This is a genomic window from Streptomyces sp. HUAS MG56 (assembly GCF_058673395.1).
The window spans coordinates 3,566,162-3,679,857 of the sequence record NZ_CM178722.1 but is presented as its reverse complement, the minus strand read 5'-3'; the positions used below and the strand labels follow the sequence as shown (position 1 = coordinate 3,679,857).

General features: G+C 71.9%; 103 protein-coding genes and 2 riboswitches (2 of these 105 running past the window's edge). Of the genes, 67 read left to right on the top strand and 36 right to left on the bottom strand.

The features are described from left to right. The 3 genes from AC4OXY_RS17485 to cobT all read right to left on the bottom strand — a co-directional run. Nucleotides 1-688, bottom strand: partial view of a hypothetical protein gene (locus AC4OXY_RS17485; protein ID WP_356020828.1) — the 5' portion only. The gene continues 44 nt to the left of window position 1, outside the view; the window shows 688 of its 732 coding nt (coding positions 1-688); it begins with the start codon at nucleotides 686-688; its stop codon lies beyond the left edge, outside the window. Between the two features lie 42 nt (nucleotides 689-730). Next, complete coding sequence (locus AC4OXY_RS17480) at nucleotides 731-2,527, bottom strand: phosphatidylglycerol lysyltransferase domain-containing protein (protein WP_356020830.1); 1,797 nt, start codon at nucleotides 2,525-2,527, stop codon at nucleotides 731-733. An 89-nt stretch (nucleotides 2,528-2,616) separates the two neighbouring features. Beyond that, a complete protein-coding gene (cobT, locus tag AC4OXY_RS17475; protein ID WP_356020833.1) occupies nucleotides 2,617-3,744 on the bottom strand; it encodes a nicotinate-nucleotide--dimethylbenzimidazole phosphoribosyltransferase in 1,128 nt (375 codons plus the stop codon). 133 nt (nucleotides 3,745-3,877) lie between these two features. Here cobT and AC4OXY_RS17470 point away from each other — a divergent pair, with 133 nt between their 5' ends. Next, a complete protein-coding gene (locus AC4OXY_RS17470; RefSeq protein WP_356020835.1) occupies nucleotides 3,878-4,906 on the top strand; it encodes a class I SAM-dependent methyltransferase in 1,029 nt (342 codons plus the stop codon). Here the strand turns inward: AC4OXY_RS17470 and AC4OXY_RS17465 are convergent. Beyond that, nucleotides 4,882-6,084, bottom strand: coding sequence for a bifunctional adenosylcobinamide kinase/adenosylcobinamide-phosphate guanylyltransferase (locus AC4OXY_RS17465; protein ID WP_491994181.1), 1,203 nt, complete (start codon nucleotides 6,082-6,084; stop codon nucleotides 4,882-4,884). The genes AC4OXY_RS17470 and AC4OXY_RS17465 overlap by 25 nt on opposite strands. An 81-nt stretch (nucleotides 6,085-6,165) precedes the next feature. Here AC4OXY_RS17465 and AC4OXY_RS17460 point away from each other — a divergent pair, with 81 nt between their 5' ends. Next, nucleotides 6,166-6,384: a hypothetical protein gene (locus AC4OXY_RS17460; protein ID WP_356020840.1), complete on the top strand. Its 219-nt coding sequence runs from the start codon at nucleotides 6,166-6,168 to the stop codon at nucleotides 6,382-6,384. 56 nt (nucleotides 6,385-6,440) lie between these two features. On the opposite strand, the gene AC4OXY_RS17455 is transcribed toward AC4OXY_RS17460, so the two are convergent. The 3 genes from AC4OXY_RS17455 to AC4OXY_RS17445 all read right to left on the bottom strand — a co-directional run bounded on the left by AC4OXY_RS17455 (nucleotide 6,441) and on the right by AC4OXY_RS17445 (nucleotide 9,121). Next, the gene (locus tag AC4OXY_RS17455) at nucleotides 6,441-7,514 is read right to left on the bottom strand and encodes a S1C family serine protease (protein WP_491994180.1); all 1,074 of its coding nucleotides are present in this window, start codon (nucleotides 7,512-7,514) and stop codon (nucleotides 6,441-6,443) included. A 195-nt stretch (nucleotides 7,515-7,709) separates the two neighbouring features. Beyond that, nucleotides 7,710-8,411: a class I SAM-dependent methyltransferase gene (locus AC4OXY_RS17450; RefSeq protein WP_356020843.1), complete on the bottom strand. Its 702-nt coding sequence runs from the start codon at nucleotides 8,409-8,411 to the stop codon at nucleotides 7,710-7,712. A gap of 83 nt (nucleotides 8,412-8,494) precedes the next feature. Further along, the gene (locus AC4OXY_RS17445; protein ID WP_356020845.1) at nucleotides 8,495-9,121 is read right to left on the bottom strand and encodes a DUF3043 domain-containing protein; all 627 of its coding nucleotides are present in this window, start codon (nucleotides 9,119-9,121) and stop codon (nucleotides 8,495-8,497) included. A gap of 235 nt (nucleotides 9,122-9,356) precedes the next feature. Between AC4OXY_RS17445 and AC4OXY_RS17440 the strand changes: the two genes are divergently transcribed. From AC4OXY_RS17440 to AC4OXY_RS17420, 5 genes are all read left to right on the top strand, one after another. After that, entirely contained in the window at nucleotides 9,357-10,148 is a 792-nt protein-coding gene (locus AC4OXY_RS17440; protein ID WP_362820555.1) for a PspA/IM30 family protein, read from the top strand. Nucleotides 10,149-10,181: 33 nt separating this feature from the next. Continuing rightward, nucleotides 10,182-10,460, top strand: coding sequence for a PspA-associated protein PspAA (pspAA, locus tag AC4OXY_RS17435; protein WP_356020849.1), 279 nt, complete (start codon nucleotides 10,182-10,184; stop codon nucleotides 10,458-10,460). 82 nt (nucleotides 10,461-10,542) lie between these two features. Then, a complete protein-coding gene (locus tag AC4OXY_RS17430; protein WP_362820557.1) occupies nucleotides 10,543-11,757 on the top strand; it encodes a sensor histidine kinase in 1,215 nt (404 codons plus the stop codon). 31 nt (nucleotides 11,758-11,788) lie between these two features. Further along, on the top strand, nucleotides 11,789-12,469 hold the full coding sequence (locus AC4OXY_RS17425) for a response regulator (protein ID WP_356020854.1): 681 nt from the start codon (nucleotides 11,789-11,791) through the stop codon (nucleotides 12,467-12,469). 164 nt (nucleotides 12,470-12,633) lie between these two features. Continuing rightward, a complete protein-coding gene (locus tag AC4OXY_RS17420) occupies nucleotides 12,634-15,750 on the top strand; it encodes an efflux RND transporter permease subunit (RefSeq protein WP_491994179.1) in 3,117 nt (1,038 codons plus the stop codon). 188 nt (nucleotides 15,751-15,938) lie between these two features. On the opposite strand, the gene nadA is transcribed toward AC4OXY_RS17420, so the two are convergent. Further along, nucleotides 15,939-17,123 (bottom strand): quinolinate synthase NadA, encoded by a 1,185-nt coding sequence (gene nadA / locus AC4OXY_RS17415; protein ID WP_356020859.1) that lies wholly within the window; start codon nucleotides 17,121-17,123, stop codon nucleotides 15,939-15,941. Between the two features lie 264 nt (nucleotides 17,124-17,387). Here nadA and AC4OXY_RS17410 point away from each other — a divergent pair, with 264 nt between their 5' ends. After that, a complete protein-coding gene (locus AC4OXY_RS17410; protein ID WP_030340884.1) occupies nucleotides 17,388-17,744 on the top strand; it encodes an iron-sulfur cluster assembly accessory protein in 357 nt (118 codons plus the stop codon). A 67-nt stretch (nucleotides 17,745-17,811) separates the two neighbouring features. Here AC4OXY_RS17410 and AC4OXY_RS17405 read toward each other — a convergent pair whose 3' ends face one another. After that, nucleotides 17,812-19,305 carry a hypothetical protein gene (locus AC4OXY_RS17405; RefSeq protein WP_376293532.1) on the bottom strand — a complete coding sequence of 498 codons (1,494 nt, stop codon included), beginning with the start codon at nucleotides 19,303-19,305 and terminating at the stop codon, nucleotides 17,812-17,814. Nucleotides 19,306-19,415: 110 nt separating this feature from the next. Further along, nucleotides 19,416-19,625 carry a hypothetical protein gene (locus AC4OXY_RS17400; protein WP_356020863.1) on the bottom strand — a complete coding sequence of 70 codons (210 nt, stop codon included), beginning with the start codon at nucleotides 19,623-19,625 and terminating at the stop codon, nucleotides 19,416-19,418. Nucleotides 19,626-19,755: 130 nt separating this feature from the next. Between AC4OXY_RS17400 and AC4OXY_RS17395 the strand changes: the two genes are divergently transcribed. Continuing rightward, nucleotides 19,756-20,730, top strand: a complete 975-nt coding sequence (locus tag AC4OXY_RS17395) for a carbohydrate kinase family protein (protein ID WP_356020865.1) — start codon at nucleotides 19,756-19,758, stop codon at nucleotides 20,728-20,730. 12 nt (nucleotides 20,731-20,742) lie between these two features. On the opposite strand, the gene AC4OXY_RS17390 is transcribed toward AC4OXY_RS17395, so the two are convergent. After that, complete coding sequence (locus tag AC4OXY_RS17390) at nucleotides 20,743-22,128, bottom strand: cysteine desulfurase/sulfurtransferase TusA family protein (protein ID WP_491994178.1); 1,386 nt, start codon at nucleotides 22,126-22,128, stop codon at nucleotides 20,743-20,745. A 257-nt stretch (nucleotides 22,129-22,385) separates the two neighbouring features. Between AC4OXY_RS17390 and ctaC the strand changes: the two genes are divergently transcribed. The 4 genes from ctaC to AC4OXY_RS17370 all read left to right on the top strand — a co-directional run bounded on the left by ctaC (nucleotide 22,386) and on the right by AC4OXY_RS17370 (nucleotide 26,874). Next, entirely contained in the window at nucleotides 22,386-23,345 is a 960-nt protein-coding gene (gene ctaC, locus AC4OXY_RS17385) for an aa3-type cytochrome oxidase subunit II (protein ID WP_356020870.1), read from the top strand. Continuing rightward, nucleotides 23,342-25,072, top strand: a complete 1,731-nt coding sequence (gene ctaD, locus AC4OXY_RS17380) for an aa3-type cytochrome oxidase subunit I (protein ID WP_356020873.1) — start codon at nucleotides 23,342-23,344, stop codon at nucleotides 25,070-25,072. The genes ctaC and ctaD overlap by 4 nt, the downstream gene beginning before the upstream one ends. Then, nucleotides 25,069-25,467 carry a cytochrome c oxidase subunit 4 gene (locus AC4OXY_RS17375; protein WP_071382877.1) on the top strand — a complete coding sequence of 133 codons (399 nt, stop codon included), beginning with the start codon at nucleotides 25,069-25,071 and terminating at the stop codon, nucleotides 25,465-25,467. Before ctaD ends, AC4OXY_RS17375 begins: the two co-directional genes overlap by 4 nt. Nucleotides 25,468-25,611: 144 nt before the next feature. Further along, nucleotides 25,612-26,874 (top strand): L,D-transpeptidase, encoded by a 1,263-nt coding sequence (locus AC4OXY_RS17370; protein WP_491994177.1) that lies wholly within the window; start codon nucleotides 25,612-25,614, stop codon nucleotides 26,872-26,874. Nucleotides 26,875-26,915: 41 nt separating this feature from the next. On the opposite strand, the gene AC4OXY_RS17365 is transcribed toward AC4OXY_RS17370, so the two are convergent. Beyond that, entirely contained in the window at nucleotides 26,916-27,317 is a 402-nt protein-coding gene (locus AC4OXY_RS17365) for a response regulator (protein ID WP_356020878.1), read from the bottom strand. Between the two features lie 166 nt (nucleotides 27,318-27,483). On the opposite strand from AC4OXY_RS17365, the gene ctaE reads away from it, so the two are divergent. The 6 genes from ctaE to AC4OXY_RS17335 all read left to right on the top strand — a co-directional run bounded on the left by ctaE (nucleotide 27,484) and on the right by AC4OXY_RS17335 (nucleotide 34,597). Then, complete coding sequence (ctaE, locus tag AC4OXY_RS17360; RefSeq protein ID WP_071372384.1) at nucleotides 27,484-28,104, top strand: aa3-type cytochrome oxidase subunit III; 621 nt, start codon at nucleotides 27,484-27,486, stop codon at nucleotides 28,102-28,104. 57 nt (nucleotides 28,105-28,161) lie between these two features. Then, on the top strand, nucleotides 28,162-28,974 hold the full coding sequence (gene qcrC, locus AC4OXY_RS17355) for a cytochrome bc1 complex diheme cytochrome c subunit (protein ID WP_356020881.1): 813 nt from the start codon (nucleotides 28,162-28,164) through the stop codon (nucleotides 28,972-28,974). Next, a complete protein-coding gene (gene qcrA, locus AC4OXY_RS17350) occupies nucleotides 28,971-30,029 on the top strand; it encodes a cytochrome bc1 complex Rieske iron-sulfur subunit (RefSeq protein ID WP_356020884.1) in 1,059 nt (352 codons plus the stop codon). The genes qcrC and qcrA overlap by 4 nt, the downstream gene beginning before the upstream one ends. Then, the gene (gene qcrB / locus AC4OXY_RS17345; protein WP_356020886.1) at nucleotides 30,026-31,663 is read left to right on the top strand and encodes a cytochrome bc1 complex cytochrome b subunit; all 1,638 of its coding nucleotides are present in this window, start codon (nucleotides 30,026-30,028) and stop codon (nucleotides 31,661-31,663) included. The genes qcrA and qcrB overlap by 4 nt, the downstream gene beginning before the upstream one ends. Nucleotides 31,664-31,789: 126 nt before the next feature. Further along, entirely contained in the window at nucleotides 31,790-32,854 is a 1,065-nt protein-coding gene (trpD, locus tag AC4OXY_RS17340; RefSeq protein ID WP_491994176.1) for an anthranilate phosphoribosyltransferase, read from the top strand. 74 nt (nucleotides 32,855-32,928) lie between these two features. Beyond that, nucleotides 32,929-33,045: riboswitch (SAM riboswitch) on the top strand. A 190-nt stretch (nucleotides 33,046-33,235) separates the two neighbouring features. Continuing rightward, entirely contained in the window at nucleotides 33,236-34,597 is a 1,362-nt protein-coding gene (locus AC4OXY_RS17335; protein ID WP_356020890.1) for an aminotransferase class V-fold PLP-dependent enzyme, read from the top strand. A 37-nt stretch (nucleotides 34,598-34,634) separates the two neighbouring features. Here the strand turns inward: AC4OXY_RS17335 and AC4OXY_RS17330 are convergent, their stop codons facing one another. Then, on the bottom strand, nucleotides 34,635-34,916 hold the full coding sequence (locus AC4OXY_RS17330; RefSeq protein WP_356020892.1) for an Lrp/AsnC family transcriptional regulator: 282 nt from the start codon (nucleotides 34,914-34,916) through the stop codon (nucleotides 34,635-34,637). Next, on the bottom strand, nucleotides 34,913-35,656 hold the full coding sequence (locus AC4OXY_RS17325; RefSeq protein ID WP_491994175.1) for a rhomboid family intramembrane serine protease: 744 nt from the start codon (nucleotides 35,654-35,656) through the stop codon (nucleotides 34,913-34,915). The genes AC4OXY_RS17330 and AC4OXY_RS17325 overlap by 4 nt, the downstream gene beginning before the upstream one ends. A 155-nt stretch (nucleotides 35,657-35,811) precedes the next feature. Here AC4OXY_RS17325 and AC4OXY_RS17320 point away from each other — a divergent pair, with 155 nt between their 5' ends. The 5 genes from AC4OXY_RS17320 (at nucleotide 35,812) to AC4OXY_RS17300 (ending at nucleotide 41,202) form a co-directional block, all read left to right on the top strand. Further along, the gene (locus AC4OXY_RS17320) at nucleotides 35,812-36,051 is read left to right on the top strand and encodes a hypothetical protein (protein ID WP_071372391.1); all 240 of its coding nucleotides are present in this window, start codon (nucleotides 35,812-35,814) and stop codon (nucleotides 36,049-36,051) included. A gap of 38 nt (nucleotides 36,052-36,089) precedes the next feature. Beyond that, the gene (locus tag AC4OXY_RS17315; protein ID WP_356020897.1) at nucleotides 36,090-37,433 is read left to right on the top strand and encodes an NYN domain-containing protein; all 1,344 of its coding nucleotides are present in this window, start codon (nucleotides 36,090-36,092) and stop codon (nucleotides 37,431-37,433) included. A 220-nt stretch (nucleotides 37,434-37,653) separates the two neighbouring features. Further along, a complete protein-coding gene (locus AC4OXY_RS17310) occupies nucleotides 37,654-38,688 on the top strand; it encodes a C40 family peptidase (RefSeq protein WP_376293550.1) in 1,035 nt (344 codons plus the stop codon). A 284-nt stretch (nucleotides 38,689-38,972) separates the two neighbouring features. Further along, nucleotides 38,973-39,983 carry a C40 family peptidase gene (locus AC4OXY_RS17305; protein ID WP_356020901.1) on the top strand — a complete coding sequence of 337 codons (1,011 nt, stop codon included), beginning with the start codon at nucleotides 38,973-38,975 and terminating at the stop codon, nucleotides 39,981-39,983. Nucleotides 39,984-40,011: 28 nt separating this feature from the next. After that, a complete protein-coding gene (locus tag AC4OXY_RS17300) occupies nucleotides 40,012-41,202 on the top strand; it encodes a hypothetical protein (protein ID WP_402063474.1) in 1,191 nt (396 codons plus the stop codon). A gap of 10 nt (nucleotides 41,203-41,212) precedes the next feature. Here AC4OXY_RS17300 and AC4OXY_RS17295 read toward each other — a convergent pair whose 3' ends face one another. Next, nucleotides 41,213-42,451 carry a glycosyltransferase 87 family protein gene (locus tag AC4OXY_RS17295; protein WP_491994174.1) on the bottom strand — a complete coding sequence of 413 codons (1,239 nt, stop codon included), beginning with the start codon at nucleotides 42,449-42,451 and terminating at the stop codon, nucleotides 41,213-41,215. A gap of 159 nt (nucleotides 42,452-42,610) precedes the next feature. Here AC4OXY_RS17295 and AC4OXY_RS17290 point away from each other — a divergent pair, with 159 nt between their 5' ends. Together AC4OXY_RS17290 and AC4OXY_RS17285 are read left to right on the top strand one after the other, a co-directional pair. Then, entirely contained in the window at nucleotides 42,611-43,753 is a 1,143-nt protein-coding gene (locus tag AC4OXY_RS17290) for a glycosyltransferase family 4 protein (RefSeq protein WP_491994173.1), read from the top strand. 51 nt (nucleotides 43,754-43,804) lie between these two features. After that, nucleotides 43,805-45,442, top strand: a complete 1,638-nt coding sequence (locus AC4OXY_RS17285) for a GMC oxidoreductase (RefSeq protein ID WP_491994172.1) — start codon at nucleotides 43,805-43,807, stop codon at nucleotides 45,440-45,442. A 28-nt stretch (nucleotides 45,443-45,470) separates the two neighbouring features. Here the strand turns inward: AC4OXY_RS17285 and AC4OXY_RS17280 are convergent, their stop codons facing one another. Continuing rightward, a complete protein-coding gene (locus AC4OXY_RS17280) occupies nucleotides 45,471-47,264 on the bottom strand; it encodes an AMP-dependent synthetase/ligase (RefSeq protein WP_362820566.1) in 1,794 nt (597 codons plus the stop codon). Nucleotides 47,265-47,560: 296 nt separating this feature from the next. On the opposite strand from AC4OXY_RS17280, the gene AC4OXY_RS17275 reads away from it, so the two are divergent. The 6 genes from AC4OXY_RS17275 to AC4OXY_RS17250 all read left to right on the top strand — a co-directional run bounded on the left by AC4OXY_RS17275 (nucleotide 47,561) and on the right by AC4OXY_RS17250 (nucleotide 52,678). Then, entirely contained in the window at nucleotides 47,561-48,382 is an 822-nt protein-coding gene (locus tag AC4OXY_RS17275) for a metallophosphoesterase family protein (protein WP_356020916.1), read from the top strand. Nucleotides 48,383-48,516: 134 nt separating this feature from the next. Continuing rightward, the gene (locus AC4OXY_RS17270; RefSeq protein ID WP_491994171.1) at nucleotides 48,517-48,972 is read left to right on the top strand and encodes an SRPBCC family protein; all 456 of its coding nucleotides are present in this window, start codon (nucleotides 48,517-48,519) and stop codon (nucleotides 48,970-48,972) included. A gap of 56 nt (nucleotides 48,973-49,028) precedes the next feature. After that, a complete protein-coding gene (locus AC4OXY_RS17265; RefSeq protein ID WP_491994170.1) occupies nucleotides 49,029-50,204 on the top strand; it encodes an ArsA family ATPase in 1,176 nt (391 codons plus the stop codon). Between the two features lie 83 nt (nucleotides 50,205-50,287). Next, on the top strand, nucleotides 50,288-50,830 hold the full coding sequence (locus tag AC4OXY_RS17260; RefSeq protein WP_491994169.1) for a DUF5304 domain-containing protein: 543 nt from the start codon (nucleotides 50,288-50,290) through the stop codon (nucleotides 50,828-50,830). A gap of 67 nt (nucleotides 50,831-50,897) precedes the next feature. Then, nucleotides 50,898-51,851 (top strand): ROK family glucokinase, encoded by a 954-nt coding sequence (locus tag AC4OXY_RS17255; protein WP_071372402.1) that lies wholly within the window; start codon nucleotides 50,898-50,900, stop codon nucleotides 51,849-51,851. A 71-nt stretch (nucleotides 51,852-51,922) separates the two neighbouring features. Then, nucleotides 51,923-52,678, top strand: a complete 756-nt coding sequence (locus AC4OXY_RS17250; RefSeq protein ID WP_491994168.1) for an endonuclease/exonuclease/phosphatase family protein — start codon at nucleotides 51,923-51,925, stop codon at nucleotides 52,676-52,678. A gap of 30 nt (nucleotides 52,679-52,708) precedes the next feature. On the opposite strand, the gene AC4OXY_RS17245 is transcribed toward AC4OXY_RS17250, so the two are convergent. Together AC4OXY_RS17245 and AC4OXY_RS17240 are read right to left on the bottom strand one after the other, a co-directional pair. Continuing rightward, entirely contained in the window at nucleotides 52,709-53,329 is a 621-nt protein-coding gene (locus AC4OXY_RS17245) for a hypothetical protein (protein WP_356020928.1), read from the bottom strand. Beyond that, entirely contained in the window at nucleotides 53,322-54,125 is an 804-nt protein-coding gene (locus tag AC4OXY_RS17240) for an alpha/beta hydrolase (RefSeq protein ID WP_356020930.1), read from the bottom strand. The genes AC4OXY_RS17245 and AC4OXY_RS17240 overlap by 8 nt, the downstream gene beginning before the upstream one ends. Before the next feature lie 183 nt (nucleotides 54,126-54,308). On the opposite strand from AC4OXY_RS17240, the gene AC4OXY_RS17235 reads away from it, so the two are divergent. The 4 genes from AC4OXY_RS17235 (at nucleotide 54,309) to AC4OXY_RS17220 (ending at nucleotide 58,126) form a co-directional block, all read left to right on the top strand. After that, the gene (locus AC4OXY_RS17235; protein WP_356021346.1) at nucleotides 54,309-55,058 is read left to right on the top strand and encodes a lysophospholipid acyltransferase family protein; all 750 of its coding nucleotides are present in this window, start codon (nucleotides 54,309-54,311) and stop codon (nucleotides 55,056-55,058) included. Between the two features lie 26 nt (nucleotides 55,059-55,084). Next, nucleotides 55,085-56,317 carry a MacS family sensor histidine kinase gene (gene macS, locus AC4OXY_RS17230; protein WP_362820570.1) on the top strand — a complete coding sequence of 411 codons (1,233 nt, stop codon included), beginning with the start codon at nucleotides 55,085-55,087 and terminating at the stop codon, nucleotides 56,315-56,317. Next, nucleotides 56,314-56,991 (top strand): response regulator, encoded by a 678-nt coding sequence (locus AC4OXY_RS17225; protein ID WP_356020934.1) that lies wholly within the window; start codon nucleotides 56,314-56,316, stop codon nucleotides 56,989-56,991. The genes macS and AC4OXY_RS17225 overlap by 4 nt, the downstream gene beginning before the upstream one ends. Nucleotides 56,992-57,097: 106 nt before the next feature. Continuing rightward, the gene (locus tag AC4OXY_RS17220) at nucleotides 57,098-58,126 is read left to right on the top strand and encodes a 6-phosphofructokinase (protein ID WP_356020936.1); all 1,029 of its coding nucleotides are present in this window, start codon (nucleotides 57,098-57,100) and stop codon (nucleotides 58,124-58,126) included. A 14-nt stretch (nucleotides 58,127-58,140) separates the two neighbouring features. Here the strand turns inward: AC4OXY_RS17220 and AC4OXY_RS17215 are convergent, their stop codons facing one another. Further along, entirely contained in the window at nucleotides 58,141-60,024 is a 1,884-nt protein-coding gene (locus tag AC4OXY_RS17215) for an anthranilate synthase family protein (RefSeq protein ID WP_376293568.1), read from the bottom strand. A gap of 98 nt (nucleotides 60,025-60,122) precedes the next feature. Further along, the gene (locus AC4OXY_RS17210) at nucleotides 60,123-60,185 is read right to left on the bottom strand and encodes a trp operon leader peptide (RefSeq protein ID WP_356021349.1); all 63 of its coding nucleotides are present in this window, start codon (nucleotides 60,183-60,185) and stop codon (nucleotides 60,123-60,125) included. Nucleotides 60,186-60,710: 525 nt separating this feature from the next. Here AC4OXY_RS17210 and AC4OXY_RS17205 point away from each other — a divergent pair. From AC4OXY_RS17205 to AC4OXY_RS17195, 3 genes are all read left to right on the top strand, one after another. Next, nucleotides 60,711-62,552 (top strand): choice-of-anchor P family protein, encoded by a 1,842-nt coding sequence (locus tag AC4OXY_RS17205; protein WP_491994167.1) that lies wholly within the window; start codon nucleotides 60,711-60,713, stop codon nucleotides 62,550-62,552. Nucleotides 62,553-62,669: 117 nt separating this feature from the next. Beyond that, nucleotides 62,670-64,022: a class II 3-deoxy-7-phosphoheptulonate synthase gene (locus AC4OXY_RS17200; protein WP_356020943.1), complete on the top strand. Its 1,353-nt coding sequence runs from the start codon at nucleotides 62,670-62,672 to the stop codon at nucleotides 64,020-64,022. A 160-nt stretch (nucleotides 64,023-64,182) separates the two neighbouring features. After that, on the top strand, nucleotides 64,183-64,425 hold the full coding sequence (locus AC4OXY_RS17195; RefSeq protein ID WP_356020945.1) for a (2Fe-2S)-binding protein: 243 nt from the start codon (nucleotides 64,183-64,185) through the stop codon (nucleotides 64,423-64,425). Here the strand turns inward: AC4OXY_RS17195 and bfr are convergent. After that, nucleotides 64,422-64,901, bottom strand: coding sequence for a bacterioferritin (gene bfr / locus AC4OXY_RS17190; protein ID WP_071382846.1), 480 nt, complete (start codon nucleotides 64,899-64,901; stop codon nucleotides 64,422-64,424). The two genes, AC4OXY_RS17195 and bfr, sit on opposite strands and share 4 nt — an antisense overlap. A 184-nt stretch (nucleotides 64,902-65,085) precedes the next feature. On the opposite strand from bfr, the gene AC4OXY_RS17185 reads away from it, so the two are divergent. Next, nucleotides 65,086-65,718, top strand: a complete 633-nt coding sequence (locus AC4OXY_RS17185; protein WP_356020947.1) for a sulfite oxidase-like oxidoreductase — start codon at nucleotides 65,086-65,088, stop codon at nucleotides 65,716-65,718. A 21-nt stretch (nucleotides 65,719-65,739) separates the two neighbouring features. Here AC4OXY_RS17185 and AC4OXY_RS17180 read toward each other — a convergent pair whose 3' ends face one another. From AC4OXY_RS17180 to thiO, 5 genes are all read right to left on the bottom strand, one after another. Then, nucleotides 65,740-66,633 (bottom strand): deoxyribonuclease IV, encoded by an 894-nt coding sequence (locus AC4OXY_RS17180; RefSeq protein WP_491994166.1) that lies wholly within the window; start codon nucleotides 66,631-66,633, stop codon nucleotides 65,740-65,742. Between the two features lie 69 nt (nucleotides 66,634-66,702). Then, entirely contained in the window at nucleotides 66,703-68,673 is a 1,971-nt protein-coding gene (pknB, locus tag AC4OXY_RS17175) for a Stk1 family PASTA domain-containing Ser/Thr kinase (RefSeq protein WP_402063465.1), read from the bottom strand. Between the two features lie 81 nt (nucleotides 68,674-68,754). Next, the gene (locus AC4OXY_RS17170; protein ID WP_356020954.1) at nucleotides 68,755-69,549 is read right to left on the bottom strand and encodes a thiazole synthase; all 795 of its coding nucleotides are present in this window, start codon (nucleotides 69,547-69,549) and stop codon (nucleotides 68,755-68,757) included. Nucleotides 69,550-69,552: 3 nt separating this feature from the next. Next, the gene (gene thiS, locus AC4OXY_RS17165; protein WP_356020956.1) at nucleotides 69,553-69,759 is read right to left on the bottom strand and encodes a sulfur carrier protein ThiS; all 207 of its coding nucleotides are present in this window, start codon (nucleotides 69,757-69,759) and stop codon (nucleotides 69,553-69,555) included. Beyond that, nucleotides 69,756-70,940: a glycine oxidase ThiO gene (gene thiO, locus AC4OXY_RS17160; RefSeq protein WP_491994165.1), complete on the bottom strand. Its 1,185-nt coding sequence runs from the start codon at nucleotides 70,938-70,940 to the stop codon at nucleotides 69,756-69,758. The genes thiS and thiO overlap by 4 nt, the downstream gene beginning before the upstream one ends. Beyond that, nucleotides 70,938-71,049, bottom strand: a riboswitch (TPP riboswitch). (Overlaps the previous gene by 3 nt.) Nucleotides 71,050-71,102: 53 nt before the next feature. On the opposite strand from thiO, the gene AC4OXY_RS17155 reads away from it, so the two are divergent. From AC4OXY_RS17155 to AC4OXY_RS17130, 6 genes are all read left to right on the top strand, one after another. Continuing rightward, on the top strand, nucleotides 71,103-71,453 hold the full coding sequence (locus AC4OXY_RS17155; RefSeq protein WP_071372417.1) for an avidin-fold protein: 351 nt from the start codon (nucleotides 71,103-71,105) through the stop codon (nucleotides 71,451-71,453). Nucleotides 71,454-71,485: 32 nt separating this feature from the next. Next, a complete protein-coding gene (locus tag AC4OXY_RS17150; RefSeq protein WP_356020960.1) occupies nucleotides 71,486-72,718 on the top strand; it encodes an NAD(P)/FAD-dependent oxidoreductase in 1,233 nt (410 codons plus the stop codon). A gap of 74 nt (nucleotides 72,719-72,792) precedes the next feature. Beyond that, nucleotides 72,793-73,158 carry an Rv2175c family DNA-binding protein gene (locus tag AC4OXY_RS17145; RefSeq protein ID WP_158919883.1) on the top strand — a complete coding sequence of 122 codons (366 nt, stop codon included), beginning with the start codon at nucleotides 72,793-72,795 and terminating at the stop codon, nucleotides 73,156-73,158. A gap of 103 nt (nucleotides 73,159-73,261) precedes the next feature. Next, nucleotides 73,262-73,909 carry a thiamine phosphate synthase gene (thiE, locus tag AC4OXY_RS17140; protein WP_356020963.1) on the top strand — a complete coding sequence of 216 codons (648 nt, stop codon included), beginning with the start codon at nucleotides 73,262-73,264 and terminating at the stop codon, nucleotides 73,907-73,909. 130 nt (nucleotides 73,910-74,039) lie between these two features. Further along, the gene (metF, locus tag AC4OXY_RS17135; RefSeq protein ID WP_362820580.1) at nucleotides 74,040-74,963 is read left to right on the top strand and encodes a methylenetetrahydrofolate reductase [NAD(P)H]; all 924 of its coding nucleotides are present in this window, start codon (nucleotides 74,040-74,042) and stop codon (nucleotides 74,961-74,963) included. A gap of 56 nt (nucleotides 74,964-75,019) precedes the next feature. Further along, nucleotides 75,020-75,946 carry an SCO2102 family sporulation regulator gene (locus tag AC4OXY_RS17130; protein ID WP_356020968.1) on the top strand — a complete coding sequence of 309 codons (927 nt, stop codon included), beginning with the start codon at nucleotides 75,020-75,022 and terminating at the stop codon, nucleotides 75,944-75,946. A 31-nt stretch (nucleotides 75,947-75,977) separates the two neighbouring features. Here AC4OXY_RS17130 and AC4OXY_RS17125 read toward each other — a convergent pair whose 3' ends face one another. The 5 genes from AC4OXY_RS17125 to AC4OXY_RS17105 form a co-directional block, all read right to left on the bottom strand. Beyond that, complete coding sequence (locus tag AC4OXY_RS17125) at nucleotides 75,978-77,489, bottom strand: phytoene desaturase family protein (RefSeq protein WP_376293591.1); 1,512 nt, start codon at nucleotides 77,487-77,489, stop codon at nucleotides 75,978-75,980. A 58-nt stretch (nucleotides 77,490-77,547) separates the two neighbouring features. Further along, nucleotides 77,548-78,150 (bottom strand): DUF4126 domain-containing protein, encoded by a 603-nt coding sequence (locus tag AC4OXY_RS17120; RefSeq protein WP_376293593.1) that lies wholly within the window; start codon nucleotides 78,148-78,150, stop codon nucleotides 77,548-77,550. A gap of 387 nt (nucleotides 78,151-78,537) precedes the next feature. Beyond that, entirely contained in the window at nucleotides 78,538-79,167 is a 630-nt protein-coding gene (locus AC4OXY_RS17115) for a TetR/AcrR family transcriptional regulator (protein WP_402063462.1), read from the bottom strand. Nucleotides 79,168-79,214: 47 nt separating this feature from the next. Further along, complete coding sequence (locus tag AC4OXY_RS17110) at nucleotides 79,215-81,299, bottom strand: YhgE/Pip family protein (protein WP_491994164.1); 2,085 nt, start codon at nucleotides 81,297-81,299, stop codon at nucleotides 79,215-79,217. Then, the gene (locus AC4OXY_RS17105) at nucleotides 81,286-82,062 is read right to left on the bottom strand and encodes an ATP-binding cassette domain-containing protein (protein ID WP_362820585.1); all 777 of its coding nucleotides are present in this window, start codon (nucleotides 82,060-82,062) and stop codon (nucleotides 81,286-81,288) included. The genes AC4OXY_RS17110 and AC4OXY_RS17105 overlap by 14 nt, the downstream gene beginning before the upstream one ends. A 179-nt stretch (nucleotides 82,063-82,241) precedes the next feature. Between AC4OXY_RS17105 and AC4OXY_RS17100 the strand changes: the two genes are divergently transcribed. The 3 genes from AC4OXY_RS17100 to AC4OXY_RS17090 all read left to right on the top strand — a co-directional run bounded on the left by AC4OXY_RS17100 (nucleotide 82,242) and on the right by AC4OXY_RS17090 (nucleotide 84,473). Next, on the top strand, nucleotides 82,242-82,802 hold the full coding sequence (locus AC4OXY_RS17100; RefSeq protein ID WP_356020982.1) for an SAV_6107 family HEPN domain-containing protein: 561 nt from the start codon (nucleotides 82,242-82,244) through the stop codon (nucleotides 82,800-82,802). 182 nt (nucleotides 82,803-82,984) lie between these two features. Next, nucleotides 82,985-83,812 carry a class I SAM-dependent methyltransferase gene (locus tag AC4OXY_RS17095; RefSeq protein WP_356020984.1) on the top strand — a complete coding sequence of 276 codons (828 nt, stop codon included), beginning with the start codon at nucleotides 82,985-82,987 and terminating at the stop codon, nucleotides 83,810-83,812. A gap of 277 nt (nucleotides 83,813-84,089) precedes the next feature. Beyond that, nucleotides 84,090-84,473 carry an SCO2097 family morphological protein gene (locus AC4OXY_RS17090; RefSeq protein WP_071372429.1) on the top strand — a complete coding sequence of 128 codons (384 nt, stop codon included), beginning with the start codon at nucleotides 84,090-84,092 and terminating at the stop codon, nucleotides 84,471-84,473. Nucleotides 84,474-84,578: 105 nt separating this feature from the next. Here AC4OXY_RS17090 and AC4OXY_RS17085 read toward each other — a convergent pair whose 3' ends face one another. The 4 genes from AC4OXY_RS17085 to AC4OXY_RS17070 form a co-directional block, all read right to left on the bottom strand. Continuing rightward, complete coding sequence (locus AC4OXY_RS17085; protein ID WP_491994163.1) at nucleotides 84,579-86,963, bottom strand: transglutaminase TgpA family protein; 2,385 nt, start codon at nucleotides 86,961-86,963, stop codon at nucleotides 84,579-84,581. Nucleotides 86,964-87,099: 136 nt separating this feature from the next. After that, on the bottom strand, nucleotides 87,100-88,461 hold the full coding sequence (locus tag AC4OXY_RS17080) for a DUF58 domain-containing protein (RefSeq protein WP_356020989.1): 1,362 nt from the start codon (nucleotides 88,459-88,461) through the stop codon (nucleotides 87,100-87,102). Then, complete coding sequence (locus AC4OXY_RS17075) at nucleotides 88,461-89,501, bottom strand: AAA family ATPase (protein WP_356020991.1); 1,041 nt, start codon at nucleotides 89,499-89,501, stop codon at nucleotides 88,461-88,463. The genes AC4OXY_RS17080 and AC4OXY_RS17075 overlap by 1 nt, the downstream gene beginning before the upstream one ends. Nucleotides 89,502-89,758: 257 nt before the next feature. Continuing rightward, nucleotides 89,759-90,307 carry a beta-class carbonic anhydrase gene (locus tag AC4OXY_RS17070; protein ID WP_356020993.1) on the bottom strand — a complete coding sequence of 183 codons (549 nt, stop codon included), beginning with the start codon at nucleotides 90,305-90,307 and terminating at the stop codon, nucleotides 89,759-89,761. Between the two features lie 419 nt (nucleotides 90,308-90,726). On the opposite strand from AC4OXY_RS17070, the gene rsmH reads away from it, so the two are divergent. The 16 genes from rsmH (at nucleotide 90,727) to AC4OXY_RS16990 (ending at nucleotide 108,641) form a co-directional block, all read left to right on the top strand. Then, on the top strand, nucleotides 90,727-91,683 hold the full coding sequence (gene rsmH / locus AC4OXY_RS17065) for a 16S rRNA (cytosine(1402)-N(4))-methyltransferase RsmH (RefSeq protein WP_362820587.1): 957 nt from the start codon (nucleotides 90,727-90,729) through the stop codon (nucleotides 91,681-91,683). A 102-nt stretch (nucleotides 91,684-91,785) separates the two neighbouring features. After that, nucleotides 91,786-92,370, top strand: coding sequence for a cell division protein FtsL (gene ftsL, locus AC4OXY_RS17060; RefSeq protein WP_402063453.1), 585 nt, complete (start codon nucleotides 91,786-91,788; stop codon nucleotides 92,368-92,370). Between the two features lie 5 nt (nucleotides 92,371-92,375). Then, nucleotides 92,376-94,340, top strand: coding sequence for a peptidoglycan D,D-transpeptidase FtsI family protein (locus AC4OXY_RS17055; protein WP_356021001.1), 1,965 nt, complete (start codon nucleotides 92,376-92,378; stop codon nucleotides 94,338-94,340). A gap of 166 nt (nucleotides 94,341-94,506) precedes the next feature. Next, a complete protein-coding gene (locus AC4OXY_RS17050; protein WP_491994162.1) occupies nucleotides 94,507-96,027 on the top strand; it encodes a UDP-N-acetylmuramoyl-L-alanyl-D-glutamate--2,6-diaminopimelate ligase in 1,521 nt (506 codons plus the stop codon). A 28-nt stretch (nucleotides 96,028-96,055) separates the two neighbouring features. After that, nucleotides 96,056-97,471, top strand: coding sequence for a UDP-N-acetylmuramoyl-tripeptide--D-alanyl-D-alanine ligase (locus AC4OXY_RS17045; protein WP_491994161.1), 1,416 nt, complete (start codon nucleotides 96,056-96,058; stop codon nucleotides 97,469-97,471). Continuing rightward, nucleotides 97,468-98,541 (top strand): phospho-N-acetylmuramoyl-pentapeptide-transferase, encoded by a 1,074-nt coding sequence (gene mraY / locus AC4OXY_RS17040; protein ID WP_356021008.1) that lies wholly within the window; start codon nucleotides 97,468-97,470, stop codon nucleotides 98,539-98,541. The genes AC4OXY_RS17045 and mraY overlap by 4 nt, the downstream gene beginning before the upstream one ends. Next, nucleotides 98,523-99,968: a UDP-N-acetylmuramoyl-L-alanine--D-glutamate ligase gene (gene murD, locus AC4OXY_RS17035; RefSeq protein WP_491994160.1), complete on the top strand. Its 1,446-nt coding sequence runs from the start codon at nucleotides 98,523-98,525 to the stop codon at nucleotides 99,966-99,968. Before mraY ends, murD begins: the two co-directional genes overlap by 19 nt. A gap of 97 nt (nucleotides 99,969-100,065) precedes the next feature. Then, nucleotides 100,066-101,427: a putative lipid II flippase FtsW gene (ftsW, locus tag AC4OXY_RS17030; protein ID WP_356021012.1), complete on the top strand. Its 1,362-nt coding sequence runs from the start codon at nucleotides 100,066-100,068 to the stop codon at nucleotides 101,425-101,427. 6 nt (nucleotides 101,428-101,433) lie between these two features. Further along, complete coding sequence (gene murG, locus AC4OXY_RS17025; protein ID WP_071375415.1) at nucleotides 101,434-102,522, top strand: undecaprenyldiphospho-muramoylpentapeptide beta-N-acetylglucosaminyltransferase; 1,089 nt, start codon at nucleotides 101,434-101,436, stop codon at nucleotides 102,520-102,522. Nucleotides 102,523-102,548: 26 nt separating this feature from the next. Further along, nucleotides 102,549-103,343 carry a cell division protein FtsQ/DivIB gene (locus AC4OXY_RS17020; RefSeq protein WP_362820591.1) on the top strand — a complete coding sequence of 265 codons (795 nt, stop codon included), beginning with the start codon at nucleotides 102,549-102,551 and terminating at the stop codon, nucleotides 103,341-103,343. 279 nt (nucleotides 103,344-103,622) lie between these two features. Further along, nucleotides 103,623-104,828: a cell division protein FtsZ gene (gene ftsZ, locus AC4OXY_RS17015; protein ID WP_356021016.1), complete on the top strand. Its 1,206-nt coding sequence runs from the start codon at nucleotides 103,623-103,625 to the stop codon at nucleotides 104,826-104,828. Beyond that, complete coding sequence (pgeF, locus tag AC4OXY_RS17010) at nucleotides 104,825-105,553, top strand: peptidoglycan editing factor PgeF (protein ID WP_362820593.1); 729 nt, start codon at nucleotides 104,825-104,827, stop codon at nucleotides 105,551-105,553. Before ftsZ ends, pgeF begins: the two co-directional genes overlap by 4 nt. A gap of 6 nt (nucleotides 105,554-105,559) precedes the next feature. Then, nucleotides 105,560-106,279, top strand: a complete 720-nt coding sequence (locus AC4OXY_RS17005) for a YggS family pyridoxal phosphate-dependent enzyme (RefSeq protein ID WP_376293610.1) — start codon at nucleotides 105,560-105,562, stop codon at nucleotides 106,277-106,279. 128 nt (nucleotides 106,280-106,407) lie between these two features. Beyond that, nucleotides 106,408-107,049, top strand: a complete 642-nt coding sequence (locus AC4OXY_RS17000; protein WP_071375419.1) for a cell division protein SepF — start codon at nucleotides 106,408-106,410, stop codon at nucleotides 107,047-107,049. 61 nt (nucleotides 107,050-107,110) lie between these two features. Further along, nucleotides 107,111-107,398: a YggT family protein gene (locus tag AC4OXY_RS16995; protein ID WP_071375420.1), complete on the top strand. Its 288-nt coding sequence runs from the start codon at nucleotides 107,111-107,113 to the stop codon at nucleotides 107,396-107,398. Nucleotides 107,399-107,453: 55 nt separating this feature from the next. Further along, complete coding sequence (locus tag AC4OXY_RS16990; protein ID WP_356021022.1) at nucleotides 107,454-108,641, top strand: DivIVA domain-containing protein; 1,188 nt, start codon at nucleotides 107,454-107,456, stop codon at nucleotides 108,639-108,641. A 178-nt stretch (nucleotides 108,642-108,819) separates the two neighbouring features. Here the strand turns inward: AC4OXY_RS16990 and ileS are convergent, their stop codons facing one another. Beyond that, entirely contained in the window at nucleotides 108,820-111,963 is a 3,144-nt protein-coding gene (gene ileS, locus AC4OXY_RS16985; RefSeq protein ID WP_356021024.1) for an isoleucine--tRNA ligase, read from the bottom strand. Between the two features lie 620 nt (nucleotides 111,964-112,583). On the opposite strand from ileS, the gene AC4OXY_RS16980 reads away from it, so the two are divergent. Together AC4OXY_RS16980 and lspA are read left to right on the top strand one after the other, a co-directional pair. Further along, nucleotides 112,584-113,531, top strand: a complete 948-nt coding sequence (locus tag AC4OXY_RS16980) for a TraR/DksA family transcriptional regulator (protein WP_356021027.1) — start codon at nucleotides 112,584-112,586, stop codon at nucleotides 113,529-113,531. 67 nt (nucleotides 113,532-113,598) lie between these two features. Next, on the top strand, nucleotides 113,599-113,696 hold the beginning of the coding sequence (gene lspA, locus AC4OXY_RS16975) for a signal peptidase II (RefSeq protein ID WP_376293617.1). The gene runs 529 nt beyond the window's last position; the window shows 98 of its 627 coding nt (coding positions 1-98); it begins with the start codon at nucleotides 113,599-113,601; the stop codon falls past the right edge of the window.

Here is a 113,696-nt window from a genome sequence, read left to right as displayed (position 1 = left end):
TGCCGGGCGCGTGGCGCAGGCGTTGTCGCAGTTCGTGGCCGAACCGGTGGCGGACCGCCACCGCCAGGCACAGTGTCCCGACGGCCATCAGTGCGGCCAGGTGCTCCTTGCCCGCCAGGTTCTCCTTGACGAGCACCTCGGCCACCATGGCGACGGTCACCGCGCCCGCCGTGGCGTACGCGCCGTACCGCCAGGCCACGTACACGGCGAGTCCCACCACGGCCGCCGACGGGCCGGTGTCCACCACCTGTGCGTCCGTCCAGGGCAGCCCGAACGGGGCGTGCGTGCCGAGGGAGATGCCCACGCGCGCGTACAGGGTCCCGGCGAGCGTGGCGACGTACGCGATGGTCAGCGTCCGCCACCAGCCGATGCACACCTCGGCGATCCCGAACACCAGCAGGATCTGCGCGAGCGCACCCCACACGGGCAGGTCCAGCGCCGGCACGAAGAGGGAGAGAGGGGTGCGCAGCAGGGCCAGCCACAGGGGGTCCTCGGCCCGTACGGCGCCCATGTTCTGCACGAACTGATAGCCCCACTGCTGGTTCTGCACCCACTGGAGCAGAGCCGTCAGGCCCACTGCCGAGAGTGTCATCGGGATCGCCCGCAGGCGCCGCTTCAGCAGGGCGTCGCGCAGGGTGACGCACAGCAGCCCCCACTCCTCACGGGCCCAGCGGGCGAGCGTGCTCATCAGGTGTTCCTCATCCCCGTCGTCCCCGTGATCCCCGTACGGTCATCGGTGCGTGTCGAGATGCCTGCGGTGCAGCCACTTCGGCAGTCCCGGCGCCTCCAGGAAACCCTCCGCGCGGGCCGAGGCGAGTCCGATGCGCAGCAGGTCCGCGCTCTTCTCGAAGAGCAGGAACCGCGGCTCCCAGATGGGCCGGTACTTGGCGTTGGCGCGGTACAGCGACTCGATCTGCCACCAGCGGGAGAAGAAGCTGAGCAGCGACCGCCACAGCCGCAGCACCGGACCGGCACCGAGGCGCGCGCCACGTTCGAAGACCGAACGGAACATGGCGAAGTTCAGTGAGACCTGCGTGATCCTGATCTCGCCCGCCCGGCGCAGCAGTTCGATGACCATGAACTCCATCAGCCCGTTGTCGGAGTCGCGGTCCCGGCGCATCAGGTCCAGGGACAGTCCGTGCGGGCCCCACGGCACGAAGGACAGCAGCGCGCGCAGCCTGCCCTCGGCGTCGGCGCACTCCAGCATCACGCACTGTCCGTCCTCGGGGTCCCCGAGCCGCCCCAGCGCCATGCTGAACCCGCGCTCGGTCGCCCCGTCGCGCCAGTCGTCCGCCCGCTCCACCAGCTGCGTCATCTCGTCCGCCGGGATGTCCGCGTGGCGCCGGATGCGCACCGTGTACCCGGCCCGCTTCACCCGGTTGTGCGCCTGGCGCACGGTGCGCATGGCCCGTCCCTCCAGGGTGAACTCGGCCACCTCCACGAGCGCCTCGTCGCCGAGTTCGAGCGCGTCCAGGCCGTGCCGGGCGTAGATCGTGCCCGCCTCCTCGCTCGCGCCCATCACCGCCGGGATCCAGCCGTGCGCCCGCGCCTCGGCCAGCCACGGATCGATCGCCCCCGGCCAGGCCTCGGGGTCCCCGATCGGGTCCCCCGAGGCGAGCGAGACCCCGCCGACGACCCGGTAGGCGACGGCCGCCTTCCCGGTCGGCGACCACACCACGCTCTTCTCCCGGCGCAGCGCGAAGTAGCCCAGCGAGTCCCGCTCGCCGTGCCGGTCCAGCAGGGCCCGCAGCCGTTTCTCGTCGTCCTCGGTCAGCGGGTCGACGGCGCGCCGGGAGCGGAAGGCGGCGTAGAAGACGGCGAGGACGAGGGCCGTGCTGAGCACGTTGATCGCGACGTTGGCCCAGTTCGGCGGGTCGATGCCGGGGAAGCGGGACTCGTCGGCGGCCACCGACACCAGGCGCAGGGCCCCGTAGTGCCAGCGCTCCAGGAAGGTCGAACGGGCCGCGTCCGGCGCCTCGTTGGTGAGGGTGATCAGCAGCCCGGCGAGCAGGGAGGCGGCGAGCCCGCCGCCGGTGGCGACCGTCGCGGCGAGCCGGGGGTTGGAGCGGTCGCCCTTGGCGTAGAACTCCCGGCGGCCGGCCAGCAGCGCGCCGACGAAGACGGCCGTGAGGCCGAGCGAGATCCAGTTCTGCGTGTACCGCCGGATCTCCGGGAACACCATGGCGAACGCGAACAGCGCCAGGAACGCCCCGCTCATCACCAGGTTGAGGATCCACGCCGCCCGTTTGCGACGGCGCATGGTGATCGCGAGGAACGCGGTGAAGACGCCCGAGGCGAAGCCGGCCGTCAGCAGGTATGGCGTGAAGTAGTCGTCCTGGTTGTGCCGGCGCACGTCCTGCCCGAGCGAGACCCAGACCGCGCTGAGGAAGTTGATGAAGGCGACGGTCCGCAGGTACCAGACGGCGAAGGCGGCGGCCCGTCGGGAAGCCCCGGTGGACCGCCGCCCCTGCTCACCCGGGCGCCCCGGTTCGGCTTGCGGTGGTACGGCAATTCGGGCATCTCCCATGGGGCAGGATCATATGGGGGCCGCCCTGGCGAACCACACTTTTCCGCCGGGGCGCCCCCCTCGTCCCGCTGACCCCGGGCGCTGCCGCTCTACTCCTCTTCCGCCGGTTCCCCCGCTGTCCCCGCCACCTCTGCTTCCCCGGGTTCCTTCGCGGAATTCCCGGAAAGTTCCTCCGGCTTCTCGGGCAGCTCCGCCGCCAGCGCCGCCGCGGAGCGGACCAGGGGCAGCGCGAGCAGCGCACCCGTGCCCTCGCCGACCCTGACGCCCTGCTGCAGCAGCGGCTCCAGCGCCATCCGGTCCAGCGCCTTCGCCTGTCCCGGCTCCCCGCTGTCGTGCCCGGCCAGCCACCAGTCCGGCGCCCGGAAGGCGATCCGCTGCCCGACCAGCGCACAGGCCGCGGCCACCACGCCGTCCAGGATCACCGGCAGCTTCCGTACGGCGCACTGGAGCAGGAACCCGGTCATCGCGGCCAGGTCCGCGCCGCCCACGGCCGCCAGCAGCTGCAACTGGTCCCCGAGCACCGGCCGGGCCCGCCGCAGCGCGTCCCGGATCGCCGCGCACTTGCGCATCCACGCCAGGTCGTCGATCGCGAGCCCGCCGCGTCCGGTCACCACCGACGCGTCGGTCCCGCACAGCGCCGCGATCAGGACCGCCGCCGGGGTGGTACCGCCCACGCTGATGTCGCCGAGCACGACCAGGTCCGTACCCGAGTCGGCCTCCTCGTCGGCGATCGCCATGCCCGCCCGCAGGGCCGCCTCGGCCTCGTCCGCGGTGAGCGCGTCCTCGATGTCGATACGGCCGCTGCCGCGCCGCACCCGGTGCCGTACGACGTCCTCGGGGAAGGCGTCCGGGTCGCAGTCCAGCGCCATGTCCACGACCCGTACGGGGACCTCCTGGCGCCGTGCGAGCACGGACACCGGGCTCGCGCCCTCCAGCACCGCCCGCACCAGCTGCCCGGCGCCGCCCGCCGGCCGCGCCGAGACGCCCAGCTCGGCGACCCCGTGGTCACCGGCGAAGAGGATCACCCGTGGCCGCTCTACCGGCCGTACCGGTGCGGCGCTCTGTGCGGCGGCCAGCCACTCGCCCAGCTCGTCGAGGCGCCCCAGTGCCCCGGGGGGCACGATCTGGCGCTCCCGCCGGGCCTCGGCGTCACGGCGAACACCCCCGTCAGGGCGCTCGATCAGATCGGTGAAGTCGTCCAGATTAAGCCTGCTCATTCGCCGAACAGTACCGCCAGCGAACGGCTCCTCCCGCGCCACGTCGCCACCACACCCGCATGACGTCTTTGCACCCAAGATCGGTATCCCATACGTTCCGTTTTGCAGCGGAATGTCGCACAGGGAGCCGCCCATGCCGACCTCGCCCCCCACCCCGCACACCGGGTCGCCCGCCGACCCGCACCACGAGCCGCGCCGCGCGGACTGCCCCTGGTGCGGCGGCAGGCGGCTGCGCACCCGGGCGCGGGCCACGCCGCCGCGCCGCCGCGGCCCGGGCACCTGCGCCGTGCAGCAGTGCCGCGACTGCGGGCACGCCTTCCAGAACCCCCGGCTCACGGCGGAGGGCCTCGCCCTGCGCCACCTGGCCTTCTACGCCAGCCACCTGGGCGACTTCGCCGACCGGATCCTGTCCCCGGGCGCCGTCCGCCGCCGGCACCTGGCCGCGGCCCATGCCGTGCTGGCGCTGGCCGAGCCGGAGAGCTGGCTGGACGTGGGCACGGGGCACGCCCGCTTCCCCGAGACGGCCAGGGAGGTCCTCCCGTACACGTCCTTCGACGGCCTGGACCCGACCCCGCGCGTCGAACAGGCCCGCCGGGCGGGCCGCGTCGAGGAGGCGCACATCGGCGATCTCACGAACCCCTGGGTCCTGCCCCGGCTGCGCTCGCGCTACGACGTGGTCAGCGTGTTCCACCACCTGGAGCACAGCCCCGACCCGCGCGCCGAACTCCGCGCGGCCCTGGCGGCGCTGCGCCCCGGCGGCCTCCTGCTGATCGAACTCCCGGACCCGCGCAGCCTGTTCGGGAGGCTGCTGGGCCGCCGGTGGCTCCCGTACGGCCAGCCCCGCCATCTCCACCTGCTGCCGCTGGCCAACCTGTGCGCGGAGCTGGAGGCCCAGGGCTGCACGATCCTCACGACGGACCGCCGGGCACCCCACATCCCCTACGACCTGTCGGCGGCGCTGTCCCTGTCCCTGGCCCAGGCGCCCTCGTTCCTCCGGCGGGCCTTCGGCCCCGCCGTCGCCGCGGCCTCGGCCCTGGACCACATCCTGGCGCCGCTGCTGCGCCGCACCCGCTTCTCGAACGCGTACCGCGTCCTCGCCCGCCTCGACCGGGCGCCCGGCGCGGGAGCCCGCCGCGATCAGCCCCGCAGCACCAGCGCCTGACCCGCCACCACCAGCAGCACCTGTTCGCACTCGGCCGCGAACGCCGCGTTCAGCCGCCCGAGTTCGTCCCGGTAGCGCCGCCCGGAGGCGGTGGCCGGGACGATGCCCGAGCCCACCTCGTTCGAGACCGCCACCACCGTCCGGCGCGTCGCGCGCACCGCGTCCGTCAGTTCGCGCACCCGCTCCCGCAGCAGCTTCTCGCCGCCGCCCGCCCACTCCGCGTCGTCCCACGCCCCCACGGCGTCCATCGCGTCCGTCAGCCACAGCGACAGGCAGTCGATCAGCAGCGGCGGGCCGTCCCGGCCCAGCAGCGGCACGAGGTCGGTCGTCTCCGTCGTACGCCACGAGCCCGGCCGCCGGTCCCGGTGCAGGGCCACCCGGGCCGCCCACTCGGTGTCCCCGCCGCGCACACCGCCGGTCGCCACGTACAGCACGTCCGGGAAGGGCTCCAGGCGCCGCTCGGCCTCCACGGACTTGCCCGAGCGCGCCCCGCCCAGCACCAGGGTGCGGCGCGGCACGTCCGGCACGTCCTCGTACACCCCGACGGTCAGCGTCGTACCGTCCGGCACCGCCCGCGCCCCGGCCGCCGCCAGCCGCCGCCGCGTCTCCGGGCCGGGCGGCACGTCGTGGTCCAGGTGGACGGCGACCACGTCCGTCGTCGGGCCGGCCGAACCCACCGCCCGCAGCCGGGCCAGCGCGTCGGGCCGGCCCGCCACGTCCGCGAGGACCAGGTGGTACGACTCCGCCCTCGGCCCCTCCAGACCGGCCGGGGCGCCGCCCGGCGGCAGGTACAGCAGCCGCTGCCCGTCCGGTCCCGTCACCGCGTACCCGGTGCCGCCCGCGTCCATCGCGACCGCCCGCACCCGATGCCCCGTCAGCAGCGCCAACTCCCGCCCGTCCGGGACCCGGCCGGGCTGCGGCAGCCCGGCCGGCACCTCCACCGCCGGGCCGTCGTGCGGATGCGACAGCAGCACCTGCCGCAGCCCGCCGAGCGAATGCCCGGCCCGCGCCGCCGCGAACGCCACGCCCGGCGTGAGGTCGAGCAGCAGCGCCCCGTCCACCAGCACGGCGGTCGCCGCCCGGGCGTCCGGTCCGAGCGCACTCGCGCAGGCGGCACAGGGGCAGTCGGGGCGGGGCAGTCCGGCCGGGGCGCCGGTACCGAGCAGAGTCACTTCCACGGAATCGATTTTCGCCCGTCTGATCAGGTCTCGCGCTTCCGGCTAGTCTGCCAGCACGTGTTGGATCGAAGGAGGCCCTGCATGACGGCATGGACGTGGCGGTTCGAGAAGGCCGACGGGACGGAGGTCGAGCCCGCCGTGGAGCCCGAGGAGTTCACCACGCAGGGGGATGCCGAGTCCTGGATCGGCGAGCAGTGGCGGGCGCTGCTGGACGGCGGCACCGAGCAGGTGCGGCTGTTCGAGGACGGCACCGAGATCTACCCGGCTCCGATGAGCCTGCGCGCCGCCGCCGAGAGCTGAGGGCGGCGGGGGTACGGCCGTACGGCCGTACCCCCGGCCTCCCCTTCGCCGGTCCCTCACTGCTCGCCGAGCGTCACGTGCACCGTCTTCGCGGCGCCGCCCCGCTCGTACGTCACCGACGTCTTCTGGCCCGGCCTGTCCGCCGCCAGTGCCTCGGCGAGGGAAGTGATGGTGCTGATGGGCTGGTTGCCCAGCCTGGTGATGATGTCGCCCTGCCGCAGGCCCGCCCTGGCGGCCGCGCTGCCGGGCTTGACGCTGACCACCGCCACCCCGGCCGGCCGGTAGCTCGCGTCCACGACCGTCCGCCCGATGACGCCGAGCGCGGCCCGCCCCGAGTCGACGACCCTGCCTTCCTTCACGATCTGGCCGGCGATCGTCCTCACCATCGACGCCGGGATGGCGAACCCGATGCCGGGCGCCGCGCTGCCCCCGAGGGCGGGGTCGGCGGCGGCGAGCGTCGGGATGCCGATGACCTCCCCGTTCAGGTTGACCAGGGCGCCGCCGCTGTTGCCGGGGTTGATGGCGGCCGAGGTCTGCACCAGGTTGGCGAGCGTCGCGCCCGTACCGCCGCGCGAGCGGGTCTCGCTGACGGTCCGTCCGACCGCCGAGACGATGCCCTGTGTCACGCTGGACGACAGGCCGAGCGGCGAGCCCATGGCCAGCACGATCTGGCCGACGTCCACCTTCTCGGAGTCGCCGAACGTCGCCGCCCGCAGCCCGTCCGGCACCTTGTCCAGCTTGATCACGGCCAGGTCCTGCACGGGATACGAGTACACGAGGCTCGCGGTGAGCGGCTCCTCGCTGTTGGCCGTGGTCACCCTGAAGGTCTTGTCCTGCCCGACCACGTGCGCGTTGGTGACGATGTGTCCCCGGTCGTCGTACACCACCCCGGAGCCGAGCTCGTCGCGCGCCTGGATCTGCACGACCGACGGCAGGACCTCCTTGATCACCTTCTGGTACTGGCCCTGGAGATCGCTCGCGGCCATCGGGACGTCCGCCCGTGCCGTCGTCGGGGAGTCCTGGGCCGCCGGGGCGGAGGCGGGGGAGCAGCCGGCGACGAGGGCCGCGCAGCACACCAGCGCGGCAGCGGCCACGGCCCGGCCGAGGGCACGGGTACGGGTAGCGTCCATGCCCCGAGTCTCACCGGCCGCCGGTCACCCGGCCCGCGCTGTTCCTCCGAACGGGCGCGGGTGCCCGGCTCCGCCGGATCGGGGCGTCGTCGGCGGCCGTGTCCGTGAAGACCCGCACGCCGTACCGGGCGTGCGGCGGGGTCGTGTGGCCGGAGGTCCGGGCCGTGGTCGTGGGAAGGGGTGGGGGCGGCTGGTTCAGCCGCGTACGCCGCACAGGTGCAGCAGTGCCGCCACGCCGCGGTAGGGGTCGGTGCGGCCGGCCCGTTCCTCGGCTGCCAGGAGTGTGTCCAGGTCGTCCGGGATCGGGGCGTCGTCGGCGGCCGTGTCCGTGAAGACCCGCACGCCGTACCAGGCGTGCAGCGGGGCCGCGAGGCCGGCGAGCGTCGCGGTCAGCGTGGCCAGCCGGTCGGCCCGGACGTCCAGGCCCAGCCGGTTGTGGTACGCCGTCGTGTCGTACGCGGCCAGGGCGCCCGCCCAGTCACCGCACAGGCCCGGGCGCATGGCGAGCGCGTCGCCGTTGCGCACCAGCAGGGAGAGCAGGCCGCCGGGGGCCAGCATCCGGGCCAGGCCCGCCACCAGCGGGTCGGGCTCCTCGACGTACATCAGCACGCCGTGGCACAGCACCACGTCGAAGCTGCCCGGCAGGAAGTGCACACCCGTGTCCCGCCCGTCGCCCTGCACCAGCCGGACCCGCTCGCGGATGCCCTCGGGCTGCGCGGCCAGCGCCGCACGGGCGGCGTCGATCATCGCCGCGTCCTGCTCGACGCCGGTGACCTGGTGACCGAGCCGGGCCAGCCGCAGCGCCTGCGTGCCCTGGCCCATCCCCACGTCGAGCACCCGCAGCCGCTGTCCGACCGGGAACCGCCCGGCTATCTGCTCGTCCAGCTGCCGGGCCACCAGCTCCTGCCGGACGACATCACGCAGCCCGCCCAGCCTGCGCAGCCAGGCACCCGCCGCATCCCCGGTGAAGGCGTCTGCGCTCAGGGCCGCTCTCCGCGCTTGACCTGCGGCTTGGGCAGCCGGAGCCGGCGCATCTGGAGGGAGCGCATCAGGGCGTAGGCGACGGCGCCCCGGGTGTTCTGCCCGGAGAACTTCTCCTTGAGGCGCTTCTTCAGCCGGAAGCCGCTGATCGCCCCGTCCAGCACGATGAGCACGATCACGATCAGCCACAGCAGCAGCGCGATGCTCTGGATCGCGCCCACCCTCACCACGCTCAGCACGAGGATGACCACGGCCAGCGGCAGGAAGAACTCCGCCACGTTGAACCGGGAGTCCACCCAGTCCCGGGCGAAGCGGCGCACCGGGCCCTTGTCCCGGGCCGGCAGATACCGCTCGTCGCCGGTGGCCAGGGCCTGGCGCTGGCGCTCCAGCGCCTGGCGCCGCTCCTCGCGCTGGCGCTTGGCGGCGTCCTTGCGGGTCGTCGGCGTATGGGCGACGCTGCGGCGCTGGGACTGGGCCTCACTGCGCTTGGGCGTGGGCCTGCCCTTCTTGGCCTGCGGGTCACGGGGCTGCTTGGAGTCGGTCACCTGCGCCTTGTCGGCGTGGGCCTTCTCTTCCTTGGCACGGCTACGGAACACAAAGACCAAGGGTAAGCGCTGCACCGGCATGGACCCCAGCCCAGTGGGGAACGATCCGGCAACGCCAGTCGTCGTTAGGGGACAGAGGGGACGTCACGACAGGGGGTCACCTACTCCTCACGCCGGAGCGGTACGGTCCGCAGTCGTCCTTGGGGATGAGCGCATCACTCCCCGAACAGTGCGGTAATGGAGTCAGGGCCCGTACTGTGGGTCCTGTCGCAGGATCTGTGAGCTGGAGTCCGTCAGAAGGGGGCGCGCGAAGCCCATGAGCGGTGTCATGAAGCGTATGGGGATGATCTTCCGCGCGAAGGCGAACAAGGCCCTTGACCGGGCCGAGGACCCGCGCGAGACCCTCGATTACTCGTACCAGAAGCAGCTGGAGCTGCTCCAGAAGGTGCGCCGGGGCGTCGCCGACGTGGCGACCAGCCGCAAGCGTCTGGAACTCCAGCTCAACCAGTTGCAGCAGCAGTCCTCCAAGCTGGAGGACCAGGGCCGCAAGGCGCTCGCGCTCGGCCGCGAGGACCTGGCCCGCGAGGCGCTGTCCCGCCGCGCCGCCCTCCAGCAGCAGGTCACCGACCTGGAGACGCAGCACGCGACCCTCCAGGGCGAGGAGGAGAAGCTCACCCTCGCGGCCCAGCGCCTCCAGGCCAAGGTGGACGCCTTCCGCACGAAGAAGGAGACCATCAAGGCCACCTACACCGCCGCCCAGGCCCAGACCCGCATCGGCGAGGCCTTCACCGGCATCTCCGAGGAGATGGGCGACGTCGGCCTGGCCATCCAGCGCGCCGAGGACAAGACGCAGCAGCTCCAGGCCCGCGCCGGCGCCATCGACGAACTCCTCGCCTCCGGCGCCCTCGACGACCCGACCGGCACGGCCAAGGACGACATCGCCGCCGAGCTGGACCGGCTCTCCGGTGGTACGGATGTGGAGCTGGAGCTCCAGCGGATGAAGGCCGAACTGGCCGGGGGTTCCCCGCAGCAGGCCATCGAGGGCGGTACCGCGCAGGGGCAGCCCCAGCAGCAGCCGCAGGACACCCCGCGTTTCGACAAGCAGTAGTCCGGCACCGGGGCCCGAGCCGAGGAGGCCGACGTGATCGTGCGGATCATGGGGGAGGGCCAGTGGCAACTGGCCGACTCCCACTTCCCTGAGCTGAACAAGCTGGACGACGAGCTGCTGGACGAGATGGAGAGCGGCGACGAGGAAGGCTTCCGCCGTGTCCTCGGCGCCCTCCTCGACGCCGTCCGCCGCCTCGGCGCTCCGCTTGCGGACGATGCGCTGGAGCCCTCGGAACTGATCCTTCCGTCGCCGGACGCCTCGCTGGAGGAGGTCCGGGAGATGCTCGGCGACGAGGGGCTGATCCCGGGCTGACCTCCGGGTGAACCGGGTGGTGCGTGACCACCCCGCCCGGCACGAGGACAGGGTGGCGCGAAGCCCCCGTACTGTTCCTCCTGTGAGCACTCTCGAACGCGCCCGTTGCAGCGTCAGGGCGCACCCGTGGGCCCTGGACGCGGGCCTCGCCGCGGGCGTGCTGGTGTGCATGATCGCGGGATCGTTCGTGACGCCGCGCGGGACCGACGGGGTCGCCTGGGGCGCCCGCACCCCGGCCGCCCTGAGCCTCCTCCTCATGCTGCTCGCCGCGGGCGCGCTCGTCTTCCGGCGCCGCACCCCCATGCCGGTGCTCGCCGTCACCGGCACGCTCGCCGTCGTCGAGTGCGTCACCGGTGACCCGCGCGCCCCGGTCACGATGGCCGCCGTCGTCGCCCTCTACACCGTCGCCTCGACCACCGACCGGACCACCACCCTGCGCGTCGGCCTGCTCACCATGACCGTGCTGACGGCCGCCGCGATGCTCGGCGGCCCCCTGCCCTGGTACGCGCAGGAGAACCTGGGCGTGCTCGCCTGGACCGGAATCGGCGCCACCGCCGGGGACGCCGTGCGCAGCCGGCGCGCGGTCGTGCAGGCCATCCGCGAGCGGGCCGAACGGGCCGAGCGGACCCGTGAGGAGGAGGCCCGGCGCCGGGTCGCCGAGGAGCGGCTGCGCATCGCCCGCGATCTGCACGACGTCGTCGCCCATCACATCGCCCTGGTGAACGTGCAGGCAGGGGTCGCCGCGCACGTCATGGACAAGCGGCCGGACCAGGCCAAGGAGGCCCTCGCCCACGTCCGCGAGGCCAGCCGCAGCGCCCTCGACGAGTTGCGCGCGACCGTCGGCCTGCTCCGGCAGTCCGGCGACCCCGAGGCACCCACCGAGCCCGCGCCCGGGCTCGGTCGGCTGGAGGAGCTCGCGGGCACCTTCCGCAGCGCCGGGCTCCCGGTGGAGGTGGCCCGCGCCGGACCGGACGCCGATCTGCCCGCCGCCGTCGAGCTGGCCGCGTACCGCATCGTCCAGGAGGCCCTGACCAATGTGCAGAAGCACGCCGGGACCGGTGCCAGGGCCGAGGTCAGCGTCGTCCGCGTGGGACCGGACATCGAGGTGACCGTGGTGGACGACGGCCCGGGCGGGCCGAGCGCACCCGGCACCGGCGGCGGGCACGGGCTGCTCGGCATGCGCGAGCGGGTCGCCGCCCTCGGCGGCACCCTCACCACCGGACCCCGCTACGGCGGCGGCTTCCGCGTCCATGCGATCCTGCCCGTCAAGACCCGCACCGAGACCCGTACGGCCTGAGCGCCGTACGACGGCCCCCGGGGGAGCCCGCATGACGATCCGTGTCCTGCTCGCCGACGACCAGGCCCTGCTGCGCAGCGCGTTCCGGGTGCTCGTCGACTCCGAGCCCGACATGGAGGTGATCGGCGAGGCCTCCGACGGCGCGGAGGCGGTCCGGCTGGCCAGGGAGCAGGGCGCCGACGTCGTCCTCATGGACATCCGGATGCCCGGCACGGACGGGCTCGCCGCCACCCGGATGATCAGCGAGGACCCGTCCCTCTCCGAGGTCCGCGTGGTCATCCTGACGACCTTCGAGGTCGACGACTACGTCGTCCAGGCGCTGCGCGCGGGCGCCTCCGGCTTCCTCGGCAAGGGCAGCGAGCCGGAGGAGCTGCTGAACGCCATCCGGGTCGCGGCGGGCGGCGAGGCCCTGCTGTCGCCGACCGCCACCAAGGGGCTGATCGCCCGCTTCCTCGCCCAGGGCGACGGCGACGACGGCCGCGACCCCGCGCGCTCCGAGCGGCTCGGCGCGCTCACCGGACGGGAGCGGGAGGTGCTGGTCCAGGTCGCCGGCGGCCACTCCAACGACGAGATCGCCGAGCGCCTGGAGGTCAGCCCGCTCACGGTCAAGACGCACGTCAACCGGGCCATGGCCAAGCTGGGCGCCCGCGACCGGGCCCAGCTCGTGGTGATCGCGTACGAGTCGGGGCTGGTCAGGCCGCGCACGGACTGATCTCCACCCCGGGGCCGACCCACGGTGTACTCCGTTCTCCACCCGGCGTACTGCGGGCGGAGTAGGGCGCGGATAAGGAAATGGACCCTGGGGCTACGGTTTCGCCCTCCGCGATGGGCGAGGGTGAGAGGGTCTGCCGCTCATAGATTGAGAGACCCTGACCCATGTCCTGGCTGTCGAGGTTCAGCCTGCGCCAAAGGGCCCTGATCGGCCTGATGTCGCTCATCGCGCTCGTCTTCGGGCTGATCGCGATACCCCAGATCAAGCAGCAGCTGCTGCCCACCATCAACCTGCCCATGGTCTCGGTGATCGCGCCGTACCAGGGCGCCTCGCCCGATGTGGTCGAGAAGCAGGTCATCGAGCCGATCGAGAACAACCTCCAGGGCGTCGACGGCGTCAAGGGCGTCACCTCGACCGCCAGCGAGGGCAACGCCGTGATCATGGCGTCCTTCGACTACGGCAACGACACCAAGCAGCTCGTCTCCGACGTCCAGCAGGCCGTCAACCGGGCCCGCAACCAGCTCCCGTCCGGCGTCGACCCGCAGGTCGTCTCCGGCTCGACCGACGACATGCCGACTGTCGTCCTCGCCGTCACCTCCGACAAGGACCAGCAGGCCCTCGCCGACCAGCTGGACAAGACCGTCGTACCGACGCTGAAGGACATCTCCGGTGTCGGCCGCGTCGCGGTCACCGGTGTGCGCGACCTCCAGGTCACGGTCACCCCGGACGGCGCGAAGCTGGCGCAGGCCGGTCTCACCCCCGCCGCGCTCGGCCAGGCCCTCCAGGCGGGCGGCGCGACCGTCCCGGCCGGCTCCTTCGACGAGGGCGGCGTGAACCGCACCGTCCAGGTCGGCGGCGGCTTCACCTCGCTCGCGCAGATCCAGGACCTGACGGTCACCGGCGAGGGCGGCGGCAAGCCCGTACGCCTCGGTGACGTGGCCGCGGTCAAGGAGCAGCCGGCCCCGGCCGACTCCATCACCCGCACCGACGGCAGGCCCAGCCTCGCCGTCAACGTGACCATGGACCACGACGGCAGCGCGGTCACCATCTCGAACGCCGTCAAGGACAAGCTGCCCGGCCTGCGCACGCAGCTCGGCTCGGGTGCCGACCTCACGGTCGTCAGCGACCAGGGCCCGGCCGTCTCCAAGTCCATCAAGGGCCTGACCACCGAGGGCGCGCTCGGCCTGCTCTTCGCGGTCCTCATCATCCTGGTCTTCCTCGCGTCGATCCGCTCGACGCTGGTCACGGCGGTGTCCATCCCGCTGTCCGTCGTCCTCGCCCTGATCGTGCTGTGGACGCGCGGCCTGTCCCTGAACATGCTCACGCTGGGCGCGCTGACCATCGCCATCGGCCGGGTCGTGGACGACTCGATCGTGGTCCTGGAGAACATCAAGCGGCACCTCGGCTACGGCGAGGAGCGGCAGGCGGCGATCGTCACCGCGGTGCGCGAGGTGGCCGGCGCGGTCACCTCCTCGACCCTCACCACGGTCGCCGTGTTCCTGCCGATCGGCCTGGTCGGCGGCATGGTGGGCGCCCTGTTCGGCTCGTTCAGCATCACGGTGACGGCGGCCCTGCTGGCCTCGCTGGTCGTGTCGCTGACGGTCGTCCCGGTCCTGTCGTACTGGTTCGTGCGCGCCCCCAAGGGCACCCCGGACGACGCGGCCGAGGCCCGGCGCCGGGCGGAGGAGAAGGAGGCGAACAGCCGCCTCCAGCGCGTCTACGTCCCCGTCCTGCGCTTCGCCACGCGCCGCCGCCTGACCAGCCTGCTGATCGCGGTCGTGGTCCTGGTGCTCACGTTCGGCATGGGCGGCATGCTGAAGACCAACTTCTTCGACCAGGGCGCGCAGGAAGTCCTCACGGTCAAGCAGGAGTTGAAGCCCGGCACCAGCCTCGCGGCCACCGACGTCCAGGCGAAGAAGGTCGAGCGGCTCATCGCCTCGACCAAGGGCGTCAAGGACTACCAGGTCACCGTCGGCTCCTCCGGCTTCATGGCGGCCTTCGGCGGCGGCACCGGCACCAACCAGGCGTCGTACCAGGTCATGCTGAAGGACTCGAAGTCGTACGACGACGTCCAAAAGCACCTGGAGGACGGGCTGAAGAAGCTCTCCGGCATCGGCACGACCACCGTGTCCGCCGGTGACGGCTTCGGCAACCAGAACCTGAGCGTGGTGGTCAAGGCCGCCGACCCGCAGACGCTGCGCACGGCGGCGGACCAGGTCCGCTCCACGGTCGCGGGCCTCGGCGGCGTCACGGACGTCACCAGCGACCTCTCGACCAGCGTGCCGCGGATCTCGGTCAGGGCCAACGCGAAGGCGGCGGCCGCCGGTCTGGACGACCAGAAGCTCGGCGCGCTGGTCGCGGAGGGGGTGCGCGGCACGACGGCGGCGAAGGCGACCCTCGACGACACCGAGCGCGACGTCGTGGTGCGGTCGGCCGAGCCCGCGACCACCCTGGCCCAGCTGAAGAACCTGCGGGTGGGCCCGGCCAAGCTGGGTGACCTCGCCACGGTGCAGGTGGTGGACGGGCCGGTGTCGCTGACCCGGATCGACGGGCAGCGCGCCGCGACCATCACGGCGAAGCCGACCGGTGACAACACGGGTGCCATCAGCACCAAGCTCCAGTCGAAGATCAAGGCGCTGAAGCTGCCGACGGGTGCCACGGCCGAGATCGGCGGCGTCACCTCCGACCAGAACGACGCGTTCAAGAACCTGGCCCTGGCCATGCTGGCGGCCGTCGCGATCGTCTTCATGCTCCTGGTCGCGACGTTCCGTTCGCTGGTCCAGCCGCTGATCCTGCTGGTCTCGATCCCGTTCGCGGCGACGGGCGCGATCGGCCTGCTGGTCGCCACCGGCACCCCGATGGGCGTCCCGGCGATGATCGGCATGCTGATGCTGATCGGCATCGTGGTCACCAACGCGATCGTGCTGATCGACCTGATCAACCAGTACCGCGGACAGGGCTACGGCGTGGTCGAGGCCGTGATCGAGGGCGGCCGCCACCGGCTGCGCCCGATCCTGATGACGGCCCTGGCGACGATCTTCGCCCTGCTGCCGATGGCCCTGGGCGTCACGGGCGAGGGCGGCTTCATCGCCCAGCCCCTCGCGGTCGTCGTCATCGGCGGCCTGATCACGTCCACCCTGCTGACCCTGCTCCTCGTCCCGACGCTCTACGCCATGCTGGAACTCCGCAAGGAGCGCCGGGCGAAGAAGCGGGCGGCGAAGAAGGGCACACCGGTCCAGGCCGAGTCCGCCTTGGACGAACCGGAGCCGGCCGGAGTGTAGGAGCCGGTTGTGCCGTCGGCCGGGCCCGCGTCGCAGCGCGGGTCCGGCCGACGCGTATCAGGCCCGGTCCACCGGGACGACGGCGTCGAGCAGTTCGTGAGATCGGGAACCGTTCCCCCGACCGTGGCACGAAAGGGGCGCCTCCCGACACCGGAAAGCGCCCCTTCCCCACGTACAGCCGAAGATGCCTACGGCAGCGCGAGCATCCGCTCCAGGGCCAGCTTGGCGAACGCCTCGGTCTCCTTGTCGACCTCGATCCGGTTGACCAGGGTGCCCTCGGCCAGGGACTCCAGGGTCCAGACCAGGTGGGGCAGGTCGATGCGGTTCATGGTCGAGCAGAAGCAGACCGTCTTGTCGAGGAAGACGATCTCCTTGCCCTCGGGAGCGAAACGGTTCGCCAGTCGGCGGACCAGGTTCAGCTCCGTGCCGATGGCCCACTTGGACCCGGCCGGCGCGGCCTCCAGGGCCTTGATGATGTACTCGGTCGAGCCGACGTAGTCGGCCGCGGCCACGACCTCGTGCTTGCACTCGGGGTGGACCAGGACGTTCACGCCCGGGATGCGCTCACGGACGTCGTCGACCGAGTCCAGGCTGAAGCGGCCGTGCACCGAGCAGTGGCCGCGCCACAGGATCATCTTCGCGGCCCGCAGCTGCTCCGCCGTCAGGCCGCCGTTCGGCTTGTGCGGGTTGTAGACCACGCAGTCGTCCAGGGACATCCCCATGTCGCGGACGGCGGTGTTGCGGCCCAGGTGCTGGTCCGGCAGGAAGAGCACCTTCTCGCCCTGCTCGAAGGCCCACTCCAGCGCCCGCTCGGCGTTCGACGAGGTGCAGATCGTGCCGCCGTGCTTGCCGGTGAACGCCTTGATGTCGGCCGAGGAGTTCATGTACGAGACCGGCACGACGTGCTCGGCCACGCCCGCCTCGGTCAGCACGTCCCAGCACTCGGCGACCTGCTCGGCCGTCGCCATGTCGGCCATGGAGCAGCCGGCGGCGAGGTCGGGCAGGACGACCTTCTGGTCGTCGGAGGTGAGGATGTCCGCCGACTCGGCCATGAAGTGCACACCGCAGAAGACGATGTACTCGGCCTCCGGGCGCGCGGCGGCGTCCCGGGCCAGCTTGAAGGAGTCACCCGTGACGTCGGCGAACTGGATGACCTCGTCGCGCTGGTAGTGGTGGCCGAGCACGAAGACCTTGTCACCGAGCTTCTCCTTGGCCGCGCGGGCGCGCTCGACCAGGTCCGGGTCGGACGGCGACGGCAGGTCACCGGGACACTCGACGCCCCGCTCGCTCTTCGGGTCGGCCTCACGGCCGAGCAGCAGCAGGGCGAGCGGAGTCGGCTGCACGTCGAGCTCCGGGGTCTGGGCGGTGGTCACGACACGCACCCTTTCTACTTTTCGTCTAACTGACGCTATCTATCATATCCGCTTCACGTCACTTTGACGATGGCCATAACGTCGATGTGACATGAATCCCGCTCCAGCCGCCCCGCGGGCCGCTGTCCGCGTCCTCGGCCATGTGCGAGCATGAAGACGGAAGCGAAACCGCGACAACGCGACTGCCCGGCCCGGAATGAATCCGCGGAAGCGCCGGTTGCACTGGTCGGCAAGCAGTCTCCGTACAACCCGGGAGAGATGTAGATGTCCGTATCGGACGAGACCACCACCGTCACCGACGGCATCATCCTGACCGACGCCGCCGCGGCCAAGGTCAAGGCCCTGCTCGACCAGGAAGGCCGTGACGACCTCGCGTTGCGCGTCGCCGTCCAGCCCGGCGGCTGCTCCGGCCTGCGCTACCAGCTCTTCTTCGACGAGCGCTCGCTCGACGGCGACGTGGTGAAGGACTTCGGCGGCGTCAAGGTCGTCACCGACCGCATGAGCGCTCCGTACCTGGGCGGCGCCACCGTCGACTTCGTGGACACCATCGAGAAGCAGGGCTTCACGATCGACAACCCGAACGCGACCGGCTCCTGCGCCTGCGGCGACTCCTTCAGCTGAGCCCGCCACGGCATGACGAAGGCGGCGGCCCCCTCCGCGGGGCCGCCGCCTTCGTCGTACGCCGGGGCTACCGCGCCGGTGCCCCGGTCTCCGGTCGCAGCGCGCCCGGCTTGGCCTGAGGGATCGGCGTGCCGTCCGCACCGACCACCGTCCGCCCGTCCAGCGGCGCGGTCAGCCGTACGGTCTTCACGTACTCCTTGGCGATCATCACGCACACCTTGTCCGGCCAGGGATGCTCGGTGACGGTGACGGTCACCCTGCCGTCGCTCTCCTTCGCCGCCGCCGAGTAGTCCGCGCACACCCCGCCGTAGAAGCTCACGGTCAGCTCACGGTCGTCGGCCGTGTACCCCTCGACCTTCACGGTGTGCGGCTTCGGCGCCGTGCTCGGTCCGCCCGAAGGAGCCCCGCCGGAGGGAGCCCCGATGGAGGGCGCGGGCGTCAGGTACGCGGGATCGACCGCCGGATACGTCACCGTGTACGCACCGCCCGCCGCGTCGCCCCGCACCCGGAACAGCCAGGACGGCACCAGCGCCTGCTTCCCGGCGACGGAGTGCGCGGCGAGCCCGAACACCGCCTTGTCGACGGTGGCCGTGTCCGTCCCGGAGGTGCCGGCGTCCGCCCCGCAGGGCCGCTCGAAGCGGTCCTTGACCGGTACCGGACGGGTGCAGCCGCCGATCCCCATCCGGTGGTCGCCCTTCGGCGCCGCGTTCATCAGCTTCAACGTCTTCGCCGCGTCCAGGACCGGATACGTGTCGCCCTTCACCGGCGCCGCGAGCAGGCCGTGCCCGCCCGCCACCTCGCCCTGTCGGTCGACCGTCAGACCGGTCGTCCAGCCGTACGTCGGCAGCCCGCCGACCACCGGCTCCGCGTTCACCACCCGCTGGACGCCCATCACCTGGCTCGCGTCGACCTTCGCGTCGTCCAGCCCGGCCGCCTTCAGTACGGGGGCCGCCGCCGCGGTCGCCCTCGACACGCTCACCGCGCCGCCCGTCGGACCCATCGGGCCGTGCGTGCACAGGGCGCCCTTCGCGCAGTCGTCGGTGCCCGGTGCGTAGCGGCTGAAGGTCCAGCTGCCCGGCGCGTCCCGGTTCACCGTCAGGCTCGGGCCCGTGCCGTCCTTGCCGCCGACCCGCCAGATCCCGCCCTCGGCCACCGGCGTCCCGGCCACCCCGAGCGCCCGGGCGAGCCTGGTCACGGCGTCCTTGCCGACCTCGCCGCGCGGGGTGTACACCGGCGCGGAGCCGGGGCCGCCCGGCAGCCCGCCGTGGGCCACGTACGTCGCGCCGTAGGGGTCGTTGCTCCGGCCGTCCAGGGCGAGCGGCGGGGGAGTGGCCCCCGCGCCGGCCGCCCCCGGACCGCCGTCCGTACGACCGCCCGTGGCACCGCTCGCCGCGAGATAGGCGCCACCGCCGCCGACCAGCAGCACGGCGGCGGCCACGGAGAGGACGGCGACCCGGGACCGGCGCCGTCCGCCGTGCTCGTCGTCGGCGCGCTCCGCACGGTTCCCGGTGTGTGCGGAGCCCTCAAGGTGCTCGCGGTCCTCGGGTCGCTCGGTGTTCACCGCATCGCTCCTCGTTGGTCGAGGCAGGTCGTATCCCGCCTCCCCCTGGTGGGGGACGGCAATGGGACGCGTGAGGGGAGCGTGCGGTTCCCGGGCGGTGCGCCCGTGTGTCAGTCGCCGTAGTCGGACATCTCGTCCAGCAGCCGCGCGGAGCGCGTCGGCACGCTCACCCCATGGATACGGGACGGCGGCACCGGCCGCGACTCGGCATGCGCGGGCACCGACCAGCGCCCGGCCATCCGGGCGCAGTCGACGCGCAGCGTGGCGAGGTCGCCCTCCAGGTCGGCCGGGGCGGGGGAGTGGACCCTGAGGTTCGTCATGCTGGCACCGTAGGCTCGGCCGACGGTGCGAAGAAAGGCCTACTATCGGGTAGTTTTGCCAACTACAGCGGTGTCGCCCGACCGGGTAGCGTGAACTGTCAATCCAGCCTCCCGCAGGAGAATGCCCGTCGTGCGCATCGCAGTCACCGGCTCCATCGCCACCGACCACCTCATGACCTTCCCCGGCCGTTTCGCCGACCAGCTCGTCGCGGACCAGCTGCACACGGTGTCGCTCTCCTTCCTGGTCGACAACCTCGACGTGCGCCGCGGCGGCGTCGCCGCCAACATCGCGTTCGGCATGGGGCAGCTGGGTACGCGGCCGATCCTGGTCGGTGCCGCCGGCTTCGACTTCGACGAGTACCGGGCCTGGCTCGAACGGCACGGCGTGGACACCGACTCGGTCCGGATCTCCGAGACCCTGCACACCGCCCGCTTCGTGTGCACCACCGACGCCGACCACAACCAGATCGGCTCCTTCTACACCGGCGCGATGAGCGAGGCCCGCCTCATCGAGCTGAAGACCGTCGCCGACCGTGTGGGCGGCCTCGACCTGGTCCTCATCGGCGCCGACGACCCGGAGGGCATGCTCCGCCACACGGAGGAGTGCCGCTCGCGTGCGATCCCCTTCGCCGCCGACTTCTCCCAGCAGATCGCCCGGATGGCGGGCGACGAGATCCGGGTGCTGATGGAGGGGGCGACGTACCTCTTCTCCAACGAGTACGAGAAGGGCCTCATCGAGACCAAGACCGGCTGGAGCGACGCCGAGATCCTGGAGAAGGTCGGCCACCGCGTCACCACGCTCGGCTCGCGGGGCGTGCGCATCGAGCGGGCCGGCGAGGACCCGATCGAGGTCGGCTGCGCCGAGGAGGAGCGCAAGGCCGACCCCACGGGCGTCGGCGACGCCTTCCGCGCCGGCTTCCTGTCCGGGCTGGCCTGGGGCGTGTCCCTGGAGCGGGCGGCGCAGGTCGGCTGCATGCTCGCCACGCTGGTCATCGAGACGGTCGGCACGCAGGAGTACCAGCTGCGCCGCGCCCACTTCATGGAGCGCTTCACCAAGGCGTACGGGGACGAGGCCGCGCGGGAGGTCCAGGCCCACCTGGGCTGAGCCCGGCGCGGCTCAGCTCACCCTGCGCACCACGTACGCCGTCCCCCGCTCCGCCGGCTCCTCCCCGACGTACTCCTGCCCCCGCATCTCGCACCACGCCGGGATGTCCAGCCGGGCGGCCTCGTCGTCGGAGAGGACGCGGACCGTGCCGCCCACCGGCACGTCACCGAACACCTTGGCCAGTTCGATGACCGGGATCGGGCAGCGCTTGCCGAGGGAGTCGACGACGAGTTCCCCGGCTCCCCCGGCCGGTACGGCCGGCGCGGGGGCCGGGGCGCCCAGCTTCTCCCTGACCCCCGCCACGGCCCCCGGCAGCACCTCCAGGAACCGCGCCACGTCCGCCTCGGCCGCCCCCGGCGGCAGGGACACCCGGACGTTGCCCTCGCTCAGCACCCCCATCGCCTTCAGCACATGGCTGGGCGTCAGCGTGCTGCTCGTGCACGACGATCCGGACGACACGGCGAAACCCGCCTCGTCCAACGCGTGCAGCAGGGCCTCTCCGTCGACATAGAGACACGAGAAGGTGACGATCCCCGGCAGCCGCCGCTCGGGGTCGCCGACGACTTCGACGTCGGGCACGGTCGCCGGCACCCGCGTCCGGATCCGTGCCGTCAGCTCCCGCAGCCGCACCTCCTCCTGGGCCGCCTCGGCGCGTACCGCGCGCAGCGAGGCCACGGCCGCCACGATCGCCGGGATGTTCTCGAAACCGGGCGCCCGGCCCGACTCCCGTTCGCCGGCCGGTCCTTGGGCGGCGAACCGCACCCCCTTGCGGACGACGAGCAGTCCGACCCCGGGCGGCCCGCCCCACTTGTGCGCGCTGGCCGCGAGCAGCGACCAGCCGCCCCCGACCGGTCCCCAGCCCAGCGACTGCGCCGCGTCCACCAGCAACGGCACCCCGGCCGCCCGGCACACCGCGGCCACCTCGGCCACCGGCTGCACGGTCCCCACCTCGTGGTTGGCCGACTGGAGCACGGCGAGCGCGGTGTCCTCCCGGAGCGCGGCCGCGTAGGCGGCGGGGTCGGCGCGCCCGGTCCGCTCGACGGCCACCTTGGTGACCGTCCCGCCGCCCGACGCGTGCAGGTCGGCCGAATGGAGCACGGAGGAGTGTTCGACGGACGACACGATCAGGTGGCTTCCGACTCGCCGCCGCCCGGCCAACGCCCCCGCGACACCGGTGTGTACGGCCTGTGTCCCGGACGCCGTGAACACCACCTCGTCCGCGCGGCACCCCACCGCCTCGGCCGCCGCCTCCCGCGCCGCGTCCAACAACATCCGTGCCTTGCGCCCCTCCCTGTAGAGCCGAGCGGGATCGGCCCAGCCGTCGTCCAGGGAGGCCAACAGGGCCTGACGGGCGACCGGGTGAAGAGGAGCGCTGGAGGCAGCGTCAAAGTAGGCCATACGGCAACGTTAAGACCCCGGACGGGGCAGCCGGCCAAGGGGCGCGAGGAACCGCGCGACCAGCCACGACGAGCCCGCGCCCGCCAATTCAGCGAACCACCCGCTCCAGTAGGCACCCCTCCCCGCGAACCCTCGGAGAGGGTGGGCTAGGGTTTGGTCCGCATAAACATCCAAACCCCTGCCCGCCGCAGGGCGGCGACCGACCAGCGAGAAGGCCGCAGCCGACCGCGCGGGCGAGACTCTCGGGAAGGCGCTACGTGAGTCCCAACGGCTCCGACCGCTCGCCGCGGCGCCCGATGCGGCGGAAGCTGCTGCAGGCACTGACCGCGGGCCTGGTCCTGGCGACCGCAACCGGTTGCACATACAAGGACTTCCCCCGCCTTGGCATGCCCACCCCGACCACGGAAGAGGCTCCGCGGATCCTCTCCCTGTGGCAGGGCTCCTGGGCGGCTGCACTGGCCACCGGCGTGCTGGTGTGGGGCCTGATCCTGTGGAGTGCTTTCTTCCACCGGCGCAGCCGCACCAAGGTCGAGGTACCTCCGCAGACTCGGTACAACATGCCGATCGAGGCCCTGTACACGGTGGTCCCGATCATCATCATCTCGGTGCTCTTCTACTTCACGGCCCGGGACGAGTCGAAGCTCCTGGACCTCTCCAAGAAGCCCGACGTCACGGTCAACGTGGTGGGCTTCCAGTGGAGCTGGGGCTTCAACTACGTCGAGAGCGTTCCCGGTGTCTCCGGCGACGCGAAGACCGACAAGAACCTGGACGCCATTCCGGACCGGTTCAAGAAGGACTTCCCGGCGAACGCCGGCGGCGTCTACGACGTCGGCACGCCCGCCACGAAGAACCCGCAGACGGGCAACCCCGGTCCGACCCTCTGGCTCCCCAAGGGCAAGACGGTCCGCTTCGTCCTCACGTCCCGTGACGTCATCCACTCCTTCTGGGTGGTGCCGTTCCTGATGAAGATGGACGTCATCCCGGGCCACACCAACTCGTTCCAGGTGACCCCCAACCATGAGGGCACCTTCCTCGGCAAGTGCGCCGAGCTCTGCGGTGTCGACCACTCCCGGATGCTGTTCAACGTGAAGGTCGTTTCCCCGGCAGCGTACGAGGCGCACCTCAAGGACCTCGCCAAGAAGGGGCAGACCGGTTACATTCCCGCCGGCATCGCGCAGACGAGCCACGAGAAGAACCGGGAGACGAACAACCTGTGAGCATCCTCAACGAACCCCAGGGTGCCGCGGCAGCCGCAGGCTCGTACGCGGACGAGCTGCCGGTCAGGCGCAAGCAGCCCGGTAATGTCGTGGTCAAGTGGATGACGACCACCGACCACAAGACGATCGGCACGATGTACCTCGTGACGTCGTTCGCGTTCTTCCTGATCGGCGGCGTGATGGCGCTGCTCATGCGCGCCGAGCTGGCCCGTCCCGGCCTGCAGATCATGTCGAACGAGCAGTTCAACCAGGCGTTCACGATGCACGGCACGATCATGCTGCTGATGTTCGCGACGCCGCTGTTCGCCGGTTTCGCCAACTGGATCATGCCGCTGCAGATCGGCGCGCCCGACGTGGCGTTCCCGCGGCTGAACATGTTCGCCTACTGGCTGTACCTGTTCGGCTCGCTCATCGCGGTGGGCGGCTTCCTCACCCCGCAGGGCGCGGCCGACTTCGGCTGGTTCGCCTACTCGCCGCTGTCGGACGCGGTCCGCTCGCCGGGCATCGGCTCGGACATGTGGATCATGGGTCTGGCCATGTCCGGCTTCGGCACCATCCTCGGCTCGGTCAACTTCATCACGACCATCATCTGCATGCGCGCCCCGGGCATGACCATGTTCCGCATGCCGATCTTCGTGTGGAACGTGCTGCTGACCGCCGTCCTGGTCCTGCTCGCCTTCCCGGTCCTCGCGGCCGCGCTGTTCGCCCTGGAGGCGGACCGTAAATTCGGCGCCCATGTATTCGACGCCGCAAATGGCGGAGCATTGCTATGGCAACACCTCTTCTGGTTCTTCGGCCATCCAGAGGTGTACATCATCGCGCTACCGTTCTTCGGCATCATTTCCGAGGTCATTCCGGTCTTCTCCCGTAAGCCGATGTTCGGTTACATGGGTCTGATCGCCGCGACCATCGCGATCGCCGGTCTGTCCGTGACGGTGTGGGCCCACCACATGTACGTCACCGGTGGTGTGCTGCTGCCGTTCTTCTCCTTCATGACCTTCCTGATCGCCGTACCGACCGGTGTGAAGTTCTTCAACTGGATCGGCACGATGTGGAAGGGCTCGCTGTCCTTCGAGACGCCGATGCTCTGGGCGACCGGCTTCCTGATCACCTTCACGTTCGGTGGTCTGACCGGTGTCATCCTGGCCTCGCCCCCGATGGACTTCCACGTCTCCGACTCGTACTTCGTGGTGGCCCACTTCCACTACGTGGTCTTCGGCACGGTCGTCTTCGCCATGTTCTCCGGCTTCCACTTCTGGTGGCCGAAGATGACCGGCAAGATGCTGGACGAGCGCCTCGGCAAGCTCACGTTCTGGACGCTGTTCATCGGCTTCCACGGCACCTTCCTGGTCCAGCACTGGCTGGGTGCCGAGGGCATGCCGCGCCGTTACGCCGACTACCTGGCGGCCGACGGCTTCACCGCGCTGAACACGGTCTCGACCATCAGCTCCTTCCTGCTCGGCCTGTCGATCCTGCCGTTCCTCTACAACGTCTGGAAGACGGCCAAGTACGGCAAGAAGGTCGACGTCGACGACCCGTGGGGCTACGGCCGTTCGCTGGAGTGGGCGACCTCCTGCCCGCCGCCGCGGCACAACTTCCTCACCCTGCCGCGGATCCGCAGCGAATCCCCGGCGTTCGACCTGCACCACCCTGAGATCGCCGCTCTGGAGCAGCTGGAGCACTCCGGCGTCGGTGCCATCGCGGGCAGCAAGGAGGCCGGCAAGTGAAGATCCAGGGTCGGCTGTTCATCTGGCTGAGCGTCTTCATCCTGATCATGGCCATCGTGTACGGCGTGTGGTCGAAGGAGCCGGCCGGTACCACCGCGCTGTTCCTGGCCTTCGGCCTGAGCGTCATGATCGGCTTCTACCTGGGCTTCACCGCCCGGCGGGTCGACGCGGGCGCCCAGGACGACAAGGAGGCCGATGTCGCGGACGACGCGGGCGAGCTGGGCTTCTTCAGCCCGCACAGCTGGCAGCCGCTGCTGCTGGGCTTCGGCGGTGCGATCGCCTTCCTCAGCATCGCGGTCGGCTGGTGGCTGATCTACTTCGCCGCCCCGTTCATCATCCTCGGCCTGTTCGGCTGGGTGTTCGAGTACTACCACGGTGAGAACCGCACCCAGTAGCACACGAGAACGCGCGCCGGAAGCCCGGACACTCCATGTGGAGCGTCCGGGCTTCCGGCTGTCGTCGTTCATATGGAGCAGTGTCGATCCCTCGTACGGGTTACGCACCGGGTAAATGGGGTCAACACCTCATAGCGTGATCGTATGAACCACACTCCGCGGACCCGCACCGTCGTCAGCTGCACGCTGCTGGTGACCGCCCTCGGCGCGGGCGTCACCGCCTGCGGTTCGGACGGCAACCCCCTGTCGGCCAAGCCGTACGACGCGGCGGACCAGATCTCCGTCAGCGGCCCCGCCGGTGCGGGAAAGCGGGCCGACCCGGACAAGCCCCTGGAGATCACCGCCAACGACGGCGAGGGCCGGATCACCGACGTGACCGCCCAGGACGCCGCAGGACGCTACGTGGCGGGCGAACTCACCGCCGACGGCAGTCGATGGCACAGCACCTCCCCGCTGGCCGCCAACGCCCATTACACGATCGCGGTGAGCACGGAGGACGAGGACGGCGCGCCCGGCCGCAAGGTCCTCACGTTCGACACCGGCAAGCCCACGGCCAAGAAGCGACTGACCGTCACACTCGGCCCGGACTCGGGCGAGTACGGCGTCGGGCAGCCCATCACCGCCCAACTCGACCAGGAGATCAAGGACAAGGCGCAACGGGCCGTCGTCGAGCGCGCCCTGCGGGTGGAGTCCACGCCGTCCGTGCAGGGCTCCTGGTACTGGGTGAACGGCAAGGAACTCCACTACCGGCCCAAGGAGTACTGGCCCGCCCACGCCACCGTCACGGTGCACAGCAACCTGGACGGCATCAAGATCAGCGACCGGTTGTGGGGCGGCGCGTCCAAGCCGCTGAAGATCACCACCGGTGACCGGGTCGAGGCCGTCACGGACGCCGCCGCGCACCGGCTGACGGTCTACAAGGACGGCCAGGCGATCAGATCGATCCCCGTCACCACGGGCAGGCCCGGCTTCGAGACCCGCAACGGCGTCAAGGTCGTCCTGAACAAGAGCTACCTCGTACGGATGCGCGGCACCACGATCGGCATCGCCGAGGGCACCTCCGACTCCTACGACCTGAACGTCTACTGGGCCACCCGGGTGACCTGGTCCGGCGAGTACGTGCACGCCGCGCCCTGGTCCGTGGGCTCACAGGGCTCCGCGAACGTCAGCCACGGCTGCACCGGCATGAGTACGTCGAACGCCCAGTGGTTCTTCCACAACATCCGCGAGGGCGACATCGTCAAGGTCGTCAACTCCAACGGCAAGCAGATGGAGCCCTTCGGCAACGGCTTCGGCGACTGGAACGTCGACTGGAAGAAGTGGCGCCAGGGCACCGCCCTGGTGAGCGGCACGCCCGTCGGCCAGTCGGCGGCGGACAGGGTGAGACTCGTACCAACGGCGCAGTGAGAGTGCCCGGACGGGGCGCGGGGCCGCCGCGCCCCGAGCCGCTAGGCGCTCAACAGCCGCTTGTGCCGCAGCAGGGAGGCGAGCGAGGACGCGAACTCCACCGGATCCACCGGAAGGGTCACCGCGGCGTCCGCGCGGCTCCACGTGGCCAGCCAGGCGTCCTGCGGGCGGCCCATCAGCAGCAGCACCGGCGGGCAGTTGAACACCTCGTCCTTGATCTGCCGGCACACGCCCATGCCCCCCATCGGCACGGCCTCGCCGTCGAGCACGCACACGTCGATGCCGCCGCGGTCCAGCTCGCGCAGCACCGCGTCCGGGGTCGCGCACTCCACGAACTCGACAAAGGGGACGTCGGGAGCGGGCCTGCGCCCGGCTGCCAGCCGTACCTGTTCGCGGGTGTTGGAGTCGTCGCTGTAGACCAGCACGGTGGCGGTCGGCTGCATTGTTCCTCCGGGACGTCAGCGTCGTACGGACGGGACGGACAGGGCCGTTCGGGCGGAGCTTACTCCGGTCAAAGCGCCCATGAACACCACGTCAACACCGGTTCGGCGGGCAGCAACACTCCGAACGGCACCCCCCGGAGTGAGGGCGGGATAAGCGACCGACATAATGTCGGTCGTGGCGACAGCAACGACAGTAGAAACCGGGCACGCGCACCCGTCGGTCAACCGGCCGAACCTCACCAGCGTCGGAACCATCATCTGGCTGAGTTCCGAGCTGATGTTCTTCGCGGCCCTCTTCGCGATGTACTTCACCTTGCGATCGGTGACGGGTCCGGCGCACTGGAAGCACATGGCCGAAGCACTCAATGTGCCCTTCTCGGCGACGAACACCACGATCCTGGTGCTCTCCTCACTCACCTGCCAGCTCGGCGTGTTCGCGGCCGAGCGCGGGGACGTGAAGAAGCTCCGTGGCTGGTTCATCGTCACCTTCATCATGGGTGCGATCTTCATCGGCGGTCAGATCTACGAGTACACCGAGCTGGTGAAGAAGGACGGCATCTCGCTGTCCTCCGACCCGTACGGCTCGGTCTTCTACCTGACCACCGGCTTCCACGGCCTGCACGTGACAGGCGGTCTCATCGCCTTCCTGCTGGTCCTCGGCCGCACCTACATGGCCAAGAGGTTCACTCACGAGCAGGCGACCGCCGCCATCGTCGTGTCCTACTACTGGCACTTCGTCGACGTGGTCTGGATCGGCCTCTTCGCCACGATCTACTTGATCAAGTAGCGGGACCTCCCGCATCCAGAAGCATCGACGCTGAAGATCCTGACACCGGGGTAATCCGTGAAAAAGCTCTCCGCACGACGACGCCATCCGCTGGCGGCGGTCGTCGTCCTACTCCTCGCGCTGGCGGCCACTGGGGGGCTGTACGCCGCGTTCGCGCCCGCGGGCAAGGCGCAGGCCGATGAAACCTCCCAGTCCCTGACCATCACAGAGGGCAAGAAGCTCTACGAGGTCGGCTGCGCCAGCTGCCACGGCACCGGTGGCCAGGGCTCCTCCGACGGCCCGAGCCTGGTCGGCGTGGGCGCCGCGGCGGTCGACTTCCAGGTCGGCACCGGCCGTATGCCGGCGGCCACCATGCAGGGAGCCCAGGTCCCCCGCAAGAAGGTCGTCTACAACCAGACGCAGATCGACCAGCTCGCCGCGTACATCGCCTCGCTGGGCGCCGGCCCGAGCGTCCCCACCAAGGACCAGTACGGTCCGGACGGCGCGGACATCGCCAAGGGTGGCGAGCTGTTCCGCACCAACTGCGCGCAGTGCCACAACTTCACCGGCAAGGGCGGTGCCCTGACGCAGGGCAAGTTCGCGCCGAGCCTGGAGGGTGTCGCTCCGAAGCACATCTACGAGGCCATGCAGACGGGCCCGCAGAACATGCCGTCCTTCCCCGACACCACGATGTCGTCGAAGAACAAGAAGGACATCATCGCGTACCTGAACGCGGTCAACGGCGACAAGACGGAGAACCCGGGCGGTCTGGAGCTGGGCGGCCTCGGGCCGGTCAGTGAGGGTCTGTTCGCCTGGATCTTCGGCCTCGGCGCACTGATCGCGGTCGCCGTCTGGGTCGCCGCTCGGACCGCAAAGGCCAAGAAGTCATGAGTAGCCAAGACATTCCAGAAGAGAACCTGCCCGCTGAGCAGGAGCACGCGCACGGCGCCGTAAGCGTCGCGGACGAGGAGAACCCGTTCGCCGACCCGGGGCTGCCCCCGCACGAGCACCGGATCCAGGACATCGACGAGCGGGCCGCCAAGCGGTCCGAGCGCGTCGTCGCCCTGCTGTTCACGGTGTCGATGCTGGCCACCGTCGCCTTCATCGCCGCGTACCTGGCGATCCCGCACGACAAGTCGATCTTCGTCTTCCCGATCGGTCACCTCAGCGCGCTGAACTTCGCGCTCGGTGTGACCCTCGCGGTGGCGCTGTTCTGCATCGGCGCGGGCGCGGTCCACTGGGCCCGCACCCTGATGTCCGACGTGGAGGTCGCCGACGACCGGCACGCGATCGAGGCCTCGCCCGAGGTACGCGCGAAGGTCATGGCCGACTTCCGCCAGGGTGCCGCCGAGTCCGGCCTCGGCCGCCGCAAGCTGATCCGCAACACGATGTTCGGCGCGCTGGCCATGGTGCCGCTCTCCGGCGTCTTCCTGCTCGGCGGTCTCGGCCCGGCCCCGAAGGACAAGCTGCGGCACACCATGTGGGCCAAGGGCAAGCGCCTGGTCAACATGAACACGAACCAGCCGCTGCGCCCCGAGGACGTTGCGGTCGGCTCGCTCACCTTCGCCAAGCCCGACGGCCTGGAGGAGACCAGCGAGGACTTCCAGAACGAGATCGCCAAGGCCGCCCTGATGATCGTCCGGCTGCAGCCGGAGAACATCAAGGACAAGCGCGAGCTCGACTGGTCGCACCAGGGCGTCGTCGCGTTCTCGAAGATCTGCACCCACGTCGGCTGCCCGATCTCGCTGTACGAGCAGCAGACGCACCACGTGCTGTGCCCGTGCCACCAGTCCACCTTCGACCTCTCCGACGGTGCCCGAGTGATCTTCGGCCCCGCCGGCCACGCCCTGCCGCAGCTGCGCATCGGCGTGGACAGTGACGGTTACCTCGAAGCGCTCGGCGACTTCGAGGAGCCCGTCGGTCCTGCATTCTGGGAGCGCGGATGAGTACTGCAGCGAACGAATCCCCCCGCGCACGCGGGAAGGCCCCGGCCGGCGAGCGCGTCGCCGACTGGGCCGACGGCCGACTCGGGATCTACTCCCTGGCCAAGAGCAACATGCGCAAGATCTTCCCCGACCACTGGTCGTTCATGTTGGGCGAAGTGTGCATGTACAGCTTCATCATCATCATCCTGACGGGTGTCTATCTGACACTGTTCTTCCACCCGTCGATGAACGAGGTCGTGTACCACGGCTCGTATGTCCCGCTCCAGGGACAGCTGATGTCCGAGGCGTTCAACTCGACGCTGCACATCTCCTTCGACGTGCGCGGTGGTCTGCTCATGCGGCAGATCCACCACTGGGCCGCGCTGATCTTCCTCGCCGGCATGTTCGTGCACATGATGCGCGTGTTCTTCACCGGCGCGTTCCGCAAGCCGCGTGAGATCAACTGGCTGTTCGGCTTCCTGCTGTTCGTCCTCGGCATGTTCACCGGCTTCACCGGTTACTCGCTGCCGGACGACCTGCTCTCCGGCACCGGTGTCCGCTTCATGGAGGGCGCGATCCTGTCCGTGCCGATCGTCGGCACGTACCTGTCGATGTTCCTCTTCGGCGGCGAGTTCCCCGGTCACGACTTCGTGGCCCGGTTCTACTCGATCCACATCCTGCTGCTGCCGGGCATCATGCTCGGCCTGATGGTGGGCCACCTGATCCTGGTCTTCTACCACAAGCACACGCAGTTCGCGGGTCCCGGAAAGACCGAGAAGAACGTCGTCGGCATGCCGCTGCTGCCGGTCTACATGGCCAAGGCCGGAGGCTTCTTCTTCCTGGTCTTCGGCGTCATCGCGTTCATCGCGGCGGTCGCCCAGATCAACCCGATCTGGGCCATGGGCCCCTACCGTCCGGACCAGGTGTCCACCGGCGCCCAGCCCGACTGGTACATGGGCTTCTCCGAGGGCCTGATCCGGTTCATGCCGGGCTGGGAGATCAACCTCTGGGGTCACACGCTCGTCCTGGGTGTGTTCATCCCGCTGGTGATCTTCCCGCTGGTCCTCGTGGCGATCGCGGTCTACCCGTTCATCGAGTCCTGGGTCACCGGCGACAAGAGCGAGCACCACATCCTGGACCGCCCGCGCAACGCCCCGACCCGTACGGGTCTCGGTGTCGCCTGGATGACGCTGTACCTGACGCTGCTGGTCGGCGGCGGCAACGACCTGTGGGCCACGCACTTCCACCTGTCGATCAACGCCGTCACCTACTTCGTCCGGATCTTCTTCTTCGTCGGACCGGTCCTGGCGTTCCTCGTCACCAAGCGGATCTGCCTGGGCCTCCAGCGCCGCGACCGCGAGAAGGTGCTGCACGGTCGCGAGACCGGCATCATCAAGCGGCTGCCGCACGGTGAGTTCATCGAGGTGCACGAGCCGCTCAGCCAGGAGCAGCTGCACACGCTCACCGCGCACCACCAGTACGAGCCGGCCGCCATCGGTCCGGTGGTCGACGAGAACGGGGTCCAGCGCAAGGTCGGAACCTCGGAGAAGCTGCGGGCCAAGCTGTCCGACGCCTACTACGGCGAGGACAACCAGATCCCGAAGCCGACCGTCGACGAGTACAAGGAGATCACGAGCGGCCACGGCCACCACTGATCCCCGCGTCGCCACGCCACGCCGAAGGGCCCCGTCCGCAAGCCGGACGGGGCCCTTCGCCCTGTCCCGGGGCCGATAGGGTGGGATCGGACGACGATTTCGCAGGTACGACACTCAGGAGCGACCATGAGCGCTGTGACCCCCGCTGGAGGCGACACCGCGGCGGGCCGCTCCTGGCCCGCCCTGCTGAACGGCCTGCTGAACGGCGAGAACCTGTCCGCCGACGACACCGCCTGGGCGATGGACCGGATCATGCGCGGCGAGGCGACCGACGCCCAGATCGCCGGGTTCGCGGTGGCCCTGCGGGCCAAGGGACAGACGGTCGAGGAGATCACCGGCCTGGTCCGCACGATGTACGAGCACGCGAACGTGATCGAGGTGCCAGGCCGCACCGTCGACATCGTCGGCACGGGCGGCGACGGGGCGCGGACGGTGAACATCTCCACGATGTCCTCGCTGGTCGTCGCCGGTACGGGCGCCAAGGTCGTGAAGCACGGCAACCGCGCCGCCTCCTCCGCCTCCGGTGCCTCCGACGTCCTGGAGAAGCTGGGCGTCAACCTCGACCTCACGCCCCGGCGGGTGGCCGAGGTCGCCGAGGAGGCCGGCATCACCTTCTGCTTCGCGGTCAAGTTCCATCCGGCGCTGCGTCATGTCGGCGCCGCCCGCGGCCAGTTGGGCATCCGGACGGTGTTCAACCTGCTCGGTCCCCTCACCAACCCGGCGAAGGTGCGGTCCCAGGCGGTCGGCGTGGCCGTCGCGCGGGAGGCGCCGATCGTCGCGGGCGTGCTCGCGGAGCGCGGCAACTCCGCGCTGGTCTTCCGCGGCGACGACGGCCTGGACGAGCTGACGACGACGGCCACGTCCCATGTCTGGGTCGTGCGGGACGGCAAGGTCACCGAGGAGGTCTTCGACCCCCGCGAGGTCGGCATCGACCTCGTCCCCGTGGAGGCCCTGCGCGGCGGCGACCCGGCCCACAACGCGGAGGTGGCCCGCCGGCTGCTGGACGGCGAGCGGGGCCCGGTCCGGGACGCCGTCGTACTGAACTCGGCGGCGGCCCTCGTCGCCCTGAACCCGACGGACATCCCGCTCGCCGAGCAGCTCGCCGCCGGCATGGCCCGGGCCGTCGAGTCGATCGACTCGGGCGCGGCGAAGCGGGCGCTGGAGCGCTGGGTGGCGGCGACCAACGCATAGCGGTCACGACGGGCGTCCCGCGATCCGGACCAGGGTTGCGGGACGACGATCAGTTGACGTAGGTTCCTGAACCAGGTCATGAGTGACAGTCATGAGGCCCCGGCCGACTGTCCGGCAACCCTCCGTCCGTGGCGGGGTGCCCCGGGTGAAGACCAGGTCGTAGGCAGCGAGGTCTACGGCAAGCGCGGACCCCTCGCACACTTCTGAGAGTGTGGGGCCAGGGGTCCTGGTCGTTCGAGGGAGCCTTCCGTGAGCAAGCGAATGCGATAGGGCCGCAGAGCCCCGCCTCCGCATCCCCTTTTCTCATCTTTCCGTACGCCGTTCCGTGGCTGCTTCGGCCTCTTCGGCTCCTTCGGCGTACGTCCTCACGGGAGTCCACCCATGTCTGTCTTCACCGCTGCCGCCGACCAGTCCGTTTGCGCCCCGCTGCCCGTTCTGGGCCGGGATGTCACCGTCCCGCTCGTGACCGGTGGCGAGGTCACCTACGCGGCGCTCGACTACGCGGCCAGCGCCCCCGCGCTCCAGCGCGTCTGGGACGACGTCGCCGCCTACGCGCCGTACTACGGCAGCGTCCACCGCGGCGCCGGCTACCTCTCGCAGCTCTCGACCGACCTGTTCGAGAACGCCCGCAGGACGGTCGCCGAGTTCCTCGGCTGCCGCGCCGACGACCAGGTGGTCTTCACCCGCTCGACCACCGACTCGCTCAACCTGCTCGCCCGTGCCCTGCCCGCCGGCTGCCAGGTCTTCGTCTTCGAGACCGAGCACCACGCCTCCCTGCTGCCCTGGCAGGACGCGCGGGTCACCTACCTCAACGCCCCGCGCACCCCGCGCCAGGCGGTCGAGACCCTGGAGCGGGCCCTCGCCGACCGCGACCCGTACGGCCCGGCCCTGGTCTGCGTCACCGGCGCCTCCAACGTCACCGGCGAGCTGTGGCCGGTGCGCGAGCTGGCCGCCGCCGCGCACGCCCACGGCGCCCGGATCGTCCTGGACGCCGCCCAGCTGGCCCCGCACCACCCGGTGGACGTGCGCGACCTGGACGTCGACTGGGTCGCCTTCTCCGGGCACAAGCTGTACGCGCCCTTCGGCTCCGGCGTCCTCGCGGGCCGCGCGGACTGGCTGCGCGCGGCCGAGCCGTACCTCGCGGGCGGCGGCGCGAGCCGCACGGTCACCCGGCGTCCGGACGGGGGAGTGGCCGTGGAGTGGCACGAGAGCGCCGCCCGGCACGAGGCGGGCTCCCCGAACGTCATCGGTGCCTACGCCGTCGCGTCGGCCTGCAAGGCGCTCACCGAGGCCGGCTGGGAGAACCTGGTGGCCCGCGAGGAGCACCTGATCGCGAAGGTCCGCGCGGGCCTGGCCGCGGTGCCGCAGGTGAAGGTGCTGTCCCTGTTCGGCGACGACGCCCCGCGCGTCGGCGTGATCTCCTTCGTGGTGGAGGGCTGGAACAGCTCCCACTTCGCCGCCGCGCTCTCCGCCGAGTACGGCATCGGCGTCCGCGACGGCCTCTTCTGCGCCCACCCGCTGGTCCGCACCCTGCTCGGCAGCGACCCCCAGACCCAGGGCGAGTGCGGCGCACCCGAGGCGGCCCCCGGCGAGAAGTCCCTCAACGCCATCCGCGTGAGCTTCGGCGCGGGCACCCCCGACGAGCACGTCGAGCGCTTCGTGACCGCCGTGCGGGAACTGGTGACCGAGGGCGCCCGGTGGACGTACCGCACGCAGGACGGCCGCTGCGTGCCGGCGGTGTGAGGGTTCGTACGCCCGTTCCGAGGCGGCTTTCAGCCGGTCAGGAGTCCAGTCCGATCGCGAAGGCCGCCTCCAGGTCGTGCTGGGAGTAGGTGCGGAACGCCACGTGGGTGTCGGTGGCCTCCACGCCGGGGATCTTGCTGATCCGGCCGGGGATGACGTCGGCCAGGTCCTCGTGCCGGCCCACCCGGACCATCGCGATCAGGTCGTACGTGCCCGTGACGGAGAAGACCTCGCTGACCGAGTCCAGCGAGGCGATCTGCTCCGCGATCTCGGGGATCCGGTCCACGCTGGTCTTGATGAGGACGATCGCGGTGATCACGGCTGGTTCTCTCCCTCGGGGGCCGGAGCTGGGGTGCACTTCACTCTAGTCCCACGCCCGTAGCGCACCCACGCGTAGAGGAAGCCCAGCCCGAACCCCACCAGGTGCGCCAGATACGCCACCCCGGGCCCCTCGGAGGCCTGGCTCGCCGCCGCCCACTGCACCGCCACCCAGAACGGCAGCACGACCCAGGCGGGGAACCGCAGCGGCACGAAGAGGAGGAACGGCAGCAGACTGGTCACCCGGGCCCGGGGGAAGAGATACAGGAACGCGCCGAGGACCGCCGAGATGGCACCCGAGGCGCCCACCAGCGACTGTGCGGAGTCGGCGTTGGCGACCGCGTACCCGAGCAGGGCCAGGTAGCCGCATCCGGCGTAGAACAGGGTGAACTCGATCCGGCCCATCCGCTCCTCCGTCATCGCCCCGAAGACGAAGAGGAACAGCATGTTGCCGAGCAGGTGCACCCAGTTGCCGTGGACGAACAGGGCCGTGGCGGGCGTGAGGATCTCGCGGGCCGGCCCGCCGAACAACTCGGCCGGCACCACGCCCCAGTGCCGGAAGTAGGCCTGCTGGGCGGCCGCGAGGGCCTCCCCGGAGCCGTAGCCGGGGGTGAACCCGGAGGCCGGGCCCAGCACGAAGATCAGGCTGCACAGCGCGATGAGCCCGTAGGTGATGGGTGCCGAGGTGCTCCGCACCGCTCTGAGAGTCCGGCCGGCCGTCGCGCTCCACTCGCTGATCATGAACACAGAGCATGACGTAACGGGATGCATGCCGACAGACCGCCTCGCCGTCGTGGACGGGCGGGCGGCGAGTCCCTGCCAGGCCGTAGGGTTACGGCCACACGCGTCGGCCGACGGCGCGGAAAAGAGCACGAGTAAGGAAGCGGACTGCCACGATGACGGTTCCCCTGCCGACCGCGACCACCCGGTGGCGCTGCACCCTGTGCGGCAACCTGACCCGGTTCGACGTGACCCGTTCGTCGAAGGTCGTCGAGTACGTCCATCTCGATCTGGCCGGCGACCCGACGGTGGAGGAGCGCGAGGTGGTCAGTGAGACCATCGAATCGGTGCGCTGCCGCTGGTGCAACGCGGTGGACCAGGTGGAGCTCGTGGACAGGCCGGGCGCCGACTCCTGAGAGGGAGACGGCCCCGTAGAGGCATTGGGGTGTGACGGATGGTGGAGACCGCAGGCGGGGGGCCGGGCGACGGCACCGCCGAGGTGCTTGACCGTCCGCTGCCCGACGGCGTGCGCCGACGGGTCGTGCAGATCGTCTCGGACGGCTTCGGCGGCCTGACCATGTCCGAACTGCCCGCCCAATTGCGGCAGTACGCCCGGTTCACCCCCAGTCGCCGGGCCAAGTTCGCCGGAAACGCGATGGCGGCGGCGCTGGAGACCGATCCGCTGTTCCGGCAGCGGATCGGGGAGAAGCTCAGAGAGGCGCAGCCGGAGCTCACCGGCGCCCTCGACTCCGGCTCCCCGCCCCCGGCCGCGGACCCGCTCGACGTGGCGGCCGCGGCCTACGTACTGCGCCCCGCGGGCTGGGTGAAGCTGGTCGCCGCGGCCGGCGAGGAGGCCCAGCGTGCGGACGCCGAGCGGGCGGACGAGGAGAGCCGGGTCGAGCTGGAGCGGCTGCGCGCCGAGCTGGCGCAGGCCCGCGAGCACACCCGCGCCGAGGCCGAACGGCTGCGCGCGGAGCTGGAGTCGGCGAAGAAGGAGGCGGAGTCGCTGCACCGCAAGCTCCGGGCCGCCCACAGCGACGTCAAGCGCGGCGAGGCCGCTCTGCGCAAGGCGCAGACCGAGATGGACGCCGTACGGGCCGAGGCGCAGACGCAGGTGTCGGCCGCCGAGAGCGAGTCGCGGCGGCTCAAGGCCCGGCTCGGCGAGGCGGAGACGGCCCTGGAGGCCACCCGGCGTGCCGCCCGCGAGGGCCGCAGCGTGGAGGACATGCGGGTGCGGCTGCTGCTGGACACCCTGCTGGACGCCGCCCAGGGCCTGCGGCGCGAGCTCGCCCTGCCGCCGGTGTCCGTACGGCCGGCCGAGACCGTGGACGCCGTCGAGCCGGGCCGGATGACCCCGAAGGACATCGCGGCACGGGCCCTGTCCGAGCATGATCCGGCCATCCTCGACCAGCTGCTCGCGCTGCCGCAGGCGCATCTGGTGGTCGACGGCTACAACGTCACCAAGACCGGCTATCCGCAGATGCCGCTGGAGAAGCAGCGGCTGCGGCTCCTCGGCCAGCTCTCGGCGCTCGCCGCGCAGACCGGCGCCGAGGTGACCTGTGTCTTCGACGGCGCCGAACTGGCCGCGCCCGTGCTGCTCGCACCGCCGCGCGGTGTGCGGGTGCTGTTCTCGAAGCCGGGCGTGACGGCCGACGAGCTGATCCGGCAGCTCGTGCGCGCGGAACCGCCGGGCCGTCCGGTCATCGTCGCCTCCACGGACCGCGAGGTGGCGGACGGCGTCGCCAAGGCGGGTGCCCGACCGGTCGCTTCTGCGGTGCTTCTGAAGCGACTGTCCTGAAGGTTCAACGGGTATGCCCAATGCCCGAATTGGCATGATCTCTGCGCAACCTAGTGTCAACCCCGTCTCACGCCCCGTGAATTGTGTGCAAAGAATGCATAGAGTGACGGGATTTTTTGCCGTTGGGATTTGAACTGATCACGAGCGGGTCACTAGGGTCAGGGCTCGAACCTCCGAACGGGTGATCACTCACTCACTCACACGAAGGAGTTCGTCCCTCGTGGCGTCCCACCGTCGACCCAAGCAGCAGAGTCGCGCCCGCGTGACCGTGCTGACCACCGCAGCCGCCGCGGCCGTCGTGCTGAGCGCGAACGCCGCCAACGCCGCGCCGAGCCAGAAGCTCAGCAAGGACCAGGTCAAGGCCAAGGTCGACGACCTCTACTCGAAGGCCGAGCAGGCCTCCGAGAAGTTCGACGGGGCGAAGGAGAAGCAGCAGAAGCTGCAGAAGGAAATATCCACCATCCAGGACAATGTCGCGCGGGGTCAGCAGGACCTCAACAAGCTGCGCGACAGCCTGGGTTCGCTGGCCACCTCGCAGTACCGCTCCGGCGGCATCGACCCCTCGGTCCAGCTCTTCCTGTCGTCCAACCCGAACGACTTCCTCGACAAGGCCTCCACGCTCGACCAGTTGAGCGCCCAGCAGGTCGACGCGCTGAAGAAGATCCAGGACAAACAGCGCGAGCTGGCCCAGGAGCGGGCCGAGGCCGGTGAGAAGCTCAAGGACCTCTCCGCCACCCGCGCCCAGCTGGAGCAGAACAAGAAGGACGTCCAGGCCAAGCTCGCCGACGCGCAGCAGCTGCTCAACACCCTGACGGCCAAGGAGAAGCAGCAGCTGGCCGACCAGCAGCAGCGCGCCGACCGCTCCGCCAGCTCGCGGGTCGACCTCGGCAACAGCAAGGCCGCCTCCGGCCTGGCCGGGGCCGCCTTCGCCGCCGCCCAGTCGCAGATCGGCAAGCCGTACGTCTACGGCGCCACCGGCACCGCCTCCTACGACTGCTCGGGCCTGACCTCCTGGGCCTACGCCCAGGCCGGCGTCTCCATCCCGCGCACCTCGCAGGAGCAGGCCACCATAGGCACCCGGATCAGCTCCATGAGCGACCTCCAGGTCGGCGACCTGGTCTTCTTCTACGGCGACATCCACCACGTCGGCCTGTACGCCGGCAACGGCCAGGTGCTGCACGCCCCGCACACCGGTGCCGTGGTCCGCTACGAGTCCATCTCCGACATGCCGTTCCAGTTCGGCGTCCGGGTCTGATCATGCCTCCGGGTGCCCGGGCCGAGTAGCCCGGCGCACCCCCGCGGACCCGCTGCGAAACGCGGACGCCGGGCGCCCGAACGGGCGAATCCCCGGAACCGGAACTGACTCCTCGCCCCGCCGATGACCTGCGTCAGCGGCGGGGTGTCCCGCTATGTCGCCTTCCGGGTCTTTGGCCCGGCCCCTCGCGTACGGCTACTGTCTGGCGCGCTCCCCCGACGCCGGGGCCTCCCCGTCCCCAGGCGCCGGGGGAGCGGTATCTGTCCGCCAGCAGAAGGACCGCCGTGGGGTCTCACCGCCGCCTTGCCTCCTCCGGATTCCACCGGGGCGCCGCCGCCCTGTGTGTCCTGTCCGCCGCAGCCACCGCGCTCGGCGCCGTACCCGCGCATGCGGCACCGCACGCCGACACCCGTGCCGAGGTGGACCGCCTCTACCAGGAGGCCGAGCAGGCGACCCAGGCCTTCGACAAGGCCCAGGAGCAGACCGACGCGCTGCGCCGCGAGGTGCACGACGCCCAGGACCACATCGCCCGGCAGCAGGCGCGCATCAACTCCCTGCGCGAGCAGCTCGGTGCGCTGGCCGGGGCGCAGTACCGGTCCGGCGGCCTCGACCCGACCGTCGCGCTGCTCTTCTCGGACAACCCCGAGGACTACCTCGACAAGGCCGCCACCCTCGACCGCATCGACGTCCAACAGGCGGGCCGGCTACGGGAGTTGAGCTCCGCGCTGCGGAACCTCGCGCAGGAGCGCTCGGAGACGGCCGGCAAGCTCGCCGAGCTGGAGAAGAGCCGCAGGGCCGTCGTCGTGCACAAGCGGACCGTGGAGAAGAAGCTCGCCAGGGCCCGGCAGCTGCTCGACGCCCTGCCGACCGACGCCCGCGACGCCTACGACCGCGCCTCCCGCGACAGCGGCATCGGCCTGCCCGACCTGACCGGCGCCGTCGCCCCCGACGCCCGCGCCGCGGCCGCCGTGGCCGCCGCCCAGGCCGCCCTCGGCCACCCCTACGTCTGGGGCGCGAACGGCCCCTCCGGCTTCGACTGCTCGGGTCTGATGCAGTGGTCGTACGCGCAGGCCGGGCTCCAGCTGCCGCGCACCTCGCAGGAGCAGCGCTTCGCCGGCCGGCAGATCCCGCTCTCCCAGGCCCGCCCCGGTGACCTGGTGGTCTACCGCTCCGACGCCAGCCACGTGGCCATGTACGTCGGCGACGGCAAGGTCATCCACGCCCCCTACCCGGGCGCCGCGGTCCGCTACGACCCCGTCGGCATGATGCCGATCTCCTCGGTCACCCGGCCCTGAGCGGGTGGCGCGCCGTTACGATCGGGAAGTGACTGGTCGCAGACGGGCGTGGCGGGCCGGGGCCGCGGGCCTCGCGCTGCTGCTGGCGCTGACCGGATGCGGCCTCGGCGCCGCTACGGCCGACTCCGCCCGCGCCGAGGTGCAGCAGCTGCTCGACCGGCGCTCGGCGGCCCTGCTCGGGCACGACGAAGGGGCGTACGCGGTCACGGGCGCCCGTGCCGAGTACGCCCGGCTGCGCGCCGTCCCGCTGGCGTCCTGGACCTACCGGGTCACCGACGTGCGCGAGAGCGGCTCCGGCGCCACCGCCGACGCCGAGCTGAGCTACCGCGTCGCCGGATACGACACGGCCCCGCTCGACGCGGACCGCACCCTCACCCTCGGCCGCACCGCCGACGGCGGGTGGTACGTCACCGCCGACGAACCCGCCCGGCAGGCCGGGCAGCAGTTGTGGGACCAGGGCACGGTGAGCGCCGTCCGGGGCGCGCACAGCCTGGTGCTGGGCATCGGCCGGACGGCCGCCGAGCTGCGCGCCTACACCGGGCTCGCCGACCGTGCGGTCCCGGCCGTCTCCGGGGCGTGGGGCACGGACTGGAGCCGCCGGGTCGTCGTCCTGGTCCCGGCGTCCCTGGACGGCATGGCCGCACTGCTCGGCTCGCCCGCCGCCGACTACCGGGGCATCGCCGCCGTCACCACCGGCGAGGCGGGAGGCTCCGCGCAGGCGCCCGCGGACCGGGTGGTGGTCAACCCGGACGCGTACGCCGGCCTCGGCGACCTCGGCAAACAGGTCGTGCTCACCCACGAGACCACCCATGTGGCCACCCGCGCGCACACCACCGCCGCGACCCCGCTGTGGCTCTCCGAGGGCTACGCGGACTGGATCGGCTACCTCGGCACCGGCCGCACCCCCACCGAAGTCGCGCCGGAACTGACCCGCGCCGTCCGCGGCGGCGAGGTGCCCACCGCCCTGCCCACGGACAGGGACTTCGGCTTCACCAGCGACCCGGTCAAGCTGGCCCAGGCCTACGAGAGCGGCTGGCTGGCCTGCCGGATGATCGCCGCCCACTGGGACACGGCCCGGCTGGACGCCTTCTACCGCGCCGTCGGCGCCCACCCGCAGCGTGCGGGCGCGGTCGAGGGCGCGCTGAAGAAGGTACTCGGCACGACACAGGAGGCGTTCACCGCGCAGTGGCGCGCGTACGTCAGGGCCCAGCTCGGCTGAGCGCGCCCGGTCAGGGGGAGACCGGGGCCTGACGGGGGTGGGCCGGTTCGGGCGGGAGGGGAGTGGTGGGGAGCGGGGTGACGGTCGCGCGCCACAGGCGGCGGCCCGCCGTGAGGGCGGCCACGGCCAGCAGGCCGTTGCGGACCACCATCAGCAGCACCCCGTACCGGTCGCTCGTCACCACGTGCACGAACCCGAGCGGGAACTCCAGGACCGTCACGAAGGACGCGACCACCACCATCAGCGCGGGCGCCCCCATCCGGCTCGCCCGGTACGACAGGCAGACCGCCGCCACGCCCACCAGCCACACCAGGTACTGCGGGCTGATCACGCGGCTGGTGACCGTGAAGAGCAGGACCGCCGTGAACGCCGCGTCCGCGAGGACGGTCGGCGTGCGGCGCGCCACCCGCAGCCGCCACAGCAGCAGCCAGCCGAACGCGGCCCCGGTCAGCGCCAGCGCCGCCGTGCTGACCTGGTCCACGTGCGGGCCGAGGAATTCGATCGAGCCGTAGTTCAGCAGCACCTGGCCGCTCCAGCCGAAGTGCCGGGCCACATGGAAGACCAGGGCGCCCAGCGACTCCACCTCGGTGCCCCGGTCCCGCTGGAAGCTCAGGAAGGCGAAGGCGCCCGGCATGGACACCGCGAACACGGCGGCGAGCCCGGCCGCCGTGATCGCCGCCGACGCCCAGGCCCGGCGCCGGAAGCAGCCCACCAGCAGCAGCGCCGGCCACACCTTCAGCAGCGCCCCGAACGCGGTCAGCGCGCCCATCACCCGCGGATGCCGGACGCCCGCCAGCAGCGCCGCGACGGCCACCGCGGTCACCATCACGTCGTAGCGGGCGTACACCGTCGGGCCGAGCAGCGGCACGCCCGCCACCCACACCCAGGCCCCGCGCAGCGACCGCCCGGGGCGCGGGCCCGGACGCACCAGCAGCCACAGCACGAGCGCGTCGGCGAGGAAGGCGAGCATGAAGAAGGCGTGCTCGTACGACAGGAAGGGCAGCGCGGCGGGGGCGAGCACCGGGAGGGCGGCGGCGGGCGGGTACTGCCAGGTCACGTCGTCCAGCGGGAACGTGCCCTGGCGCAGGACCTCGTACCAGCCGCGGTAGATCACCGACACGTCGGAGGTGACGTCCAGGCCCCCCGGGAAGATCCACACCTTGAAGACGAACAGCAGCAGCACGAGACGGGTGACGCCCCAGGTCGCGAGCAGCCATGCCAGGGACCGCCCGGCGCCCTTGGTCTCCACGTGATCCCCTTGCCGTTCGATTCCCGGTTCGCTGTCGGCCTCGCCTGCCCCATGATGTCGTGCCCGGCTGTGTACCTGCCACAGACCCCGCCGCACCGGGCCGCACACAGCCCGATCGGGCCCGGCCGGCCAGCGGCTCGTTCGGTAAGGTCGGCCACGATGCACAAGACCCTGATCGTCACCAACGACTTCCCGCCCCGCCCGGGTGGCATCCAGGCGTTCCTGCACAACATGGCCCTGCGCCTGGACCCCGGTCGGCTGGTCGTCTACGCCTCCACCTGGAAGCGCGGCCACGAGGGCGCCGAGGCCACCGCGGCCTTCGACGCCGAGCAGCCCTTCACCGTCGTACGCGACCGTTCGACCATGCTGCTGCCGACCCCGCGGGCGACCCGGCGCGCGACCGGGCTGCTGCGCGAGCACGGCTGCACCTCGGTGTGGTTCGGGGCGGCGGCCCCGCTCGGCCTGATGGCCCCGGCGCTGCGCGCGGCCGGCGCCGAGCGGCTGGTGGCCACGACGCACGGGCACGAGGCCGGCTGGGCCCAGCTGCCCGCCGCCCGGCAGCTGCTGCGCCGGATCGGAGAGTCGACGGACACGATCACCTATCTCGGCGAGTACACGCGCTCGCGCATCGCCACGGCGCTCACCCCGGCGGCGGCCGACCGCATGGTCCAACTGCCGCCCGGGGTCGACGAGAAGACCTTCCACCCCGGCTCCGGCGGAGACGAGGTCCGCGCCCGCCTCGGTCTCGCCGACCGCCCGGTCGTGGTCTGTGTCTCCCGCCTGGTCCCGCGCAAGGGCCAGGACACCCTCGTCCGGGCCCTGCCCCGCATCCTCGCGGCCGAGCCCGACACCGTGCTGCTGATCGTCGGCGGCGGCCCCTACGAGCGGGACCTGCGGCGCCTCGCCGACGAGACCGGCGTCGCGGCCTCGGTCCGCTTCACCGGCGCGGTCCCCTGGTCCGAGCTGCCCGCCCACTACGGCGCCGGCGACGTCTTCGCCATGCCCTGCCGCACGCGCCGCGGCGGCCTGGACGTCGAGGGCCTCGGCATCGTCTACCTGGAGGCCTCCGCGACCGGCCTGCCGGTGGTCGCGGGCGACTCCGGCGGCGCACCGGACGCCGTCCTGGACGGGGAGACGGGGTGGGTCGTGCGGGGCGGCTCCCCCGAGGAGGCGGCCGACCGCATCGTCCCGCTGCTCCAGGACCCCGGGCTGCGCCGCAGGATGGGGGAGCGGGGCCGCCAGTGGGTGGAGGAGCGCTGGCGCTGGGACCTGCTGGCGGAGAAGCTCAAAGCCCTTCTCTAAAACGTTCCGGAGAGTCTAGGCGGAACCGGAAAATCCGCACATGCTGCGCGCATGACAGCAAAACTGATGCAGCGTCAGCTGAGTAGACGTCACCTCCTGGACGTGATCGCCCTCCAGACCGCCGCCACGGCCGGTCTCACCCGCATCGGCCTCCCGTCCGCGCACGCCGCCGAACCGGCCGCGGTCGACAACTCCCCGGCCATCGTGGTCGGTTCGGGCTACGGCGGTGCCGTCGCCGCCCTCCGGCTCGGCCAGGCCGGCATCCGCACCCTCGTCCTGGAGATGGGGCAGCTGTGGAACACCGCCGGCGGCGACGGCAAGGTCTTCTGCTCCACCCTCGCCCCCGACCAGCGGTCCATGTGGTTCCGCACCCGCACCGAGGCCCCGCTCGCCACCTTCCTCTGGCTGGACGTGGTCAACAAGGACATCAGCTCCTACCCCGGCGTCCTGGACCGCGTGCACTACGACCACATGTCCGTCTACGTCGGCCGGGGCGTCGGCGGCGGCTCGCTCGTCAACGGCGGCATGGCGGTCACGCCCGTGAAGTCCTACTTCGCCGAGCAGTTCCCGACCGTCGACGCCGACGAGATGTACGGCACCTACTACCCGCGCGCCCGCACCGAGCTCGGCGTCAACACCGTCGACCCGGCCTGGTTCGAGTCCACCGAGTGGTACCGGTTCGCCCGCACCTCCCGGAAGGCGGCGGGCAACGCGGGCCTGAAGACCACCTTCGTGCCGAACGTCTACGACTTCGGCTACATGCAGCAGGAGGCCGCCGGCACGGCCGTGAAGTCCGCGCTCGCCGGGGAGGTCATCTACGGCAACAACCACGGCAAGCGCAGCCTCGACAAGACCTATCTGGCCGCCGCCCTCGGCACCGGGAACGTCACGATCCACACCCTGGAGAAGGTCACGTCGGTCAGCCGCGCCGGCGACGGGTCGTACGTCCTGAGCACCGACCGGATCGACACCACCGGCGCGGTCGTGGAGAGCCGGCAGTACAGCTGCACGTACCTGTTCCTCGGCGGCGGCAGTCTCGGCACCACCGAACTCCTCGTCCGCGCCCGGGACACCGGCACCCTGCCCGAACTGACCGCCGACGTCGGCGCCGGCTGGGGCACCAACGGCAACACCATGCTCGGCCGCGCCAACCACGTCTGGGACACCGTCGGCGCGAACCAGGCCACCATGCCGGTACTGGGCATCGACGACTGGGCCAACACCGACAACCCGGTCTTCGCCGAGATCGCCCCGCTGCCCATGGGGTTCGAGCACTGGGTCAGCCTCTATCTGGCGATCACCAAGAACCCCGAGCGGGCGTCGTTCTCGTACGACTCCTCGTCCGGGGCGGTGAAACTCGGCTGGACCCCCGCCCAGAGCGCGGTCTCGGTGGCCATGGCCAAGAAGCTGTTCGACCGGATCAACCTGGCCAACGCCACCATCTACCGCTACGACCTGTTCGGCTCCACGAGCAAGGTCTTCGCCGACGACTTCTGCTACCACCCGCTCGGCGGCTGCGTCCTCGGGAAGGCCACGGACGACTACGGCCGGGTGAAGGGCTACGACCGGCTCTACGTCACCGACGGCTCGCTCGTGCCCGGCAACATCGGCGTGAACCCGTTCGTCACCATCACCGCACTCGCCGAACGCACGATGGCGCGGGTCCTCGCCGAGGACACCGCGCCATGACACTCCGTCAGGAGACGTGCTGCTCCCGCTACTTCGCGTAGATCGCCTCGATCTCGTTCGCGTAGTCCTTCGCCACCACGTTCCGCTTGAGCTTCAGCGACGGGGTGAGGTGGCCCGACTCCTCCGTGAACTGGGAGGACAGAATGCGGAACTTCCGCACCGATTCCGCCTTCGACACCGCGGCGTTGCCGTCGTCGACGGCCGCCTGGATCGCCGCGTTCAGATCCGGGTCGTCCTTCAGCGACGCCGCGGTGGAACCCGCCGGCTTGCCGTGCTCCTCGGCCCACCGGCCCAGGAACTCCTCGTCGACGGTGACCAGCGCGCCCACGAACGGCCGCCCGTCGCCCACCACCATGCACTCCGCGACCAGCGCGTGCGCCCGGATGCGGTCCTCGATCACGGCCGGGGCGACGTTCTTGCCGCCGGCGGTGACGATGATCTCCTTCTTGCGGCCCGTGATCCTGAGGTAGCCGTCCTCGTCCAGGGTGCCGATGTCACCGGTGTGGAACCAGCCGTCGGCCAGCGCCTCGGCCGTCGCGCCCGGGTTGTTCCAGTACTCCTTGAACAGGTGCTCGCCGTGCAGCAGCACCTCGCCGTCGTCCGCTATGCGCACCACCGAGCCGGGCAGCGGCTGGCCGACCGTGCCGATCTTCTGCCGGTCCCAGGGGTTGAACGCGGTCGCCGCGCAGGACTCGGTCAGGCCGTAGCCCTCCAGGACCGTGAAGCCGATGCCGCGGAAGAAGTGGCCGAGCCGCTCGCCGAGCGGGGCGCCGCCGGAGATGGCGTACTCGCCCCGGCCGCCGAGCACCGCGCGCAGCTTGCTGTAGACCAGCTTGTCGAAGGTCTTGTGCTTGATCTTCAGACCGAGCGACGGGCCCGACGGGGTGTCCAGCGCCTTGCTGTAGGCGATAGCGGTGTCGGCCGCCTTGTCGAAGATCCTGCCCTTGCCGTCCGCCTGCGCCTTGGCCCGCGCCGAGTTGTAGACCTTCTCGAAGACGCGCGGCACACCGAGGATCAACGTCGGCCGGAACGCGGCCAGTTCGTCGGTGAGGTTCTTGATGTCCGGGACGCAGCCCAGCTTGATCGGCGCCATCATCGGGGCGATCTGCACGAGCCGCCCGAAGACGTGCGCGAGGGGCAGGAAGAGCAGCACCGAGCACTCACCGGTGCGGAACAGCGGCCGCAGCCGCTCGACGACGTTGCCGCACTCGGCGAAGAAGCTGCGGTGGGTGAGCACACAGCCCTTGGGGCGCCCGGTCGTACCGCTGGTGTAGACGATGGTGGCCGGGTCGTCGGCGCAGGCGAGCGAGCTGCGCTCCTCGACGGTCTGGTCCGACACGTCCTGGCCGAGCCGGCCCAGCTCCTCCACGCCCCCGGCGTCGATCTGCCAGACGTGCTTGAGGGCGGGCAGCGACTCGCGCACCGACTCCACCGCGGCGGCGTGACCCGCCTGCTCCACGATGCACGCGGTCGCGCCCGAGTCGGACAGGATCCACTGCACCTGCTCCGGCGAGCTGGTCTCGTACACCGGCACGGTGACCGCGCCCGCGCTCCAGATCGCGAAGTCCAGCAGCGTCCACTCGTACCGGGTGCGGGACATCAGGCCCACCCGGTCGCCCGGCTGCACCCCGGCGGCGATGAGCCCCTTCGCGGCGGTGTGCACCTCGGCCAGGAACTGCCGGGCCGTCACGTCCTGCCAGGCGCCGTCCTTGCGGGCGATGACGGCGACGTCGGGATGCTGCGCGGCGTTTCTGCGGACGATGTCGGTCAGATTGCCGTCCGCAGGGACCTCGTACAAAGCCGGAAGGCTGAACTCGCGCAAGACTGCTGCTCCTCATAGGGCGCCGACGCCACGACACTGTGTGATGCGACGGAGCGGTCCAAGGCTCGGGCTGGTGCTCGGGGCTTCGGTGGCTGAAATCCGGAGCACGACTGGACTGCCCGGACGTTACCCGCCGGTATGCCGTTCCCGACAGGGGGTCCCGGCGAGATGTTCGCTGCGTCACACAGGCTGGCGTTCCTTCGCGCACAGTAGTCCACGGCTGAACCGACCGGCCAGTAACCGCAGGCCCGACCGCCACTGTTCACGCACATCGCACAGGCCTACGCTTGATCGCCATGGCATCCACACCGTCCGGAAACCGACCCGCGGGCCCGCGTGCGGCGCGCGGTACGCGCATCCACGTCATCAGCGACGTGCACGGCAACGCGAAGGCCCTGGCGCGGGCGGGCGAGGGTGCCGACGCCCTGATCTGCCTGGGCGACCTCGTCCTCTTCCTCGACTACGCCGACCACTCGCGCGGGATCTTCCCCGACCTGTTCGGCGAGGAGAACGCGGACCGCATCGTCGAGCTGCGCACCGCCCGCCGCTTCGAGGAGGCCCGGGAGTTCGGCGCGCGGCTGTGGGCCGGCATCGGCGCCGACCGGGCCGGCGCCATCGAGAAGGCCGTGCGCAAGCAGTACGCCGAGATGTTCGCCGCGTTCCCCACCCCGACGTACGCCACCTACGGCAATGTCGACATGCCGCCTTTGTGGCGCGAGTACGCCCGCCCGGGCACCACGGTCCTCGACGGCCAGCGGGTGGAGATCGGCGGCCGTGTCTTCGGCTTCGTGGGCGGCGGCCTGAAGACGCCCATGCGGACGCCGTACGAGATCGACGACGAGGAGTACGCGGCGAAGATCGAGGCGGTCGGCGAGGTCGACGTGCTGTGCACGCACATCCCGCCCGAGGTCCCCGAGCTGGTCTACGACACCGTCGCCCGCCGCTTCGAACGCGGCAGCCGCGCCCTGCTGGCCGCCATCCGCCGCACCAGGCCCCGCTATTCGCTCTTCGGGCACGTCCATCAGCCGCTCGTGCGCCGGATGCGGATCGGCGCGACGGAATGCGTGAACGTGGGGCATTTCGCGGGGTCGGGCACGCCGTGGGTGCTCGAATGGTGACCGGCCCGCGGCCGGGCGGCCGGGGGTGCGGGAGACGGGGTGAGGGCGGCAGGTCGGTGGCGCGGTAGCCTTCACGCTGCACACACGTGCGCACGACGATCTCAGTACGGCCCGCATCTGGAGGAGCCACGGCGATGGCGGAACACACCAGCTCGAGCATCACGATCGAGGCGGCACCGGCCGACGTCATGGCGGTGATCGCCGACTTCGCGCGCTACCCGGACTGGACCGGCGAGGTGAAGCTGGCCGAGGTCCTGGAGACCGACGCACGGGGCCGCGCCGAGCAGGTCCGCCTCGTCATGGACGCCGGCGCCATCAAGGACGACCAGGTCCTCGGCTACACCTGGACCGGCGACAACGAGGTCTCCTGGAGCCTCGTGAAGTCCCAGATGCTCCGCTCCCTCGACGGCTCCTACCTCCTGAAGCCGGCCGGCCAGGGCGCCACCGAGGTCACCTACCGCCTCACCGTCGACGTCAAGATCCCCATGCTCGGCATGATCAAGCGCAAGGCGGAGAAGGTCATCATCGACCGGGCGCTGGCCGGTCTGAAGAAGCGGGTGGAGTCGGGAGAGGCGTCGGGGGAGAAGTAGTCACCCCCGGTCACACGCGCCGAGCCGCCCGCCCGGCACCGGTAGCGTTCACCCCTATGCGCACCATCCTGATCACGGGCCCCGGCGGCAGCGGTCGTACCACGGTCGCCGCCGCGACCGCGCTCACCGCCGCCCGCGCGGGCACCCGGACCCTCCTGCTGAGCGCCGACCGCACCGACACCCCCGGCGCGGCCCTGGGCTCCGCGACAGGACCGGCGCCGCAGGAGGCCGCGCCGAATCTCACCGCCTGGCGCCCCGACGCCACGATCCGCTTCCGCGAGGACCTCACCGCCTTCCAGTCCCGCGCCGCGAACGTCCTCGACCTGCTCGGCGCCGCCCGCCTGGACGCCGAGGAGGTCACCCAGCTGCCCGGCGCCGAGGAACTGTCCTTCCTGCGCGCCCTGCGGGACGCCGCCCTCAGCGAGCGCTACGACCTCCTCGTCGTCGACCTCCCGCCCCTCCCGCAGGCCCTCGCCCTGCTCGGCCTGGCCGAGGAACTGCGCCGCTATCTGCGCCGGCTGCTCCCGCCCGAGCGGCAGGCCGCCCGCGCGCTGCGCCCCGTCCTCGGCCGGCTGGCCGGCGTGCCCATGCCCGCCGACTGGCTCTACGAGACGGCGGCCCGCTGGGACGTCGAACTGGCCGCCGTCGAGGCCGTCCTCACCGACCGCGCCACCGCCGTGCGCCTGGTCGCCGAGCCCGGCCCGGCCGGTGCCGACGCCCTGCGCACCGCCGGCCTCGGCCTCGCCCTGCGCGGCCTGCCCGTCGAGGCCCTGCTCGCCAACCGCGCCCTGCCCGAGACCGCGCCGGAGAGCTGGCCGGCCGGGCTCCTCGCCCAGCAGCGCAAGGCCCTCGACGACTGGCGGGAGCTGCCCTACGACGTCCACCCCGTCCCCCACCTGGGCCGCGACCCGCGCGGCGGCGACGACCTCGGCTCCCTCGCCGTACCCCCCGTCAACCCGTCGACCGCCCCGGTCGGGTGGCCCGTCACCGACCGGATCGCCGAGGACGGCGTGCTCGTCTGGCACGTCCCGCTGCCCGGCGCGATACGGGACGAGCTGGACCTGATCCGGCGCGGCGACGAGCTCGTGATCAGCGCGGGCCCGTTCCGCCGGATCGTCCCGCTGCCCTCCGCCCTGCGCCGCTGCACCGTCGCCGGGGCCGCGCTGCGCGAGGGCGAGCTGCGCATCCGGTTCGCCCCGGACCCCGACCTGTGGCCCGCCGCGGGCCGGTGAGCCGGACCGGTGAGCGGGGGCGATGAACCGGGTACGCCCGTTCGGGTAACGTCGTAGAGGCGAACCGTAGTCAGGAGTCCGCCATGAGCGAAGAGCGCCCCGCAGCCGACTCGTACGACGCGCACGATGCGCACGACGCGTACGAGAAAGAGGAGCACGGGAAAGAGAGCCGGGCGACCGACGCCGACGCCTGGGCCACGGCCTGCGCCGAGGACCTCGCCGCCGAGAAGGCCCGCCGCCGCGCCGAGCACGGCCCGCAGCCGGGCTCGGCCGCCGAGGAGCTGAAGAAGTTCGTGGACACGGTGGCCGACAAGCTGTCCGGCCTCCAGTCACCCCTCCTCGGCGGCCTCGCCGGACCCGCCGCCCAGCAGGTCGTACGGCAGGTCGTCCAGCAGGCCAAGGCCGCCGTCGAGCCCGTCATGGAGCGCAACCCGGACGTCTTCGACCACTTGGCCGCGGCCGGCGGCGAACTGCTCGCCGCCTACCGCTCCGCCGTCCAGGGCCAGGAGCAGCGCTGGACCGCCCGCACCGCCGACGACCTGACCGGTGAGGGGCGGGCCGGCAAGGGGGAGCGGCGGGACCCGGGCGAGGGCACCGGTCCGGGGGAGCGGATCGACCTGGACTGAAGCGCTTTCCCGGCAGGGCCTCGGGTACGGTTGGCCGTAGCGGGGCTCGACCGGAACTGAGGGATTCATGGGACTCACCATCGGCGTCGACATCGGCGGTACCAAGATCGCGGCCGGTGTGGTCGACGAGGAAGGCAACATCCTCTCGACCCACCAGGTGCCGACCCCGGGCACGCCCGAGGGCATCGTGGACGCCATCGCCGCTGCCGTCGAGGGCGCACGAGCCGGGCACGAGATCGTCGGCGTGGGCATCGGTGCGGCCGGTTACGTGAACCGGCAGCGCTCGACGGTGTACTTCGCGCCGAACATCGACTGGCGCCAGGAGCCGCTGAAGGAGAAGGTCGAGGCCCGCGTGGGCCTCCCGGTCGTGGTCGAGAACGACGCCAACGCCGCGGCGTGGGGCGAGTACAGGTTCGGCGCGGGCAAGGGCCACCGCAACGTCATCTGCATCACGCTCGGCACCGGCCTCGGCGGCGGCATCATCATCGGCAACAAGCTGCGCCGCGGACACTTCGGCGTGGCCGCCGAGTTCGGCCACATCCGGATGGTCCCGGACGGCCTGCTGTGCGGCTGCGGCTCGCAGGGCTGCTGGGAGCAGTACGCCTCCGGCCGCGCCCTGGTCCGCTACGCCAAGCAGCGCGCCAACGCCACCCCCGAGAACGCCGAGCTGCTGCTGTCGCTGGGCGACGGCACCCCCGACGGCATCGAGGGCAAGCACATCTCCATGGCCGCCCGCCAGGGCGACCCGGTGGCCGTCGACTCCTACCGCGAGCTGGCCCGCTGGGCCGGCGCGGGCCTCGCCGACCTGGCCTCCCTCTTCGACCCCTCGGCGTTCATCGTCGGCGGCGGCCTCTCCGACGAGGGCGAACTGGTCCTCGACCCGATCCGCAAGTCCTACAAGCGCTGGCTGGTCGGCGGCAACTGGCGCCCGGTGGCCGACGTCATCGCGGCCCAGCTCGGCAACAAGGCGGGCCTGGTCGGCGCGGCGGACCTGGCCCGGGAGCCCGACCCGATCATGTAGCGAGGCCGTCCTGCGACCGTGCCCGCCGCGTCCGCTCCCGGGACGGCGGGCACCGTCGTATGTTGACCGTCATGGCGACCAGCACGCTCCTCCCCAACTCCCGTACGGAACCCGACGGTTCGGCGGTCATCCGAGTCCTGAGCTACAACATCCGCTCGATGCGGGACGACACGGACGCGTTGGCCGCGGTCATCTCCGCCTGCGCGCCCGACCTGGTCCTCGTCCAGGAGGCCCCGCGCTTCTTCCGCTGGCGCAAGAAGCTCGCCCGGCTCGCGGCGGCCTCCGGTCAGGTGATCCTCACCGGCGGCGCCACCGCCGCGGGTCCCGCGATCCTCTGCTCGCTGCGCGCCGCCGTCGAGCGCACGCAGGACGTCCTCCTGCCCCTCACCCCCGGCCTCCACCGGCGCGGCCTCGCCACCGCGGTGGTCCGGTTCGGCGGCGCCCGCCTCGGAGTGGTCAGCGGCCATCTGAGCCTGGACGGGAAGGAGCGGTACGCGCAGGCCGGTCTGCTCCTCGACCGCCTCGCCGGTCTGGACGTGGAGCACGCCGTCGCGGGCGGCGACCTCAACGAGGGCCCCGACGGCCCCGCCTTCCGGCTGCTCTCCGGCACCCTTCAGGACTGCCGGGCCGTCGCCCCCTGGGGCGGTGAGGAGACCTGGCGCCACAGCGAGCCGCACCGCCGTATCGACGCGATCTTCGCCACGAAGGGCATCGGCGTGCTCGGCTGCGGGGTGCCCCTGGCGCAGCCCGGCGTCACCCGCTCCGACCTGATCGCGGCCACGGACCACCTCCCGGTCCTGGCCGCCCTCAGAGTCCCGGCGGGCTGAGCCCGCGGCACCTGTGCACCCGTACCAAGGTCAGACGACCGCGCCCCGCCCCGGGTCGTCGTCCTCGTCGTCGTCCGTGCGCATCCGCATCACCAGCGTGGCGAAGCCGCCGAGGAAGCCGCCGATGCCCAGTGTGGTCAGCCACCACGTCATGTCCCAGCCCAGCAGCACCGCCAGCAGGAGCAGCAGCGGGCCGCCGACGACGCCGAGCCAGCCGAACTTGGCGGTGGTGTCGGCGGTCGGCAGCGGGGGCGGTTCGGGCGGGACGAAGTGGCCCTCGTCGTCCTCGTCGAAGTCGGCGTCGGAGGGCCGCGCGGTCGTGTAGTCGCGCGGGCCGCCGCCGACACCGGGGGCGAAGGTGATCGAGCTGCCCAGCGGCCGCACCGGCGGCGCACCGGCGGGGCCGTCCCCCTCGCCCTCGCCGTCCGCCGAGGTGTCCTTCGCCGGGCCCTGCGCCGTGTCGTCGGGGTCCTCGGTGTCCGTCTCCGGCAGCGCGAGATCCTCCACCGACCTGAAGGGCCTCGCGCCCGGCGGGTCCGGTGGCTCCTCGCCGTACCCGGCGACGATGGCCTGCCAGGCGGCGTCCTCGTCGAAGGGCACGCCCTGCTCGTCCGGCTCGCGACCCTCGCGGTCCGAGTCGTGCTCAGCCAACTGCGGCCGTCCCTTCCTTGCCGTCCTTGCCGGCACCGTCCTTGCCCGCACCGGGCGCGAGCCGGCCGATGAACGCGAGGCTCTCCTCGAAGATCCGGTCCGCATCCTTGTCCAACGTCGCCACGTGGTAGCTCTGTTCCAGCACGATCTCGGTGACGTCCGTGGACGACACCTGGCTCAGCACCCGGGCCGAGTCGGCGGCCGGGACGACATGGTCCTGCGCGCTGCGCAGCAGCAGCAACGGCTGGGTGACCTGGGGCAGCTCGCCGTCCAGCCGGCGCAGGAACTGCCGCAGCGAGTGCGCCGAGTGCAGCGGCACCCGGTCGTAGCCCACCTCGGCCGCGCCCTCCTGGGCGATGTCGCTGGCGATGCCCTTCGTCGTGCGCACGAGATGCCGGGCCACCGGAAGGGCGTACGCCGACAGGCCGTGCACCTTGTTCGCCGGGTTGACGACCACCGCGCCCGTGACCCGCGCGCCGTGCCGGGCGGCGAGCCGCAGGGCCAGCGCGCCGCCCATCGACAGGCCGAGGACGAACACCCGGGAGCAGCGCTCGGACAGGACGCGCAGCTCGCGGTCCACCTCCGCGTACCAGTCCTGCCAGGTGGTGACCGCCATGTCCTCCCAGCGGGTGCCGTGGCCGGGCAGCAGCGGCAGGGACACGGTCAGGCCGTGGGCCGCGTGGTGCTCCGCCCAGGGGCGCAGCGACTGGGGCGAGCCGGTGAAGCCGTGGCAGAGGAGGACGCCCACCTCCCCGCCCTCGTGGCGGTAGGGCTCAGCTCCGGGGAGAACCGGCACCTTCGACTCTCCTGTCCTTGGGACGGTGCTCCGGCGGCCCGACGGCCGGCAGAGGCGTGCGGAAAGAAATGCGTGGATGTGCTTCACCGTACGCGACCGCACTGACACCGACCAGGGTCGTCGGGCTCATTGACGGTCCTCCGGGTTAAGGTCTGTTCGACGGAAACGGGAGGCACACGGGTGTTGTACGGCACGATGAAGGTCGCCATCGGCGGGCCGCTGAAGGTCGCCTTCAGGCCCTGGGTGGAGGGACTGGAGAACATCCCGGCCGAGGGTCCGGCGATTCTGGCGAGCAATCACCTGTCGTTCTCGGACTCGTTCTTCCTGCCCGCGGTGCTGGACCGCAAGGTCACCTTCATCGCGAAGGCCGAGTACTTCACCACCCCGGGCGTGAAGGGCCGGCTGACGGCGGCCTTCTTCAAGGGCGTCGGACAGCTCCCGGTGGACCGCTCCGGGGCGCGCGGTGCGGGCGAGGCCGCGATCAGGAGCGGCATCGAGGTGCTGGAGCGCGGCGAGCTGTTCGGCATCTACCCCGAGGGCACCCGCTCGCCCGACGGCCGGCTCTACCGGGGCAAGCCCGGCGGCCTCGCGCGCGTGGCGCTCGCCACCGGCGCGCCGGTGATTCCCGTGGCGATGATCGACACGGAGAAGATCCAGCCGCCCGGCAAGGTGATGCCGAAGCTCATGCGCCCCGGCATCCGCATCGGCAAGCCGCTGGACTTCGGCCGCTACGCCGGCATGGAGCACGACCGCTTCGTCCTGCGCGCCCTGACCGACGAGGTCATGTACGAGATCATGAAGCTCTCCGGCCAGGAGTACGTCGACATGTACGCGACCGCCGCCAAGCGGCAGATCGCGGACGCGGCGAAGTCGGCCAAGGAGGCGGAGAAGGCCATGGAGGCCGGGAAGAAGGAAGAGGCCCAGGAGGCCTGAGAGAGGGGCTGGGGGGACCGGGGGAGATGCCGAAGCGCGAGCGCGTCCTGCGGATGTCGGTCGAGCTGCCGCTGTGGCGTGCGCTCGCCGGCTACCGCGTCCTGACCATGCTCTACGCCATCGGCCTGTGCGTCACCCGGTACGACCTCTACGTGCGCCCCTGGGTCGCCGTCGGCTACTTCGCCGTCCTGTTCGTCTGGACCCTCGCCACGTTGCCGAGCGTGCGCAACGCGGCGAGCTGCACGACGCCCTTCCTGGCCGCCGACCTGGTCATCGCCCTCACCGGCGTCCTGATCACCCCGCTCGCCGACAGCCACCAGCGGATCGCGGGCGGCCCCACGCTGCCGTCGATATGGACCGCGGGCGCGGTGCTGGCCTTCGCGATCAGGGGCGGCTGGCGCTGGGCCGCCGTCGCCGCCACACCGGTCGCGCTGGCCAATCTGGCCGAACGCGGCCATCCCGCCCGGGACACGGTACACAGCCTCATCCTCCTCTGGGTCTCCTGCCTCGCCATCGGCTACGTCGTCGAGGTCGCCCGCGCCTCCGAGCGCACCCTCGCGCGCGCCCTGGAGATCGAGGCCGCGACCCGCGAGCGGGAGCGGCTGGCCCGGGACATCCACGACGGCGTCCTCCAGGTGCTGGCGATGGTCAAGCGCCGGGGCACGGCCCTCGGCGGCGAGGCGGCCGAGCTGGGCCGGCTGGCCGGGGAGCAGGAGGTGGCGCTGCGCACGCTGGTCTCGGGCGGGCTGGTGCCGGTGTCCCGGGTGTCGGAGGACGCGGCCGCCGGGGCCGTCGTACGGATGGTGGAGGAGCCGGACGACGAGGGGGCGGGCCATGACGTCGATCTGCGTTCCCTGCTCGCCCCCTACGCGTGCGGCCGGGTCAGCCTCGCCGAGCCCGGCGCCCCGGTGCCGCTGCCGCCCCCGGCGGCCCGGGAACTGGCCGCGGCGGTCGGCGCCGCCCTGGACAACGTGCGCCGGCACGTGGGCGAGGACGCCCGGGCCTGGATCCTGGTCGAGGACGAGCCGGACGAGATCGTCGTGACCGTCCGGGACGACGGCCCCGGCATCCCCGAGGGCCGGCTCGCGCAGGCCGAGAGCGAGGGGCGGCTCGGGGTCGCCCAGTCGATCCGCGGCCGGCTGCGCGATCTCGGCGGCAGCGCCGAGCTCCTCTCCGTCCCCGGGCAGGGCACGGAGGTCGAACTGAAAGTGCCGAAAGCACCGAAAGCAGCGAAGAACGCGGAGGCAGGACGTCGATGAGCGAGCAGCGGGACCCGATCAGGGTCATGGTGGTGGACGACCACCCCATGTGGCGCGACGCGGTCGCCCGTGACCTGGCCGAGTCCGGCTTCGAGGTCGTGGCCACCGCCGGGGACGGCGAGCAGGCGGTGCGCCGCGCCAGGGCTGCCGCGCCCGACGTCCTCGTCCTGGACCTCAACCTGCCGGCCAAGCCCGGCGTCCAGGTGTGCAAGGAACTGGTCGGCCACAACCCGGCGTTGCGCGTCCTCGTGCTGTCCGCGAGCGGTGAGCACGCCGACGTCCTGGAGGCCGTGAAGTCCGGGGCCACCGGCTATCTGCTGAAGTCGGCCTCCACCGGGGAACTGCTGGACGCCGTGCGCCGCACCGCCGTCGGCGACCCGGTGTTCACGCCGGGCCTCGCCGGACTGGTCCTCGGCGAGTACCGCCGCCTCGCCTCCGAACCAGCCCCCGCCCAGGGCGCCGACGAGCCCGGCGCACCCCGGCTGACCGACCGCGAGACCGAGGTGCTGCGCCTCGTCGCCAAGGGCCTGAGCTACAAGCAGATCGCCGAACGCCTCGTCATCTCCCACCGCACGGTGCAGAACCACGTCCAGAACACCCTCGGCAAGCTTCAGCTGCACAACCGGGTCGAACTGGTGCGGTACGCCATCGAGCGCGGCCTCGACGACGAGTAAGCCCCCTTTCCGCGCCCCGGAATCACCCGTCCCGCCCCTCCCGGTGTGACCTGGGTCACCGTTAGCGTGACCAAATGTCAGGAAACCGTGGCGAAGGGACTTTTCCATGCGGGTCGGAGTACTGACCGGAGGCGGTGACTGCCCCGGGCTCAACGCCGTCATCCGGGGCATCGTCCGCAAGGGCGTGCAGGAGTACGGCTATGACTTCACCGGCTTCCGGGACGGCTGGCGGGGCCCCCTCGAAGGCCGCGCCGTCCGCCTCGACATCCCCACGGTGCGCGGCATCCTGCCCCGGGGCGGCACCATCCTCGGCTCCTCGCGCACCAATCCCCTGAAGGAGGACGACGGGATCCGCCGGATCAAGGACAACATGGCCAAACTGGACGTCCAGGCCCTCATCGCGATCGGCGGCGAGGACACCCTCGGCGTCGCGGCCCGGCTGTCCGGCGAGTACGGGGTGCCCTGCGTCGGGGTGCCCAAGACGATCGACAACGACCTGTCGGCCACCGACTACACCTTCGGCTTCGACACCGCCGTCAACATCGCCACCGAGGCCATCGACCGGCTGCACACCACCGCCGAGTCCCATATGCGGGTCCTGGTCGTGGAGGTGATGGGCCGGCACGCCGGCTGGATCGCCCTGCACTCGGGCCTGGCCGGCGGTGCCAACGTCATCCTCATCCCCGAGCAGCGCTTCGACGTCGACCAGGTCTGCGCCTGGGTGACCTCCCGCTTCCGGGCGTCGTACGCCCCCATCGTGGTCGTCGCCGAGGGCGCCATGCCCAGGGACGGCGACGTGGTGCTCAAGGACGGCTCGCTCGACTCCTTCGGACACGTGCGGCTCTCCGGGGTCGGCGAGTGGCTGGCCAAGGAGATCGAGCGGCGCACCGGAAAGGAGGCCCGGACCACGGTCCTCGGCCACGTCCAGCGCGGCGGCACGCCGAGCGCCTTCGACCGCTGGCTCGCCACCCGCTTCGGCCTGCACGCCATCGACTGCGTCCACGACGGCGACTACGGCATGATGGTCGCCCTGCGGGCCACCGACATCGTCCGCGTCCCGCTGGCCGAGGCCACCGCCAGGCTGAAGACGGTGGACCCGAAGCTGTACACGGAGGTGGGGGTCTTCTTCGGCTGAGCGAGAGCTCGTCCTCAGCGCCGGTCGGCACAGGGCAGCCCGTCCGGCGTTCGGGGACGGGCCCCGCCGATCAACTCCCGCACGATCGCCGCCCCGTTCAGGCTGAGCACCGACTCCGGGTGGAACTGCACGCCCGCGAAGCCCGGTCCCCGTACGGCGTGCACCTCGCCGTTCCCGGCCCGGCTCACCTCGATGCCGTGCGCGGCCAGCTCCCGGGCCGCCTCGTCGTCGCAGCGGGCGACGAAGCTGTTGTAGAAGCCGACCGTCTCCGCACGCCCGAACAGGTCCACGGCCGTCTGCGCCCCCTGGTACGGCACCTCCTTCCGCACGATGTCCAGGCCCAGCTCGGCCGAGATCAGCTCGTGCCCGAGGCAGACGCCGAGCACCCCGTGCCGGTGCTCCCGCAGCACGGCCGCCGTCAGCTCCCGCAGGAACCGCATCTTCGGGTCGGCCGGGTCGGCCGGGTCGCCGGGGCCGGGGCCCAGCACGAGGGGACCCTCGTGCGCGAGCGCCGCCGCCCGCAGCCCCGGCTCGTCGTAGCGCCGGACGGTCACCTCCAGGCCGCCCGAGCGCAGCACGTGCGCCAGCATCGCCGTGAAGGTGTCCTCGGCGTCCACGACCAGGGCGTGCCGGTCGAGCGAGGGCAGCCGCTCCTGCATCCGCAGCCAGAACGGGGCCAGCGAGGACCGCCGCCCGTCCAGCGCGGCCCGCACCCGCGGATCGTCGGCGAGCCGGGGCAACTCCCGCTCCGCGCGCGGCCGGGCCGGCCGCACCCCGAGCGCCGCCAGCACGCCCGCCGCCTTCGCATGGGTCTCCGCGACCTCGCTCGCCGGATCCGAACCGCGCACCAGCGTCGCGCCGACCCCGACCCGCAGCCGGCCGGCCGCGTCGATGTCGGCCGTGCGGATCAGGATGGGGGAGTCCAGGGTCTGCGCGCCCCCGGAATCCCGGCCGAGCAGCGCCAGCGCACCGGCGTAGTAGCCCCGGCCGCCCGGCTCGTACCGCTCGATGACCCGGCAGGCGTTCTGCACCGGCGAGCCGGTCACGGTCGCCGCGAACATCGTCTCCTTCAGCACCTCCCGCGCGTCCAGCGACGACTTCCCGCGCAACTCGTACTCGGTGTGCGCGAGATGGGCCATCTCCTTCAGCCGCGGTCCGACGACGACCCCGCCCATGTCGCCGACGGTGCACATCATCTTCAGCTCCTCGTCGACGACCATCGACAGCTCCTCGATCTCCTTGCCGTCGGCGAGGAAGGAGAGAAGGTGCTCCGGGGTCGGGCCCTCGGCGGGATAGCGGTACGTCCCGCTGATCGGGTTCATCACGACCGTCCCGCCGGACATCCGCACGTGCACCTCGGGGCTGGCCCCGACCAGCGTGCGGTCCCCGGTGTGCACCACGAACGTCCAGTACGCGCCCCGCTCGCCCGCCAGCAGCCGGCGGAACAGCGCCAGCGCGTCCGCGCGCCCGAAGCCCGGGATCCCGCCCTCGTACGTCCGCCGGATCACGAAGTTGGCGCCCTCGCCCCGGCCGATCTCCTCGGCCAGCACCTGCCCGACGATCCCGGCGTACTCCTCGTCCTCGATGTCGAACCCGCCTCCCTCGACCCGGACTTCGTGCCCGGGAAGCTGCTCCAGGGCCTGCTCCAGCGGGATCTCGTACGACTCCTCGGGGATCAGCACCAGCAGCGGGGTGGCGTCGTCGCGGACGTCGAAGCCGCGCTCGCGGATCTGCCGGAACGGGACCAGCGCCAGCCCCTCGTCGGGGAGATCGGCGAGCCGGTCGCGGGCCGAGACGGGGCCCCGCAGCAGCTCGACCATGTCGTGGTCGCGGCCCGGTGCGCGGCGGCGCAGGAGGGCGAACGGTCGGTCGTCGTCCAGCAGTCGGGTCAGGTCCATGGCTCCTCGGTTCCTCGTGCGGTGGGAGGAACGGCCCGGCCCTGGAAACACCGAAGGCCGCCCCTCGGGCGGCCTTCGCGATGTCTGGGTACGCGCAGTCAGTGGGCCGCCGGATGAGCGGTCCACCACCAGTTCTGGTTCATGGGCGAGTGCGCGAACATGTCCCGCACCCTACCCGATCCGGCCAAGCCTTGGCGGGTTCATCCGTCCGACGCCCCCTTCCCGGAGGCTGTGTCCGGCCCCGTGCGCGTTCGGCGACCCGCTGCTTCACGCCGTCCCCACAGCGCCCTCACGCCCGGCGCGCCGACGCTCCGCAAACGGAAGTAGGCCGAAAAAACCGGCAATTGAGCGTCATTTATTGACGCGTACACGATCTGACTTCCAGTCTTCCCCCGGACCGCTTTCGTCCCACGGGGGAGGAGAAAGTCATTTCCACACCACTGTCCTCACGGCCGCACCCGCGGCCGAGACGGCGCGCCGCACGGGCGCTGACCGTCCTCGCCGCCGCGGCGGCACTCGGCGCCGCACCGCTCGCCACCGCACAGGCCGCCACCGCGCCGGACACGACCGGCGGCGGCACCACCGCGATCCACTACCGGGGGCACACGTTCACCGTCCCCGCCGACTGGAAAGTCGTCGACCTCGGCAAGAACCCGGCCACCTGCGTCCGCTTCGACCGGCACACCGTGTACCTCGGCACCCCGGGCGCCCGGCAGAACTGCCCCGCCGACGTGACCGGCCGCACCGAGGCGCTGCTCGTCCGGCCCTCGACCGCCACCAAGGCCACCGTCACCGAGAACCCCACCTCACGGACGTACAGTGCGACCGCCGCCGGCATCACCGTCACGGCCGGCTACGGCGGTGACCGTGCCGGGATCGAGCGGGTGCTCCGCAGCGCCGGGCTGCCGGTGGCCTCGGCGCGGACCGCAGCGCCGTCCGCCGCGCCGGCCGCGCTCGCCGTGCCGGCCGACGCGACCTCGTACCAGGGCACCGGCTTCGACGCCTGCGACGCCCCGAGCCAGGCGGCGATGAACGCCTGGAGGGGCTCCTCCGGCTACGGCGCCGTCGGCGTCTACATCGGCGGCGAGAACCGCGGCTGCTCCCAGGCGAACCTCAGCGCCCAGTGGGTGCAGACCCAGTACACGAACGGCTGGCGCTTCCTCCCGATCTACGTCGGCAAGCAGGCCACCGCCGACTCGGGCAGCTGCGGCGGGCGCTGCACGGTCATCACCGACCCGGCCCCGCAGGGCAGCGCGGCCGCCGACGACGCGGTCGCACAGGCGAAGGCGCTGGGGCTCGGCGCGGGCTCGGTGCTCTACGAGAACATGGAGAACTACCCGCCCGGCGGCGACAACACCTCCCGCGTGCTCGCCTACCTCGACGCCTGGACCAAGCGGCTGCACGACCTGGGCTACCGCTCCGGCGCGTACGGGGGCGGGGCGTCCCTGACGCCCGACCTCGTCGCGGCGGCCGGGAAGATCACCCTGCCCGACGTGATCGACACCGCCCGCTGGGACAACCGGGCGACGACCGACGACCCGGCGATCCCGGCGGGCCTCTGGGCCGACCACCAGCGCGTCCACCAGTACGCGGGTGATCTGACCGAGAGCCACGGCGGCGCCACGATCGGCATCGACCGCGACTTCATCGACGTGGGAACCGGCGGCACGCCTCCGCCGCCCCCGCAGAAGAAGACGACCAAGCTCGCCTACACCGGCCCGAAGACCGTCTCCGACGGCTCCCCGGCCGCCCTGTCCGCGACCCTCACCACCGACGCCGGCGCGCCCGTCGCCGACAAGAAGGTGAGCTTCGCGCTCGGCGCCCAGACCTGCGACGGCACGACGGACGCCCAGGGCGCGGCGACGTGCACCATCGCCTCGGTCGACGCCCCGCTGAACGCCGACGCGACCGTCCCGGTCAAGGCGTCCTTCGCCGGCGACGACGGCTACCTGCCCGCCGAGACCACCGACACCGTGCGGCTCCAGTACGTCACCGGGCGGGCCTACGGCCTGTCGGCCGACGTCTCGCTGCTCGGCCTGCCGGTGGTGTCCGTCCCGCCGACGCCCGACACGGGCACCGTGCGCACCGCGGGCGCGAGCAGCACGGCGCCGCCCTGCACGGCCGACGTCAACACGCTCGTGCTCACCTCGAAGACGCTGTGCGCCCGGGTCGACACCAAGGCCGGACCCAGCGGCGCCACCTCGACCGTGTCCCTGGAGGAGGCCACGGTCGGCCTGCCGGGCCTCCCCGTCCTCAAGGTGTCCGGGATCAAGGCCGTCTCGACCAGCACCTGCGGCGCGGTGTCGGGCAGCACGGACCTCACGCTCACCGTGGCCGGTGTCCCGGTCAAGCTCGACGGCAGCGTGAACGAATCCGTCGACCTCGGTGTCGTGGGCGCCAAGCTCGTGGTGAACGAGCAGGTCAGGACGGCGGACGGCGGCCTCACGGTCGACGCCGTGCACCTGACCGCCCCCGGGGTGGACGTGGTCGTCGCGTCCAGCACCTCGGCGGCGCACAACTGCGGCTGACCGCCGCCGGGAACGGGCCCCCGTGCACGGGGGCCCGTTTTCCACATCCGGGCGGGATGCGTCTCACTTGATGAGCGAATGAGGGGGTCGGTGACCGCACCCCGTAAGGTATAGAGGGTGACCGTGAACGCTAAGACCAGCGCAAGCGCTGGCAACACCTGGCGAGACCTGCCCGCGGCGCAGCAGCCCGAGTACCCCGACCTTGAGGCTCTGCGCGCAGTGATCGCGGACCTCGAGTCGTATCCGCCGCTCGTCTTCGCGGGCGAGTGCGACCAGCTGCGCGCCCGGATGGCGGCCGTCGCCAAGGGAGAGGCGTTCCTCCTCCAGGGCGGCGACTGCGCCGAGGCCTTCGACGCGGTGTCCGCGGACCACATCCGCAACAAGCTGAAGACGCTGCTCCAGATGGGTGCCGTCCTCACCTACGCGGCCGCCGTGCCCGTGGTGAAGGTCGGCCGGATCGCGGGCCAGTACTCCAAGCCGCGCTCCAAGCCGACCGAGACCCGCGACGGCGTGACCCTCCCGGTGTACCGGGGCGACTCCGTCAACGGCTTCGACTTCACCCCGGAGTCCCGGATCCCGGACCCCGAGCGGCTGAAGCGCATGTACAACGCCTCGGCGTCCACGCTGAACCTGGTGCGTGCCTTCACCACCGGCGGTTACGCGGACCTGCGCCAGGTGCACGCCTGGAACCAGGACTTCGTGCGGACCTCGCCGTCGGGCCAGCGTTACGAGCAGCTCGCCCGGGAGATCGACAGCGCGCTGAACTTCATGCGGGCCTGCGGCACGGACCCGGAGGAGTTCAAGACCGTCGAGCTGTTCTCCTCGCACGAGGCGCTGCTGCTGGACTACGAGTCCGCCCTCACCCGGGTCGACTCCCGCACCGGCAAGCTGTACGACGTCTCGGGGCACATGGTCTGGGTCGGTGAGCGCACCCGCCAGCTGGACGGGGCGCACATCGAGTTCGCCTCGCGGATCAGCAACCCGATCGGCATCAAGCTCGGCCCGACGACGACGGCCGAGGACGCGCTGAAGTACATCGACCGTCTCGACCCCGAGCGGGAGCCGGGCCGGCTGACCTTCATCGTCCGCATGGGCGCCGACAAGATCCGCGACAAGCTCCCCGAGCTCGTCGAGAAGGTCACGGCGTCCGGTGCGACGGTGGCCTGGGTGACCGACCCGATGCACGGCAACACCTTCGAGGCGGCCTCCGGGCACAAGACCCGCCGCTTCGACGACGTGCTCGACGAGGTCAAGGGCTTCTTCGAGGTCCACAAGGGCCTCGGCACCCACCCGGGCGGCATCCACGTGGAACTGACCGGCGACGACGTCACCGAGTGCGTGGGCGGCGGCGACGAGATCTTCGTCGACGACCTGCACCAGCGCTACGAGACGGCCTGCGACCCGCGGCTGAACCGCAGCCAGTCGCTCGACCTGGCCTTCCTGGTCGCGGAGATGTACCGGAGCCAGTGACCGGCCTGCCGACAGGCCCGGGACGATCTGGGGCGCGGATCACATCCGATCCGCGCCCCTCCCCACTTTTGCGGACCCTGCCCGACAGGTAAGGTTAGGTTTGCCTCACCGATCAAGGGGATGGCGGCAATACGGAAATCCCGGCGGGAGGTGAATCCGCGTGTACGTGTGCAGCTGCTTCGGCATCACCGAGGAGCAGGTCAAGCAGCACGCGGAGGGCGGTGCCTGCACCCCCCGCCAGATAGCCTCCGCCTGCAAGGCGGGCACGGACTGCGGCTCGTGCGTCCGCCGTATCCAGGCCCTGCTCGGCCGCGGCGCCTGCCCCCGCCGCGAGCTCGCCGACCAGGGCAGGCCGGTGCTGGCCGAGCTGCCGCCGACGCCCGGGATCGCGGAAGCGGCCTAGCTCTCCGGCTGCTCGATGATCTGCGCGATGTAGAGCGCCTCGCCGAGCTTCTCCACCAGCTCCAGCTGGGTGTCGAGGTAGTCGATGTGGTTCTCCTCGTCGGCGAGGATGTCCTCGAAGATGTTCGCGGACGTGATGTCGCCCTTCTCGCGCATGACCTTGATGCCGCGCTTGAGCCGGTCGATCGCCTCCACCTCGATCTGCCGGTCCGCCTCGAACATCTCCTTCACGCTCTGCCCGACACGGACGTGGAACAGCCGCTGGTAGTTCGGCAGCCCCTCCAGGAACAGGATCCGGTCGGTCAGCACCTCCGCGTGCTTCATCTCGTCGAACGACTCGTGCCGGGTGTACTTGGCGAGCTTGTACCAGCCGAAGTTCTCCTGCATCTTCGCGTGCAGGAAGTACTGGTTGATCGCGGTCAGCTCGCCGGTGAGCTGCTCGTTGAGGAACTCGATGACCTCGGGGTCGCCCTGCATCGCAGCGGCTCCTTCCACGGGGGACGGGGGGAGGTGTGAGGCCGCATGATTGCATCGGCAACGAAGATCGTCCAGTAAGTGGATGCTTAGTAAGTTCGCCCTGACTTGAGGCTTCTTGTCCGGTTCATGGGGGACGGCGGAGGGATGGTCAAGGGCACTGCCCGAGGTCTGTCAGGATGGATACATGGGTCATCCGGTGGAGCGAGAGTCTGGAGCGGCGGCAGGGTCCGAGCTCCCGCCGGGTCAGCGGCTCCAGCGTGGCTGGCCGGTCACGCACTACGGACCCGTCCCTAAGTTCCGCCCCGAGCGCTGGGAGTTCCGGGTCTTCGGCGTCACTGCCGACGGCGACAAGCACACCTGGGGCCACGAGGAGTTCACGGCCCTGCCGTACACCACCGTGGTGGCCGATCTGCACTGCGTGACGAAGTTCAGCATGACCGGCGCCGAGTGGGGCGGCGTCCCGGCGGCCGCGATCCTGGACCTGGCCCCGCCCGCGCCGGACGTCACCCATGTGATGGTCTGGGCGGAGTACGGCTTCAGCTCCAACCTGCGCCTGTCGGACTTCGCCTCCGACCGCACGATCTTCGCCACCCACAAGGACGGCGAGCTGCTCACCGCCGAGCACGGCTTCCCGGTCCGTCTGATCGTCCCCCACCTGTACGCCTGGAAGGGCCCGAAGTGGGTCCGGGGCGTGGAGTACATGACCGCCGACCGCCGCGGTTTCTGGGAGGAACGCGGCTACCACAACATCGGCGACCCCTGGAAGGAACAGCGCTACTCCTACCAGGAGGAACCGGGGGAGGGCCCGGAACTGTAGCGCCGGGCGCCCCGGTGCGGGTCAGCCGTCGCGCAGCTTCTTCAGCCGCTCCACGTCCGCCGCGTGCCCCTCCCGGCCGCCGGGGGTCTCGATGATCAGGGGCACGCCCTCGGTCGCCGGATGCGCCATGAGCGCCCGGAACGGCTCCTCGCCGATGTGTCCGGAGCCGATGTTCGCGTGCCGGTCCTTGTGCGCGCCCACCACGTCCTGGGAGTCGTTGGCGTGGATCAGCTTCAGCCGCCCCTCGCCGACCGTGTCCACCAGCAGGTCCAGGGTCTGGTGCATGCCGCTCGGGCCGGTCAGGTCGTGGCCGGCGGCGAAGACGTGGCAGGTGTCCAGGCACACGCCCAGCTTCGGATGGGCGTCCAGCGCCTCGAAGTACGGCCCGAAGTCCCAGGTCCGCGAGCACAGCGAGGCGCCCTGCCCGGCCGTGGACTCCAGGAGCAGGAACGGGTCGTCGTCGTGCGTCAGTTCGTCCAGCAGCGGCAGCATGTGCTCGCGCACCTGCCGCAGTGCCACCGACCGCTCGCGCCCGCCGGTCGCGCTCCCCGTGTGCACGACCACGCCCAGCGCGCCGATCTCCCGCCCGCGCCGCAGCGAGTGCCGCAGCGACTCCACCGACCGCTCCACGGTCGCCTCGGTGTGCGATCCGAAGTTGATCAGGTAGGGGGCGTGGACGTACGCCGGGATCGACTCCTCGGCACAGGCCGCGCGGAACGCCTCGTCCTGCCGGGGGTTGCCGACGGGCGTGGCCCAGCCGCGCGGGTTGGCCACGAAGACCTGCACGGTCTCCGCCTTCAGCGCGCGGGCGTACGACAGCCCGACCGTGTGCAGGCCGCCGGCCACGGGCACGTGCCCGCCGACGGGGTTGCGGGGCAGGGGGACACGGGGAAGCGACGACTGCTGGGGACTCACCCGTTCAGGGTGTCATGCCCGCCCCGGCCGCCGGACCAGGGACCCCGTCGGCCCCCACGGGGCGAGGGGTCAGCGGATGGTGATCGTGATCGTCGAACCCTTGGGGGCCGTGCCGCCGCCCGGCACCGACTGCTTCTTCACGGTGTCCCCGAACAGGCCGAGCAGACCGCGGTCCTCGCTCACCTTGAAGCCCGCGCCCTCCAGCGCCTTGTGCGCGTCGGCCACGCTGTCCCCGGTCACGTCCGGCACCTGGACCATCTGCGGGCCCTTGGACAGGGTCAGCGTCACCGTGTCGCCCGCCGCGGCCTGGCTGCCGTCGCCCGGGCTCTGCCGGGCCACCTTGCCGTTGTCGTACTCGGAGTTGACCCGGTCGGGCGCGATCACGACCTTCAGCCCGGCGTCGGTCAGCGTCTGCCGGGCGTCGGCCGGATCGTCGCCGGTGACGTCCGGGACGCCGACCGGGCTGCCCTTGCTGACGACCAGCGCGATGGCGGCGCCCGCGTGCCGCTTGGTGCCCGCCTGCGGGGTCGTGCCGATCACGGAGCCCTCGGTGACGCTGTCGCTGAACTCCCGGGTGACCATGCCCGGCTCCAGCCCGTCCGCCTTCAGCAGTCTGCGCGCCTCGGCCAGCGGCCGGCCCGTCACGTCCGGCACGTTCACCGTCTCCGGGCCCAGTGAGACGGTCAGGGCCACGGCGTCGTGGCCACGGATCCGGGCGCCGGGCGCCGGGTCCGTGCTGATGACCGTGCCGCGCTGGACGGCGTCGTTGTACCGGCGCTTGATCGGCCCGACGTCGAGCCCGGCCGCCCGCAGCCGCTCGCGCGCCTGCGCCTCGGTCTTCGACAGCAGCGGCGGGACGTGCGTGAACTGGCCGGAGTTGATGTACCAGACGCCCGTTCCCAGGCCGAACACCACCAGGACAGCGGCGATGACGGTCAGCAGCAGGTGCTTCGGGCGCCTGCGACGCGACGGGGGCGGGGCCTGGAGCCGGCTGGTGCGCTGGACGCCGTCGAGGGACTCGTGCTCGCCCACGGGCAGCGGGCGGGATGGGGGTCCCCCCGCGCGAGCGAAGCCGAGCGTGGGGGAGGTCAGCGAGCGGGGCACGGTCAGCGAGCGCGGTATCACGCTCGTACGGTCCCCGGCGTTGTCGTGCTCCGCGGACAGCGCCTGGGGCGGTGCCGCGTCCAGCTGCTCGGCGCTCAGCCCCTGGCGCGCCTCGCGTACCCGGGCGAGCAGCGCCACGGCGTCCTGCGGGCGGACCTCCGGGGTGCGCGCGGTGGCCGCCGCGACCAGCCGGTCCAGCTCCGGCGCGAGCCCCGGCACCAGCGCCGAGGGCGGCGGCACGTCCTCGTGTATGTGCTTGTAGAGCACCAGGGCGGGGGAGTCCCCGGAGTGCGGCTTGTCCCCCGTCAGCATCTCGTAGAACACGACACCGCACGCGTACACGTCGACGCGCGGGTCCGCGGTGCCCTGCTCGATCTGCTCGGGCGCGAGATACGACACGGTCCCGAGCACGGCGCCCGTGGTGCTGGTCACGGTGTCCACGGACCGCACGAGCCCGAAGTCGGCGACCTTGACCCGTCCGTCGTCGCCTATCAGTACGTTCTCGGGCTTCATGTCCCGGTGCACGAACCCCGCCCGGTGCGCGGCACCGAGCGCGGCGAGGACGGGCTCCAGGATGTCGAGGGCTGCGCGCGGCTGCAGCGCCCCCCGCTCGCGCAGCACGTCGCGCAGGGTGCACCCGGCGACGTACTCCATCGCCAGGTACACGTACGACCCGTCGGTGCCCTGGTCGAAGACCTGGACGACGTTGGGGTGGGCGAGCCGGGCGACCGACTTCGCCTCCCGGATGAACCGCTCGACGAAGGTGGCGTCGGCCGCGAGCGTCGGGTGCATCACCTTCAGCGCGAGAACGCGGTCCAGCCGGGTGTCCAGGGCCCGGTAGACCGTGGCCATCCCGCCGACGGCGATCCGCGCGTCGACGCGATAACGGCCGTCGAGCACCTGCCCGACGAGGGGGTCCTGAAGGGTCGTATCCACGAGAGGGGAGTCTACGAGGACCGACCGACAAACCCCGATCCGAGCCCGCCTCCCGCCGGCTACTGAAGCCGACCTGTGACGCTAGAACGCCGGCCGCTCGGGATCCAGCCGGGCCATCCCCTCCGTGGGGGACGACGCCTCGGCGAAGTGCCTGCGGGGGATCCGCCCGGCCAGCCGGGCCAGCCGGCCGCCCTCCACCGCATGCCGCATCGCGGCGGCCATCAGCTCCGGCTCCTGCGCCCGGGTCACCGCCGAGGCGAGCATCACCCCGGCGCACCCCAGCTCCATGGCCAGCGCCACGTCGGACGCCGTACCGGCCCCCGCGTCCAGGATCACCGGCACGCGCGCGTGCTCCACGATCAACTGGAAGTTGTGGGGGTTGCGGATACCGAGCCCCGACCCGATCGGCGAGCCCAGCGGCATCACCGCCGCGCACCCGGCGTCCTCCAGCTTCCGCGCGAGCACCGGATCGTCGTTGGTGTACGGCAGCACCGTGAACCCCTCGTCCACCAGCGTCTCCGCCGCCTCCAGCGTCTCCACCGGATCCGGCAGCAGGGTGCGCTCGTCGGCGATGACCTCCACCTTGATCAGGTCCGTGCCCAGCGCCTCCCGGGCCAGCCGCGCGGTCAGCACCGCCTCCCCGGCGGTGAAACAGCCCGCCGTGTTCGGCAGCACCCCGATGCCCAGCTTCTCCAGCACCGACAGCACCGAGCCGTGCACGGAAGGATCCACCCGCCGCATCGCGACCGTCGTCAGCTCCGTGCCGGAGGCGATCAGCGCCCGCTCCAGCACCTCCAGGCTGGGCGCACCGCCCGTACCCATGATCAGCCGTGACGAGAACGTCGTACCCCCGAGGACCAAGGAATCGTCGGCCATGCTTCAGCCCCCCTGTACGGCGGTGAGGACTTCCACGCGATCGCCCTCGCCCAGCGGTGTGTTCGCCCACTGCGCGCGCGGGACGACGGTTTCGTTGACGGCCGCGGCCACCCCGGAGGGCGCGGCGACCAGGGAGCGGACGACGGAGTCGAGCGCGGTGCCCGGAACGATCTCCCGGCGCTCTCCGTTGACAGAGATCGAGATGTTCATGCGGGCTGCTCCTGAAGGGCGGCGGAGGGGGCGACGGCGCCGAAGCGCCGCGGTGTGAACGGGCGGGCCTCCTCCGGCAGTTCGCCGTCGGCCAGCAGTCCTGCCATGACATCGCCGGTGACCGGCGTGAGCAGCACCCCGTTGCGGTAGTGCCCGGTGGCCAGCACCAGCCCGTCCAGCCCGGACGGGCCGAGCAGCGGTGCGTTGTCCGGCGAGCCGGGGCGCAGCCCGGCGCGGGTCTCGGTGAGCGGCAGCTCGGTGATGCCCGGCACCAGCTCGTGCGCGTCGCGCAGCAGCTCGTACACGCCGCCCGCGGTGACCGTCGTGTCCCAGCCGAGCTCCTCGCTGGTCGCGCCGACGACCAGCTCGCCGTTCTCCCGGGGCACCAGGTAGACGTGCCCGCCGCGGACGACGGCCCGCACGGTACGGCTCAGGAACGGCGCGTACGCGCGCGGCACGGTCAGCCGCAGCACCTGCCCCTTGACCGGCCGCACCGGCGGCAGCAGCCCCTCGGGCACCCCCGCGAGCCGCCCGCTCAGACTGCCGGCCGCGAGCACCACCTGCCCGGCGCGCGGCGCGGTGCCGTCGGCGAGGGTGACCCCGGCGGCGCGGCCGGCCGCGACGTCCAGCCGCTCGGCCCACGCGCGGTGGAACACCACGCCGGACCGTTCGCACGCGACGACGAGGGCCGCCGCGAGCCGCCGCGGGTCGATCTGGTGGTCGCCGTCGACCCGCAGCCCGCCGCGCACCCCGGGTGCCAGCATCGGCTCCAGGCGCCGGCACTCCCGCCCGGACAGCCACTCGGACTCCAGGCCCGAGCGCCGCTGGAGGGCGTGCAGTTCGCGCAGATGGGCACGGTCGTCGGCGTCGAGCGCGACCTGGAGGGTGCCGCAGCGGCGGTAGCCGAGGCCGTGGCCGGTCAGCTCGGTCAGCTCGGCGGCGAAGTCGGGGTAGCGGCGCGCCGATTCGAGGTTGAGGGCGAGCAGGGTCTCCTCGCCGTAGTGCAGTTCGGTGACCGCGGCCAGCATCCCGGCCGCGACCCGCGCGGCCCCGCCGCCGGGCTCGGGGTCCACCACGGCCGTGGCGAGCCCGCGTTGCGCCGCGCGCCAGGCCGTGACCAGGCCGATGATTCCGCCCCCGATGACGAGGACGTCGGACGTGTCGGACGTACGTGACGACATGGGCGTCCAGCCCCTCCCTTCGCCGGCATGACCCGGATCAGGTTCGTACGGTCGGAGGCCGCCAGCCTCCCTCTCAGCCCGGTGCGTCCGGGCTCCCGCGAGTGCTTGTACGGTGGCCACCCTAGCCCGCGGCCCGCCTCACCCGTAAGGGAGCCCCTGCCCATGGCCCGCTCGCTCGACGGACTCATCCTCGCCCCGGTCGCGGACCAAGCCCCAGGTCAGGTGGGTACGCGCACCCGGTTCCTGTACCACGAGAAGGACGGCGAGATCTGGGCCGAGTACGCGGGCGGCGACGTGGTCCGCGGCCATCTGGTCGGCACCCGGGAGGGGGACCGGCTCGACTTCCGCTACGTCCAGCTGAAGACCGACGGCACGACCTCCTGCGGCCACTGCGTGTCCACGGTCGCGGAGCTGCCGGACGGGCGGGTGCGGCTCGCGGAGACCTGGGAGTGGGAGTCGCAGGCGGGGAGCGGGACGAGTGTTGTGGAACAGGTCACCGAGCACGCCCCATGACTGACGGATTGTCACGTGTCTATGGTGATCGGGTGAGCGAGCAGACAGCGGAAGAACGCACGTCACCGGGGCGGCGCGTGGTCGTCGTCGGCGCGGGCATGGCCGGGGTGCAGACCGCGGTCGCCCTGCGCGAGCAAGGCTTCAAGGGCGCCGTCACCCTGATCGGCGCCGAACCGCACCAGCCCTACGACCGGCCGCCGCTGTCCAAGGCCGTGCTCCTCGGCAAGGCCGAGGACTCGGCCTTCGAGGTGGACTTCGAGTCGCTCGGCGTGGAGCTGCGGCTCGGCTGCGAGGCGCTGGGCGTGCGCCCCGCCGCGCACGAGCTGGACACCGAGGCGGGCCCGGTGCCGTACGACGTGCTGGTCCTCGCCACCGGCGCCGAGCCGATCACCCTGCCGGGCACCGAGGGCGTGCCGGGCGTGCATCTGCTGCGCACCCTGGACGACGCCGAGCGGCTGCGGCCGGTCCTGGCCGAGCAGCACGAGATCGTGGTCGTCGGCGCCGGCTGGATCGGCGCCGAGTTCGCCACCGCCGCGCGCGCGGCGGGCTGCGCGGTCACCGTCGTCGAGGCCGCCGACCGGCCGCTCGCGGGTGCCCTGCCCGCGGAGGTCGCGGCACCCATGGCCGCCTGGTACGCGGACAGCGGGGCCACCTTGCGCACCAACGCGCGCGTGGAGCGCGTCGAGCCGGGCGCGGTCGTGCTCGCCGACGGCACGCGGCTGCCCGCGGGCGCCGTCGTCGTCGGCATCGGCGCCCGCCCGGCCACCGGCTGGCTGGCCGGCTCCGGCATCGAGCTGGGCGCCCACGGCGAGATCGTCGCCGACGCCCGCCTGCTCACCAGCGTCGAGGACGTGTACGCCGTCGGCGACTGCGCCTCCTTCCCGTCGGCCCGCTACGGGGAGCGGCTGCTCGTCCACCACTGGGACAACGCCCTCCAGGGCCCGCGCACGGTCGCCGCGAACATCATGGGCGAGACCCCGACGGAGTACGACCCGGTGCCGTACTTCTGGTCCGAGCAGTTCGGCCGGTTCGTGCAGTACGCCGGGCACCACGCGGCGGCCGACCGACTGGTGTGGCGCGGCGACCCGGCGGGCCCGGCCTGGACGGTGTGCTGGCTGCGCGCGGACCGCCTGGTGGCCCTGCTGGCCGTGGGCCGCCCGCGCGACCTGGCCCAGGGACGCAGGCTGATCGAGGCGGGCCGCAGGATGGACGCGCGGGCGCTGGCGGATCCGGGCAGGCCTCTGAAGGACGCCGTCGCCGAATAGCACACCCTCCCACACCCTCCCGCCTGGACCTGCCTGACTTCCGACTGTCAGTGGGGGATGGCAGGCTTGTTCATGTGACCGAGATTGACGCAAAGATCGATGCTCTCGTCCCCGCCTGGCTCACCCTCCCCGACATCGCCGAGATGCTCGGCGTCGAGGTGACGCGCGTGCGGCAGCTGGTCAAGGAGGGCCAGCTCATCGCCGTACGCCGAGGGGAGAACCGGGCGCTGCACGTCCCCGCCGCCTTCATCGACGGGGACAAGGTCGTCAAGGGCCTGACCGGGACCCTGACGCTCCTGCGGGACGACGGCTTCACGGATGAAGAGATGCTTGAGTGGCTCTTCACCCCCGACCCGACCCTGCCCGGCACCCCCGCGCAGGCCCTGAGCGAGAATCGCGGCACGGAGGTGAAGCGCCGCGCCCAGGCGCTCGCCGTCTGAGCCGAGCCCTACCACGAGGGGGCGTACGGGCCGCCGCCGTGAGCAGCGGCCCGTACGCCACCCCGACATCCGTCAGCGACACCGACCCCGGGGGGACCCACGCATGTCCGACACCGCACGCGCCGCGCTCGCCGGCGCCCGCCTGTACCTGTGCACGGACGCGCGCAGGCGCCAGGGCGACCTGCCCGAGTTCCTGGACGCGGTCCTGGCCGGCGGTGTCGACATCGTGCAGCTGCGCGACAAGGGCATGGAGGCCGCCGAGGAGCTGGCGCACCTGGAGGTCTTCGCCGACGCCTGCGCCCGGCACGGCAAGCTCCTCGCGGTCAACGACCGCGCGGACGTCGCCCACGCCGCCCGCGCCGACGTGCTCCACCTCGGCCAGGGCGACCTGCCCGTCCCCGCGGCCCGCGCGGTCCTCGGCGACGAGGTGCTGATCGGCCGCTCCACGCACGCCGAGTCCGAGGCCGCCGCGGCCGCCGCGCAGGACGGCGTGGACTACTTCTGCACGGGCCCCTGCTGGCCCACCCCCACCAAGCCCGGCCGCCACGCCCCCGGCCTCGACCTGGTGCGCTGCACCGCCGCCCTCGGCACCGAGCGCCCCTGGTTCGCCATCGGCGGCATCGACCTCGGCAACCTCGACGAGGTGCTGGAGGCCGGCGCCCGCCGGGTGGTCGTCGTCCGCGCGATCACGGAGGCGGACGACCCGGGTGCCGCCGCGGCGGAGTTCGCCAAGCGGCTGCCGCAGGTGTGAGGCCCTGCCCGGGTGATGACGGGCCGGCCCCGTCCATGAATTTGTCCAAGGGATGGACAGGAGAGCGACAATTCGGGCAAATTTCCGGCGCCCGGTTGGGGGACCGCCGCCCCCTGGCTAACCTGCCCGTATGGCCCTCGGAACCGCATCCACCAGGACTGATCGCGCACGCACCGTGCGTGACATGCTCGCCGCCGGCAAGACGACGTACTCGTTCGAGTTCTCCGCGCCGAAGACCCCCAAGGGCGAGCGGAACCTGTGGAGCGCGCTGCGGCGGGTCGAGGCGGTCGCGCCCGACTTCGTCTCCGTGACCTACGGCGCCGGCGGCTCCACCCGCGCGGGCACGGTCAAGGAGACCCAGCAGATCGTCGCCGACACGACGCTCACCCCGGTCGCCCACCTCACCGCGGTCGACCACTCCGTCGCCGAGCTGCGCAACATCATCGGCCAGTACGCGGACGCCGGTATCCGCAACATGCTCGCCGTGCGCGGCGACCCGCCCGGCGACCCCATGGGCCAGTGGGTCCCGCACCCCAAGGGCCTGACCTACGCGGCCGATCTCGTCCGGCTCATCAAGGAGTCGGGCGACTTCTGCGTCGGCGTCGCCGCGTTCCCGGAGATGCACCCGCGCTCCGCGGACTGGGACACCGACGTCGCCCACTTCGTGGACAAGTGCCGCGCCGGCGCCGACTACGCCATCACACAGATGTTCTTCCAGCCGGAGTCGTATCTCCGGCTGCGCGACCGGGTGGCGGCCGCGGGCTGTGACACCCCGGTGATCCCCGAGGTCCTCCCTGTCACCAGCGTGAAGATGCTGGAACGGTTGCCCAAACTCAGCAATGCGGTCTTCCCGGACGCTCTGAAAGAGCGGATCCTCACAGCGAAGGACGATCCGGCGGCGGTACGCTCCATCGGTATCGAGTTCGCCACGGAGTTCTGCGCTCGGCTGCTCGCCGAGGGAGTGCCCGGACTGCACTTCATCACGCTCAACAACTCCACGGCGACCCTGGAAATCTACGAGAACCTGGGTCTGCACCACCCCCCGCAGGCCTAGACCGGCCGCACCGCGATAGGACACACTGCGTAGCGGTCACTGGGAGAGGGGCGTACATGGGCTGGACGGTCCTCTACATCGCGTTCGGTGTCGTCGCGCTGTGGTTGCTGGGCGAAGTGCTGCTTCAGTACAAGGCGCGGCTGCGCTGGAGGCTGCTCGCCTTCGCAGGCTTCCTCGGTGTCGTGGTCGGTGTGCTGTTGCCGTCCGTGATCGTGATCGGCGTGGGCGCCATCGCCTTCGCCGTCGGCCAGACCTACGTCACGCTGTCGTTCCGCCGCGGCTTCGCCGCCGGCTGGGCGGTCAAGCGGCCCGACGGCGAGAGCGACGCCGGCAGCGGCGGCAGCAAGCGCCGCCGCGGCAGGGCGGACCGGCAGGACCCGACGCTGGAGGTCTCCGACCCGGAGCCCGCCGCCCACGAGGACGAGCACGAGCCCGAGCAGCCCGGCTACGCGCAGGGCCACGAGGGCTACGACGACTACGACCGCGACGACGTCTTCACCCCGGCCCGGCCCGCCGAGAGCACCGCCGTCTACGAGCCCCAGCCCATGCCCGAGGACACCGGCTCCTACGGCGTCTACGGCGAGACCGCCACCCACGCGGCCCAGCCCCAGGGCACCGGCCAGCAGGCCTACGCCTACGACTACTCCGGCTACGGCCAGCAGGGCTACGGCTACGCCGCCGGCGACCAGCAGGCCTACGCCAACTACTCCGACCCGTACGTCGGCAGCCAGCCCTACGGCGGCGGGTACGACGCGGGCTACGCCGGGCAGTACGGCCAGCAGGGCTACGCCCAGGACCCCTACGCCGGCGGCGGCTACGGGGAGACCCCGCCCGGCGGGGTGTGGGTGCCGCAGCAGCGCACCGACGAGGCCTACGGCGGCGAACTCCCGCAGGAGCAGCCGTACCCCTACCAGGGCCAGGCGCACGGCCACGCGCAGCAGCCGCAGCCCGGCGCCGGGTACGACGAGCAGTACCGTTTCTGAGGCCGTTACCGCGCCTCGGGCCCGGGCCGGCTCACTGGGAGCCGCGGAACTCCGGGCCCTCCACGATCAGCCCCGCCACCAGCGCACCCGACATGCCCGCGTGCGCCAGGCCGCCGCCCGGATGGGACCAGCCGCCGACCCGGTACAGCCCGGGCAGCCGGGTGGTGTTCGCCGGGTGCAGGTAACGGCCCCGGCCGGCGGCCAGCGCGGGGGCCGGCACCGCGCCGAGGAAGGCACTCGTCTCGTCGTCGGAGTCGTCCGGCGTGCGCACCTCCTGCCACAGGACGCGGTCCCGCAGGCCCGGTATAGCGGCCCCGGCGGCGTCGAGGAGATGGTCCGTGTACCGCCGGACCATGCCCTGGTCGTCCCAGTCGACGGCGCTCGGCACCACCGCGGACAGCACCATGGACTCGTGCCCGTCGTCCGGCCGGAGCGCGGGATCGTCGGGGCGCAGCACGGTCACCGTGGGCCACGGCGGCCGGTCCCCCTCCGCCGAGGCCAGGAAGTCCAGCTCGGACACCGGGTCCGGCGCGTGGACGACCGTGCGATGCGCGGCACCGGCCGCGCGCCCGCCGCGCAGGGCCAGCAGCACGGCGAACCGCCCCGGACGGGTCGTGAACGGGTCGGCCCGGACATCTCCGTCCTGGTCGAGCGGACGGTCCGTCATCACCTTCAGCCGCGCCGGGTCCACGTCCGCCACGACATGGTCGGCCTCGGCCACCGTGCCGTCCCGCAGCTCCACGCCCGTGGCCCGCCCGTCCTGGTCCAGGATGCGCATGACCTCCGCGTCGAAGACGAACTCCACCCGCCGCTTCAGACACCGCTCGTACACCGCCCGCGCCAACTCCCGGATGCCGCCGCGTACATACCAGGTGCCGAAGGCGTGCTCCATGTAGGGCAGCACGGCGGTGCTCGCCGGGGCGGTCCGCGGATCCAGGCCGTGGGCGAGCGCGCTGCTCGCCAGCAGGGCCGCCAGCCGCTCGTCGCGCAGCTCCCAGGCGCCGATCTCGGCCAGCGTGCTCGCGCGCCGCGTGCGCAGCAGCCGCTTGTGCGGGACGCCCGGGTACGGCTCCTTGTCGGCCAGCACCCGCCAGTTGGGCCACAGCGGCTCCTCCAGCAGCGGCCTGCGCGTGCGGTCCCAGGCCTCCCGCGCCCGTACCAGGAAGTCGCCCCAGCGCTCGCCCGCGCCCGCGCCCAGCGCCCCCTCCAGCGCCGAGACCACACCCGCGCGCGAGGCGTTCGGCACCGACACCTCCGTGCCGTCCGCGAAGACGTGCCGCGCGGACGGGTCGACCTGGACCAGCTCGACGCAGTCCTCCAGCGGCTCCTTGCCGGTCTTGACGAACAGATCGCGGTACACCGCGGGCAGCGTCAGCAGGCCCGGGCCGGTGTCGAAGGCGAACCCGTCCCGCTCCAGACGGCGCACCGCACCGCCGTACGTGTCCGTCCGCTCGTACACCGTCACCCGGTGGCCCGCGACGGCCAGCCGGGCGGCGGCCGCCATCGCGCCCATCCCGGCGCCGATCACCACAATCCGTGCCATGCCTGCGACTTTATCGACCGCCACTGACAATCCCGCCCGCGGGCGGTCCCCGTGCAGGTCAGGGCGCCCGTGAGGCGAGCCGGCGCTCCTCCCGGCGCTGGGCGCGGCGGCGCAGGAAGCGCCGGATGCGGGAGACCAGGAGGACCAGCACGGCCAGCCCGCCGGCCAGCAGGACGGCCGCGACGAGCGCCGCCGCCTGCGGGTGGAACATCGCGAGCGACACGACACCGCCCACGCCGAGATCCTCGGCGAGGCTGAGCACGACGTTGCTGAACGGCTCCGGCGAGGTGTTGACCGCCATTCGTGTCCCGGCCTTCACCGTGTGGCTGGCCAGCGCCGTCGAGCCGCCGATCAGACCGGCCGCCACGTCCGACACCGAGCCGCTGTGCCCGGCGAGCAGCGCGCCCACCCAGGCGCCCGCGAGCGGCCGGACCACCGTGTGCACCGAGTCCCACACCGAGTCGACGTACGGGATCTTGTCGGCGACCGCCTCGCACAGGAACAGCACGCCGGCGGCGATCAGCACCTCGGGACGCTGCAGCGTCTGCGGGACGTCGTCGCTCACCCCCGTCAGGCCGAACAGGCCGAGGAGCAGCACCACCGCGTAGGCGTTGACGCCGCTGGCCCAGCCGCTGGTGAACACCAGGGGGAGTACGGACACGGACGCGATCGTAGCCAGGCGCGGGCCCGCGGGCGTGGGCACGCGCGCGTACGGCTGAGTATCCGTACCTAGGCGGCGAGATGAGTACCCGCGCGGATGGGCCGCGACCCGTGCGGACGGGACAGTGGAGGCACGGCAAGGGGGCGCGGCCCGGCACCGCCGACACGGGGCGGCGGAACGGCGCCCGCCACCTGGCCGCTCCTTCCGCCGTTCCGTCGGCGGAAGCGAGACGGGGGACCCGGGGAACGACCGCCCACGGGGGACCGACGGGGGAGAACCGTACGGGGGAGTACGGGGAGCAAGGGGAAACCAGGGGAACAAGGGGAACGGGAAGGCGCCGGTCCGGCAAGGGACCGGCGCCTTTCCCCTGCTCTGCGACGGCGGCGCTCAGCCCCTGCCGCTCACGCGCCCCTGGAGCAGCCGGGACAGGGCCGCGTGGACGTCGTCCAGGGAGCGCTCCGGCTGGAAGGCCTTCCAGTCCAGCGCGGCCACCAGGACCATGCCGACCAGCGCGGCCGCCGTCAGCGGGACGTCGATCTCGTCGCTGAACTCCCCGCCCGCCACGCCCTCGCGCAGCACCCCTTCGACCACCGCGACGGCCTCCTGACGGACCACCATCAGCGTGGACTGCCAGGCCCGGTTGGTGCGCCAGAGCTCGGCCACGTACAGCTGGGTGAAGGCCGGGTAGCGGTCGATGAAGACCAGGCCCGCGCGGACCATCGCGTCCAGCGCGTCCACCTTGCTGCCGCCCACGCGCGCGGTGTCCTGCGCGGCCTCCTTCAGGGAGGCGGTGAGCAGGCCCACACCGTGCCGCAGCAGTTCCTCGAAGAGGACCGACTTGCTCGCGAAGTTGTAGTAGACGGTGCCTTTCGCGACTCCGGCCCGCTCGGCGATCTCGTCCACGGTGGTGGCGGAGAAGCCCTGCTCGGCGATGAGCGTGACGGCCGCCTCGTAGAGCTTCTGCCGGGTGGCCTCGCGGCGCGTGCTGCCGCCGGACCTGGCGCTGCTGCTTTCCATGGCCCCGATTCTCACAGGTACGCGCGCGTGCCGAGTCTCCTCGGGGATCACAGGCTCAGCTCCGGGTGCAGCCGGTCGAGCGTCCACACCTGGCGGCGCCGGGCCGCGACGGCGGTCAGCGCGAGCGCGCCCGCGGTGAACGCGGCCAGCACGGCGCACGCCTGCCAGACCGGGCCGAGCCCGCCGCCCGTGATCAGCCGGCGCAGCGCCTCCACGATGTAGCTCATCGGCAGGAACGGGTGGATCGCGTTGAAGAAGCCCGGACTGGTCTGCACGGGGTACGTGCCGCCCGCCGAGGTCAGCTGGAGCATCAGCAGGGCCAGCACCAGGATCCGGCCCGCCGCGCCGAAGCGGGCGTTCAGCCACTGGACGATCGCCCCGAAGCACGCGGTGACCAGGAACAGGAAGCCGACCGTGCCCGCCGCGTGCAGCATCTGGAGGCCGATCGCCCAGTGCAGCACGGCCATCAGCGCCGCAACCTGGAGCACGCCCACGGCGACCACCGGCAGCCAGCCGGCGAGGGCGATCCGCCAGGCCGGCGAACCGGCCGACAGGGCGCGCCGGTTGAGCGGCTGGATCAGCATGTAGGCCACCATCGCGCCCACCCAGAGGGACAGCGGGATGAAGTACGGGGCGAACCCGGTGCCGTAGTTCGGTGCCTTGTGCAGGTCCTGTGAGGCCAGCTGGACCGGATCGGCCATCACGCCCGTGCGTGCGTCGCGTTGGCCCTTGTCGTAGTCCGGGATCTTCTTCGCGCCGTCGTGCAGCCCGCCGGCGAGCCGGTCGGAGCCGTCGGACAGCTTGTACATGCCGCCGCTCAGGGTCTGGGCGCCGGTGGCCGCCGTGCCGATGCCCCGGTCGAGCGTGTCCGCGCCGGTCCGGGCGGTGCCGAGGCCGGTGTGCAGCTTCTTGGCGCCCGCGGCGACCTTCTGGGCGCCGTCGTTCAGCTCGTCGATCTTCTTGACGGCGTCGTCGACGTCCTCGGACAGGTGCGGTGCCCGCGCGGCGAGGGCGTCGGCCTGCTTCTGGAGCGTGCCGAGGTTGGCCCGCATCGTCCTCAGGTCGCCGTCCTGGTCGGCGACCAGCGTGTCGAGGTCGTCGGCGACGGTGGCGACCTCGTCGGCGGCCGTCCTGGCCCGCTTGAGGTCCGGGCAGACGGGGTCCGGGAGGACGGCGGTCTCGCAGCGCGCCTTGTAGATCTCGTCGAGGAGGGCGGCGGAGCCGTGCGCGGTCTTGTCGGCGACGGGCGCGAGCTTCATCAGGACGTCGAGGTTGTCCTTGACGGTCTTCGCCGAGTCGGAGACCAGCCGGGCGGTGTCCCCGATGGTCTTCTCGTTGCTCTTCAGGAACGGTCCGGCCTTGTCGTAGACCCCGTCGACCCTGTCGGCGAGTTCCTGCGTGCCGTCGGCGACCTGCCGGGAGCCGTTCTGGAGGTCACCGGCGCCGGAGTCCAGCTTCTTCAGGCCCTTGGCCAGGCTGCCGCTGCCGGTCTTGGCGTCCTTCAGTCCGTCGGCGAGATCCTTGGAGCCCTTCTCCGCCTTGCCGATGCCCGTGTTCAGCCTGTCGGCGCCCTCGGCGGCCGTGACGGTCTTGCCGTGGATGTCGGAGAACGAGACGAAGATCTTGTCGAGGAAGCTGCGGGAGGCCTTGGCGGAGGCGGCCGAGCGCACCTCGTTGAAGACGGTCCGGGAGATCTGGCCGACGATGTAGTTGTTCGCGTCGTTGGTACGCACGCGCAGGGCGCCGGCGACGGGGGTGTCTCCCGAACTGGACGCGATCCGGTGGCTGAAGTCGGCGGGCATCGTCAGCGACAGGTAGTACGTGCCGTTCTCGACGCCCGCGCGGGCCTCGTCGTCGCTCACCTCGTGCCAGTCGAAGGTCCGGCTGTCGCGCAGCCCGGCGACGATGTCGTCGCCGGCGGTGATCTTCTTCCCGCCCGCCGTGGCGCCCTTGTCGTCGTTCACCAGGGCGACCGGGATGCGGTCCAGGCGGCCGTACGGGTCCCAGAAGGACCACAGATACAGGGCGCCGTAGAGCAGGGGCAGCACGAGCAGCGCGACCAGGGCGGCGCGGGGCAGCTTCCCGCGCCCGAAGCGCCTGAGTTCGAGCGCGGCCAGCCTAGGCGAGCGCATCGGCGTCCTCCTCGGTGTCGCTGTTGCCGCCGCTCCTGTCGGCGGCGGCTTCCTCGCCGGCCGGGGCCGCGGTGTCCCTCGCCCCGGTCCGCACGGCCACGCAGTCCGCGGGTGCGGTGCGGCAGACGGCCGCGACCGTGGTCCCCGCGCGCGTGACGGACCGCAGCAGGTCCCAGGCCGCGGCGCGCTCGGTGTCCGAGAGCTTCAGGTCGACGTCGTCGACACCGAGCAGCCCGGGCCGGCCGAGCAGGGCCAGGGCGATGGACAGGCGCAGCTCCTGGAGCCGCTCCAGGTCGCGGACGGCCGTCCGGGAGCCCTTGGGCAGCGTTTCGAGGTCGAGTCCGGCGGCGGCCAGCGCCGCGTCGACGCGCAGCCGTGCCTCGTGCGCGCGCTGCGGGCGGGGGCGCAGCAGCTCGCGCAGGGAGTCGCCGAACCGGCTCTGGAGCAGCGCCCGTTCGCGCAGGTGCTCGCCGACGGTGAGGGCCGGTTCCAGGTCGGTCACCCCGGCCGCGTTGGCCACCGCGCTGATCCTGCGCAGCGCGGCCATGCGCCGCGGGAGGGCGAGCCCGCCGACGGCAGCCGTGCCCTCGGTGGGCTTCATCCGCCCGGTGAGCGCGAGCAGCAGGCTCGTGCGGCCGGAGCCGGACGGTCCCTCGATCGCGATGAGCGAGCCGGGTACCGCGTCGAAGGTGAGGCCACGGAAGGCCCACCCCCGCGGTCCCTTGAGTCCGAGGCCCTCGGCCGTGACGTCCACGCCGTCCACAAGCCCCCCTGCCTGATCGCCGATTTTTGAACTGACTGGTCAGTGCAAAAATACGCCCGAACCTTCGATCGAAGCAAAACCCCAGGTCAGAACGGATTGTCAGTGGCATACCTCACGATGGGCACATACGGCGCACCCGTGTGAGGGCGTGCCGTCACCCAGACGACAGGAGGTTCGTCATGGCCAACCCGTCCGCCGCCGCCCGCCGGCGCCGCGCCACCGGCCCTGCCCCCTCACCGACCGGCCCGGCGAGCGACGTGCACCCCGTGCTCCGCCGGACCACGGCTCCACCCGCCGCCCTCGACCTGCTCGCCCAGGCCCGCGCCGGACTGGAGGAGACCGCCGTCCTGGAAACTCCGAACGAGCGCTATGCGACGGCCCACCTCGCCGCCCTGCGCACCGCCGCCGCCGTGCTCGCCGCCCGGGGCCGGCCCGAGACCAACCCGCGCCGCCGCGCGCGGATCCGCAGCGCCTGGGAGGTACTGCCCGAGATCGCCCCCGAACTGACCGAGTGGAGCGCGCTGTTCGCCTCCGGCGCCGCCCGCCGCGCCCGCGCCGAGGCCGGCATCCAGGGCGCGGCCGGACAGCGCGACGCCGACGACCTGATACGCGACGTCGCGATGTTCCTGCGCATCGTGGAGCGGATGCTCGTCCTCCAGCCGGTCCTGCCGCAGCCCCGCAGGGATGCCGGTGAGCCACCCGGCCCGAGCACCCGGGGAGGCCTCCCGGACGCGGGCTGACCCACGGCCCGGGGCGAGCCGGGGGCGAGCGCCCGCGGCGGCGGTCGAAGGGGACGGCCGCAGCGGCGTCCGCCGGGCGAGACGCACCGCGACCTGCGCGGCCGTGGGTGACCGGCGGGGCATCCGAGGCAATAGGGTGGAGGTTGCCTGAAGCGTTCCGCCCTGCCGAGGAGTCAACTGCCGTGTCGGACCCGATGCGCCCGCCCGTCTCCCACCACCACCCGCAACGGGCGTCGCTGCGCTCCGACACCCCTCGCCCCCGCGCCTCCCTCCGTACGGCCGTGGTCTGGGAGGTCCTCCAGGACGCCCTCGACCGCCGGGTCAAGGCCACGGGACGGGACTGCCTGGACGTCCTCGACACCGGAGGCGGCAGCGGCAACTTCGCCGTGCCGCTCGCCCGCCTCGGCCACCGCGTGACCGTCGTCGACCCCAGCCCGAACGCGCTGTTCGCGCTGGAGCGCCGGGCCGCCGAGGCCGACGTCGCCGACCGGGTCCGGGGCGTCCAGGGCGACGCACACGGCCTGTTCGACGTGGTCGAGCGCGGCGGCTACGACGCCGTGCTGTGCCACGGCGTCCTGGAGTACGTCGACGACCCGGCCGAGGGCGTGCGCAACGCCGTCGCCGCCCTGCGCGCGGAGGGCGTCCTGAGCCTGCTCGCCGCCGGCCTCGGCGGCGCCGTGCTCGCCCGCGCCCTCGCCGGCCACTTCACGGAGGCCCGGCAGGCGCTCCAGGACCCCGACGGCCGCTGGGGCACCGGCGATCCGATGCCGCGCCGCTTCACCGCCGAGCAGCTCACCGCGCTCGTCGAGGGCGCGGGCCTGGCCGTCGGCGCCGTGCACGGCGTGCGGGTCTTCGCCGACCTCGTCCCCGGCGTCCTGGTGGACACCGAGCCCGGCGCCCTCGACGCCCTCCTCAAGCTGGAGGCCGCCGCAGCCGAGTTGCCCGCGTTCCACTCCGTGGCCACCCAACTGCATGTGCTCGGTGAGACACCGGGTGCCGCAGGGGCCTGAGCCCACGGCCGGGACCCGCCGCTGATCAGGGCATCGACGGCGGATGGAGTACGACACAAGACCCCCGATCGTGGGGTTTGCGCCGTATGATCGAGGTGCACCACCCGGCATGACGGGCCGGTCGCAGGGGAATGGAAGCCTCAGCGAGCCGGGACGGCCATGGCGGAATCCGGTTGGCCAATTGGCGTAGAGGGGCGGGTTTCACGGGGGCGATTCCCTGCCTATCCTGAAGGGACCCCCCGGGTCGCCCCGGCGACTGCACGATGAGGAGGACTCCGTGCCGCTCTCGGAGCACGAGCAGCGCATGCTCGAGCAGATGGAGCGAGCGCTGTACGCCGAAGATCCCAAGTTCGCGTCGGCGCTTGAGGGAAGCGGTCTGCGTACGTACACCCGGCGTCGGGTCTACCAGGCGGTCGCAGGCTTCCTCGTGGGTATCGCGCTCCTCATGGCCGGAATGGTCGCGCAGCTGATCTGGGTCAGCGTGGTGGGTTTCCTCGTCATGCTGGGCTGTGCCGTACTCGCCGTGACCGGCTGGCGCAAGGCGCCGAAGCCGGGTGAGCAGCCCGCGGGCGCCGCTCGTCGGCAGCCGCGTCCCAAGCGCTCCATGATGGACCGGATCGAAGAGCGCTGGCAGCGCCGCCGGGACGAGCAGGGCCGCTAGCGCCGCGCGGCGGATTCCGCCGGCTCCGACAGACAACGTGTGAGGGGCGACCACCCGAGGTGGTCGCCCCTCACACGTTGTTGCGCCTCCTGGGCCGGTGTCGGCTCAGCTCTGCTGCTGCGACGGCCGGCGCAGGCTCGGCCGGGCCTGCGTCACCCGGGCCCGGAGCGCCGACCAGCGGGCCGAGACCGCCCACAGCACCCGCACCGACGAGCGGGGCAGGAACAGCGCCCGCAGCCGCGCACCCGTACCGACCGCGCCGCGCAGCCCCTCGATCACCCGGCGCACATCCTCCGCGACTCCCGCCGCCGGGCGCGGCCGCGGCGCGTACAGCACCTGCTCCACGGCGTCCGCGACCCGGTGCACCGCCGCACCGGCCGCCGCGTCCAGCTCGCCGAGGCGGACGATCCGGTCGGCCGCTCTGCGCGCGGTCAGCGACTCGTCCGGTGTGATGCCGTGGTCCCAGGCGCTGTCCGTGAGCTCCTGCCAGGCCGCCAGGGTGTGCCGCGCCGCGCCCTCCCCGGGCCGGGCGTGCGCCCCGAGCCGCACCGAGCGCACCCGCGCCCGCCACAGCAGCGGCGACAGCGGAACGGCCAGCACCACCAGCGCGGCCAGCCCGATCAGCACGGCCCACCACGGGCCCGCGCCGCCGCCACCGCTCCCCGGCGCCGCCACGGCCGACGCGGTGTCGCAGCCCTGGATCTTGACCAGCGCCGCCGAGCAGTTCTCGCTCGGCGAGGCCGCCGTCGACGGCGGCGCGGACGAGTGGTGCGAGGGCAGGTCCTGGTCCGGGAGCGAGGTGCCGGGCGTGTCCGACACCGTGTACGACGGCGTGGTGCCCCGGGTCGGGGTCGGCTCGAAGCGGGTCCAGCCCACGCCCTCGAAGTACAACTCCGGCCAGGCGTGCGCGTCCCTCTGGCTCACCGTGACCGTGCCGTCGGTCTGCGGGGTGCCCGGGGCGAAGCCCACCGCGACCCGGGCCGGGATGCCGAGGGTGCGGGCCATCGCCGCCATGGCGAAGGAGAAGTGGACGCAGAAACCCTGCTTCTTCTTCAGGAAGTTGGCGATGGCGTTCGGCCCGCGGCCGACCTCCACCTGGGTGTCGTACTGGAAGCCGCCCGTGAGCGCGAAGTAGTCCTGGAGCTTGACCGCTTCCTCGTAGTGGTTGCGGGCGCCCGCGGTGATCTGCTTCGCCGTCTGCGCCACCACCTTCGGCAGCGCGGCCGGCACCTGCGTGTACTGGCGCTTCAGGGCCGACGGCGGCTCCGGCGCGGCGGCCAGCTGCTCGGCCGTCGGCTGCACGTCCAGGCTGGTCACCTGGTAGGTCTCGCCGCGGGTGTTCTGGCCGTGGTCACCGACGAGGGTCATGCCGACCGGCTCGTAGCGCCAGCGGCCGGCGATCTTCACCGCGCTCGGCGGGTACGGCATCGGCAGCCAGTCCTGGGCGTACCAGTCCGCCGCCGAGATCGTCGTCGTCACCGCGCCCCGCTTGACGTCCGGGCTCAGGCCGATGGGCGTGGGGAAGGTGTCCGGCACGCCGACGATGTGCCGCTGGGCCGGTTTCCAGGTGGTGCCGTCGAACTCGTCCAGGGAGACGATCCGCAGGTACAGGTCCGAGACGTCGTTCGTGCTGGTCTTCACGGACAGCACCTGACGGTCGTCGTTCGTGTTCAGACTGTCGCGCAGCGACACCAGCGGGTTGACCGCCGAGATGGTGCCGCCGTCGCCGTTGCCCGCGCCCACCCCGGTGCCGGCGGCGCCCAGCAGGCCGCCGCTCATCGCGGGCAGGGCGAGCGGCACCAGCAGGGCCACGCCGAGCGCGACCGCGCCGATCCGGCGTCCGCTGCGCACCGGGGCCACCGCACCGCCCTCCGGGGCACCGGGGGAGCCGGGTCCGCCGCCGAAGACCCGGCCCCACTGCGCCAGTCGGTCGCGGCCCTCGGCGAGCAGCAGCATCAGATAGCCGGCCGCCGCCACCAGGAACCACAGCCAGTCGGCGCCGCCGCCGGACAGCCCGGCGGCCACCGAGTACAGCGCGAGCAGCGGCAGCCCGGCCGGGGCCGCGCTGCGGAAGGTCACCGCGAGGGTGTCCACCAGCAGGCCGACGATCAGGACGCCGCCGATCAGCATCAGCTTGATGCCGTCGGTGAGCGGCGCCGGTATCGCGTACTCGCTGACGTCGGTGGAACCCTGCTGGAGCAGGTCGGCCAGATAGCGGAAGGTGCCCGGGCCCGGGATCAGCCCGATGAACGCGTGCCGGCGCGCGAAGACCAGGGTCAGCATGAGCAGGGTGACCAGCACTTGCGCGGCCACGGTCAGCGGCCGGCCGAGCGGCACCCGGCGGGCCGCCGCGCCGACTCCGGTCTGCACGGCCACCAGCGGGATCAGCTGGATCAGCCAGGTCGGCGCGGCCACCAGCGGCAGCAGCGCGCAGGAGGCCATCAGCGTGGCCGCGGCGGCGCACAGCGCCAGTCGTGCCCGCCCGCTCATCCCGACGCCTCCCCGCGCACCGGGGCCGGCCCGGACCATTCCCTCACGCCTCCGCCTCCCCGCGCACCGGCGCCCGACCGGAACGTTCGCTCATGCCCCCGCCCCCGGCTCACCGCGGCCGCACCGCGCCGCCCGCTCATGCCCCCGTCTCCCCGCCCACGGCGGCCAGCCCGGACCGCACCCGGTCCGCCTGCTGCCACAGCGCGTTCAGCGGGGCGCCGCGCGGCACGCTCAGCACGGTCCAGCCCGCCTCACGCAGTACACGCAGCCGCTCCTCGTGCCGGTCGCCCGGCCGGGGCACGTCGGTCGCCTCGCGCACCCAGGTGTCCGGGTCGAGCACGAAGGCGACGGCGCCGCCGGCACGCCGGCTCATCTTGGCGACCGTCGCGGCCTGTTCCTCGTCCAGGTCGCCCAGGAAGGCCACCAGCAGCCCCTCGTTGCCGCCGCGCAGCACGTCGTACGACCGGGACAGGCCCGTGCCGTCGGAGTGGTCGATCACCGCGAGGGTGTCCATCATCAGCCCGGCCGCGTCGGCGGTCTCCGGGCCGCTGCCCGAGAAACCGTCGCCGCCCTCGCCGGGCACCGCGCTGCCGGTGTCGGTCAGCAGCCGTACCGAGAAGCCCCGTTCGAGCATGTGCACCAGCACCGAGGCGGCGCCGGAGACGGCCCACTCGAACGCCGAGTCGGGGCCCGCGCCCTCGTAGGCACCGCCCCGGGTGTCCAGCAGGACGGTGCAGCGGGAACGCCGGGGCTGTTCCTCGCGGCGGACCATCAGTTCGCCGTAGCGCGCGGTGGAGCGCCAGTGCACCCGGCGCAGGTCGTCGCCGTAGCGGTAGCCGCGCGGGATCACGTCGTCCTCGCCCGCGAGGGCCAGCGAGCGCTGCCGTCCGTCGCCGTAGCCCTTGGCCTCGCCGCTGAAGCGGACCGGGGGGAGCGGCTGCACGCGAGGGATGACCGTGAGCGTGTCGAACGCCGAGAAGGAGCGGGTCAGTTCGCACATCCCGAAGGGGTCGGTGAGCCGCAGCTGGAGCGGGCCCAGCGGGTAGCGGCCGCGCAGGTCGGAGCGGACCCGGTAGGAGACCTCGCGGCGGCCGCCCGGCTCCACGCGGTCGAGCACGAACCGGGGGCGCGGCCCGAGGACGTAGGGCACCCGGTCCTGGAGCATCAGCAGGCCGGTGGGCAGCCGGGAGACGTTGTCCATCCGCAGGTGCACCCGGGCCTCGCCGGCGGCCGGCACGCGCGCGGGGGCGAGCCGGCGGGTGGCGGCCACCCGGTAGCGCGTGCGGTAGAGCACGGTCGCGCAGAGCAGGGGCAGCACGGCCAGCAGCAGGCCGACCCGCAGCAGGTCGCTCTGGCCGAGGACGTACGCGCAGATCGCGGCGGCGATCCCGGCGGCCAGGAAGGAGCGGCCGCGGGTCGTCAGACCCGAAAGGGCCGTACGGACGCCGCCCGTCTCGCCCTGGTCGGCCGCCGCCTGCCCGGTCCCCCCGGCGCTCATCACAGGCTCCGCGGGGGCTGCTGGGGGTACGCCGGGACGACGCGGCCGAGGCCGCCGAGGCCGCTCTGCCCGCCCTGCGCCGCGGGCACCGGGGTGTGCTGGAGGATCTCGTGCACGACCTGCTCGGCCGTACGGCGGTTGAGCTGGGCCTGGGCGGTGGGCAGCAGGCGGTGGGCGAGGACGGCGACGGCGAGTGCCTGGATGTCGTCCGGCAGCGCGAACTCCCGCCCGGCCAGGGCCGCGGTCGCCTTCGCCGCGCGCAGCAGATGCAGCGTCGCGCGCGGGGAGGCGCCGAGTCTGAGGTCGGGGTGCGTGCGCGTGGCGGCGACCAGTTCCACCGCGTAGCGCCGGACCGGCTCGGAGACGTGGACCCCGCGCACCGCCTCGACCAGCTTCACGATCTCGTGCGCGTGCGCCACCGGCTGGAGGTCCTCCAGGGGGCTCACGCCGCCGTGGACGTCGAGCATCTGCAACTCGGCCTCCACGCTCGGGTAGCCGACGGAGACGCGGGCCATGAAGCGGTCGCGCTGGGCCTCGGGCAGCGGATAGGTGCCCTCCATCTCGACCGGGTTCTGGGTGGCCACCACCATGAAGGGGCTGGGCAGTTCGTAGGTCTGCCCGTCGATGGTGACCTGGCGCTCCTCCATGGACTCCAGCAGCGCGGACTGGGTCTTGGGCGAGGCGCGGTTGATCTCGTCGCCGATCACGATCTGCGCGAAGATGGCGCCCGGCTTGAACTCGAAGTCCCGGCGCTGCTGGTCCCAGATGGAGACACCCGTGATGTCCGAGGGCAGCAGGTCGGGCGTGAACTGGATGCGCCGCACCGAGCAGTCGATGGACCGCGCGAGCGCCTTGGCGAGCATCGTCTTGCCCACTCCGGGGACGTCCTCGATCAGCAGATGGCCCTCGGCGAGCAGCACGGTCAGCGCGAGCTGTACGACCTCGGGCTTGCCCTCGATCACGCCCTCCACCGAATCCCGCACCCGCTCCACCGTGGCGGTCAGATCAGTGAGGCTCGCTCGATCGTCATAGGTCGTCACCCGGCCCTCCTCGGCCCGTCTGTCCGGGCCGACGCTCTGTGACGCGTAACCGGCCCACCCCGAAACACGGACACCACGCGGGAACAGTTCCGCGTGACGTCACCCCCCGCATTCTTGCTGCCGTTACCGATTCGTGTCACTCGCCTGTGGACAACTGCCCGCACGATGTCGGTGTTACGGCCTTTTCGACCCTGTTTTCGATACAGGGACGGCGCGGAAGGCGCCGGGTTTCCGGGGCGGCCGGCCGGTCGGTGCGCTCAGGCCGGGTCGACCTCGCGCAGCAGGCCCGTGCGCACGTCGAACACGAAGCCGCGCACGTTGTCGGTGTGCAGCAGGAACGGCGAGGTGCGCACGCGCTGCATGGACTGGCGCACGTCCTGGTCGACGTCGCGGAAGGCCTCCACCGCCCAGGCGGGGCGCTGGCCGACCTCCATCTCCAGGTCGTGCCGGAAGTCCTCGGTGAGGGACTCCATGCCGCAGCCCGTGTGGTGGATCAGCACGATGCTGCGGGTGCCGAGCGCGCGCTGGCTGATGGTCAGGGAGCGGATCACGTCGTCGGTGACGACCCCGCCGGCGTTGCGGATCGTATGGCAGTCGCCGAGCTCCAGGCCGAGCGCGGCGTGCAGGTCGAGCCGGGCGTCCATACAGGCCACGACCGCGACCTGGAGCACGGGACGCGCGTCCATGCCCGGGTCGGTGAACTCGGCGGCGTACCCCTGGTTGGCCTCGACCAGGCGGTCCGTCACGGTGCCGTCGCTGGCTATGGCGCCTTCGGGTCCACTGGGAACTGCTGCGGAAGTCGTCATACCGACGACGCTACTGGTCACACTCGGTCCCGTCCTCCTGTGAGAGCGGACAAAGAACGCCATGGTGGCTTGTTGTGAGCTAACCCACACGGACGGCAAAACCTCGCCGAACGGGTGAATCATTTCGTATTGCAGCTTCCGCCACGATGCGGTACGCGACGCGCAGGCCGGTTGATTGACCGCGAGACAGGGTGGACTAAAGTGACGCGAAGCGGGAGGCGCGGCTCTCCCTGCTGGTGAAACCCCTGGAGACCCCGGAGAACACCCGGACCGTCTCCCCACGTGCGCGGCGCGTACGTACGGCTCGGCCTCCTCCCGCTCCCGGCCGGCCGACGCTTCCGGCGCCGGCAGGCCTCCCCTACACGAGCTGGCGGGGACCCGGCGGTGCGTACGGCCTCGCCGGAAGATGAGAGGCCCCCTTGAGCCAGAGTCGACACGTCCCGGTGATGCTCCAGCGGTGCCTGGACCTGCTGGCCCCCGCCCTGGAGCGGCCGGGAGCGGTGGTCGTCGACTGCACCCTCGGCCTCGGCGGGCACAGCGAGGCGCTGCTGACCCGGTTCCCCGAGGCCCGGCTGATCGGCCTCGACCGGGACAAGGAGGCGCTGCGGCTGTCCGGCGAGCGCCTCGCGCCCTTCGGTGAGCGCGCCACCCTGGTGCACGCCGTCTACGACGAGCTGCCCGACGTACTGCGCCGGCTCGGCATCGCGCGCGTGCAGGGCATCCTGTTCGACCTCGGGGTCTCCTCGATGCAGCTGGACGAGGCCGACCGCGGCTTCGCCTACGCCCAGGACGCGCCCCTGGACATGCGCATGGACCAGACGACCGGCGTCAGCGCCGCCGAGGTCCTCAACACCTACCCGGCGGGCGAACTCGTGCGCATCCTGCGCGCGTACGGCGAGGAGAAGCAGGCCAAGCGGATCGTGTCCGCGATCGTGCGCGAGCGCGAGAAGGAGCCGTTCAGCAACAGCGCCCGGCTCGTGGAGCTGATCCGGGACGCCCTGCCGCAGGCGGCCAAGCGCACCGGCGGCAACCCGGCCAAGCGCACCTTCCAGGCGCTGCGCATCGAGGTCAACGGCGAACTGTCCGTCCTGGAGCGGGCGATCCCGGCCGCGGTGAAGGCCCTCGACGTCGGCGGACGCATCGCCGTGCTGTCGTACCAGTCGCTGGAGGACCGGCTGGTGAAGCAGGTGTTCGCGGCCGGTGCCGCGTCCACCGCGCCGCCCGGGCTGCCGGTCGTGCCCGAGCGGTACCAGCCACGGCTCAAGCTGCTCACCCGCGGTGCCGAACTTCCCACCGAGGAAGAGGTCGCCGAGAACCGCCGGGCCGCCCCGGCCAGGCTGCGCGGCGCCGAGCGCATCAGGGAGGACGCCGAGTGAGCGAGACGGGCCGGTCGGACTTCCGGACTCACCAGGGGAGTCGGTTGGATTCCCGTACCCACCAGGGAAGCCGGTCGGATTCCCGCACCCACCGGGGGAGCAGTGAGTAGGAAACCCGAACTGAGGGGGCGGGCCGCGCGGCTCGCCCGGCTCATCCCGGCCGGCCGCGCACGCGCGGCCCGCACCCCGTTCGTCCTCCTCGTCGTCCTGCTCCTCGGCGGCGGCCTCATCGGGCTGCTGGTGCTGAACTCCGCCCTCAGCGAAGGCTCGTTCAAACTCGCCGACCTCCAGAAGCGGACGAAGAGCCTCACCGACGAGGAGCAGGCTCTCCAGCGGGACATCGACGACTACTCCTCGCCCGACGCCCTCCAGCGCCGCGCCCGCGAACTCGGCATGGTCCCCGGTGGCGACCCGGCCTTCCTCGGCCCCGACGGCAGGGTCAGGGGCGTCCCCGGCGCCGCCCCCGGGTCCGCCGCCCGAACCGACCCGGTGGCGCCCGAGGCCATGACCCCGGCCGTCGCCCGCTCGGCGTCCCCCTCCGCGTCGCTCCCGGCTCCGGTTCCCTCCGCCGCGACCCCGCAGGCAGGCCCCCAGGGCGCCCCCGGGCCCGCCCCCGCGGACCCGGAGGCGGCCGTACCGCCGCCCCCCACCCCCCAGCCCGCCTCCACCCCGACCCCCGGCAGGTGACGGAAGTGTCCGACAGGCAACCGCCGCGCCGTCGTGTGCCCGGGCCGGCCAGGCCGGTACGGCCCGGGAGTGCCGTGCGGCGGCCGGCCGGGCCCGGTGCCCGGCCGGCCCGCCGCCCCGGCGGCGCGCGGCCACTCGTCCAGCAGAAGCTCCGGCTCGGCAGCCCGCGGCCCCGGCTGCGCCTGGTCAGCCTCACCCTGACCCTGGTGCTGACCGCCTTCGTCGTACGGCTGTTCCAGGTCCAGGCCGTCGACGCGAGCGAGTACGCCGCCCGCGCCGACCAGAACCGTTACGTCGTGCACACCCTGACCGCCGAGCGCGGCGGGATCACCGACCGCAGCGGTGTCGCCCTGGCCGTCAGCGAGGACGCCTACGACATCACGGCCGACCCGACGATGTTCAGCGCCAGACAGCTGAAGATCGACGACGGTCCTGAGCAGGCCGCCGCGCTGCTCGCGCCGATCCTCGGGCAGGACCAGGCCACGCTCGTGCAGAAGCTGCGGCCCGCGAACAAGAACTCCCGCTACACCCGGCTCGCCACCCGCCAGACGCCGCAGGTCTGGAAGCAGATCAAGGACCTGCGCAGCGCGCTCACCGCGAAGGCGCAGACGGACAAGCACACCGTCAACGTGCTCGCCGGCGTCTTCGCCGACCCCAGCAGCCAGCGCGTGTACCCCAACGGCGACCTCGCCGCCGGGATACTGGGCTGGGTCAACGCCGACGGCCGGGGCGCCGGCGGCATCGAGCAGGAGCTGAACAAGGAGCTGTCGGGCAAGGACGGCGAGATCCGGTACGCCCAGTCCGGCGGGCGCGAGGTGCCCACGGCTGGATCGACGCAGACCCCGGCCGTGTCCGGCGCCGACGTCGAGCTGACCATCGACCGCGACATCCAGTGGGCCGCGCAGAACGCCATCACCCAGCAGGTGAAGAAGTCCCGGGCGGACCGCGGGTACGTGGTCGTCCAGGACACCCGGACCGGGCAGATCCTGGCGATGGCCAACTCGCCCGGCTTCGACCCCAACGACCTGTCCAAGGCGGACGCCGCCGCCATGGGCAACGCGGCCCTCCAGGACGCCTACGAACCCGGCTCCACCGCCAAGGTGATGTCCATGGCGGCCGTGCTGGAGGAGAACGCGGCCACCCCGCTCACCCACGTGGTCGTACCCAACCGGCTGCACCGCGGCGACCGGCTCTTCTCCGACGACGTCGACCACGACACCTGGTACCTCACGCTGAACGGCGTCCTCGCCAAGTCCAGCAACATCGGCACCATCCTCGCCACCGGCCAGCTCGGCAGGACACAGGCCGACGCCGACAAGGTCCTCTACTCGTACCTGCGCAAGTTCGGCATCGGCAGCTACAGCGGACTCGGCTTCCCCGGCGAGACCCCGGGCATCCTCGCGCCGTACCAGAAGTGGTCCACTTCGCAGCAGTACACGATCCCTTTCGGCCAGGGTTTCTCCATCAACGCGGTACAGGCCGCCTCGGTGTACTCGACCATCGCCAACGGCGGGGTCCGCGTCGAGCCGACCCTGGTGCGCGGCTCCAAGGGGGCCGACGGGCGCTTCACTCCCGCGGCCAAGCCCAAGGAGACCCGGGTCGTCAGCGAGAAGACGGCCCGGACGGTCGCCCAGATGCTGGAGTCCGTCGTGGACGACGAGCAGGGCACCGGCATCAAGGCCCGCATCCCGGGCTACAACGTCGCGGGCAAGACCGGTACGGCCAACCGTGTGGATCCGGCCACCGGCAAGTACCACGGCTACACGTCGTCGTTCGCCGGCTTCGCACCCGCGGACAACCCCCGCATCACGGTCTACTGCGCCATCCAGAACGCCACCTCCGGCAGCTACTACGGCGGTCAGATCTGTGGCCCCATCTACAAGCAGGTGATGGAGTTCGCCCTCAAGACCCTCCAGGTCCCGCCGACCGGAGCGCCGGCCGCCAACCTGCCCGTCGCCTACAAGCCCTGATCAGCACACCGGACCACCAGGAACGAAACCCGTGACAACGATCACCCCGGAACCCGGGAACCACGGCGCCCCCCGCCCCTCGCTTCGCTCCGGAGCGGGTGCGCCCGGTACGCTCACCGCCGTGCCACACGCTGATCAGTCCCAAACCACCCAGAAGGGCGCTTCCGTGACATATCCGGGACCGCCGCGACCGGTCCAGGTCTCCGCCACACCCCTCGCGGAGCTGGCCGATCAGCTGGGTGCCGCCGCTCCGGACGGCTCCGCCGAGATCACGGGGATCACCCACGACTCGCGCGCCGTCCGCCCCGGCGACCTGTACGCCGCCCTCCCGGGGGCCCGCCTGCACGGCGCCGACTTCGTCACCCAGGCCGCCGGCCTCGGCGCCGCCGCCGTGCTCACCGACCCGGACGGCGCCGAGCGCGCCACGGCGACCGGGCTGCCGGTCCTCGTCGTGGCCGACCCGCGCGCGCGGATGGGCGAACTGGCGGCGACGATCTACGGCCACCCGGGCCGCGACCTGCTCCAGATCGGCATCACCGGCACCTCCGGCAAGACCACCACGGCCTACCTCGTCGAGGGCGGCCTGCGCACCGCGAAGGCCACCGGCCTCGTCGGCACGGTCGAGATGCGCATCGGCGACGAGCGCATCAAGTCCGAGCGCACCACCCCCGAAGCCACCGACCTCCAGGCACTGTTCGCCGTCATGCGCGAACGCGGCGTCGAGGCGGTCGCCATGGAGGTCTCCAGCCACGCCCTGGTCCTCGGCCGGGTCGACGGCTGCGTCTTCGACGTCGCCGTGTTCACCAACCTCAGCCCGGAACACATGGAGTTCCACTCCGACATGGAGGACTACTTCCGGGCCAAGGCGCAGCTGTTCACGCCGGAACGCAGCAGACTCGGTGTGATCAACGCCGACGACGAGTACGGCCGCCGGCTGGCGAAGGAGGCCACCGTCCCGGTCGTGACCTTCTCCGCCGAGGGCCACCCCGACGCCGACTGGCGCGCCGAGGACGTCCAGGTCGGCCCGACGGACTCGACGTTCACCGTCGTCGGTCCGAACGGCGAACGCGTCCACGCCCGCTCGCCCATCGCCGGCCCCTTCAACGTGGCGAACACCCTCGCCGCCGTCGTGTCCCTCGCCGCCGCCGGTCTCGACCCGCAGACCGCCGCCGACGGCATCGCCGCCGTACCGGGCGTCCCCGGCCGCCTGGAGCGCGTGGACGCCGGGCAGCCCTACCTCGCGGTCGTCGACTACGCCCACAAGACCGACGCGGTCGAGTCCGTGCTCAAGGCGCTGCGCAAGGTCACCAAGGGCCGTCTGCACGTCGTCCTCGGCTGCGGCGGCGACCGCGACCGGACCAAGCGCGGCCCGATGGGTGCCGCCGTGGCCCGGCTCTCCGACACCGCCGTACTGACCTCCGACAACCCCCGCTCCGAGGACCCGCTCGCGATCCTCGCGGCCATGCTCCAGGGCGCGGCCGCCGTGCCCGCGCACGAGCGCGGCGAGGTGCTCCTCTTCGAGGACCGGGCCGCCGCCATCGCCGCCGCCGTGGGCCGCGCCGCGCCCGGCGACACCGTGCTGGTCGCGGGCAAGGGCCACGAGCAGGGCCAGGACATCGCCGGCGTGGTCCGTCCCTTCGACGACCGCCAGGTGCTCCGCGAAGCCATCCAGAAGACCCAGGGATGAAAATCCAGAAGACCCAGGGGATGAACTTGTGATCGCCCTCTCCCTCGCCGAGATCGCAGCAGTCGTCGGCGGGCAGACGCACGACATACCGGATCCGTCCGTCCAGGTCACGGGCCCGGTGGTCCGGGACTCCCGCGAGGTGGTGCCCGGCAGCCTGTTCGCCGCCTTCGTCGGTGAGCGCGTGGACGGCCACGACTTCGCACCGCAGGTGATCGAGGCGGGCGCGGTCGCCGTACTGGCGTCGCGCCCCGTCGGCCTGCCCGCGATCGTGGTCGAGGACGTGCAGACCGCCCTCGGAGCCCTCGCCCGGCACGTCGTACGCCGGCTCGGCGCGACCCTCGTCGCCCTGACCGGCTCGGCCGGCAAGACCAGCACCAAGGACCTGATCGCGCAGGTGCTCCGGCACAAGGCGCCGACCGTGTTCACGCCCGGCTCGCTCAACAACGAGATCGGGCTGCCGCTGACCGCCCTGTCGGCCACCGAGGAGACGCAGTTCCTCGTGCTGGAGATGGGCGCCCGCGGCCTCGGGCACATCCGCTACCTCGCCGGCCTCACCCCGCCGAAGATCGGCCTGGTCCTGAACGTCGGCACCGCCCACATCGGCGAGTTCGGCGGGCGCGAGCAGATCGCCGAGGCCAAGGGCGAACTCGTCGAGGGCCTGCCTCCGGCCGAGGACGGCGGCGCCGCGATCCTCAACGCCGACGACCCGCTGGTCCGCGCCATGGCCTCCCGTACCAAGGCGAAGGTGGTCCTTTTCGGAGAGTCGGCCGAAGCGGACGTACGCGCCGAGAACGTGCGACTCACGGACAGCGGACAGCCCTCGTTCAGGCTTCACACACCCTCCGGTGCAAGCGATGTGACCATGCGCCTGTACGGTGAGCACCACGTGTCGAACGCGCTCGCCGCGGCCGCCGTCGCCCATGAGCTGGGCATGTCCGCAGCTGAGATCGCCACCGCGCTCTCCGAGGCGGGCACCCTCTCCCGCTGGCGCATGGAGGTCACCGAGCGCCCGGACGGCGTGACCATCGTCAACGACGCCTACAACGCCAACCCCGAGTCCATGCGGGCCGCCCTGAGGGCGCTCGCGGCCATGGGCAAGGGACGGCGGACGTGGGCGGTGCTCGGCAAGATGGCCGAGCTGGGGGACGAGACGCTCGCCGAGCACGACGCCGTCGGACGGCTCGCCGTCCGGCTCAACGTCAGCAAGCTCGTCGCCGTCGGGGGGATTGAGGCCTCCTGGCTGCAACTGGGCGCATATAACGAGGGTTCGTGGGGTGAGGAGTCGGTGCACGTGTCCGACGCACAGGCGGCGATCGACCTGTTGCGCAGCGAGTTGCGCCCGGGCGACGTCGTGCTCGTGAAGGCGTCCCGTTCGGTGGGGCTGGAGAGCGTTGCCCAGGCGCTGTCCGAGGCCGGTGCCGAGGGTGAGGTTGCCGCCCGATGATGAAGCAGATCCTGTTCTCAGGAGTCATTGGCCTCTTCCTGACGCTGGTCGGCACCCCGCTGCTGATCAAGCTCCTCGCCCGCAAGGGCTACGGCCAGTACATCCGTGACGACGGCCCGCGCGAGCACGCCAGCAAGCGCGGTACGCCGACCATGGGCGGCATCGCCTTCATCCTGGCGACGATCGCCGCGTACTTCCTGAGCAAGCTCATCACCGGATACCCGCCCACCTACTCCGGCCTGCTGGTGCTCGGCCTGATGTTCGGCATGGGTCTGGTCGGCTTCCTCGACGACTACATCAAGATCGTCAAGCGGCGTTCGCTCGGTCTGCGGGCCAAGGCGAAGATGGCCGGCCAGCTGATCGTCGGCATCTCCTTCGCCGTGCTGTCGCTGATGTTCGCCGACGCGCGCGGCAACACCCCGGCCTCCACCAAGCTGTCGTTCATCACGGACTTCGGCTGGACCATCGGCCCGGTGCTGTTCGTCGTCTGGGCGCTGTTCATGATCCTCGCGATGTCGAACGGCGTGAACCTGACCGACGGTCTGGACGGCCTCGCCACCGGCGCCTCCGTGCTCGTCTTCGGCGCCTACACGTTCATCGGCGTCTGGCAGTTCCAGGAGTCCTGCGCCAACGCGCAGACCCTGACCAACCCGGCCGCCTGCTACGAGGTCCGCGACCCGCTCGACCTCGCCGTGATCGCCTCCGCGCTGATGGGTGCCTGCCTGGGCTTCCTGTGGTGGAACACCTCGCCGGCGAAGATCTTCATGGGTGACACCGGTTCGCTCGCCCTCGGCGGCGTCCTCACGGGTCTGGCCATCCTCTCCCGCACGGAGCTGCTGCTGGCCATCATGGGCGGCCTGTTCGTCCTCATCACCATGTCGGTGGTGATCCAGGTCGGCTCCTTCCGGCTCACCGGAAAGCGCGTCTTCCGGATGGCGCCACTCCAGCACCACTTCGAACTCAAGGGCTGGTCCGAAGTCCTGGTGGTGGTCCGATTCTGGATCATCCAGGGCATCTGTGTGATCGTCGGACTGGGCCTCTTCTATGCAGGATGGGCAGCGGACAAGTGACCTCCACCTCGGAGCCCTTCGACTTCCAGGGCACCCACGTCACCGTCGCCGGACTCGGTGTGTCCGGCGTCCCGGCGGCGAAGGTGCTGCACGCGTGCGGGGCGATCGTCACGGTCGTCAACGACGGCGACGACGCACGCGCGCGTGAGCAGGCCGCCGAACTGGAGGCGCTCGGCATCACCGTGCGCCTCGGCGACGGGGCGACCCTGCCGGAGGGCACCGAGCTGATCGTCACCACGCCCGGCTGGAAGCCGGACAAGCCGCTGTTCCTGGCGGCCGAGCGGGCGGGCGTGCCCGTCTGGGGCGATGTCGAACTGGCCTGGCGCCTGCGCGGCCGGGACGGCAGAAAGGCAGCCCCCTGGCTGGCCGTCACGGGCACCAACGGCAAGACCACCACCGTCCGCATGCTCGCCTCCATCCTCACCGCGGCCGGCCTGCGCACGGCCGCCGTCGGCAACATCGGCGTCTCCCTGCTGGACGTCGTCCTCGGCGAGGAGACGTACGACGTCCTCGCCGTCGAGCTGTCCAGCTACCAGCTGCACTGGTCGCCCTCCCTGCGCGCCGACTCCGCCGTCGTGCTGAACCTCGCGCCCGACCACCTCGACTGGCACGGCTCCATGGAGGAGTACGCGCGCGACAAGGGCCGGATCTACGAGGGCAATCGGGTCGCCTGCGTCTACAACGTCGAGGACAGGGCCACCGAGGACCTGGTCCGCGAGGCCGATGTCGAGGAGGGCTGCCGGGCCGTCGGGTTCACCCTCGGCGCCCCCGCGCCCTCCCAACTCGGCGTTGTGGAGGGCCTCCTGGTCGACCGCGCCTTCGTCGAGAACCGGCAGAAGAACGCGCAGGAGCTGGCCGAGGTCACCGATGTGAACCCGCCGGCCCCGCACAACATCGCCAACGCCCTTGCCGCGGCGGCCCTCGCGCGCGCCTTCGGGGTGCCCGCCTCCGCCGTCCGCGACGGTCTGCGCGCCTTCCGCCCCGACGCCCACCGCATCGAGCATGTCGCCGACCTCGACGGGGTCGCGTACGTGGACGACTCCAAGGCGACCAACACGCACGCCGCCGAAGCCTCGTTGGCGGCATATGAACCGATCGTATGGATTGCGGGCGGTCTGGCGAAGGGCGCGACCTTCGACGAGCTGGTCGCCAACTCCGCCAAGCGGCTGCGTGGCGTCGTCCTCATCGGCGCCGACCGTGCGCTGATCCGTGACGCCCTCGCGCGACACGCGCCGGAAGTACCCGTGGTCGACCTCGACCGGACCGACACTGGGGCGATGCTCCAGGCGGTGACGGAAGCGAAGCGGCTTGCCCGGCCCGGTGACACGGTGCTCCTTGCCCCGGCCTGCGCCTCCATGGACATGTTCACCAACTACAACCAGCGCGGTGACGCGTTCGCGGCAGCGGTCCGCGAACTCGGAGCCTGACCCCGGCGCCGCCCGCCGGGCGGATCTTGGGAGGGACGCGTGGGACGGCTGACGCTACAGGGGCCTGTGGGACGGCCGAGGTTCAGGGGAGGCGCCGATGCCCGGTAGCAGTACCGGCCGGCCGCCCGTACAGCGGGCACCCCGCCGTCCCGCCGTCTCCCGGCCGGCGCGCGAGAACCCCTTCCAGCGGTTCTGCACACGCGCGCGCAAGGCCTGGGACCGCCCGTTGACCGCCTACTACCTGATCTTCGGCGGCAGCATGCTGATCATCGTGCTCGGCCTGGTCATGGTCTACTCGGCCTCCCAGATCACCGCACTCCAGCTGTCGCTGCCGGGGTCGTACTTCTTCCGCAAGCAGTTCCTCGCCGCGATCATCGGCGGCGTCCTGATGTTCGTGGCCTCCCGGATGCCGGTGAAGCTGCACCGGGCGCTGGCGTACCCGATCCTCGCCGGTGCCGTCTTCCTGATGGCCCTGGTGCAGGTGCCGGGGATAGGGATGGCGGTCAACGGCAACCAGAACTGGATCTCCCTGGGCGGCTCCTTCCAGATCCAGCCCAGCGAGTTCGGCAAGCTCGCCCTGGTGCTGTGGGGCGCCGACCTGATCGCGCGCAAACAGGACAAGAAGCTGCTGACCCAGTGGAAACACATGCTGGTGCCGCTGGTGCCGGTCACGTTCATGCTGCTCGGGCTGATCATGCTCGGCGGCGACATGGGTACGACGATCATCCTGACGGCGATCCTGTTCGGGCTGCTGTGGCTCGCGGGGGCGCCGACCCGGCTCTTCTCCGGTGTGCTGGGCGTCGCCGCCGTCCTCGCCATCATCGCCATCCAGACCAGCCCGCACCGCCTCGCCCGCCTCAAGTGCATCGCCGCCACCGACCCCGGCCCGAACGACATGTGCTGGCAGGGCGCGCACGGCATCTACGCCCTCGCCTCCGGCGGACTCTTCGGATCGGGCCTCGGCGCGAGTGTGGAAAAATGGGGCCAACTTCCGGAAGCGCACACCGACTTCATCTTCGCGGTCACCGGTGAGGAACTGGGCCTCGCCGGGACACTGTCGGTGCTCGCCCTGTTCGCGGCTCTAGGCTATGCGGGTATCCGCGTGGCCGGACGCACGGAGGACCCCTTCGTGAGGTACGCCGCGGGAGGCGTGACCACCTGGATCACCGCCCAGGCGGTGATCAACATGGGTGCGGTGCTCGGCCTGCTGCCGATCGCCGGTGTCCCCCTCCCGCTGTTCTCCTACGGAGGGTCCGCGCTGCTGCCGACCATGTTCGCCATCGGGCTGCTGATCGCCTTCGCACGCGACGAGCCCGCTGCGCGGGCGGCGCTTGCGATGCGGCAACCTCGCTTTGGTAGAAAGCGGGGAGCCGGGGGCTCCGGGTCCGGTCGGAGTCCCCGGAGATGGAACACGATGCGACGGCGTGCCCCACGGGCGCGTCCGTCCGGAGAGCGGTGAATTTCGGTGCATGTCGTACTCGCCGGTGGGGGGACCGCCGGCCACATCGAGCCCGCGCTCGCCCTCGCGGACGCCCTGCGCAGGCAGGACCCGACCGTGGGGATCACGGCCCTGGGCACGGAGCGCGGCCTGGAGACCCGGCTCGTCCCGGAGCGCGGCTACGAGCTGGCGCTGATCCCGGCGGTGCCGCTGCCCCGCAAGCCCACGCCCGAGCTGATCACCGTCCCGGGCCGGCTGCGCGGCACGATCAAGGCCGCCGAGCAGGTCCTGGAGCGCACCAAGGCCGACTGCGTGGTCGGCTTCGGCGGTTATGTCGCGCTGCCCGGCTACCTCGCGGCCAAGCGCCTCGGTGTGCCCATCGTGATCCACGAGGCTAACGCCCGCCCGGGCCTGGCCAACAAGATCGGCTCGCGGTACGCGGCGCGGGTCGCCGTCTCCACGCCGGACAGCAAGCTGCGTGACGCGCGGTACATCGGCATCCCGCTGCGCCGCTCCATCGCCACCCTGGACCGCGCCGCGGCCCGCCCCGAGGCCCGCCACATGTTCGGCCTCGACCCGAACCTGCCGACGCTGCTCGTCACCGGCGGCTCACAGGGCGCTCGCCGCCTCAACGAGGTCGTCCAGCAGGTCGCGCCCTGGCTCCAGCAGGCCGGCATCCAGATCCTGCACGCGGTCGGCCCGAAGAACGAACTGCCGCAGGTGCACCAGATGCCGGGGATGCCCCCCTACATCCCGGTAAGTTACCTGGACCGGATGGACCTCGCGTACGCCGCGGCCGACATGATGCTCTGCCGCGCGGGCGCGATGACCGTCGCCGAACTCTCCGCCGTCGGACTCCCGGCCGCCTACGTCCCGCTGCCCATCGGCAACGGCGAACAGCGGCTGAACGCCCAGCCGGTGGTGAAGGCCGGCGGCGGACTCCTCGTCGACGACGCGGAGCTGACGCCCGAGTGGGTACAGCAGAACGTCCTGCCCGTACTCGCCGATCCGCACCGGCTGTACGAGATGTCCCGCGCGGCAAGCGAGTTCGGCCGCCGGGACGCCGACGAGCTGCTCGTCGGCATGGTGTACGAGGCGATCGCCTCGCGCCGTTAGGACCGTATGACGAAAGGGCAGTGAGGGTGGCCGGACCGACTACCGCCGAGCGCGGAAAACGCCAACAGGAGTCGTCCGGCCCGCCGTCCGCCCGGCGCCTCAGAAGACGGCGCCTTCGTACGATCGTCATCCTGGCCGTGGCCGCCCTTCTCCTCGGCGGCGGTGGCACCTGGGTGTTGTACGGCTCCGCCTGGCTGCGCGTCGAGCACGTCTCGGTGTCCGGCACCCGGGTGCTGACCCCCGCCGAGGTGCGCGACGTGGCGGCCGTGCCGGTCGGGGCACCGATGATTTCCGTCGACACCCACGGCATCGAAGCCCGACTTCGCCAGAAATTGCCCCGAATTGACACCGTTGACGTGGTCCGCGCCTGGCCCCACGGAATCGGTCTGAAAGTGATCGAGCGCACTCCCGTACTGCTCCTGCGCGACGGTGGGAACTTCGTCGAAGTCGACGGCAAAGGTGTCCGTTTCGCCACGGTTTCCCAGGCCCCGAAAAACATTCCGGCCCTGGAACTCTCCGTCTCCCGCACGGGTTCCGCGGCCGCGAGCCTGCGGCGCTTCGGCATCGACCGGCTCGTGCGCGAGGCGGTCCGGGTCGCCGGTGACCTGCCGTCCTCCGTGGCCAGGGGCGCCCGGGCGCTCCAAGTCCGTTCCTATGACGACATCTCGCTGACGCTCGGCGACGGCCGCACGGTGGCATGGGGGAGCAGCGAGAGCGGCGGCGCCAAGGCACGGGCCCTCACGGCTCTCATGAAAGCAGCTCCCCGCGCCCGGCACTTCGATGTCAGCGTTCCCACCGCCCCTGCGTCATCGGGGAGTTGACGCACATCAGCGCAGGCCAGCACCCTGGTTGGGCACTGCTATGGCTGATCACATAGGGTGAAAAGAAAAACGGGAGGTTCGGCGTGTTCGTTGAACGGGCGCCACTTGTCGACTTAGTGTCCTGTTCAGAAGACTTCAAGGAACAGACACACTGGTAACCCTAAACTTCAGGGTTAGGGTTCGGGTCGGCGCTACGGACCGTCCCATTCGGCATCTGCCGTCCCGGCGCGGGGCACCGCACGGCGACGGCGACGTAATTCGAGGCGAGAGGCCTTCGACGTGGCAGCACCGCAGAACTACCTCGCAGTCATCAAGGTCATCGGTGTCGGCGGCGGTGGTGTCAATGCCATCAACCGGATGATCGAGGTCGGTCTCAAGGGCGTCGAGTTCATCGCCATCAACACCGACGCACAGGCGCTGTTGATGAGCGACGCCGACGTCAAGCTCGACGTCGGCCGCGAACTCACCCGCGGACTCGGCGCCGGCGCCAACCCGGCAGTCGGCCGCAAGGCCGCCGAGGACCACCGTGAGGAGATCGAGGAGGTCCTCAAGGGGGCCGACATGGTCTTCGTGACGGCCGGTGAAGGCGGCGGCACGGGCACCGGCGGCGCGCCCGTCGTGGCCAACATCGCGCGCTCGCTCGGCGCCCTCACCATCGGCGTGGTCACGCGGCCGTTCACCTTCGAGGGACGGCGTCGCGCGAACCAGGCGGAGGACGGCATCGCCGAACTGCGCGAAGAGGTCGACACCCTCATCGTCATCCCCAACGACCGGCTGCTGTCCATCTCGGACCGCCAGGTCTCGGTCCTGGACGCGTTCAAGTCCGCCGACCAGGTCCTGCTCTCCGGTGTCCAGGGCATCACCGACCTCATCACCACCCCCGGTCTGATCAACCTCGACTTCGCCGACGTGAAGTCGGTCATGTCCGAGGCAGGTTCGGCCCTCATGGGCATCGGTTCGGCCCGCGGCGACGACCGCGCGGTGGCCGCCGCCGAGATGGCGATCTCCTCGCCGCTGCTGGAGGCGTCCATCGACGGCGCCCGCGGCGTCCTGCTCTCCATCTCCGGCGGCTCCGACCTCGGCCTGTTCGAGATCAACGAGGCCGCCCAGCTGGTCAGCGAGGCCGCCCACCCCGAGGCCAACATCATCTTCGGCGCCGTCATCGACGACGCCCTCGGCGACGAGGTCCGGGTCACCGTGATCGCGGCCGGCTTCGACGGCGGCCAGCCGCCGGCCCGCCGGGACAACGTCATCGGCTCGGCCTCGGCCTCGGTGCCGGCCCGCCGCGAAGACCCGGCTCCGGTACGGCAGTCCGAGCCCAGCCGGCCGGCCTTCGGCTCGCTCGGCAGCGTGACGCCGAAGGAGGAGCCGGAGCCCGCGCCCGAGCCGGTGGCGGACATCCCGGTCGCCCCGCCGGTGCCGCCGTCGCGGACCTACTCGGACAGCGCCGCCGAGGAGCTGGACGTGCCGGACTTCCTGAAGTGATAGGACAGCGCGAGAGCGTGAGCGGCGCGCACTTCGCCTTCACCGACCGGTGGGGCGGGGTGAGCGCCGCTCCGTATGAGGAGCTGAACCTCGGCGGCGCCGTCGGCGACACGCCCGAGTCGGTCCTGACCAACCGGGAGCTGGCCGCCAAGTCGCTCGGCCTCCCGGCCGATCGGGTCGTCTGGATGCACCAGGTGCACGGCGCCGACGTGGCCGTCGTGGACGAGCCCTGGGGCGAGCGCCCGGCGCCCGAGGTCGACGCCATCGTCACCGCCCGCCGTGGGCTCGCCCTCGCCGTGCTCACCGCCGACTGCGTGCCGGTGCTGCTGGCCGACCCCGTCGCCGGGATCGCCGCCGCGGCGCACGCGGGCCGGCCGGGCATGGTCGGGGGAGTCGTCCCCGCCGCCGTACGGGCCATGGTCGAACTCGGCGCCGAGCCGGGCCGGATCCTCGCCCGCACCGGGCCCGCCGTGTGCGGCCGGTGCTACGAGGTGCCGGAGGCGATGCGCGCCGAGGTGGCCGCCGTCGAGCCGGCGGCGCGCGCCGAGACGAGCTGGGGCACGCCGGCGGTCGACGTGAGCGCCGGGGTGCACGCGCAGCTCGACCGGCTCGGGGTGCGCGACCGGGCGCAGTCACCGGCGTGCACGCTTGAGTCGCAGGACCACTTCTCGTACCGCCGCGACCGCACCACCGGGCGCCTCGCGAGCTATGTCTGGCTGGACTGATGGGGCATGACGGACCGTAAGACCGAACTCGCCGCAAACCTGGCGAAGGTGGAGGAGCGCATCACCGCCGCGTGTGCGGCGGCCGGGCGCGAGCGGGCGGAGGTGACCCTCGTCGTGGTCACCAAGACCTACCCGGCGAGCGATGTGCGGATCCTGTCGGAACTCGGTGTGCGCCACGTCGCCGAGAACCGCGACCAGGACGCGGCGCCGAAGGCGGCCGCCTGTGCGGATCTGCCTCTTAAGTGGCATTTTGTCGGTCAACTACAGACCAACAAGGTGCGTTCCGTGGTCGGTTACGCCGATGTCGTGCAGTCCGTGGACCGTTCCCGGCTCGTCACGGCCCTGTCGAAGGAGGCGGTGCGGGTGGGGCGCGAGGTGGGGTGCCTGATCCAGGTCGCGCTCGACGCGGGGGCCAGTGGCCGGGGCGAGCGCGGTGGCGTCGGCCCGGACGGAATCGAAGAGTTGGCCGACCTCGTCGCGGACGCGCCCGGACTGCGGCTCGACGGTCTGATGACCGTCGCTCCGCTCACCGGGGAGTACGCGGGACGCGAACAGGCGGCGTTCGGGCGGCTCATGGATTTGTCGACCGACCTGCGCCGGACGCATCCGGCTGCAACCATGGTGTCGGCAGGGATGAGTGCGGACCTCGAACAGGCCGTGGCCGCCGGGGCGACACATGTGCGCGTCGGCACTGCGGTACTCGGAGTCCGCCCCAGGCTCGGGTAACGTCGCCAGGAAGTCGGACCACAGCAGAAAATATGGTCAATGCCCGTGAAGGCGGGCACAACGACCACGTGGATCGCGGGCACTTGGCAGTAGTCAGTCGATCCACCACAGAGCGGAGGACTCAGAGCATGGCCGGCGCGATGCGCAAGATGGCGGTCTACCTCGGCCTCGTGGAGGACGATGGGTACGACGGCCGCGGATTCGACCCCGACGACGACTTCGAGCCCGAGTTGGACCCGGAGCCGGAGCGGGACCACCGACGGCACGAACCGTCACACCAGTCGCACAGCGCACATCAGTCCCAAAGGGACGAAGAGGTGCGAATTGTCCAACCGCCCGCGCCCCGCGAGCCGGTGGCCCGTTCGACTTCGCTCGCCGCGGAATCCGGACGTCCGGCGCGCATCGCGCCCGTGGCATCCATCACACAAGAACGTCAGTCCCTGGAGAAGAACGCGCCGGTGATCATGCCCAAGGTCGTGTCGGAACGAGAGCCGTACCGGATCACCACACTTCACCCGCGGACCTACAACGAGGCCCGTACCATCGGGGAACACTTCCGTGAAGGCACCCCGGTGATCATGAATCTGACTGAGATGGACGACACAGACGCCAAGCGACTTGTCGACTTTGCGGCCGGATTGGTGTTTGGTCTTCACGGCAGCATCGAGCGGGTGACGCAGAAGGTGTTCCTGTTGTCTCCTGCTAACGTCGATGTCACGGCGGAGGACAAGGCCCGCATCGCAGAGGGCGGGTTCTTCAACCAGAGCTGAGACGCACGACCGATCGACATTCGGAAGAGCACGGGAAACAGGGGAGAGGGAAGCGCAGGCCATGAGCGTGTTCGTCACGGTGGTCCACACCGCGCTACTGGTGTTCCTCGCCGTGCTCATTTTCCGGCTTGTCATGGACTACGTGTTCCAGTTCGCCCGCTCGTGGCAACCCGGCAAGGCCATGGTGGTCGTTCTGGAGGCCACCTACACTGTCACCGATCCACCGCTGAAGCTTCTGCGGCGGTTCATTCCGCCGCTGCGTCTCGGGGGCGTGGCGCTCGACCTGTCCTTCTTCGTACTGATGATCATCGTCTACATCCTCCTGTCCATCACGGGGAGCTTCGTGTGATGAGGGTGGACGATACGGTCTTGCCGACTGCCGATGACTACGTTGAGGTGAAGAGATGCCGTTGACCCCCGAGGACGTGCGGAACAAGCAGTTCACGACCGTCCGCCTCCGAGAAGGCTATGACGAGGACGAGGTCGATGCCTTCCTCGACGAGGTCGAAGCCGAGCTGACCCGTCTGCTCCGCGAGAACGAGGACCTGCGCGCCAAGCTGGCCGCGGCGACCCGTGCGGCCGCGCAGAACCAGCAGAACATGCGCAAGGGCCCGCCGGAGCAGGACCAGCAGCAGCATCCGCAGCAGCAGGGCATGCCGCAGCAGGGCATGCGAGGTCCCGGCGCGCCGGTGCCCGCCGGCATATCGGGCCCGCCGCAGCAGCAGATGGGTGGCCCCATGGGTGGCCCGCCCCAGCTGCCGAGCGGTGCCCCGCAGCTGCCCGCCGGTCCCGGCGGTGGTCAGGGTGGTCCCCAGGGTCCCGGTCCGATGGGCCAGGGTCCGATGGGTCAGGGTCCGATGGGTCAGGGTCCGATGGGCCAGGGCCCCATGGGTCAGGGCCCGATGGGCGGTCAGCCTCCCATGCAGCAGCAGATGGGTGGTCCGATGGGCGGCCCCATGGGCGGTCCGATGGGCGGCCCCGGTCAGGGCCCCGGTGGCGACAGCGCCGCCCGTGTCCTCTCGCTGGCCCAGCAGACCGCCGACCAGGCGATCGCCGAGGCCCGCTCCGAGGCCAACAAGATCGTCGGCGAGGCCCGCAGCCGCGCCGAGGGTCTGGAGCGTGACGCCCGTGCCAAGGCCGACGCCCTGGAGCGGGACGCGCAGGAGAAGCACCGCGTAGCGATGGGCTCCCTGGAGTCCGCCCGCGCCACGCTGGAGCGCAAGGTCGAGGACCTGCGCGGCTTCGAGCGCGAGTACCGCACGCGCCTGAAGTCGTACCTTGAGTCCCAGCTGCGTCAGCTGGAGACCCAGGCCGACGACTCCCTGGCCCCGCCGCGCACCCCGGCCACCGCGTCGCTGCCGCCGTCCCCGGCGCCCTCCATGGCGCCGGCCGGCGCGAGCGCCCCGTCCTACGGCGGCAACCAGACGATGGGCGGCAACCCCGCCCCGTCCGCCCCGTCCTACGGCGGCCAGCAGCAGATGACCCCGGCCATGACCCAGCCCATGGCCCCGGTCCGCCCGCAGGGCCCGTCCCCGATGGGCCAGGCACCCTCGCCGATGCGCGGGTTCCTGATCGACGAGGACGACAACTGAGCACCGGGCACGGTGAGTAGTACGCCTTAGGCGTCGGCAGCGTTCAGGGCGGGACCCCGGATTCACACGATCCGGGGTCCCGCCCTTTTTACGCGCGTTGCGGACCCATGAAGAGGACCGGCGAAGAAGGGCCCGGCCTCCGAACCGGAGACCGGGCCCTGCGCAAACCGCTCGGCGCTTACGCCTTCCGCAGCCGGAACGTGAGCGACAGCCCCTCGTCGGTGAACGGCTCGCCGTAGCTGTCGTCGGCCTCACCCTGGGCGAAGTCGGTCGCCAGAACCTCGTCCGCGATCAGCTCGCTGTGCTCGCTCAGCGCAGCGACCACCGCCGGGTCGGTCGACACCCACCGCAGAGCGATCCGGTCGGCCACGTCCAGGCCGCTGTTCTTGCGGGCCTCCTGGATCAGCCGGATCGCGTCACGGGCCAGGCCCGCCTGCCGCAGCTCCTCGGTGATCTCCAGGTCCAGCGCCACCGTGGCACCGGAGTCGGACGCCACCGACCAGCCCTCGCGCGGGGTCTCGGTGATGATGACCTCGTCCGGGGCGAGGGTGACGGTCTCGCCGTCGACCTCCACCGAGGCCGTGCCCTCGCGCAGGCCCAGGGACAGCGCGGCCGCGTCGGCGTTCGCGATCGCCTTCGCCACGTCCTGCACCCGCTTGCCGAACCGCTTGCCCAGCGCACGGAAGTTGGCCTTGGCGGTGGTGTCCACCAGGGACCCGCCGACCTCGGAAAGCGACGCCAGCGCGGAGACGTTCAGCTCCTCGGTGATCTGCGTGTGCAGCTCCGGGTCCAGCGTCTCGAAGCCGGTCGCCGCGACGAGCGCGCGGGACAGCGGCTGGCGGGTCTTGACGCCCGACTCCGCGCGCGTGGCACGGCCCAGCTCCACCAGCCGGCGGACCAGGACCATCTGCTTCGACAGCTCGGGGTCGATCGCCGACAGGTCCGCCTCCGGCCAGGCGGCCAGGTGCACGGACTCCACGGCGCCCGGCGTCACCGGCACGACCAGGTCCTGCCACACCCGCTCGGTGATGAACGGGGTGATCGGCGCCATCAGCTTGGTGACCGTCTCCAGCACCTCGTGCAGCGTGCGCAGCGCCGCCTTGTCGCCCTGCCAGAACCGGCGGCGCGAGCGGCGGACGTACCAGTTGGACAGGTCGTCGACGAACGCGGACAGCAGCTTGCCGGCGCGCTGGGTGTCGAACGCCTCCATCGCCTGCGTCACCTGGTCGGTGAGGGCGTGCAGCTCGGACAGCAGCCAGCGGTCGATCAGCGGGCGCTCGGCCGGGGCCGGGTCCGCCGCGCTCGGCGCCCACTGGGACGTACGGGCGTACAGGGCCTGGAAGGCGACCGTGTTCCAGTACGTGAGGAGCGTCTTGCGGACGACCTCCTGGATGGTGCTGTGCCCGACCCGGCGAGCCGCCCACGGGGAGCCGCCGGCCGCCATGAACCAGCGCACCGCGTCCGCGCCGTTGGCGTCCATGAGCGGGATCGGCTGCAGGATGTTGCCCAGGTGCTTGGACATCTTGCGGCCGTCCTCGGCCAGGATGTGGCCCAGGCAGACGACGTTCTCGTACGACGACTTGTCGAAGACCAGCGTGCCGACGGCCATCAGCGTGTAGAACCAGCCGCGGGTCTGGTCGATCGCCTCGGAGATGAACTGCGCCGGGTACCGGCTCTCGAACAGCTCCTTGTTCTTGTACGGGTAGCCCCACTGCGCGAACGGCATCGAACCCGAGTCGTACCAGGCGTCGATGACCTCGGGCACGCGCGTGGCCGTCTTGCCGCAGCCCTCGTGCGTGCAGGCGAAGGTGACCTCGTCGATGTACGGCCGGTGCGGGTCGAGGGCCGACTGGTCGGTGCCGGACAGCTCGGTCAGCTCCGCGCGCGAGCCGACGCAGGTGAGGTGATCGTCCTCGCAGCGCCAGATCGGCAGCGGGGTGCCCCAGTAGCGATTGCGGGACAGCGCCCAGTCGATGTTGTTGTTCAGCCAGTCGCCGTACCGGCCGTGCTTGACGGTCTCCGGGAACCAGTTGGTCCGCTCGTTCTCCTGGATGAGGCGGTCCTTGATCGCCGTCGTGCGGATGTACCAGGAGGGCTGGGCGTAGTACAGCAGCGCGGTGTGGCAGCGCCAGCAGTGCGGGTAGCTGTGCTCGTACGGGATGTGCCTGAAGAGCAGGCCGCGCTGCTGGAGGTCCTCGGTGAGCTTTTCGTCCGCCTTCTTGAAGAAGACGCCGCCCACCAGCGGGACGTCCTCCTCGAAGGTGCCGTCCGGGCGGACCGGGTTCACGACCGGCAGGCCGTAGGAGCGGCAGACCTTGAGGTCGTCCTCACCGAAGGCGGGGGACTGGTGGACCAGACCCGTGCCGTCCTCGGTCGTCACGTAGTCGGCGTTGACCACGAAGTGGGCCGGAGCCGGGAACTCCACGAGCTCGAACGGACGTTGGTACGTCCAGCGCTCCATCTCGGCACCGGTGAAGGTCCGGCCCGTGGTCTCCCAGCCCTCGCCGAGCGCCTTGGCGAGCAGCGGCTCGGCGACGACGAGCTTCTCCTCGCCGTTGGTGGCGACGACGTAGGTGACCTCCGGGTGCGCGGCGACCGCCGTGTTGGACACCAGGGTCCAGGGGGTCGTCGTCCACACCAGGAGCGCGGCCTCGCCGGCGAGCGGACCGGAGGTGAGCGGGAAACGGACGTACACGGACGGGTCGACGACCGTCTCGTAGCCCTGCGCCAGCTCGTGGTCGGACAGGCCGGTGCCGCAGCGCGGGCACCAGGGCGCGACGCGGTGGTCCTGGACCAGCAGGCCCTTGCCGAAGATCTCCTTCAGCGACCACCAGACCGACTCCACGTACTCGGGGTCCATGGTCCGGTAGGCGTCGTCCATGTCGACCCAGTAGCCCATGCGGGTCGTCAGCTCGGCGAAGGCGTCGGTGTGCCGGGTCACGGACTCGCGGCACTTGGCGTTGAACTCGGCGATGCCGTACGCCTCGATGTCCTGCTTGCCGGAGAAGCCCAGCTCCTTCTCGACCGCCAGCTCCACGGGCAGGCCGTGACAGTCCCAGCCGGCCTTGCGGGCCACGTGGTAGCCCCGCATGGTGCGGAAGCGGGGGAAGACGTCCTTGAAGACGCGCGCCTCGATGTGGTGGGCGCCGGGCATGCCGTTCGCGGTGGGCGGGCCCTCGTAGAACACCCACTCAGGGCGGCCCTCGGACTGCTCCAGGCTCTTGGCGAAGATCTTCTGCTCGCGCCAGAAGTCGAGCACGGCGTGCTCAAGAGCGGGCAGGTCGACCTGTGCGGGCACCTGGCGGTACGTCGGCGCTGTCATCTGCGAGCATCCTCCAACGGACTTGCTGCCTTCCGTCGGAGGGACGAGAGCCTTCGATCCTGTCTACGCCGTGTGCGGCGCGCTCCCGCGGTACCACCCTCCTTGGCCCGCCGGTGCGCCCTGTGCTCCGGTGAGCCCCCTCATTGGGGTCGCGATGCCGGTTCTACTCGCCCCGGCCTCACGGCTGCGGCTTTCTTCCGGCGGCTCCGGGGTGATCTTCACGTCGCGCTCGCCCCCGGGCTCACACCGTCCCCGGGTCGCTCTCGGCCGCGTACGCCGCTACTCGTCCCCATCCACGCTTCTCGCTCCGCCCAGTGTACGGCGCCGCACGGACAGCGGCTGACCGGTTTTCCCCGGGCCCGTTTTCCGCGGGCCGGGGCCGTCCGCCCGGCGACCGGTCGGCATGACCCGAATGGCGAGGGCACGCGCGTGCGTGTCCGGCCGACGCCGCCGGGGCGGATTACCCGGCGGGGAGCTGGGCACAACCGATGCAGGCCCGCTGCTCGGGGGGTGCGGGCGGGCGAATCGGGCGGTGTGCCCCGTTGCCGCGGGACTCAAGTCGATTTATCGTCCCAGCACGATTCGCGAGCAAGATCACAATATGTGAAGGGGCCGCGGCCATGGTGGCGAAGAAGACCGCCGTAGAGCAGCCGGCGACCGGCCGGGCCAGGGGCGCGGCCGCGGAGAAGACGGCCGCGAAGGACGCCAAAGATGCGAAAGACGCCAAGGCCGTCAAGGATGTCAAGGCCGTCGAAGCCGTCAAGTCCGTCAGGAAAACGGCGGCCGAGACGACAGGCGTGAAGAAGGCCTCCCGGAAGACCGCGGAGGCCGCCGTGGCGCCGAAGGCCGGGAAGAAGCCGGCGGCTGGGAAGAAACCCGCGGCCAAGACGGCGGCGGCCGGGAAGGTCGCCGGGAAGAAGGCGGCGGCGAAGGGGGTGGCGGTGGACAAGGCGGCCGTCGAGGCGCCGGCGGCGAAGAAGGCCGGCGCCCGCAGGACGGCTGCGGCGGGCGCCTCCACGGAGGCGGCCGGGAAGAGCACGGCCAAGAAAGCGGGCGCGGCGCGGGCCGCGAAGCAGACGGGAGCCACGACAGTGGTTGCGAAGAAGACTCCTGGCACGGCCACGGCCGAACAGACCGCCGTTCCCAAGGCACGGCTCGCCGCGGCGGAGCCCGGTGAGCTGGCGGTGCGTCCCGGAGAGGACCCCTGGACCCCGGAAGAGGTCGCGGAGGCCCGCGCCGAGCTGTTGTCCGAGGTGGAGCGGCTGCGCGCCGAGATCAGCTCCTCCGAGGCGTCCCTCGTGGGCCTGATGCGGGACTCCGGGGACGGCGCGGGCGACGACCAGGCCGACACCGGGACCAAGAACATCACGCGCGAGCACGAGATGGCGCTGGCCGCCAACGCGCGCGAGATGCTGATCCAGAACGAGCACGCCCTGGAGCGGCTGGACGCGGGCACCTACGGACTGTGCGAGAACTGCGGCAATCCCATCGGCAAGGCACGGATGCAGGCCTTCCCGAGGGCCACCCTGTGCGTGGAGTGCAAGCAGAAGCAGGAACGTCGCTCCTGAGCGTGAGGGGCCGGGCGGGCGTGCCGTAGTCTCGTCCTCAGTCAGGCACCTAGGTTGAGGGACTCACGTGGCAGAGGCGGAGCGCATCATCGGTACGCCGGACACCCCGGGCGACGACGGCGAGCACAGGGCGCCCGGCGCACCGACGGGCTCCGGCGTGTCCGC

Coding starts and splice junctions, on each gene's coding strand:
- AC4OXY_RS17480 (WP_356020830.1), bottom strand. CDS start 2,527: ATGGGAGATGCCCGAATTGCCGTACCACCGCAAGCCGAACCGGGGCGC.
- cobT (WP_356020833.1), bottom strand. CDS start 3,744: ATGAGCAGGCTTAATCTGGACGACTTCACCGATCTGATCGAGCGCCCT.
- AC4OXY_RS17470 (WP_356020835.1), top strand. CDS start 3,878: ATGCCGACCTCGCCCCCCACCCCGCACACCGGGTCGCCCGCCGACCCG.
- AC4OXY_RS17460 (WP_356020840.1), top strand. CDS start 6,166: ATGACGGCATGGACGTGGCGGTTCGAGAAGGCCGACGGGACGGAGGTC.
- AC4OXY_RS17455 (WP_491994180.1), bottom strand. CDS start 7,514: ATGGACGCTACCCGTACCCGTGCCCTCGGCCGGGCCGTGGCCGCTGCC.
- AC4OXY_RS17445 (WP_356020845.1), bottom strand. CDS start 9,121: ATGCCGGTGCAGCGCTTACCCTTGGTCTTTGTGTTCCGTAGCCGTGCC.
- AC4OXY_RS17440 (WP_362820555.1), top strand. CDS start 9,357: ATGAGCGGTGTCATGAAGCGTATGGGGATGATCTTCCGCGCGAAGGCG.
- AC4OXY_RS17425 (WP_356020854.1), top strand. CDS start 11,789: ATGACGATCCGTGTCCTGCTCGCCGACGACCAGGCCCTGCTGCGCAGC.
- AC4OXY_RS17420 (WP_491994179.1), top strand. CDS start 12,634: ATGTCCTGGCTGTCGAGGTTCAGCCTGCGCCAAAGGGCCCTGATCGGC.
- AC4OXY_RS17410 (WP_030340884.1), top strand. CDS start 17,388: ATGTCCGTATCGGACGAGACCACCACCGTCACCGACGGCATCATCCTG.
- AC4OXY_RS17400 (WP_356020863.1), bottom strand. CDS start 19,625: ATGACGAACCTCAGGGTCCACTCCCCCGCCCCGGCCGACCTGGAGGGC.
- AC4OXY_RS17390 (WP_491994178.1), bottom strand. CDS start 22,128: ATGGCCTACTTTGACGCTGCCTCCAGCGCTCCTCTTCACCCGGTCGCC.
- AC4OXY_RS17370 (WP_491994177.1), top strand. CDS start 25,612: ATGAACCACACTCCGCGGACCCGCACCGTCGTCAGCTGCACGCTGCTG.
- AC4OXY_RS17365 (WP_356020878.1), bottom strand. CDS start 27,317: ATGCAGCCGACCGCCACCGTGCTGGTCTACAGCGACGACTCCAACACC.
- ctaE (WP_071372384.1), top strand. CDS start 27,484: ATGTCGGTCGTGGCGACAGCAACGACAGTAGAAACCGGGCACGCGCAC.
- qcrA (WP_356020884.1), top strand. CDS start 28,971: ATGAGTAGCCAAGACATTCCAGAAGAGAACCTGCCCGCTGAGCAGGAG.
- qcrB (WP_356020886.1), top strand. CDS start 30,026: ATGAGTACTGCAGCGAACGAATCCCCCCGCGCACGCGGGAAGGCCCCG.
- trpD (WP_491994176.1), top strand. CDS start 31,790: ATGAGCGCTGTGACCCCCGCTGGAGGCGACACCGCGGCGGGCCGCTCC.
- AC4OXY_RS17335 (WP_356020890.1), top strand. CDS start 33,236: ATGTCTGTCTTCACCGCTGCCGCCGACCAGTCCGTTTGCGCCCCGCTG.
- AC4OXY_RS17325 (WP_491994175.1), bottom strand. CDS start 35,656: ATGATCAGCGAGTGGAGCGCGACGGCCGGCCGGACTCTCAGAGCGGTG.
- AC4OXY_RS17320 (WP_071372391.1), top strand. CDS start 35,812: ATGACGGTTCCCCTGCCGACCGCGACCACCCGGTGGCGCTGCACCCTG.
- AC4OXY_RS17315 (WP_356020897.1), top strand. CDS start 36,090: ATGGTGGAGACCGCAGGCGGGGGGCCGGGCGACGGCACCGCCGAGGTG.
- AC4OXY_RS17290 (WP_491994173.1), top strand. CDS start 42,611: ATGCACAAGACCCTGATCGTCACCAACGACTTCCCGCCCCGCCCGGGT.
- AC4OXY_RS17285 (WP_491994172.1), top strand. CDS start 43,805: ATGACAGCAAAACTGATGCAGCGTCAGCTGAGTAGACGTCACCTCCTG.
- AC4OXY_RS17275 (WP_356020916.1), top strand. CDS start 47,561: ATGGCATCCACACCGTCCGGAAACCGACCCGCGGGCCCGCGTGCGGCG.
- AC4OXY_RS17270 (WP_491994171.1), top strand. CDS start 48,517: ATGGCGGAACACACCAGCTCGAGCATCACGATCGAGGCGGCACCGGCC.
- AC4OXY_RS17265 (WP_491994170.1), top strand. CDS start 49,029: ATGCGCACCATCCTGATCACGGGCCCCGGCGGCAGCGGTCGTACCACG.
- AC4OXY_RS17260 (WP_491994169.1), top strand. CDS start 50,288: ATGAGCGAAGAGCGCCCCGCAGCCGACTCGTACGACGCGCACGATGCG.
- AC4OXY_RS17255 (WP_071372402.1), top strand. CDS start 50,898: ATGGGACTCACCATCGGCGTCGACATCGGCGGTACCAAGATCGCGGCC.
- AC4OXY_RS17250 (WP_491994168.1), top strand. CDS start 51,923: ATGGCGACCAGCACGCTCCTCCCCAACTCCCGTACGGAACCCGACGGT.
- macS (WP_362820570.1), top strand. CDS start 55,085: ATGCCGAAGCGCGAGCGCGTCCTGCGGATGTCGGTCGAGCTGCCGCTG.
- AC4OXY_RS17225 (WP_356020934.1), top strand. CDS start 56,314: ATGAGCGAGCAGCGGGACCCGATCAGGGTCATGGTGGTGGACGACCAC.
- AC4OXY_RS17220 (WP_356020936.1), top strand. CDS start 57,098: ATGCGGGTCGGAGTACTGACCGGAGGCGGTGACTGCCCCGGGCTCAAC.
- AC4OXY_RS17215 (WP_376293568.1), bottom strand. CDS start 60,024: ATGGACCTGACCCGACTGCTGGACGACGACCGACCGTTCGCCCTCCTG.
- bfr (WP_071382846.1), bottom strand. CDS start 64,901: ATGCAGGGCGACCCCGAGGTCATCGAGTTCCTCAACGAGCAGCTCACC.
- AC4OXY_RS17185 (WP_356020947.1), top strand. CDS start 65,086: ATGGGTCATCCGGTGGAGCGAGAGTCTGGAGCGGCGGCAGGGTCCGAG.
- AC4OXY_RS17170 (WP_356020954.1), bottom strand. CDS start 69,549: ATGGCCGACGATTCCTTGGTCCTCGGGGGTACGACGTTCTCGTCACGG.
- thiS (WP_356020956.1), bottom strand. CDS start 69,759: ATGAACATCTCGATCTCTGTCAACGGAGAGCGCCGGGAGATCGTTCCG.
- thiO (WP_491994165.1), bottom strand. CDS start 70,940: ATGTCGTCACGTACGTCCGACACGTCCGACGTCCTCGTCATCGGGGGC.
- AC4OXY_RS17155 (WP_071372417.1), top strand. CDS start 71,103: ATGGCCCGCTCGCTCGACGGACTCATCCTCGCCCCGGTCGCGGACCAA.
- thiE (WP_356020963.1), top strand. CDS start 73,262: ATGTCCGACACCGCACGCGCCGCGCTCGCCGGCGCCCGCCTGTACCTG.
- metF (WP_362820580.1), top strand. CDS start 74,040: ATGGCCCTCGGAACCGCATCCACCAGGACTGATCGCGCACGCACCGTG.
- AC4OXY_RS17130 (WP_356020968.1), top strand. CDS start 75,020: ATGGGCTGGACGGTCCTCTACATCGCGTTCGGTGTCGTCGCGCTGTGG.
- AC4OXY_RS17125 (WP_376293591.1), bottom strand. CDS start 77,489: ATGGCACGGATTGTGGTGATCGGCGCCGGGATGGGCGCGATGGCGGCC.
- AC4OXY_RS17115 (WP_402063462.1), bottom strand. CDS start 79,167: ATGGAAAGCAGCAGCGCCAGGTCCGGCGGCAGCACGCGCCGCGAGGCC.
- AC4OXY_RS17110 (WP_491994164.1), bottom strand. CDS start 81,299: ATGCGCTCGCCTAGGCTGGCCGCGCTCGAACTCAGGCGCTTCGGGCGC.
- AC4OXY_RS17100 (WP_356020982.1), top strand. CDS start 82,242: ATGGCCAACCCGTCCGCCGCCGCCCGCCGGCGCCGCGCCACCGGCCCT.
- AC4OXY_RS17085 (WP_491994163.1), bottom strand. CDS start 86,963: ATGAGCGGGCGGGCACGACTGGCGCTGTGCGCCGCCGCGGCCACGCTG.
- AC4OXY_RS17080 (WP_356020989.1), bottom strand. CDS start 88,461: ATGAGCGCCGGGGGGACCGGGCAGGCGGCGGCCGACCAGGGCGAGACG.
- AC4OXY_RS17070 (WP_356020993.1), bottom strand. CDS start 90,307: ATGACGACTTCCGCAGCAGTTCCCAGTGGACCCGAAGGCGCCATAGCC.
- mraY (WP_356021008.1), top strand. CDS start 97,468: ATGATGAAGCAGATCCTGTTCTCAGGAGTCATTGGCCTCTTCCTGACG.
- murD (WP_491994160.1), top strand. CDS start 98,523: ATGGGCAGCGGACAAGTGACCTCCACCTCGGAGCCCTTCGACTTCCAG.
- ftsW (WP_356021012.1), top strand. CDS start 100,066: ATGCCCGGTAGCAGTACCGGCCGGCCGCCCGTACAGCGGGCACCCCGC.
- AC4OXY_RS17005 (WP_376293610.1), top strand. CDS start 105,560: ATGACGGACCGTAAGACCGAACTCGCCGCAAACCTGGCGAAGGTGGAG.
- AC4OXY_RS17000 (WP_071375419.1), top strand. CDS start 106,408: ATGGCCGGCGCGATGCGCAAGATGGCGGTCTACCTCGGCCTCGTGGAG.
- AC4OXY_RS16995 (WP_071375420.1), top strand. CDS start 107,111: ATGAGCGTGTTCGTCACGGTGGTCCACACCGCGCTACTGGTGTTCCTC.
- AC4OXY_RS16990 (WP_356021022.1), top strand. CDS start 107,454: ATGCCGTTGACCCCCGAGGACGTGCGGAACAAGCAGTTCACGACCGTC.
- ileS (WP_356021024.1), bottom strand. CDS start 111,963: ATGACAGCGCCGACGTACCGCCAGGTGCCCGCACAGGTCGACCTGCCC.
- AC4OXY_RS16980 (WP_356021027.1), top strand. CDS start 112,584: ATGGTGGCGAAGAAGACCGCCGTAGAGCAGCCGGCGACCGGCCGGGCC.